Origin of the sequence: Natrinema versiforme (assembly GCF_005576615.1) — an archaeon.
In the GTDB taxonomy this organism is placed as follows: domain Archaea; phylum Halobacteriota; class Halobacteria; order Halobacteriales; family Natrialbaceae; genus Natrinema; species Natrinema versiforme_A.
The window spans coordinates 399,466-492,102 of sequence record NZ_CP040331.1; the positions used below are offsets into that span (position 1 = coordinate 399,466).

Annotated in this window: 72 protein-coding genes and 14 pseudogenes (1 of these 86 only partly in view); 52 read left to right on the forward strand and 34 right to left on the reverse strand. The window is 53.6% G+C overall.

Annotation, left to right across the window (positions count from 1 at the left end; all coding sequences use genetic code 11):
• Together FEJ81_RS20595 and FEJ81_RS20600 are read left to right on the forward strand one after the other, a co-directional pair.
• Positions 1 to 583: the final stretch of a primary-amine oxidase gene (locus FEJ81_RS20595; protein WP_138247094.1), read on the forward strand. Its footprint begins 1,403 nt before the window's first position; only the last 583 of its 1,986 coding nucleotides appear in the window; the start codon falls outside the window, past its left edge; the stop codon is at positions 581 to 583.
• Positions 584 to 810: 227 nt separating this feature from the next.
• Entirely contained in the window at positions 811 to 1,605 is a 795-nt protein-coding gene (locus FEJ81_RS20600) for a sulfite exporter TauE/SafE family protein (RefSeq protein ID WP_138247180.1), read from the forward strand.
• 203 nt (positions 1,606 to 1,808) lie between these two features.
• Here FEJ81_RS20600 and FEJ81_RS20605 read toward each other — a convergent pair.
• The 3 genes and pseudogenes from FEJ81_RS20605 to FEJ81_RS20615 form a co-directional block, all read right to left on the reverse strand.
• Positions 1,809 to 2,485: pseudogene (locus FEJ81_RS20605) on the reverse strand (IS6 family transposase).
• A 91-nt stretch (positions 2,486 to 2,576) separates the two neighbouring features.
• Positions 2,577 to 4,088: a tripartite tricarboxylate transporter permease gene (locus tag FEJ81_RS20610; RefSeq protein ID WP_205522425.1), complete on the reverse strand. Its 1,512-nt coding sequence runs from the start codon at positions 4,086 to 4,088 to the stop codon at positions 2,577 to 2,579.
• Positions 4,089 to 4,090: 2 nt separating this feature from the next.
• Complete coding sequence (locus tag FEJ81_RS20615) at positions 4,091 to 4,663, reverse strand: tripartite tricarboxylate transporter TctB family protein (protein WP_138247096.1); 573 nt, start codon at positions 4,661 to 4,663, stop codon at positions 4,091 to 4,093.
• 257 nt (positions 4,664 to 4,920) lie between these two features.
• Here FEJ81_RS20615 and FEJ81_RS20620 point away from each other — a divergent pair.
• Positions 4,921 to 6,083 (forward strand): annotated as a pseudogene (locus FEJ81_RS20620) (ISH3 family transposase).
• A 563-nt stretch (positions 6,084 to 6,646) separates the two neighbouring features.
• Here the strand turns inward: FEJ81_RS20620 and FEJ81_RS20625 are convergent.
• Together FEJ81_RS20625 and FEJ81_RS23930 are read right to left on the reverse strand one after the other, a co-directional pair.
• Positions 6,647 to 7,639: a tripartite tricarboxylate transporter substrate-binding protein gene (locus FEJ81_RS20625; RefSeq protein ID WP_175416516.1), complete on the reverse strand. Its 993-nt coding sequence runs from the start codon at positions 7,637 to 7,639 to the stop codon at positions 6,647 to 6,649.
• A 644-nt stretch (positions 7,640 to 8,283) separates the two neighbouring features.
• Entirely contained in the window at positions 8,284 to 8,565 is a 282-nt protein-coding gene (locus FEJ81_RS23930) for a hypothetical protein (RefSeq protein WP_229504815.1), read from the reverse strand.
• Between the two features lie 609 nt (positions 8,566 to 9,174).
• Here FEJ81_RS23930 and FEJ81_RS20640 point away from each other — a divergent pair.
• The 3 genes and pseudogenes from FEJ81_RS20640 to FEJ81_RS20650 all read left to right on the forward strand — a co-directional run.
• Positions 9,175 to 9,434 (forward strand): annotated as a pseudogene (locus FEJ81_RS20640) (IS5/IS1182 family transposase); the annotation flags it as partial.
• 253 nt (positions 9,435 to 9,687) lie between these two features.
• Entirely contained in the window at positions 9,688 to 10,686 is a 999-nt protein-coding gene (locus FEJ81_RS20645; RefSeq protein WP_138247098.1) for an IS110 family RNA-guided transposase, read from the forward strand.
• A 307-nt stretch (positions 10,687 to 10,993) separates the two neighbouring features.
• A pseudogene (locus tag FEJ81_RS20650) lies at positions 10,994 to 11,508 on the forward strand (IS5 family transposase); the annotation flags it as partial.
• A gap of 454 nt (positions 11,509 to 11,962) precedes the next feature.
• Here FEJ81_RS20650 and FEJ81_RS20655 read toward each other — a convergent pair.
• Positions 11,963 to 12,730 (reverse strand): IclR family transcriptional regulator, encoded by a 768-nt coding sequence (locus FEJ81_RS20655; protein ID WP_138247099.1) that lies wholly within the window; start codon positions 12,728 to 12,730, stop codon positions 11,963 to 11,965.
• Positions 12,731 to 13,514: 784 nt separating this feature from the next.
• Between FEJ81_RS20655 and FEJ81_RS20660 the strand changes: the two genes are divergently transcribed.
• Both FEJ81_RS20660 and FEJ81_RS20665 read left to right on the forward strand, forming a co-directional pair.
• On the forward strand, positions 13,515 to 14,399 hold the full coding sequence (locus FEJ81_RS20660; protein WP_138247100.1) for a dihydrodipicolinate synthase family protein: 885 nt from the start codon (positions 13,515 to 13,517) through the stop codon (positions 14,397 to 14,399).
• Between the two features lie 253 nt (positions 14,400 to 14,652).
• Positions 14,653 to 15,789, forward strand: coding sequence for a phosphotriesterase family protein (locus tag FEJ81_RS20665; protein ID WP_175416517.1), 1,137 nt, complete (start codon positions 14,653 to 14,655; stop codon positions 15,787 to 15,789).
• A 254-nt stretch (positions 15,790 to 16,043) separates the two neighbouring features.
• Here FEJ81_RS20665 and FEJ81_RS20670 read toward each other — a convergent pair whose 3' ends face one another.
• Both FEJ81_RS20670 and FEJ81_RS20675 read right to left on the reverse strand, forming a co-directional pair.
• On the reverse strand, positions 16,044 to 17,405 hold the full coding sequence (locus FEJ81_RS20670) for an NAD-dependent succinate-semialdehyde dehydrogenase (protein WP_138247102.1): 1,362 nt from the start codon (positions 17,403 to 17,405) through the stop codon (positions 16,044 to 16,046).
• 172 nt (positions 17,406 to 17,577) lie between these two features.
• Positions 17,578 to 17,850, reverse strand: a pseudogene (locus FEJ81_RS20675) (hypothetical protein).
• 203 nt (positions 17,851 to 18,053) lie between these two features.
• Here FEJ81_RS20675 and FEJ81_RS20680 point away from each other — a divergent pair.
• A complete protein-coding gene (locus FEJ81_RS20680; protein ID WP_138247103.1) occupies positions 18,054 to 18,689 on the forward strand; it encodes an IS6 family transposase in 636 nt (211 codons plus the stop codon).
• 452 nt (positions 18,690 to 19,141) lie between these two features.
• Here FEJ81_RS20680 and FEJ81_RS20685 read toward each other — a convergent pair.
• From FEJ81_RS20685 to FEJ81_RS20710, 6 genes and pseudogenes are all read right to left on the reverse strand, one after another.
• A pseudogene (locus FEJ81_RS20685) lies at positions 19,142 to 19,481 on the reverse strand (UvrD-helicase domain-containing protein); the annotation flags it as partial.
• Between the two features lie 52 nt (positions 19,482 to 19,533).
• Positions 19,534 to 20,676, reverse strand: a complete 1,143-nt coding sequence (locus tag FEJ81_RS20690) for an NAD(P)/FAD-dependent oxidoreductase (protein WP_138247104.1) — start codon at positions 20,674 to 20,676, stop codon at positions 19,534 to 19,536.
• A 2-nt stretch (positions 20,677 to 20,678) separates the two neighbouring features.
• Positions 20,679 to 22,412: a hydantoinase B/oxoprolinase family protein gene (locus FEJ81_RS20695; RefSeq protein ID WP_138247105.1), complete on the reverse strand. Its 1,734-nt coding sequence runs from the start codon at positions 22,410 to 22,412 to the stop codon at positions 20,679 to 20,681.
• A gap of 14 nt (positions 22,413 to 22,426) precedes the next feature.
• A complete protein-coding gene (locus FEJ81_RS20700; protein ID WP_138247106.1) occupies positions 22,427 to 24,457 on the reverse strand; it encodes a hydantoinase/oxoprolinase family protein in 2,031 nt (676 codons plus the stop codon).
• Positions 24,458 to 24,590: 133 nt separating this feature from the next.
• Positions 24,591 to 25,352 carry an IclR family transcriptional regulator gene (locus tag FEJ81_RS20705; protein ID WP_138247107.1) on the reverse strand — a complete coding sequence of 254 codons (762 nt, stop codon included), beginning with the start codon at positions 25,350 to 25,352 and terminating at the stop codon, positions 24,591 to 24,593.
• A gap of 610 nt (positions 25,353 to 25,962) precedes the next feature.
• Positions 25,963 to 26,847: a dihydrodipicolinate synthase family protein gene (locus FEJ81_RS20710; RefSeq protein ID WP_138247108.1), complete on the reverse strand. Its 885-nt coding sequence runs from the start codon at positions 26,845 to 26,847 to the stop codon at positions 25,963 to 25,965.
• 248 nt (positions 26,848 to 27,095) lie between these two features.
• On the opposite strand from FEJ81_RS20710, the gene FEJ81_RS20715 reads away from it, so the two are divergent.
• From FEJ81_RS20715 to FEJ81_RS20740, 6 genes and pseudogenes are all read left to right on the forward strand, one after another.
• The gene (locus FEJ81_RS20715; RefSeq protein ID WP_138247109.1) at positions 27,096 to 28,604 is read left to right on the forward strand and encodes an aldehyde dehydrogenase; all 1,509 of its coding nucleotides are present in this window, start codon (positions 27,096 to 27,098) and stop codon (positions 28,602 to 28,604) included.
• Positions 28,605 to 30,151: 1,547 nt separating this feature from the next.
• A complete protein-coding gene (locus tag FEJ81_RS20720; RefSeq protein ID WP_229504816.1) occupies positions 30,152 to 31,732 on the forward strand; it encodes a hypothetical protein in 1,581 nt (526 codons plus the stop codon).
• Positions 31,729 to 32,682, forward strand: coding sequence for a hypothetical protein (locus tag FEJ81_RS20725; protein ID WP_138247111.1), 954 nt, complete (start codon positions 31,729 to 31,731; stop codon positions 32,680 to 32,682). Before FEJ81_RS20720 ends, FEJ81_RS20725 begins: the two co-directional genes overlap by 4 nt.
• Before the next feature lie 831 nt (positions 32,683 to 33,513).
• Entirely contained in the window at positions 33,514 to 35,346 is a 1,833-nt protein-coding gene (locus FEJ81_RS20730) for a BCCT family transporter (RefSeq protein WP_138247112.1), read from the forward strand.
• Between the two features lie 151 nt (positions 35,347 to 35,497).
• Positions 35,498 to 35,851, forward strand: coding sequence for a nuclear transport factor 2 family protein (locus FEJ81_RS20735; RefSeq protein WP_175416518.1), 354 nt, complete (start codon positions 35,498 to 35,500; stop codon positions 35,849 to 35,851).
• A 106-nt stretch (positions 35,852 to 35,957) separates the two neighbouring features.
• Positions 35,958 to 37,120: pseudogene (locus FEJ81_RS20740) on the forward strand (nicotinate phosphoribosyltransferase).
• Between the two features lie 27 nt (positions 37,121 to 37,147).
• Here the strand turns inward: FEJ81_RS20740 and FEJ81_RS20745 are convergent.
• Complete coding sequence (locus tag FEJ81_RS20745) at positions 37,148 to 37,912, reverse strand: IclR family transcriptional regulator (RefSeq protein WP_138247114.1); 765 nt, start codon at positions 37,910 to 37,912, stop codon at positions 37,148 to 37,150.
• Positions 37,913 to 38,209: 297 nt separating this feature from the next.
• Here FEJ81_RS20745 and FEJ81_RS20750 point away from each other — a divergent pair.
• Both FEJ81_RS20750 and FEJ81_RS20755 read left to right on the forward strand, forming a co-directional pair.
• Positions 38,210 to 39,209: pseudogene (locus FEJ81_RS20750) on the forward strand (IS630 family transposase).
• Between the two features lie 59 nt (positions 39,210 to 39,268).
• Positions 39,269 to 39,946, forward strand: a complete 678-nt coding sequence (locus FEJ81_RS20755; protein WP_138247115.1) for an IS6 family transposase — start codon at positions 39,269 to 39,271, stop codon at positions 39,944 to 39,946.
• A 346-nt stretch (positions 39,947 to 40,292) separates the two neighbouring features.
• Here FEJ81_RS20755 and FEJ81_RS20760 read toward each other — a convergent pair whose 3' ends face one another.
• On the reverse strand, positions 40,293 to 40,613 hold the full coding sequence (locus FEJ81_RS20760; protein ID WP_175416519.1) for a winged-helix domain-containing protein: 321 nt from the start codon (positions 40,611 to 40,613) through the stop codon (positions 40,293 to 40,295).
• A 283-nt stretch (positions 40,614 to 40,896) separates the two neighbouring features.
• On the opposite strand from FEJ81_RS20760, the pseudogene FEJ81_RS20765 reads away from it, so the two are divergent.
• Positions 40,897 to 41,165 (forward strand): annotated as a pseudogene (locus FEJ81_RS20765) (hypothetical protein).
• Positions 41,166 to 41,714: 549 nt separating this feature from the next.
• Here the strand turns inward: FEJ81_RS20765 and FEJ81_RS20770 are convergent.
• Both FEJ81_RS20770 and FEJ81_RS23935 read right to left on the reverse strand, forming a co-directional pair.
• Positions 41,715 to 41,933 carry a hypothetical protein gene (locus FEJ81_RS20770; RefSeq protein ID WP_138247117.1) on the reverse strand — a complete coding sequence of 73 codons (219 nt, stop codon included), beginning with the start codon at positions 41,931 to 41,933 and terminating at the stop codon, positions 41,715 to 41,717.
• A pseudogene (locus tag FEJ81_RS23935) lies at positions 41,926 to 42,077 on the reverse strand (DUF955 domain-containing protein); the annotation flags it as partial. The gene FEJ81_RS20770 and the pseudogene FEJ81_RS23935, both read right to left, overlap by 8 nt.
• A gap of 3 nt (positions 42,078 to 42,080) precedes the next feature.
• On the opposite strand from FEJ81_RS23935, the pseudogene FEJ81_RS20780 reads away from it, so the two are divergent.
• Together FEJ81_RS20780 and FEJ81_RS24560 are read left to right on the forward strand one after the other, a co-directional pair.
• Positions 42,081 to 42,236, forward strand: a pseudogene (locus tag FEJ81_RS20780) (transposase); the annotation flags it as partial.
• Positions 42,237 to 43,277: 1,041 nt separating this feature from the next.
• Positions 43,278 to 43,433 carry a DUF7563 family protein gene (locus tag FEJ81_RS24560; protein ID WP_463605663.1) on the forward strand — a complete coding sequence of 52 codons (156 nt, stop codon included), beginning with the start codon at positions 43,278 to 43,280 and terminating at the stop codon, positions 43,431 to 43,433.
• A gap of 789 nt (positions 43,434 to 44,222) precedes the next feature.
• Here the strand turns inward: FEJ81_RS24560 and FEJ81_RS23940 are convergent.
• The gene (locus FEJ81_RS23940; protein ID WP_229504817.1) at positions 44,223 to 44,636 is read right to left on the reverse strand and encodes an HNH endonuclease; all 414 of its coding nucleotides are present in this window, start codon (positions 44,634 to 44,636) and stop codon (positions 44,223 to 44,225) included.
• A 406-nt stretch (positions 44,637 to 45,042) separates the two neighbouring features.
• On the opposite strand from FEJ81_RS23940, the gene FEJ81_RS23495 reads away from it, so the two are divergent.
• From FEJ81_RS23495 to FEJ81_RS20880, 18 genes and pseudogenes are all read left to right on the forward strand, one after another.
• Positions 45,043 to 45,198 (forward strand): hypothetical protein, encoded by a 156-nt coding sequence (locus tag FEJ81_RS23495; RefSeq protein WP_175416520.1) that lies wholly within the window; start codon positions 45,043 to 45,045, stop codon positions 45,196 to 45,198.
• Positions 45,195 to 45,455, forward strand: coding sequence for a hypothetical protein (locus FEJ81_RS20800; RefSeq protein WP_138247119.1), 261 nt, complete (start codon positions 45,195 to 45,197; stop codon positions 45,453 to 45,455). Before FEJ81_RS23495 ends, FEJ81_RS20800 begins: the two co-directional genes overlap by 4 nt.
• 735 nt (positions 45,456 to 46,190) lie before the next feature.
• Positions 46,191 to 47,192: pseudogene (locus FEJ81_RS20805) on the forward strand (IS630 family transposase).
• Between the two features lie 592 nt (positions 47,193 to 47,784).
• Positions 47,785 to 48,252, forward strand: coding sequence for a pilin (locus FEJ81_RS20810; RefSeq protein WP_394349671.1), 468 nt, complete (start codon positions 47,785 to 47,787; stop codon positions 48,250 to 48,252).
• Between the two features lie 29 nt (positions 48,253 to 48,281).
• Entirely contained in the window at positions 48,282 to 50,027 is a 1,746-nt protein-coding gene (locus FEJ81_RS20815; protein WP_175416521.1) for a hypothetical protein, read from the forward strand.
• Positions 50,017 to 50,892, forward strand: a complete 876-nt coding sequence (locus FEJ81_RS20820; protein ID WP_229504818.1) for a hypothetical protein — start codon at positions 50,017 to 50,019, stop codon at positions 50,890 to 50,892. The genes FEJ81_RS20815 and FEJ81_RS20820 overlap by 11 nt, the downstream gene beginning before the upstream one ends.
• Entirely contained in the window at positions 50,893 to 52,101 is a 1,209-nt protein-coding gene (locus tag FEJ81_RS20825) for a hypothetical protein (protein WP_138247120.1), read from the forward strand. It abuts the gene before it with no gap.
• A 5-nt stretch (positions 52,102 to 52,106) separates the two neighbouring features.
• Complete coding sequence (locus FEJ81_RS20830) at positions 52,107 to 55,415, forward strand: VirB4 family type IV secretion system protein (RefSeq protein WP_138247121.1); 3,309 nt, start codon at positions 52,107 to 52,109, stop codon at positions 55,413 to 55,415.
• 4 nt (positions 55,416 to 55,419) lie between these two features.
• Positions 55,420 to 56,607, forward strand: a complete 1,188-nt coding sequence (locus FEJ81_RS20835) for a hypothetical protein (protein ID WP_138247122.1) — start codon at positions 55,420 to 55,422, stop codon at positions 56,605 to 56,607.
• A complete protein-coding gene (locus tag FEJ81_RS20840; RefSeq protein ID WP_138247184.1) occupies positions 56,597 to 59,659 on the forward strand; it encodes a type IV secretory system conjugative DNA transfer family protein in 3,063 nt (1,020 codons plus the stop codon). Before FEJ81_RS20835 ends, FEJ81_RS20840 begins: the two co-directional genes overlap by 11 nt.
• A 367-nt stretch (positions 59,660 to 60,026) precedes the next feature.
• Positions 60,027 to 61,298 carry a phage NrS-1 polymerase family protein gene (locus tag FEJ81_RS20845; protein WP_138247123.1) on the forward strand — a complete coding sequence of 424 codons (1,272 nt, stop codon included), beginning with the start codon at positions 60,027 to 60,029 and terminating at the stop codon, positions 61,296 to 61,298.
• A 73-nt stretch (positions 61,299 to 61,371) separates the two neighbouring features.
• Positions 61,372 to 61,830, forward strand: coding sequence for a hypothetical protein (locus tag FEJ81_RS20850; RefSeq protein ID WP_138247124.1), 459 nt, complete (start codon positions 61,372 to 61,374; stop codon positions 61,828 to 61,830).
• Between the two features lie 354 nt (positions 61,831 to 62,184).
• Positions 62,185 to 62,787, forward strand: coding sequence for a winged helix-turn-helix domain-containing protein (locus tag FEJ81_RS20855; protein WP_138247125.1), 603 nt, complete (start codon positions 62,185 to 62,187; stop codon positions 62,785 to 62,787).
• The gene (locus FEJ81_RS20860; RefSeq protein WP_138247126.1) at positions 62,784 to 63,284 is read left to right on the forward strand and encodes a hypothetical protein; all 501 of its coding nucleotides are present in this window, start codon (positions 62,784 to 62,786) and stop codon (positions 63,282 to 63,284) included. Before FEJ81_RS20855 ends, FEJ81_RS20860 begins: the two co-directional genes overlap by 4 nt.
• 97 nt (positions 63,285 to 63,381) lie before the next feature.
• Positions 63,382 to 63,598 (forward strand): annotated as a pseudogene (locus FEJ81_RS23945) (DUF6610 family protein); the annotation flags it as partial.
• A 121-nt stretch (positions 63,599 to 63,719) separates the two neighbouring features.
• Positions 63,720 to 64,589: a thermonuclease family protein gene (locus tag FEJ81_RS20870; protein WP_138247127.1), complete on the forward strand. Its 870-nt coding sequence runs from the start codon at positions 63,720 to 63,722 to the stop codon at positions 64,587 to 64,589.
• A 723-nt stretch (positions 64,590 to 65,312) separates the two neighbouring features.
• The gene (locus FEJ81_RS20875; protein WP_138247128.1) at positions 65,313 to 65,543 is read left to right on the forward strand and encodes a UPF0175 family protein; all 231 of its coding nucleotides are present in this window, start codon (positions 65,313 to 65,315) and stop codon (positions 65,541 to 65,543) included.
• A 125-nt stretch (positions 65,544 to 65,668) separates the two neighbouring features.
• A complete protein-coding gene (locus FEJ81_RS20880; protein WP_138247129.1) occupies positions 65,669 to 65,962 on the forward strand; it encodes a PadR family transcriptional regulator in 294 nt (97 codons plus the stop codon).
• 504 nt (positions 65,963 to 66,466) lie between these two features.
• On the opposite strand, the gene FEJ81_RS24455 is transcribed toward FEJ81_RS20880, so the two are convergent.
• Positions 66,467 to 66,832: a hypothetical protein gene (locus tag FEJ81_RS24455; protein WP_175416522.1), complete on the reverse strand. Its 366-nt coding sequence runs from the start codon at positions 66,830 to 66,832 to the stop codon at positions 66,467 to 66,469.
• Between the two features lie 241 nt (positions 66,833 to 67,073).
• Positions 67,074 to 67,898: a hypothetical protein gene (locus FEJ81_RS20890; protein ID WP_138247131.1), complete on the reverse strand. Its 825-nt coding sequence runs from the start codon at positions 67,896 to 67,898 to the stop codon at positions 67,074 to 67,076.
• An 885-nt stretch (positions 67,899 to 68,783) separates the two neighbouring features.
• Here FEJ81_RS20890 and FEJ81_RS20895 point away from each other — a divergent pair.
• The 5 genes from FEJ81_RS20895 (at position 68,784) to FEJ81_RS20915 (ending at position 71,508) form a co-directional block, all read left to right on the forward strand.
• Positions 68,784 to 69,065, forward strand: coding sequence for a hypothetical protein (locus FEJ81_RS20895; RefSeq protein WP_138247132.1), 282 nt, complete (start codon positions 68,784 to 68,786; stop codon positions 69,063 to 69,065).
• Positions 69,049 to 69,153 (forward strand): DUF7558 family protein, encoded by a 105-nt coding sequence (locus FEJ81_RS24565; protein WP_463605664.1) that lies wholly within the window; start codon positions 69,049 to 69,051, stop codon positions 69,151 to 69,153. Before FEJ81_RS20895 ends, FEJ81_RS24565 begins: the two co-directional genes overlap by 17 nt.
• 184 nt (positions 69,154 to 69,337) lie before the next feature.
• A complete protein-coding gene (locus FEJ81_RS20900) occupies positions 69,338 to 69,607 on the forward strand; it encodes a type II toxin-antitoxin system HicB family antitoxin (RefSeq protein WP_175416523.1) in 270 nt (89 codons plus the stop codon).
• 48 nt (positions 69,608 to 69,655) lie between these two features.
• The gene (locus FEJ81_RS20905; protein ID WP_324618342.1) at positions 69,656 to 69,877 is read left to right on the forward strand and encodes a type II toxin-antitoxin system HicA family toxin; all 222 of its coding nucleotides are present in this window, start codon (positions 69,656 to 69,658) and stop codon (positions 69,875 to 69,877) included.
• A gap of 734 nt (positions 69,878 to 70,611) precedes the next feature.
• Positions 70,612 to 71,508, forward strand: a complete 897-nt coding sequence (locus tag FEJ81_RS20915; protein WP_138247134.1) for an SOSS complex subunit B family protein — start codon at positions 70,612 to 70,614, stop codon at positions 71,506 to 71,508.
• Between the two features lie 171 nt (positions 71,509 to 71,679).
• Here FEJ81_RS20915 and FEJ81_RS23955 read toward each other — a convergent pair whose 3' ends face one another.
• Positions 71,680 to 71,961, reverse strand: coding sequence for a hypothetical protein (locus FEJ81_RS23955; RefSeq protein WP_229504820.1), 282 nt, complete (start codon positions 71,959 to 71,961; stop codon positions 71,680 to 71,682).
• Here FEJ81_RS23955 and FEJ81_RS20920 point away from each other — a divergent pair.
• Together FEJ81_RS20920 and FEJ81_RS20925 are read left to right on the forward strand one after the other, a co-directional pair.
• Positions 71,902 to 73,062, forward strand: a complete 1,161-nt coding sequence (locus FEJ81_RS20920) for a hypothetical protein (protein ID WP_324618343.1) — start codon at positions 71,902 to 71,904, stop codon at positions 73,060 to 73,062. The two genes, FEJ81_RS23955 and FEJ81_RS20920, sit on opposite strands and share 60 nt — an antisense overlap.
• The gene (locus FEJ81_RS20925; RefSeq protein ID WP_138247136.1) at positions 73,050 to 73,517 is read left to right on the forward strand and encodes a hypothetical protein; all 468 of its coding nucleotides are present in this window, start codon (positions 73,050 to 73,052) and stop codon (positions 73,515 to 73,517) included. Before FEJ81_RS20920 ends, FEJ81_RS20925 begins: the two co-directional genes overlap by 13 nt.
• 223 nt (positions 73,518 to 73,740) lie before the next feature.
• On the opposite strand, the gene FEJ81_RS20930 is transcribed toward FEJ81_RS20925, so the two are convergent.
• The 3 genes from FEJ81_RS20930 to FEJ81_RS20940 form a co-directional block, all read right to left on the reverse strand.
• Complete coding sequence (locus FEJ81_RS20930) at positions 73,741 to 74,529, reverse strand: hypothetical protein (protein WP_138247137.1); 789 nt, start codon at positions 74,527 to 74,529, stop codon at positions 73,741 to 73,743.
• Positions 74,530 to 74,533: 4 nt separating this feature from the next.
• Positions 74,534 to 75,754, reverse strand: a complete 1,221-nt coding sequence (locus FEJ81_RS20935) for a hypothetical protein (RefSeq protein ID WP_138247138.1) — start codon at positions 75,752 to 75,754, stop codon at positions 74,534 to 74,536.
• Between the two features lie 160 nt (positions 75,755 to 75,914).
• Positions 75,915 to 76,910, reverse strand: coding sequence for a hypothetical protein (locus FEJ81_RS20940; protein ID WP_138247139.1), 996 nt, complete (start codon positions 76,908 to 76,910; stop codon positions 75,915 to 75,917).
• 348 nt (positions 76,911 to 77,258) lie between these two features.
• On the opposite strand from FEJ81_RS20940, the gene FEJ81_RS20945 reads away from it, so the two are divergent.
• Together FEJ81_RS20945 and FEJ81_RS20950 are read left to right on the forward strand one after the other, a co-directional pair.
• Complete coding sequence (locus tag FEJ81_RS20945; RefSeq protein WP_138247140.1) at positions 77,259 to 78,287, forward strand: hypothetical protein; 1,029 nt, start codon at positions 77,259 to 77,261, stop codon at positions 78,285 to 78,287.
• A gap of 48 nt (positions 78,288 to 78,335) precedes the next feature.
• Entirely contained in the window at positions 78,336 to 79,511 is a 1,176-nt protein-coding gene (locus tag FEJ81_RS20950) for a hypothetical protein (RefSeq protein WP_138247141.1), read from the forward strand.
• Positions 79,512 to 79,526: 15 nt separating this feature from the next.
• Here FEJ81_RS20950 and FEJ81_RS20955 read toward each other — a convergent pair whose 3' ends face one another.
• From FEJ81_RS20955 to FEJ81_RS20960, 3 genes are all read right to left on the reverse strand, one after another.
• The gene (locus FEJ81_RS20955) at positions 79,527 to 79,766 is read right to left on the reverse strand and encodes a hypothetical protein (RefSeq protein WP_138247142.1); all 240 of its coding nucleotides are present in this window, start codon (positions 79,764 to 79,766) and stop codon (positions 79,527 to 79,529) included.
• A gap of 528 nt (positions 79,767 to 80,294) precedes the next feature.
• Positions 80,295 to 80,477, reverse strand: coding sequence for a hypothetical protein (locus tag FEJ81_RS24570; RefSeq protein WP_463605665.1), 183 nt, complete (start codon positions 80,475 to 80,477; stop codon positions 80,295 to 80,297).
• 87 nt (positions 80,478 to 80,564) lie between these two features.
• Positions 80,565 to 80,768, reverse strand: coding sequence for a hypothetical protein (locus tag FEJ81_RS20960; RefSeq protein ID WP_138247143.1), 204 nt, complete (start codon positions 80,766 to 80,768; stop codon positions 80,565 to 80,567).
• Between the two features lie 139 nt (positions 80,769 to 80,907).
• On the opposite strand from FEJ81_RS20960, the gene FEJ81_RS20965 reads away from it, so the two are divergent.
• Positions 80,908 to 81,156 carry a HalOD1 output domain-containing protein gene (locus FEJ81_RS20965; RefSeq protein WP_138247144.1) on the forward strand — a complete coding sequence of 83 codons (249 nt, stop codon included), beginning with the start codon at positions 80,908 to 80,910 and terminating at the stop codon, positions 81,154 to 81,156.
• Positions 81,157 to 81,181: 25 nt separating this feature from the next.
• Here FEJ81_RS20965 and FEJ81_RS20970 read toward each other — a convergent pair whose 3' ends face one another.
• Positions 81,182 to 81,370, reverse strand: coding sequence for a hypothetical protein (locus tag FEJ81_RS20970; RefSeq protein WP_138247145.1), 189 nt, complete (start codon positions 81,368 to 81,370; stop codon positions 81,182 to 81,184).
• Between the two features lie 641 nt (positions 81,371 to 82,011).
• Complete coding sequence (locus FEJ81_RS20975; protein ID WP_138247146.1) at positions 82,012 to 82,422, reverse strand: BAR domain-containing protein; 411 nt, start codon at positions 82,420 to 82,422, stop codon at positions 82,012 to 82,014.
• Between the two features lie 275 nt (positions 82,423 to 82,697).
• On the opposite strand from FEJ81_RS20975, the gene FEJ81_RS20980 reads away from it, so the two are divergent.
• Positions 82,698 to 85,850, forward strand: a complete 3,153-nt coding sequence (locus FEJ81_RS20980; protein WP_138247147.1) for a hypothetical protein — start codon at positions 82,698 to 82,700, stop codon at positions 85,848 to 85,850.
• A gap of 179 nt (positions 85,851 to 86,029) precedes the next feature.
• Here the strand turns inward: FEJ81_RS20980 and FEJ81_RS23505 are convergent, their stop codons facing one another.
• Positions 86,030 to 86,290 carry a hypothetical protein gene (locus FEJ81_RS23505; protein ID WP_175416524.1) on the reverse strand — a complete coding sequence of 87 codons (261 nt, stop codon included), beginning with the start codon at positions 86,288 to 86,290 and terminating at the stop codon, positions 86,030 to 86,032.
• 134 nt (positions 86,291 to 86,424) lie between these two features.
• Here FEJ81_RS23505 and FEJ81_RS20985 point away from each other — a divergent pair, with 134 nt between their 5' ends.
• The gene (locus FEJ81_RS20985; RefSeq protein ID WP_229504821.1) at positions 86,425 to 87,432 is read left to right on the forward strand and encodes a hypothetical protein; all 1,008 of its coding nucleotides are present in this window, start codon (positions 86,425 to 86,427) and stop codon (positions 87,430 to 87,432) included.
• Here the strand turns inward: FEJ81_RS20985 and FEJ81_RS20990 are convergent.
• Positions 87,376 to 88,710, reverse strand: coding sequence for a hypothetical protein (locus FEJ81_RS20990; RefSeq protein WP_138247148.1), 1,335 nt, complete (start codon positions 88,708 to 88,710; stop codon positions 87,376 to 87,378). The genes FEJ81_RS20985 and FEJ81_RS20990 overlap by 57 nt on opposite strands.
• A 258-nt stretch (positions 88,711 to 88,968) precedes the next feature.
• Here FEJ81_RS20990 and FEJ81_RS23960 point away from each other — a divergent pair.
• Both FEJ81_RS23960 and FEJ81_RS21000 read left to right on the forward strand, forming a co-directional pair.
• Positions 88,969 to 89,219 (forward strand): annotated as a pseudogene (locus FEJ81_RS23960) (DUF7692 domain-containing protein).
• A gap of 153 nt (positions 89,220 to 89,372) precedes the next feature.
• Entirely contained in the window at positions 89,373 to 90,296 is a 924-nt protein-coding gene (locus tag FEJ81_RS21000) for a transcription initiation factor IIB (RefSeq protein WP_138247149.1), read from the forward strand.
• Positions 90,297 to 90,440: 144 nt separating this feature from the next.
• On the opposite strand, the gene FEJ81_RS21005 is transcribed toward FEJ81_RS21000, so the two are convergent.
• Positions 90,441 to 90,878, reverse strand: a complete 438-nt coding sequence (locus FEJ81_RS21005; protein ID WP_138247150.1) for a hypothetical protein — start codon at positions 90,876 to 90,878, stop codon at positions 90,441 to 90,443.
• A gap of 1,025 nt (positions 90,879 to 91,903) precedes the next feature.
• Complete coding sequence (locus FEJ81_RS21015; RefSeq protein ID WP_138247151.1) at positions 91,904 to 92,140, reverse strand: hypothetical protein; 237 nt, start codon at positions 92,138 to 92,140, stop codon at positions 91,904 to 91,906.
• Positions 92,141 to 92,637 lie beyond the last annotated feature (497 nt).

Here is a 92,637-nt window from a genome sequence, read left to right on the forward strand (position 1 = left end):
CAGCGAACGCAACCGGAAGAACGCCTTCCGGGCGAAGGAGACGTTACTGGAGAGAGAGAACGAGGCGCGCCAAGACATCGATCCACTCCGCGGGCGCTACTGGCGGATCGCCAGCAGCGAGACCGAAAACTCCTACGGGCGTAGCTGCGGCTACAAACTCGAGCCCCACACCAACGTCTCAGCGCCGATGAAACCGACCTCGAGTTACATGGAACGGTCGGGATTCATCCAGAACAACTTCTGGGTGACGCCGTACGACGAGGACGAGCGATTCGCGGCGGGTGACTACCCGAACCTCAACGACGATACGGTAGGACTTCCGGAATGGACGGAACAGGATCGATCTCTCGTCGACGAAGACCTCGTAGTCTGGTATACGCAGGGGGTTAATCACGTTCCGAGCGTGGAAGACTGGCCGATCCTGCCGGTCGAAATCGCGAGCTTCCACCTCAAGCCCGAGGGATTCCTCGACAGCAACCCGTCGATCTCGCTCCCGCCCGAACCGTGTCACACCGAGTACGACATCACCAGCCCTGACGGCGATTGTTCGTCCGGTGACGGCTGCTCGTCCGCCGACGACTGAGGGCACGGGATCGTCATCGCAATCGATCGCTCTTCGGATCCGAGGGCCATTTTTACTGTTCGTCGTTTCTTCTATCGATCGACCGCCATGTGGCGTTCTCGACGCACGCCCTCGGCGACAACTGTCGAGTGGTAACGAAGTTCCATGCCCTTCTCTCTCAGTTGCTCATACGACATGCTACTGCTTTCGTTCACATTTCGTCCGATCAGACGGGAGGTGTTGCGATGATCGAACCGGCGATGCTGGCGCGCGTCGACCTCGCGCTGTTCTTCGGGATCGGCGTTCTCGGCGGCGCCCACTGTATCGGGATGTGTGGTCCAGTTGTCTCGATGTACGACGACGCGCGGACGCGCGATCCCTCAAGCGGCCGGCTCTCGACACGGGCGATATATCAACATAGTCTGTTCAACCTCGGTCGAACGACGGGCTACGCGGCACTCGGTGGGCTATTCGGAGCGCTAGGTAGCGTCCTCTATCTGACGATGGAGACACTGCTAGCAGTTACGAATGCGATCCGCGGATCGGTCGGCGTCGTCCTCGGTGTGCTCATCATCTGCCATGGAATCGGTTCCGTGGTCGGCCGGCACGGAAGCGTCCTTCACAAGCTTCCGATTCCGGGACTTTCGATCGATCGGCTTGTGAACGATGCCTCGAATCGACTCGGTCGCATCGCCGACGGGCCGGGTATCGTCGGCCTGGGTCTGGTTCACGGCCTCGTTCCGTGCCCGATGCTGTACGCGGCGTTCGTCTACGTCTTCGCCGTCGGTTCTCCCACGGTCGGCATCGCTGCGCTCGCCGCGTTCGGTCTCGGGACCGTCCCGGCGGTCTTTCTCTACGGAACCGCGCTCGGCTCACTCGATCCGATCCGAAGGGCCCAGCTGCACCGCGTCCTCGGCGTCGCGTTCGTTGTCCTCGGCTACGTGCTGTTCGCACACGGGGTAATGGCGCTCGGCGTCCATCTCCCTCACCCGCAATTGCCACATTATTTACCTACTGAGCTGCAGGGCGGAGGCCACCAGTAACGGTTGAAGCGTAAGGCGAGATAATTCATAGGTTGACTCACTATTGTCTTGCCGATTACCGAGTCGCAGGCCGACCTAAATAGATCTCCCTGCTATCATCTCTTATCCCGATACAACTGTCGAACGATGAAACTATCATCAGGTGATAGTGGGACTCAAAAATCTATTTGTAGTTGATTACAATTATCCTCAACTGGCACCGTCTAGTTCTTCACCTCATTAATCGGTATCTTTCCACTGAGAGCTTGGTGCGGTCTCTGACGGTTGTAGTAATGCATAAACTGTTCAAGCCACTCGCGGATGCTCGACCGACTGCCCCACCCACGAGTTATGAAAGCGGTCGATCCGCATTTTGAGGGTGTGAAACCACTTTTCGATGAGGTTTCGGTCGGTATAGTTGACCCGACCGCTCAGTCCGACTCGAGAGAGGGCGGTCCGATAGCCGAATTGATCGACGAGAAACTCAGCTTCGGAAAGATCGTGTTTCTCGCGGAGTTTCTGCAGAAACGCAGCCGCCGGATCAGTGCCATGTCGACTAAACAATTCAACGTCAAGAATCAACTTTGACTCGATGTCTATTGCAGTATACAGCCAAGACCACTCCGTTGATCTTGACAGCGGTTTCGTCGACAGCGACCCACGACGGCGATGCCGTCGGCGGGTCGCGTCCGCTGTCAGCCAGCCGATGAACCCAGTTCCAGACCGCTCCGTGAGAGCGTTCAACGCCTAATTCAGCAAGAATCGTTGTTGTCTCCCGAAGCGAACAACCGGTTTGGTGGAGGCGGACGGCGAACGCCCTGACGGGCGTCGCCGTCCGCTCGTTCTCCCAAGATTCTTCTAAATCCGCCTCATAGCTCTCGCTGAGCAGGTCTGCGAGCATCAACCAACTCAACATCACGACCTGCTTACTTCTCAAACTGGCTCAACTAGACAGTACCGCGGAGTTTAAGCCGGATATCTCAACGCCAGTTCTATTTCTCACCCGTTATCAAACCTTTACCCACTAATATGATTTTAGATATGAAAGGTGCCAGGAGAATTACCACTGATAATATAATGAGGATAATACTGGTAGGGGTGGACCAGAGTACAGTGAAATCTCCCCCAGAGGATCTTAATGCTCTCAGAATTGCTCCTTCAGAGATGGGAGATAACACATAGCCGATCACAAATGTGACAACAGAGTAACCATTTTCCATCATCAAATATCCAATGAATCCGATGCTGATCGCCAACATGATATCCAAGAAATTATTTCGTACGGCAAAGGATCCTGCCAATGAGAACACTATAATACCAACAATCATAGCATCATTTGGTAGTTTAGCAACTTTTGCAAAGTAGGGGCCACCAAATAACCCCAGGACCAAGAATAAAACAGCACCTAAGAATATACTCATGTAAATGATGTATGGGAGTGACCCTTCAAATGCTTGGATTCCTGGGGTGATCCCATGAGCAATCATAGCTCCTATAAAAATAGCTGCTGTAGCACTTCCGGGTATGGCAAGTGAGATTGCTGGGACGAGTGTTCCCATTGCAGCTCCATTGTTAGCGGATTCGGATGCTATTAATCCCTCTGGAGCACCCTCTCCAAACTTATCTGAGTTTTTTGATGTCTTCATAGCGGTTAAATATGAAAGGAAATTAGCGGCGGTACCTCCTACGCCAGGAACGGCACCGACTAGAGTGCCAATTAGACCCCCTCGAAGTGTCTTTATAGGCTTCGAAAGAACTTCAGATATGCCTGTTCTGAGTTGTCCTGACATCTCACTTTCATCTGATATCGCTGACTGGTTTACCAGATCAATTGCTTGCGGGATGGAGAATATGCCTACAAATAGGACAATTAAATTTATGCCTCCTTGAAGATAATAAGTATCAAAAGTGAAACGTGGTACAGCGAGGATTGGGTCTGGTCCCACAGTTGCAAACACCACACCTAAACTAAGTCCTACAATTGATTTCATTATTGATCCCTGAACAATCGACGACACAGTGGCAAATCCTATCACGGTCAGCCAGAATATTTCGTGAGAGGCAAGGGTGGCAGCAAATCTCGCCAATGACGGAGACACTAGCATCAAGACAATCAGGCCTACTATCGCACCGATAAACGAAGCTACTGTAGATATCCCAATAGCCCTTGCACTTTCCCCGTTTTGTGTCATAGGATACCCATCTAAAATCGATGCCATAGATGTTGATGAACCAGGTACTCGGATTAAAATTGCAGATATCGCTCCTCCATACGTGGTTGCACCATACAATACTGCAAGCAGCATTAGCGCTCGTTCCGACCCCATAGTTAGGGTGAAAGGGAAAAAGAGTGCAAGTGCTAATGTTTGACCCACCCCAGGTATTGCTCCCAATATAATTCCGATTATTGTAATTAATAAAATTAGAGCTAGATTCTCAGGTCCAAATATGAATGTACCTGCCTCCTTTAATAGATCTACCGGAATTATGCTTAATAGGCCCATCATTAGAACCACCTCAACTGTGCTTCAAAGATTGGTACATTCATTAATTCCCCGAAAAGAATGTAGATAAACACCATCAGTATAATAGTCATTAAAATTGCTCTTGTTAGACTTTTTGATCCAATCAAATAAATTGCAGAAAATGTGAATAGAGGTATCGTGGGTAAAAATCCAATTAGGTAGGTTGAAATACCGTACCCAATGATTAGAAGAGATATGAGCGCAATTCGGTAGGTATTATTCAATGTAATGCCTGGCAAGTCAGCTAATTCGTTCCTATTATCATTATTATCATCATATGATTCAGTAAAGGAACTTTCTACATTACCTGATAATCCTTGTGTATATTGTTGGACAGAATCTCTATACGGTTTAGGCAGAAAAACATTCGTCACTAACTCAATTGTTAAAGCTAATACTCCTATGGCGATAAATATTAATGGGAAAACTCTAGCTGTCTGAGGGTATCCCACTACAATAGTCCCCAGATAAATGAAAAAAAGTAAAACTATCAAGACATCAATATTATCTTTCAACCTGTGGAATACTCCTGACGTATTATGTTCTATGGACATCTTTCCTATAGGAGAATTATAATTCGAGGCTACTTAAACTTGGCGATCTTCGTTACCAGTACTATAATTATTCAAATTAATACATCCAAATATTGTTATAATCGATCAAATACTATCTATTTCATTGGCGATAGCAATATCCCGATACCAAAAAGTAGACATTCTGCGTCTGTACGTGGATTCTCGAAACGTGACCTAGGAAGCTACGCTCAGTACTTCACAAAGCCGCTTAGTTAGAACGTCTGCTTGCTGAGGATATACACTCCAAACAGCAAGCAGACAGTGAAATCCATGAGAACCAACTTCTTAACTTCCTTGTCAACACCCTTGACGAGGAAGTTGGCCTCAATCTAGGCAACAACGCTGAAATCGATTCTGAGGATATCTACGAGGTCCTCGTCGGCGCGTGCGCCGACGGACCTCGGTCTCTAAGCTCTGTGAGGACAGCGAAGACTCCCTCACCAAAACACCGTTCTGTACCATCTCCACGAGAAATTTGACCTGAAACCGGTTGAACATATTGAGAACACGCTTCTCCAGAAGGATGTACTTGAGGTCCATCTTGAGCAGGTGGAGATAGTCGCAGACCTCCACCTGCGGCCCTACTACGGTGATGAAGACAACACGGACAGCCTTTATCACTCGGAAGCAAAACGTGGAACTACTGCGTTCCACGCCTACGCCACACTCTATGCGCGTGTGAAGAAGAAACGCTATACGCTGGCGATGCACCGTCTCGAAGACGGCGACACCGCCAGCAGTGTCCTTGCAGAGTTTCTCGGTATCCTCGACGGCCTTGACCTCCGCGTCAAGGCCGTCTACCTTGATCGAGAATTCTACGACAGCAAGTGTTTCACGTTGCTCCAGGCACACAACCACGCCTACGTGATGCCGATTGTCCGCTGGGGAAAGACGATCAAGCAGGAACTCTCGGAAGGCTGGAGTCGCGTCATCCAACACGATCTAACGGCGAAACTCGATGATCACAGCTGGATCGTCGAGTTTCCTGTCTACATCGACTGTACCTACCAAAACGGACGATACGACGAACATGGGGTGGCGCGTCACGGCTACGCCGCTGACGCGCCGTTCATCGACTCACCACGCGACGCTCGATACCACTACGCGAACGCTTCGGTATCGAGGCGACGTACCGGCTCTCCGAGCAAAGCATTGCAACGACAACAACGCAAAATCCGGTGGGTCGGCTGTTGTACGTCGTGGTGAGTCTGCTGTTACAGAACGTTTGGCGGTATCTTCATTAGGAATACGTGGCGACACCCCGCCGTGGCGGGCGTCGCCTCTGGTCTTGGTCGTTCAAGGAGTTCATCAAGATACTGTGCCGGGCAGCATGGACGGCCCTCGCGGTGCGTCGGGCCGTCCCTGAAATCGGCCACCGAACGATCGGTTCCACCGCTAACGCCCAACCGAGCCAGCCTTCCTGCGAGTGGCAACGCTGTCGCGTCGGCGGCTGACCGCCGCCGACAGCGACGACTCTGCTCGATCTTCGGTCAGAACTATCGTCAATCACTACCGGTCAGGATGAAACTGCGGCTTCAGCCCGAGTGAGCAGAGACGCTTTGTGAGGTACTGACGCTGAGGACAAGCCACGGGTTCCTACTTGTGGATCTTGACAGCGGTCAATAATACGTCATCCAGCGAAATCTGCTGACAATTGTCCGTGACACTCCTCGTGGTTATCGAGGAGAACCAGATCACCCTATATTGTTGGATTTCGCGTACGATCCATTAGAATTTTCATATAACTATCCCTGTGAAATAATTATTTATGTTTTAGATAGTGATGAAATATCTGTGAGAGATACTAAAGCGTCTCAAAGGACAACCTGATACCATACTTGAAAGCGAGGAAACTTCAACAACGAACCTACGCCAACTGGTTAAGAAATTCTCCGAGAAATCGTTCGAACCGTCCTTCCCGAGAACGCCACTATCGACTAACAGACATCGTATTAATCTTTCTTAAATTCCTTCATCAACTCTTCCCACATAATCATCCAAAGTGTTTAACATCTCGTCAGTTGACTCCGACAATTGTTCAGCATTGTTATTTATGATAGAGAAACCTTGATCAGAAGCCCAATTTTGGAACTCTGATTTTTCTACAGTAGTCTGCATAGTTTCTGTAAGCGTTGTCTGGTTTTCTTCTTCTAAACCAGGTGGAGCCCAGACACCATATTCAGCCGTGAATTCAGGCACATCATGATCTATTGTCTGTATAGTTGGTGCTTCGGGTACTAGACTGCTTTCCTCAGTATCCTGGGCGTGCAGTAATATTTCAGCAAGACCATCTTCTAGATATCCAAGTAATGATGGCTGCATAATGACCACAGCAGCATCAGCATCAGGTGATGCGGGAGCTTGGGCGGCCGCTGAACCAGAGTCTGTTGGCAAGACTCGATAGTTATCGGTCGGGATATCAAGGTTACTGAGAGTCATTTCAAGTGCAATATCATTGAAACTTCCTCTCCCAGTTGAAGCAATCACCGGCGTAGAGTCAGGGTTTCTCAACTCCTCAACGAATGAGCTGAAATCATCATATTTGTCGGGTTCAGCATACCAAGCTGGGAACAATCCAACGGTCGATCCAATTGAAGTGAATTCACGCATGTCATATCGCGTGTCATACATTTTCTGCCCCCCGACAGCGGCAGTAATAGCATTTCCAACAAGGGTAGATCCATCACTCTCTTGGGTGAAGGCATAATTCATACCTTGCCTACTACCTGCCCCTTCCCGGTTCTCATAATTAAAGTCGGATATTTCGAGTTCATCAGCCCAAAGAGGCCCAAATTCTCGGAAAAGAGTGTCAGTAGAGCCACCTGCCCCCCAAGGAATTACTATGGTATCTTCTTCCGATCCATTGTTTCCTAAGCAACCAGCTGTTGCACCTACAGCAGCACTACCAATTGTAAACAGGACTCGTCGTCGGGTAGCGGATCTCCTGTGTGTCATACACATACATATTACGATGATGCAGTAATAAACCTTCCCCATGATGTGATAAGTATGTCAAATATAACGTGAAGGAGGCAATTGCACACGAGTGATAGTGATGCAGATGAACTTTTACCGCTCATCAGGGACACAGGTTGTTCCAGATGTTTGGTTCGTTGATTTGTGAGAACCCTCTCGCTATATGTTGCCTCAGCATCGGGAGATCTGGGATCAGCCGGTGTTTAAACTACTCGTTCAGCTGATCCCAGTAGCCTTTGACAGGGTTCAGCTCCGGGAGTTTCGACGGAAAGTACCACACTCAAGATCATCTCTACGCACGCAGGCGACCGAAACTGTCAGGGATAGTTTCGGTCGCCCGCTCACCACTAACGTGTTCCCAGAGATTCCATGCATAGAAGTACCCTGCCCGATCAAGAAATACCACTAACTCCTCTCCAAATTCTTTTTCAACGCTTCTAACAGCCGAATCTCGTGAAACCTGTTCAGATTCTCTTCCGTCCAGAAATAGAAACTATCACCGTGTCTGTGACAGCGCCGAATGCTGTCACCTTTTTCCAGGAATTCGAGGTCTCTATCGCCGATTCGAGCCAATCGGATACCATCCACATCGTTGAACTGTTCCGACTTGCTTAGTGAACTGATCAACCACGACGACGGTCTTGTCGGTCAGTTCGGGTCGTTTTTTCGACTGTCTGCTTGAACTCGGCTTCTTCTTCAGGGTCGGCCTCGTGCAATAGAGACCGCGTGTAACACCCGGTGTACTCAACATCAAACTTTTCTTTCACGTAGTGAAGCAGCAGTTTTGGCGACCATGCTTGGCGATCGTAACCGAGGTCGGTTGGTGGATTCTGGAGATCCACCTCCAGTTGCTCGCGTTCCTCAGCAATGATTTTTGGGGGAACCTCCAGCTCTTGGAGCGTCATACGGAGCTTGCTCGATCGGTTCCTCTTCGAACCGATCGAGCCAGTTTCGGATGGTCTTCTCGGCGACTCCGTGGCACTCAGCTCGCGTCTCGATCTTGTCGCCTTGCTTGCGGCTGATCGCCGTAAGTACTCGTTTCCGTGGAATTTCTCCCTCTGTCTGCTCTCGTAGATCGTGAAGTTCGTCCAAGGAAATATCGTCCAGACGTCCCATTACTCTTCTTACATTCAGAGCGATAAACCACTTTGGACATCTCTATGAATTGGTGGTTAAAATGCTTGATCGTATGAAGTCAAAGACACCGAGATCTACGTATGGACAAGAGTCGATGTGGAAATAATCGAAGTCATCTATATCGAGGTCTCTTCCATCGACTTGACGACAATATATTACTTTTCGTCAAATAAATGCTGAAGCGCTGCCGCGACGGATGTGACAAGAACAGACTTCATTGCTCGCGAATTTTATGTACCCCTCCTGTGACAGGCATATGCTTGTGAAGAGATCCTGCGCTAATCTAAATTCTAGATAGATGGGCTCTGGTGAATCGCAAGATGGCAGCGACTTCAACCGCCAAATATTGGAGGATGAAGCAGGAAGCGGCATGCTCTCTGTCCAAAATCTCCCGCTTCACTGGAAAGTAGTGATGTCGGCTCAAAATGCTGTTGATGGCCGCGGCGGCGGATTCGCCGACTACGCGGTTGTTTCACTGCATTGTCTCCGGATTTACCTAGAGAAATCCTACCGCAACGCACTCGATCTCTTGAGCGAGATGCCACAAATACTCGCCAAGATCGGCCTTGACGCGGCTTATCTCCCCGATCATTCAACGCTAGTGAAGGTGTTTGACAGGATCGAGATGGCAGTCTGGTGAGTGCTGCTGCGCCTGTCGGCGCAGATGACTCGATGGAAACGCTGCTACTCCATGAGAGCGTGAAACAAAGGATGGGGCGCAAGAAACCGACGGTCATGTCGTGCCACAGAGCACGTACAGCTGACTGGTCCATGTGCGAAGGAAGTCGAGTCATGGGCGTTACAGCCCGGCTGCCGCCGGATGCGGCAGACGGGAAAGCCCGAATAGGTGGTTCTCTGCTTCACGCACTGGCGTCCCGGGTGAACAAACCATGTACCTCGGAATTGACATCCACAAACGGTACGCACAGGTGGCAGTAATGAACGATGCTGGTGAGATTGCCGAAGAGGTTCGCGTCGAAAACGCGAACTTCGACGATCTCGCTCAGCGGTATGCTGGTACTCAAGCCGCGCTCGAAGCGACCAGCAATTACTACCACATCAACGATACGCTATCGGAGCATTTGGACGTGACTGTTACTCATCTGCAGAAATTGAAACAGATTGCTAACTCCGACAAGAAAACCGATCGCGTTGATGCGAGAGAACTAGCGCGGATGGTCCGGTTGAACTCAGTGCCGGAATGCTATGTTCCAACCGACGCGATCAGGGAAGCCCGCGCACTTGTGCGCGGGCGACAGACGTTGATCGAAAATCGCACTAAGTACGCCAACAAGATCCATGGACTCCTCTCCGATCATGGCATCACGAAGGATGTGAAGCCACTCAACGTGGTGGGGCGAGAGTTCCTGCAGGGACTCTCGCTCCCAGCACTGTGGGACACGTTGTTGGAGTCATCTCTCAAAATAATCGAGACGCTTAGCGAAGAAATTCGAGAGTTTGATGCGGAGATTGAAGAATACGCTGGGTCTCTGAAAGAAACCCAACTCCTGATGACCATTCCTGGTGTAAGCTACTATACAGCGCTTACAATCTATGCGGAGTTAGGAGAGATGGGCCGATTCGATGGTGACAAAGAGGTTGTCAATTATGTCGGATTGAATCCCGTGATCCGCGAGTCAGGGGACTCGCGGATCGACGGAAGTATCTCGAAATGGGGATCAAGTCGGGTTCGGTGGCTGCTCGTCCAAGCAGCTCATACTGCAGTGCATACATCCAACGACAAGTATCTAATCCGCTTCTACAAGCGGCTAGCAAGCCGGAAGAACTCACAGAAAGCGATCGTGGCAACAACTCGGAAGATGTTGGTGTCGATCTACCACATGCTTGACCGAGGTGAAGTATATGATCCACCTGGCGTGAGTGCATAGCTGAGAGATCTGAGGGCCGCCTATAGTAGAATCTGGAAGTCTTTGTAGTGGCACCCGCCGAAGATTGGCGTGTCTCGTTGTCTCTCGAAGATCTGATGAGAGGAGTGAGTAGACACTTCTGGAGATTACTATAGCAGGCGGCCCTCAGTGGCCGGCCAAGGCCCTCCATGAGTGACTGCTCTTGTCAGCCAGCGACCGCACCGCTACAAGATACCGACCGCCTGTCGGCTATGGAAGCAGAAGACACTGGGACGGCACAATTATTTTCTCGACACGGTGGTTTGTGCGGGTAGCAGCGTTTCCATAGGTGCACGAGCCATCTGGTTATGCCGCGATGGACGCAACATTTTTTGACCGAGAAAGCGCCAGCAAACACTACTATCGTCGTACGAATTACCGCGTTCAGACGCTCAAAACGACCGCTCTCGTCGATACAGAGACGCAGGCTATTCTTGATGTTCACTGTACGACCGAGAAACGTCACGACACCCAGCTCGGCTGGCAACTCGCCTGCCGCAACGCGGGCGAGTTGTACAGCCTCGCTGCCGACAAAGGCTACGATTGGCAGCAATTACGCGATGAACTGAGGGAAGAAGGCGTATGGCCGCTGATCAAACATCGTGAATTCCGCCTCATCGATCACGCGCATAATACGCGGATCAATGGGACTCTCTACGGCCAGAGAGCGCTGTCTGAAACCGTCTTCTCGGTGATCAAGCGCACGCTCGGCGACGCCGTGCGTGCGCGATCCTGGATTGAGAGTTCCGTGATATCGTCCTAATGTGTGTCGTCTACAACATCAAGCGTGCCATTAAACAGTGAAATCAACCGCAGTATGGCGATTCACCACAGCCGATAGATGGATAAAATGTATTAACCTCTGATACCCGCAGTCCTTCACCTGGTACGAATATTATTAGAAGTGTGGAAATCCATCGGTTACCAGCGGGGAGAGGTCCTCATCTAGTGTCTTCTTAGATCCGTATCGACGACTCACTGTTGACCACTGGCACGGACAATTCAAAATTGATATCAAATGCGTCAGGGGAACCATTGGTGACCTTCGTGGCATCTGGCCTTCATCACGTGTCTAATCTCTCTATTAATTAATAGAATTAATACAATAATTATTATATGATGGTGCAAACAATTGGGATGACAGCGTCTGCAGTGTCGACGGATATCACCGCGTTGACGACATCAATTGTCGGTTAGATCGTATGGTACTAGTTGATAATCGTGGTAGTAGATGTTGAGAGTGAAGATAGGCGAACGGTCAATATTTCAGATTCAATTCGAGTTCGTTGGCAACGCCAAGTAGCAACTGTGGAATTTCCTGCTCCAGTTTCTCCCCTCGTAGCCGATTCATCGGTCCCGAGACGCTGAAAGCGCCCAGCACAAGGCCAGATGGTTCGATGACTGGCACTCCTGCCGCAGCCAAACCACTCTCCCTCTCACCACGGTTATAACTGTATCCTTGCTCACGTATTGATTCCAGTTCCGACGCCAGCTCATCCTGATCAGTAATCGTGTTCGGCGTCTTCTGCGGAAGCCCCTGCTGGTCAAGGATTTCCTCGCGCCGTGGTTCCGGAAGGTGAGCGAGGATTGACTTCCCAGCAGCACTCGCATGGAGGCTCTTACGCTTCCCGATTCTCGCGTCCATTTGGACGGCGTTTGAACCCGTCTCGGTCCAGATGTAAATTCCATGACCGCGCTCTTCAACGATGAGCTGTGCCCGTTCATTCGTTTTTTCTGCAAGCTCCTTGACTTTATCTCTTGCCAACACATAGCCCTCTTTTCGATGGCTCACGTAGCCACCTTTCTCAAGAAACTTCAGCCCGAGGTGGTATACGTCGCCCTCCTTGACAAGATAATCGTTCTGATTCAGGGTGCTCAGGTGACTCGAGACGGTGCTTTGAGCCATATCCAGTTGATTTGCTAACTCAGTAGTTCTTGCCCCGCCCATCTCTTCAATGAGGTCAAAGATTCGCAGTGAAGTCTCGACGGACTGCAAGCGACGGCCCGTTCGTTTTTCGTCGGACATACCTCGAGATACGGGCCTGAGTACTTAAAATACACTATGAGTAGATATTTAAATACGTCTGCTTTATTGAACCGCGTACATCATAGGAACACTGTTAGATGGCTTATTTAAGGATGGAGATTGTGGCGGTCAGCATAAGTTGGCAGAACTCGCGCTGCCATGTGCGAGAGTAGGCAGTAGAGTTAAATCGGCACTAAATAGCCGAGAAGAAGAGTTCGACCATTAAGCACCGACCGTAAGCCTGCTGTCCAACCGGGCGTTGTGTACGTGATCGGCGTAGTTGAACAGTCGGTGATGAATTAGTGGCCGGACGCCCTCTGAACGGAGGGTGTCTCAAAGCGACTAGTCGTCAATACTCTTTGTCCCCGGCGAAACTCTCCAATTCTCTGGACCCCGCAGTGGGATTCGACGGTCAGTGTACCGAACAGTTTAGATGGAGGGTGTTACACGAGTCTATATCGATCAACGCAACGCCATGGTTTTGAACGTGTGTATGTGGCGATCCGAGTAGAGTTGATAGTGCTTCGAGGTTACCTTAGAACATAACATTGATTGTGCCACGAGAGTCCGGATCGCAGATGCGTGCAGACACCCGCAACAGGCTGCGCCACATTGGCATAGGAACCAGCTCGAACTACCGATACAGTACCGAGGAGAGGGAAACGCCGTACAGTACAAACGAAGGAATCTCCTGCATTTCTCAAATATACCCGAATCTCAGTCATACCCACATACTGGGTTATCCGGTAGTATTTTATAATTCTGGGTACAATGTCAAATTGGAATGGAGCAAGCATTTAGTGGTATCTTCGCACCAGTATTAACGCCAATCAAAGACGGGTCCGTAGCGACCGAAATCATTTCTGAGTCAGTCAAATTCACACAAGCATGCGGTTGTCATGGACTTATCGCTGCGGGAACTGGCGTTCAAGAGACGGTATCATTAACGGTCGACGAACGGAAAAAGATTATCTCAGGGGCGATCAAAGCAGCCGACGAGCGTCCCGTTTTGGCCGGGGTTTCTCACCCGTCCACACACATTACCCTCGAACTTGCTGCGTACGCGGAGACCGCCGGAGCGGACGGCATCCTCGCAATGCCTCCCTGGGGACTTTCGCCAGGTAACGATGCTGTGATATCCTACTATGAATCCCTCGTCGAAGCGACAGATCTCCCAATCCTCCTCTATAACAACCCGACAGTGACCGTAGACCTTTCCACCGAAACGATGCGGCGCATTGCGCGCCTCGAGAACGTGGAGTACGTGAAAGAAACGTCTCGTAACTGGAAGAAACTCGCGTGGCTCATCGAACACGTTGACAACGCCGGACTGGCATCAGTGTTCGGTACGATGGATGTTCTCCTGCCCGTAATGGAAGCAGGCGGTCACGGTGCAGTGATTCCAGCACCCGCGAGTACGCCAGCGATGAGAGTCTATGAAGCATTCCAGAACGGAGACAGGGAAGCTGCTGGAGAAGCCCAGCGCGCGTTCGTTGATTTCCCTCCCGACGAGGTGAACACCAGCCTGATGCCCGCGGTCAAGGCCGCTGCGAACCTCTCTGGCGTCCCGCTCGGGCCACCTCGTCCGCCCTATCAGCCAGTTTCAGACGAGGGGCAGACAGCGATACAGCAATGGCTCGAACGTGAGGACGTCCCATCGCTAGAGTAAGGGTATCTTCGGCTGGCGGGGACGTCGCTCTTCTAATCACCTTCTCATAGCAGACGTTCTTTCATCACGTAACCTATCATCGATGGCAGCTAGATCATTCCCGTCCCAGCGTGGCATTTCGATACCTCACGCTGTTTCCTCTCTCCAACAGACTCTCCTGGATAACCTCCTCGTCCCCGAGAAAGCTAGGACTTTGCATATCAATAGGTCCAACACCAGTAGATTAACGTATATCGTTGAATATCGATCAGTCATGGGCTCAGACGCTGGCAGTATCGTCACTGTAGACGGTCGAATAGACCCCGATGCGCTCGGCGTGACAATAACGCACGAACACCTGTTCTCCGACCTCTCGGTCACGTCGGACAAGATCCGTTTTGAATCTCCGGTAAACAGAAAACGGTCGAAGGAACAACTCTCCCTCGAGAACCGATGGTTCGCTCAGCAGGGCGGTGGATTCCACATGGCTCCTGATCAATTGTTTCTCGACTCGCTTGATGACGCCGTCGAGGAGGTGTCGAAGTATTATCGACGTGGCGGCGACGCCATCGTCGACGTCACGCCGAAGCACTTTGGACGTGATCCGGACGCAGTACGGGCCGTGATGCGAGAGACCGGTGTGAACGTCGTCCACGGGACCGCATACTACACGGAGGCCAGTCATCCACCAGAGATGGCGGAAAAAAATATCGATGAGGTACAGGCAGAATTCGTCGACGACATTCGAAATGGGATCGGCTCGTCAGACGTCAGAGCAGGGATTATCGGCGAACTCGGCGTGTCGGGGGAGATCAACGAGGACGAAGAGAAGGTATTGCGAGCTGGCGCGAGAGCCGCTCTCGAGACGGGTGCATCGGTCACTGTGCATCCGAACGGGAAGAGCCACCGACGCGACGGAACGTACCCCTCGTCGAGGTGGGGGCTAGAAATTCTGGACATTCTTGAGGACGAGGGGCTACCGGCTGAACGCGTTGTGATCGATCACATGGATCGGGCCTTCTTCGAGGGGACCGGACTGAAGTACCAGAAGGAACTCGCTGAGCGCGGCGCGTTCATTGAGTACGACGAATGGGGCATGGAGGAGCACTTCACTGTCGACTGGATCGACCGCGACTATGCGCGCCCGTCGAATCTCCACCGGGCCGAGTGGATCACGGAACTCGTGAACGACGGATATGCGTCCAATCTCCTCTTTTCCCACGACAGACATCGAAAAGCCCAGTTAGCCAAGTACGGTGGAAGAGGGTATTTCCACATCCTCAACGACGTGGTTCCGCTGCTACTGATCAACGAACCCGGTCGCGAATTTGGAATCACAGAGGCGGATGTCGAACAGATACTGATAGAGAACCCAAAGCGAATGCTGACCTTCGCTGAACCAGAGTCCTAACGAGCGGCGAAGGTCCAGTCGGAATTATTGGTGGTAGCAGCTGTTCCAGACACTCCGACCACCTATCGATCAAACGCTCCAAAACGACATCGATAGCAGGAGCAGTCTGCGCTGATCTTACCAAAGACGGCAGGATATGACATGGACAATTTACCAGAATGAGGCGAGCATGTCCTTCCTTCAAGGAGCGAGCGAAGTGCGTGAGTAGGGTAGGTGATTCACCCAATCAATATAGATTCTCTTCTATATGGCCATTATTCTATCCAGACAGTCTTACTGTTTACAAACTCCTTGATGCCAGCTTCTGAGAGTTCGCGGCCGTACCCGGAGTCCTTTATGCCACCGAACGGAACGCGCGGGTCTGATTTCGTAAGCTGGTTGATGTACGTGCAACCGGCGTCGATGTTCGCGGCGACTCGCTCGCCGCGGTCTCGGTCTTCGGTCCAGATTGAGGCCCCAAGACCGAAACGACTCTCGTTAGCTTTCTCGATGGCAGCCTGCTCGCTTTCGATTCTGAACACCGACGCAACGGGACCGAACAGTTCCTCGCTGTCAGCCGGGCACCCAGCGGGAACGTCGGTTAGGATTGTCGGAGGATAGAACGCGCCATCACGATCTAGCGGTGCGCCACCTGTGAGTAGTGTCGCGCCCGCGTCGACGCTCGCCTCAACTTGCTCATGGAGTTCTTCCATCAAACTCTGACTGGCCTGAGGTCCCACGTCGGTGTCTTCATCCATCGGATCATCGACAGTGAGCGACTCCACTTCAGACACGAATTTGTCGAGGAACGCTTCGTAGACCGCGTCATGGACGATGAATCGCTTTGCTGCGATACATGACTGGCCGCCGTTCATGTTTCGAGCCCAAGCACCGGTTTCAGCTGCAGCGTCGAGATCAGCGTCATCAAGGACGACGAAGGGATCGCTTCCGCCGAGCTCTAGGACTGTTTTCTTAAGATTCTCTCCGGCGGTGGACGCGACCGCTCGGCCTGCCGGACCACTGCCAGTGAGCGTCGCGGCTCGAACGCGGTTATCCTCTAGTACGTCGTCTACGAGATCCGACGAAATGAGGAGAGATTGGAAGACGTCTTCTGGGTAGCCCGCCTCGCGAAAGACTTCCTCGATTGCCAACGCGCATCCAGGGACGTTTGAGGCGTGTTTGAGCAACCCTACGTTGCCGGCAGTGAGGCTCGGCGCGGCGAATCGGAACACCTGCCAGAAGGGATAGTTCCAGGGCATGACCGCAAGAACAGGACCGAGTGGATCGTACCGAGTCTTCACCGTCGTTCCAGGTGGGCTTGGGTGACCGTCCTCAGAGAGATACGCGCTCGAGAACTCGGCATAGTGGTCACAGGTCCACGCACATTTCTCGATCTCTTTGACCGCCTGCGCAATCGGTTTCCCCATCTCGCGCGTCATCAGTTCCCCCAGTTCGCGCTTTCGATCCCGAAGTACATTGCCCGCGTTGGCGAGAAGTTCTTGACGTTTGCGCAGCGGCGTCTTTCGCCACTCCTCGAATGCGACAGTGGCCTGTGAGATAGCGGTCTCAGCATCGCTAGCGGTATCCTCCTCGTACGAATCTATCCACTCATTCGTCGCTGGATTAGTCGCTTCCATAGGCTGAAGTCCTCGTCAGAGTTCTTGAGGGTTCATATACCGACCAATGTTGCTGTGAACTGGCGCTCACTTTTCACGCGCTACCTATCACGACGAGTCAGAAGGCGTTCGTCAGTACCACTCTCGTTCGGTTCGAAAAACTAAAGCCGCTCCGCGGTCGTCCGCTCGACGGTTACCGAAGCTCCATCTCTTCGGCGCACTCGACCGCGAGGTCGGTGATCTCGTCGACGGAACTGTGAGACCGGTCGGCGAGAACGCGGAGCATCATGCCGAGGTGGATGGCGGCCGTCTCCCGGAGTTCCGTCGCCTCTTCGGTGTCGTTTCCGAAGTAGTACTCGTGTCAGCCGTCGTCGTGGACGAGTCCGGTATACACCGAGACGAGGTCGTCCTCAGCGACCGCATCGGCGGCCTGTGCTCGAAGTTCCTCGAATTGAGAGTCGGTCATCGTTCCGGCAAAGCCGTCGACGCATACTCAACGCTTCGATACCGGTCGTCAGGATAGCGTCACGCGTACGGAACGTTCTCCCGCGAAGCGATTACGCGTTCGCCACTCGAACGTCGATCGATGGCGACGTAACCGTCCGATCGGACTCGGGGCGGTGTTCAGATAAAGATTGAAAGGTGAGGTGTAGCGTTTTCTGAGTGTCCATGTTGGAAAACACTAGCCTCAACGGTTGTATCGGCCAGATCGACTTAGACTTTGTTGAACGAGAAGCGACACCACGATTTCTGATGAAGCTCAGTATTCAGTTGCACCTTGCTGGACTATCGCTTTCAAATACTGTATCTGTTCTTTATATATTTGGCGTCAAACGCGCTCGATCAACTGTTCATAATTGGGTTTACAAAGCCGATCTACAGCCCGAAGATGGCTGCAGTCCGGATCACGTTGCGGTCGATGAGACGGTGATTCGACTCAATGATGAGCAATATTGGCTGTACGCCGCTGTCGATACCGGGGCAAACAAATTGCTCCATACAAAGCTTGAACCGACGACAAATAAGGTTATTTCTCACGCGTTCTTTGCCGAACTACGCGAGAAACACGACGTCGACGACGCTGTGTTTCTCATCGATGGCTCACACTCGCTAAAAGACGCCGGCTCGCGGCATAGCCTCGATTTCAGATACGAACGCCATGGAAATCGGAACAGTGTCGAACGTATCTTTCGTGAGGTAAAACATCGAACCTCTTCGTTTTCAAACTGCTTTCGCAACGCCAAAGCAGAGACAGCCGATGACTGGCTTCGATCATTCGCCTTCGCATGGAATCAGCTTATCTGAACATTGCCTTCTGTTAACATATATTCCTTCTACTAGTCTCTTTCTCCCGAAGCTCTAACAATAACCGCTTCTCGATGTCACGCTATTTTCACACCGTTGTCGGAAGAGGATAGGACAAAGCAGCAACCGACAAAAATCACATATATGTGTTGAGAACCAACTTAAATATGCAGATCAAGCTAACGGAATCGATAAAGTTAGACTGGAGGCTGTCTAAGTATTCCTTTTGCTCCATCTTTTCGCGCTCCGTACTCCGTTCGTAGTACTGCTTAATCACCTGCTGGCTGACGTTGGCGCGATCAATAACGACTTTGTCCGGCGTGTCGCTGTTCAGGCTATGTATGATGCTTCCGCGACCCGGTAAGTAGAGACGAAGGCGTGGCCTTAGTGCCTGACTATCCCTTTAATAACTGTCAATAGTGGCGTGCTGAATACAGAGCACATTCTTGCAAAACCGTCCCGATGAACGAGAGGAGTTTGGACGCGGCATCGCTTCGATACGAGTCGGAGCCGTAGACGTTGGGCTTCACCCACCGGTACTCATATCATCTAAGACATCCAGCACGATCGCGTACTTCTCGGCCTCACTGACGACGTCGAAATCCGAAGTAATCCTGGCTTCGTACGCGTAGTCGGTCAGCAACCGTTACAGATCGAGTGGTACGTGTATGCATCGATGTCGTACCCGGCGGTACCGAGTTTCGCGTTGAGTCTCTCTCGCATGGAGCCGGCGGCGTTGTTCGTAAACGTGAGTGCGGGAATCCGGTCCGGTGACACACCTTCCTCATCCGATACCGCCGCGACACGTGTTACCATAGAATTTCAGACACTTTTTAGGGGTAGTTCACCACTCGATAGCACTCCGTATCTCGAAGTCGGACTTCGGTGAGGAGAATCGGTCAGGGTCGAACGTTTTGACGTTGAATTCCGATTTCGTCTCGGTAACGAGGTCAGTAATCAGCTGTCCGGCAACAGCGCTATACATGATTCCTTCGCCATTAAAACCACAGCATGCGTAAATTCCATCAGAATGGATCTTTCCGATTAGAGGATGTCGATCGGGAGTTGCTGAACAGAGCCCGGCCCATTTTCCAGTCACGTCAGCCTCTCTGAGCTTTTCGGAAATCTGTGGGGCTTTTTCAGCTACCTCATGCAAGAACTCTTCACGAACCGACGAATCAAACGTTGACGGAGCAATCTCTGTCTTCCCTGTTCCACCGCCGATTAGCACTTCTCCATTCGCTTCCCTCCGATAATAGAGGAGTAGATCGGGATCGTTAATCAGTGGAAGGTCAACTTCGGATTTGGGATCCAGCGTGATGATCTGACTGATCCGTGGTTTCAATGGTAGTGAAATATCAATATCCCGTGTCAGAGATTTACTCCATGCGCCCGCGGCCACTATCACCACCGATGCAGTGTATGTTCGTTCAGGCGTCGTAATACGAGTCTCGTCTTGTGATAGCGGAGTGATCGATGTGACCGGTTCAGTTCGAACCTCCGTTCCGAGAGCGGTCGCCTTCTCCATTACAGTGACTGTTGCAGTGTACGGATCGATCGAAAATCCGTTTTCGAACGTGAATCCCAGCTCGATGTTATCAGTAATGAGATCTGGAATTTGCTCGCTGATTTCGTCGCTATTGAGGAGTCGTGAGTCTATCTCTGTTCGCTCGTGCAACTCCTCGAGATACGATACCGATTCATTATTGCGAGCGAACGTGTACGCATCACCGTAGTGAGGGTCGATTTTTGAATCCCGAGCCATGTCCTTCCAGAACTCGAGTATGTATCGATGCTCCTCGGGGTGCGTACCGGTACTCAGGAATTGATCAGGGGTAATAAACCCAGCCGCTCGTCCGCTCGCTTTGCTCGCTGGTTGATCCTTTTCGAGTACCATGACGTCCTCAACTCCAGCAGCAGCGAGGTGATAGGCGCAGCTCATGCCAGCAACACCACCGCCGATCACGATCACATCACGCTCTGGCATGATTACTCGCCGTCAATATCGACATCGTATATTTCAGCGGCGGTTTCGCGGCTGACCTTCCCGTCACGCACATCCTCTCGAACCGCTTCAGGATCGCGTTTGGCCGGATCACCCCACCCACCGCCGCCCTGTGTTTCGATAGTGAACGATTCACCAGGCTGGAACGGTTCGCTCCCGATCAGACACATCTCCCACTCATCAGAGTCCGTCTTCCAGCCGCCGATTACTTCTTCGTCATCGCTTCCGTAGTTTTTGATCAGCCGACCTAATCCACCTGATTGACCGCCGTTGACTCCGGGAGTTCCCTCTTTCGTCCTGCTCGTTTCGACACTGAGTTCCGCGTATCCGTGGAAGGTAAACGTCTCTCGGAGTCCCAGTCCGCCTCGATACTCACCATCACCTCCAGAATCGGAAATGAATTCCCGGCGGTCCACAGTGACCGGGAAGAGTAATTCGGACCGTTCGACAGGAAGATCCATACAGTTGCCGAGCGGATCCGCCGTCGTCTCCATTCCATCTCCAGACGGTGTTCCGCCCCATCCGCCAGGCGGGAGATCAGACCACACGTACGCGTCGTCAGTCTCCGGATCTTCCTGCTGGACGGTAAACCAGTTACACTCGGAATACGTCGGGGCAACGATTTCTTCCGGGATCGCATCCGCGAGAGCTTGCCAGATGACTGCACAGATTTTCGACGCCGCGAACGTCGTACAGCCGATCACGGGTCGCGGCCAGTCCGGATTCACCCAAGACCCTTCGGGAAGTTCGATTTCGATCGGTCTGTACATTCCAGCATTAGCCGGTGCATCGGGATCGGTGAAGAACTTTAATGCGTAGTAGACCGCCGAGTACGTATTTGCCTTTGGAGAATTAACTGACCCGGCAACGGCATCGTCAGTACCTTCGAAATCAACAGTAATCTCATCATCGTCAACGATGAGGGTTACGTCGAGATAGATCGAGTCTTCGGTTATCCCATCGCAATCCCCGTAATCGCGAGCATTGTACCGACCATCAGGTATTTCGCGGATCGCTTCTCGCGTTCGTTCCTCGGTGTAGTCCAGGACATCGCTCATTCCCTGTCTCACCGTATCGGCGCCGTACTTCCGCTCAAGCCGATGGAGTTCGTCTTTGGCGGCCGTCAGCGCCGCTCGATGTGCTTGGACGTCCCCCTCAATGTACTGAGGGGATCGAGTATTGCTTTTCAGAATTTCGAGGAGGGTCTTGTTCAGTTCGCCGTTTTCGACGATTTTCGATGGCGGAATTCGAAGTCCCTCTTCAGCGATATGGGTGCCCCATGACTGTCCGCCCGGTCCACCGCCTCCAAGATCCGTCCAGTGGCCGCGGCTGACGCCGAATCCGAGGAGTTCATCCGAACTATCGTATATCGGCTGTGTCCAAGTAACATCGTTGATATGGGTACCGCCATTGTACGGATCGTTGAGAAGGACGATGTCGTCTTCCCCTAGTTCATCGACTCCAAATTCTTCGAGTGACGCTTCCGCGCTGAAGTGCATGGCCGCGAGATGGATCGGACAGTTCGCTGTTTGCCCGACGAGATCAACGTTGGGGGTGAAAATCGCGTTGGAGAAATCTACCATGTCGTAGATGATCGGCGAGAACGCCGTCCGCTGGAGCACCGTACTCATCCGGTCTGCAGTATGCTCGTATCCGCTTCGGAGTACTTCGAAGGTCACTGCGTCGATCTCGTTTTCGCTTTGGGTTTGTTGGGACATTATTAAGTACCTCTTTAATTTTGAGTGTCAATAATCACGTTCTCGTGTTCGTCGATCGAGGCGCTCATCGTCGGATTAATGGTTATCGTCGAATGGTCGCCTTCCACTATAGCCGGACCCTCAAACTCCGTTCCTGGATCAAGGCCCTCCCGGAGATAAATCGATGTCTCTTGCCACTCACCATCGAAATACACCTCGCGCGTTCCGCCATCTGCCGAATCGGTTTCCGTACTACTCGGACCCTGAAACTCCTGGGTAGCCGTTGACTGGCTCCCGACGACGCGTAAATTTGCGAACGTAACTGGGAACTGATCCGACGCGATTCCGTACTCCTGTTCGTGTCTCCTGTGGAACTCTGATGACAATCGGTCGATAGTTCCCTCGTCAAGACTCTCGTCAGATACGGGAACATCAACCTCGTACGTTTGACCGACATATCGCATTTCAGCAATCCGTTCCAGCTCTACGTCCGCAGAGGCGATCCCCTCCTCTTCGAATATCGCGTGGATATCCCGTTCCAGTTCCTGGAACTCGGTCTCTAATTCGGATGGAGTGGTTGCTTTGACGGGTTTGTAGAAAGTCTTGTCATTGTTGTGCTGGATATTCATCATTGTTCCCCCTACTGCTGAGAGGACCCCTGACGCGCTCGGAACGACAACGGAAGACACGTCTAGGCTCTCCGCGACCTCGGCAGCGTGCATCGGACCGGCGCCACCGAATCCGATGAGGTAGTACTCGCGCGGATCCTGTCCCCGCTCTATCGTCGTTTCACGAACTGCAGCGGCTGTGTTCTCGTTTGCGATCTTCAGAATCCCCTCGGCAGCCTCGAGAGCGTTCATATCGAGGCGATCGGCGAGACGCTTGATTGCGTTATGGGCCGCGTCTCTGTCCAGAGACCGTTTCCCTCCGAGAACCGTCTCAGGATCGAGTCGTCCGAGCACAAGATGGGCATCGGTAATCGTTGGTTCGGTACCGCCCATGCCGTAACAGACCGGTCCAGGCTCGGCCCCGGCACTCTGTGGGCCAACTCGAAGCGAGCCGCCCTCGTCGATCCATGCGATACTACCGCCGCCGGACCCGATGGTGGTCACATCGAGCATCGGCTTCACTAACGGAATATCGAATTTGACCTCGTACTCTGTCGTGACGAGTGGCTCACCGTCCTCGATTAATGAGACGTCCGTCGAAGTACCGCCCATATCCATTCCGATGACGTTTGATTCCCCAACTGCTTCGCCGATGGCCTGACTCCCCTTAACGCCTGCAGCGGGTCCTGAAAGAATGGTCGTCTCTGCTTGCCGTTTCGCTTTCTCGGTACCGGCCACGCCGCCGTCCGAACGAATGACGTAAAACGATCCACTAAACCCTTCATCCTTAATTTTTCGGTTAAGTTTGTCTAGGTACCCCGACATCACCGGCTCAAGGGCTGCATTCATGATCGTGCTGTTAAACCGCGGAACCGAGCCGAGTTTTCCGCTTATTTCCGAGGAAATAGCAACATAGGTGTCATCGACGGTCTCCTCTATGATCTCCTGTACTCGCTGTTCGTGTTCTGGGTTCGAATACGAGTTGATGAACCCGACGGCAACGCTCTGAACTTCATTTTGCCGGAATCGTTCGGCGAGCTCATACACAGCTTGCTCATCAAGCGATTCCGTGACTTCGCCTTCTTCGTTAACGCGTTCAGTTACCGTGAACCGGTGTCGACGAGGCGTAAGTGGTTCCGGCTTTGATTGATATGGGTTGTATAGTTCTTCGCGATGATACCGGCCGATCTCGATAAGGTCTCGGAATCCTTCCGTTGTAATGAACGGTGTCGCTGAATATTCGCCTTCGATTACTGCGTTTGTTGCGATTGTACTCCCGTGCATGAACGTGTCTACTGACGTGAGATCTACACCAGCAACTTGAAGCGCATTCATCACCCCAGCTGTGGGATCATCGGTTGTCGTTGGTACCTTTTCTTGCACGACTCTCTTTTCGTCACTGAGCCATCCGTATAGGTCGGTATGTGTGCCACCGACATCCACTGCAATTGTGGACATACCACATTTGACTTTGGGGTTGGACTTATACTGGGAGGATGACCGAACACTCGTAATGAGTTGCCAGCTACAAATTTCCGCTTTCAATATGGGCGAAGTAATGGGCGGGAGAGAGGAATAAATCAGATAACTATCAATACTGTAAATCGAGTTCGATAGTGTTCGTTACTTCTTCAACTGCTTTTCGCATCTTTCGGTCATATTCGTCGTCCTGAAATCTTGCTATTGGACCGGCAATACTCACCCCACCGTATACCGTTCCGTTCTGAATGATCGGTGCCCCGATCGCACGGACGCCGTTGACTTCTTCTGCGTTATTGTACGCGTATCCTCGTTCGCGAGCCCTCTCAAGTTCCCTGAACAATGTCTCTCGATTAGTTATCGTATTTTCAGTTTGTGCAGGGAGTCCATGTCGATCGATAACCTCTCTCATCTCCTTGTCATCCATATGTGCCAAAATAGCCTTTCCTGCTGCGAGAACGTGGAGGTACGTCCGCAGTCCCCGTCGACCGTTCGTTTGGACCGCTTTATCCCCCTTCGCTCGGTCTAAATATACGGCTCGACCATGTTCTTCGACGATAAGCCAGACGAGTTCTCCTGTCTCTTCCGCCGTTTGTTTGAGCGATGGGCGAGATGCCGACGCTACTTTATGATTCGTCAGTGTATGCATTCCGTGGTCGAGAAACTTGAGACTCAGGTTATACGTGTTCCCGTCTTTCGTAATGTACTCCTTTTGTTCTAGGGTCGACAAGTACGTGTGAGCTGTACTTTTCGCAATATCGAGGTTATTCGCCAGCTCAGTAACGGTACATCCGTCTAATTTCTGCACTTTTTCAATGATGTCAAAGAGCGTATCGGCCGTTTTCACGGTCCTTCGTGTGTTATTACCTGACACGCCTTCATAATCAACATTGGCCTACTAAAGCCTAACTCATTTCCACATATCACTACATAATATTATGTGAAGTTGTTCGGTATCTACGAACGATAATATCTCCCATCGAAATAGAGCCGTGGCCATTGTCTCCCAAAGAAACTACGGCTAATGACTCTTTTGTAGCAATTTTTTAACTAAATTTACAATGCACAGTTAGGTATTTCCGAACAGGTTCAAGAAGACCTTGATCCCCACTGATTCTCAGAGTCTACGAAGGTGACGAAGGATAACCACAATTGATATTTAGTACCTAAATTATATAATAAAAATCAAACAGGCCCTCAGTGGATGAAGGTTAATTTAGTCACTCATGAAGTAATTTAATAAGATAGTCTCAACCGTCAAAACTGATTCAGAGATTCAAAACTATAGTAATCTCCAGAAGTGTCTACTCACTCCTCTCATCAGATCTTCGAGAGACAACGAGACACGCCAATCTTCGGCGGGTGCCACTACAAAGACTTCCAGATTCTACTATAGCCGCCATCGACGATAGGTTACGTGATAAAAGAACGTCCGTTAGGAAAAGATAATTAGGAGAGCGATGTCCCGCCGGCCGGAGATACCCTTACTCTAGCAATGGGACGTCCTCACGTTCGAGCCATTGCTGTATCGCTGTCCGTCCCTCGTCTGAAACTGGCTGGTAGGGCGACCGAGGTGGCCCGAGCGGGACGCCAGAGAGGTTCGCAGCGGCCTTGACCGCGGGCATCAGGCTGGTGTTCACTTCGTCGGGAGGGAAATCAACGAACGCGCGCTGGGCTTCTCCAGCAGCTTCCCTGTCTCCGTTCTGGAATGCTTCATAGACTCTCATCGCTGGCGTACTCGCGGGTGCTGGAATCACTGCACCGTGACCGCCTGCTTCCATTACGGGCAGGAGAACATCCATCGTACCGAACACTGATGCCAGTCCGGCGTTGTCAACGTGTTCGATGAGCCACGCGAGTTTCTTCCAGTTACGAGACGTTTCTTTCACGTACTCCACGTTCTCGAGGCGCGCAATGCGCCGCATCGTTTCGGTGGAAAGGTCTACGGTCACTGTCGGGTTGTTATAGAGGAGGATTGGGAGGTCCGTCGACTCGGTGATAGACTCATAGTACGACACCACAGCATCGTCGTCTGGGGTGAGCCCCCACGGGGGCATCGCGAGGATACCATCCGCATTAGCAGCCTCCGCATGCGTTGCGAGTTCGGTGGCAACATGCTGTGACGGATGGGAAATGCCGACCAGAACAGGCCTGTCGTCGGTCGCTTCGATCGTTGCCGAGACGAGTTCTTTCCGTTCGTCGACCGTTAGCGATACCGTCTCTTGAACGCCGGTTCCCGCAGCGATAAGTCCATGACAACCACACGCTTGCGTGAATTCGACTGAATCGGAGACACGTTCGATCGCCACGGAACCATCTTCAATCGGTGTTAACACTGGCGAAAGAATACCACTGAGTGCTTGATTCATTCCAATTTGAAATTGTGTACAGATACATAAAATACTATCGGATGTGTAGATGCATTGGCATACGTGGCGGCCAGAACATGATTCACTCGCGCCCCGTATCCCATACGCGAGTGAACTACGGGCCCTGCTCGCAGTCTTGGCTGTATGGCCCCGAAAATCACCGACACATTCGGATTGAGCGAGACAGTGAGTATGCTGAAACGTGGTTCACCGGTATCGTTAAACGTGTGGAGGTGAGACTCAACCACATGGTCGACGCGCAAACAGTGCTGGATAGCGAGACGCATTACGACGTGATAATCGATGGCGACTACCGAGAACCCGCCACTGACGATCGAATAGCAGTGTCCTTTCCATACACCGGCGAACAGTGGGCTACCGTTCCCCAGGCCGGAGAAGACGACATAGACGATGCTGTCGGGGCGGCGCGCCGAGCGTACGAAAACGGATGGAAGGATACCCTCCCGAGCAAGCGGCGGGAAATCCTTTACCAAATAGCCGATGTTCTCGACGAACACTACGAGGAATTAGGGCAACTGGAAACTCTCCAGAACGGGAAGCTGATCCGCGAGATGGAGGGACAGATCGAGAATCTGAGCGAGTGGTACCGGTACCACGGGAGCCTCTGTGACACGCTCGAGGGGACCGTTATTCCGGTCGAGAACAAAGGCGGTGAGATGTTCAACTACACTCAGAAGGAACCCTACGGTGTCGTGGGGGCGATCACGCCCTGGAACTCCCCCCTCCTGTTGCTGACGCTGAAGCTCGCACCCGCGCTCGCCGCGGGGAACACGTTCGTTCACAAACCCAGCGAGCACACGCCCGTCAGCGCCCTTCGGTTTGCCGAACTCATCTACGAGGAGACGGATCTTCCGGAGGGCGTATACAACGTCGTTCCGGGCGCCGCGGCCGCGGGACAGGCGTTGACCGACCACGACGACGTCGACAAGCTCTCGTTCACGGGAAGCACAGCGGTCGGTCGACAGATCGGGAAAGCCACCGGCGAAAAGCTCATTCCCGTCTCACTCGAGCTCGGAGGGAAGAGCCCGAACGTCGTCTTTCCGGACGCCAATCTGGATAACGCCGTCAACGGCGTCATTAAGGGAATCTTCGCTGCAACTGGGCAGACGTGCGTGGCGGGCTCGCGCGTCCTGGTGGCCGACGAGATCTACGACGAATTCGTCGATCGATTCGTCACCCGTGCGAACGATATCGAGCTGGGCGATCCGCTCGACCGCGAAACCGAGATGGGGCCGGTCGCGTTCCCGGAGCAGTGGGACAAGATCCGAAAATACATCGATATCGGAACGTCGGAGGGGGCCGAGATCGCGTTCGGCGGTGAACAGCCGGACGATCTCCCCGGTGACCTCTTCATTCAGCCGACGATCCTCACCGAGGTCGATAACGGAATGCAGGTTGCCCAGGAGGAGATTTTTGGCCCCGTCGCGTCCGTCATCAGGTTCTCCGACGAGGAGGAGGCAATCCAGCTGGCGAACGACACCGACTACGGTCTCGCCGCCGGCGTCTGGACGGAGAACATGCGTCGTGCACACAGGTTGGCCGACGGGATCGAAGCGGGGACGGTCGTTATAAACGAATATCGCGTGATGTCCTATCGCGCTCCCCTCGGCGGGTACAAGGCCAGCGGTCTCGGGAGGGAACAGGGCAAAGAGGGCCTCGACGAATACCTCCAGACGAAGAGCGTCTGGATGGATCTCGACGGGGAAGTGTCCGACCCCTTCAACATGGATACGTAAGCTGGTTCTGGCAATCCGAAGCGAACTCTGGAACTGACCGAAAGGGTACTACGCTCGGCGTATTTTCCGACATCACGACACAGAGATCGTTCGTGGTACGATTTCGTGACAGATGTTCTGGGGCGCGGTGACGCCTGAGTCGCTCACGGTGTTCGAAACGACCTTCTCGATCAGTTTCCGTGCTACCAGCACGTCTATTCCCGTCGGCAGGATTCTCCGTCGCAAATCGTCTTCCGCCGTCGCACGGCGAACCACTGCGTGGCTGTCGATCCGATCGGTGACTGCATCACCGAGACGAGAGACGAGTCTCGCTCGAGAATCGTGAGCGGATATCCTGTTGCGATCGAATTCACCGGTTATCCGGCAGATGCGTAAGTATCATCGTTGCCCGAATTGGCCGATGTGTGTCCACAACGTCACCGATCGACGGACCCCTGTGATTCGTCAGCTACGTCGTCGGTCCGTCCCCGCGGTGATTTCGCCGACTACTATCAACTCGCGGAACGCTTGAGACGTTTCGCACATCTGTACTGACTAGTCGAAGAACGTGAAGCCGAGACGGTACTCGCCGTTTCGCTTCACGGAATCCGTGGAGGTATCGTCGTCAGGTGACTGCGGACTGCACATTTTGCCGGACTCTCTCTGTCAACCAGATCGTTCCGTGGATTCTATCCACTCCGTTATCGCTTCGGTGTCGGCGAACGCTTTCCCGTCTACTTTTACTGCACATCCTCCTGTCGAATTCGACACCGTGCGAGTAGCGCTGCTAGTTCAGCGTGTTAGTGGTCGTACTATCGCCGGTCGACAGCTCAGTACTTTCTCCCTACGGAGGTACTAAATTGATAGGAAAAATATTTTAATTTTGCTACTATCGAGTGCGGACGATCACTCAGTTCGCTGAGAGCGAACACAAATCGTGCCGGAACTGGATTGCAGCGGTGTGCCCGTCTCAATCACTGTTCAGAAGGTGAAAATAGGGATTCTGAGGGAAAACGCGCACAATTAACACTGCCACGGGAGAATAATTCGGTCTCAGCGAACTTCGCACTCTGCGGAGAATTACAACCATACTGTCGTAAATTGGTATTACAAACATACTATTGTAATTCTATGCGAGAGGCCGTACTGAACCGTCCGTTCGGATCCGGATCGGAGTTCGAACCCCTCGAGGAACAATGTGACCAATTCACATGGATGCGTTCGCCTTCGATGAACAGATCGGGACATAGCGTGGCGCAACTCTTCACGGAAACGTACGTTCGGTATCAGCGAATTCCATTCTGATGGCGGTCGACGTAGGGTACTTAAACGCGCGTCGTCGTGGGCAGCGCTTCGGCAGTTCGCGGTCCACGATGGTCGACTGAGCGGTCCAGTTATCCTAAGCAAAAACTATTAGGTACCCTGTCTCATACCCATATTCGATGGCTCGAGACAATCAATCGTACCAGATGGACTCGTTGCGGGATCCATCGGATCTGATGCAGCCCGAACGGCTGAGTGCTCTCCAACAGACGCCCCTCAGTTTTACGCGTATTTTGACGAGACGGATGGTGGACGAACAGTGGGAGATCGACCTCCGCGAGATATCTGTCGACGAAGAAGGAAACGGGAGGGCTCGATATAGCATTACGACGCCATCGCATGAGTTTTCGTTCCCGATCTTTTCCCAGAAGATCAGTGAAGAGGAAAAAACGGATCGGATCACCGCGGACACCTGGGACATGTGGGGGTTCCTCTGCGAGGGAAACCCGACCGAAGAGTTCATCGACTGGCAGTTCGAGGAGCTACCGAGCGTACGGAAGGGGCGCGCCACCCCTGAGGACGTGCTGATCTGGACGCGAGGGAATCGTAGCTCCCGGTTCTTCGATCACATCGTCGAGTCGTTGGTGGACGGCCGCCAACCCGATATCGATTTCCTGGCGAAGGGCGGATATCTGATCCGGTCTTCCGGCTACTACGGGAACGGGCTGAACGGGACGAAGGTGTTCGAGGCCTTCGAGCAAGATCATCCGCTCAACGAGCCGTATCTCGCACAGATGTTCGCTGCGTACATGTGGCGTATTTTCGGCTACGATTTGGCGGACGCCATCGCGAAGGAGCACGACGACGACGCGGCTACACTGGATTACAGCATTCGGAAGTACCTCGGGACGGGGAACTCGTCGGGGATGGGTGTCGCACTTTTCGCGATGAACCACCCCAAGCTCATTCATACGTGGCTCCGTGCCAGAGAGGTCGCCGTTGCGCGAGTCAAGACGGTCGAACCGACGGACGACGACATCCGGAAACTCGTAGAGATTCTGCACAGAGCGGAAGTGTGGTTCACGGAAGGCGAGAGCGACTCCAAGGAGTTCTTTCTCTCGAAGGCCCGAATCGCCGACGGTCTGAACAGCGTCAGAAAGCGAATCGAACGGGCGAACGAAATCTCGACGTGGACGGATATCACCAGTTGGACTGAAGACAACTTCGAGCCGGAGATCGAGGAGGTCCTGTACTCCCTGTTGATGGATATCCATCCGGACGTGTACGAGGGACTGAAGTCCGCACTTATAACCTCGCAGAAGACCGATATTCGGCCCGGAATGACCGTCTCTCGTCTGCGATCGATCGTCACCTCGGATTACCGGTGGACGCTCGACATCGACATGTCAGCTCCGGGTGCGAACGAGAACTTCTGGTATCGGTCCGTCAACGGTGAGGAGCCGCGGTTGGGGAAGAAAGGTGAGAGCGAGGCCGAAGAATACGCGCTCCCCGTTGATATCGCATTCCAAGTGCAACAACTCGAAAATGAGCTTCGGTCGTTCGACGGAGCGGACACGGTTGCCGACGTATTGTTCGAATACCCCGAGTATCGGTATATCGTCGAACGAATTCAGTCCGTGCATGGGCTCCCGTACGCAGAGATCCGAGGAAATCCCCTGGACACCGACTTCGTCCCACTCCACCTGGTCGCACTGGTCAAGTCCTTCTGGGGGATCCAGAAGACTCATCCGGCGAACAAGGGATGGGTGAAAGGGACCTTCTTCCAAGGTGCACCATTACCCGAGGACCTTCGAGACGGCAAGAGTTCGTACTGGCTGTATCCCCCGAGGCCGGAACTGATGAAAAAATCGGAGGTGACGCAATGAAGTTGAGCTCTCGAGAGGTATTCCAGTTGGCGGATCGATGTCTCGCGTCCGCGGGACTGTCGAACGGGGCTTCGAAGGCGAACGCCAAATCGATCTGGTGGACGGAGGTCTACAAGGACTGCGGTCTCACCACGCTTCACCGGATTATCGAGGAATCCCCGACGCTGGATCCGTCGAAGTTATCCCTCGAGGATCAAACGTCAGTCTTCTCGATTGTCGACAGCGGTGATCAGCCGAGTATCGTCTCGAGCACGGCGGCGCTGGACTTCAGTTGCTCGCAGGCCGAGCAGGAAGGAATCGGGATCACGTACGCTTCCATTCCGGAGGCAGATCACAGCTTCCCAACGATCGGACACACAGCGTACCACGCAGCGAACCGCGGAATGGTAGCCATCGTTCTGGCTGCGTGTCCTGACGGGTCGAGGAGTTTCATCGGGGTGCCCAGGTGCTCACAGCCACTCCTCGCGGAGATGAATCTGAACGGGCGATCGTCGAGCTATGCGAAGCTTGTGGACGTCATCGATAGCGGTCTATATCGACAGCGACACTGCCCGCTGGTACAGGCCTTCTTCGAGCCGGGCGAGGGTAGCGGTCGGTCTGCCACGGACGCGGCTACGCTGAAGCAACTGCTGGAGGACGCGATGGAACCGAACCCGGAGAGTGTCGATAGCAGTGAACGTGGGTTTTTCACGATTTGCATCGATCCGAATCATCCCCAAAGCTCGACGGAAATCCAACGAGTCGCGGATCGGTTTGTAGACCAACAGGCGGATGCGCTTACGTCTGTGTACCGCTCATCGGAAATAGGTGAAAAGGGACGGACGTTGATCAAGGAAGGCATCGAGATCGAGAAACAAGCATGGGAGGAACTGTTCGAGTTCAGCAATGGAATCTTCGCGCCGGATTCGTTGGGCGCCGAGACGGGAGCAGGTCCCAGTTTGGAGCAGTAGGCATCAACGGAGACGAATTCAGAATCGATAGAACTCGTCTGATAGATCTGTATCGTCTCGGCCGATACTACCGACGAGGACCGGAAATCACAGTGGGCGCGGACTATTCGACGTAAAATTAGCGTAGCGACGGTACTACTGTGCCATTGACTCGTCGGCACAAGGCGCAGACGATGGTTCACCAGATCCGGGATGCGACTCGTCACACGACATGTCGTCTATCCTGACTGGCTACTGACCTCTGCGAAAACAACACTGAAACGATCCCTGGTCCGAACGCGAGTACACGTGGAGCGAGATTACCCACAAACTCGAGACCAACAGTTAGCTCTGACTTCCGCTGTTCTCGCAGTATCGATACGGGAGAAAGGCAGCGCAGTAGCCTATATCGGTGGGTTCGACGCTATCTCGAATGCGGTAGAGGATGAGACTTACTAAAATTGTCCAATAGATCGGTTCGAGTATATAACGCTGGAATCTTCGCTCTGTGATTACTGAGAGTCTTGTCTGTGCATCTCCCTGGGTATGGGGGGAACTTTTATGTCCAACCGTGTCTATGGGTAGCATGCGTTAGATGGTCTATGACACAGATACTGCTCCGCCGGACGAATCGATAGTGACCAACCGCTACCTAGACGAACTTACCAAACCGCACCACTACGGAAAACCCCGTCTTCCTAAGTCGCGTTCTGAGACGGTGCACTAGAAGAACAAGAATGAACGAACAAATCAACTGGCCACGCAGTGTAGAAGTTGTGCCGATAACGATCCCACGAGACACACTGACTACGCCGATTACGAACGCGCAGATGCGCAGAATGGAGGACCATCATGACTGAAACCAATGATAACAAAACGGAAGAGAAACGGTCGGAGACGCTCCAAGAGGAACTATTTTATCCCGACTCCAAACGCGAACCTGGAGACGCGAACCGTGAATTGTTTGGCGGACGATTAGATATTCACCCGGTGGTGCTTCCCGTCTCGCTCACTGTCATTGGTCTGTTCATCGTAGTCACGTTGCTATTTCAACAACTCGCTGCGCTGGTTGGACTGCGGTCCGACAGCGGAGAGACAATGACAGCTGTTGAAGCGTTCGGCACACTTCAGGCCTTAGGGACGGACACGTTCGATTGGCTTCTCATTCTGGCCATGAATGCGGCTATTATCGCTGTGGTATACTTCGCACTCAGCAAGTACGGTAGGATACGGATCGGCGGTGTCAACGCTGAGAAGGAGTTCAGCAACTTCGCATGGATAGCAATGCTCTTCAGCGCCGGCATGGGGATCGGCCTCATCGTCTTCAGTGTCTCCGAGACGATGTACGGTCTCCAGACCGTTCCGCCCTATTTCGCCGGTGTTGAACCCGAAACGTCCGCCGCAGGTCACGCTGCAGTAGTGCAGAACTTCTTCCATTGGGGACTTGCCCCATGGGGAATTTACGCGCTTGTTGGCCTCGGTCTGGGTTTCTTCGCGTATAACCGTGGACTCCCGCTTACCTTTCGATCGATCTTCTGGCCGGTGCTCGGGAAACGGATATACGGCTGGCCGGGCCACGTAATCGACATACTTGCAGTATTCGCTACACTGTTCGGTCTGGCGACATCGCTCGGTCTCGGGGCCCAACAGGCCACCACTGGGGTCGTGTACGTTTCGGACCAACTCTTCGGGATCACAATTCCGGAGACGACATCGACGCAAGTAGTCTTGATCGCGGTTATTACCCTTATTGCGGCTGGATCAGTTGCTGCAGGACTAGAAAAGGGGGTTAAACGTCTGAGTAATATCAACGCAGTCTTTATGGTCGTTATGCTCGCTTTCTTGCTGATTGCGGGACCGACACTCTACTTACTAGGGGGCTTCAGTTCGGCTCTAGGTACATACACAAACTCATTGATAGAACTCAGTTTCTTCACCGGCACGTTCGGTGGAGAGGGCGCTACCGAGTGGCTCGGCAACTGGACGTTCTTTTACTGGGCATGGTGGATCGCGTGGTCCCCGTTCGTTGGCATGTTCATCGCCCGCATCTCGAAGGGGCGGACTATCCGAGAATTCGTCGGTGGCGTGCTACTGGTACCGACATTCTTCGGAATTTTCTGGTTTTCGACGCTCGGCGGATCGGCGGTGTACGCCCAGTTGAACGGTGGAGGTCTTCTCACCGTACTCAATGAACAGGGACAAGAGGCCGTGATGTACGCGATGCTCTCGGAGTATCCTCTCGGCCTCGTAATGTCGATCCTTGCGACGATATTGGTTATGACCATCTTCGTGACCTCCTCGGACTCGGGTTCACTCGTCATTGATCAACTGACCGCTGGCGGGAAACACGACGCACCGAAGGTCCAACGGATCCTCTGGGCACTCATCGAGGGTGGAATCGCAGCAGTGCTGTTGATTGGCGGTGGGCTAACGGCGCTGCAGGCAGCGTCAATCGCGACAGGTATCCCCTTCGCCCTTGTCCTCTTATTCATGTGTTATGCCATCTATCGGGGACTCAATCACGAACACGAAATCTTAGAATCCAGTGAATATCAGAGACGGCGGAAGGAGATGATTGAGCAGGGTGAAATCGAGGTTGATACCTCTGATGATGGCATCGTGACTTCCGGTGGGGACTCAATCAGTGACATCAAGAAAGATGAATCAACCATGAGCGACGATTGATGTCCTGACTAGAGTTAGATGAGGTCAAGCAGAGGATAGGGCGCTCACAGACGATCTGTAGATCTAATCCAATGCGCTCTCCAGAATTATAATTCTGAGTCATGAATGTAGAACCAGGTATTTTATATATGTGCCGAGAATGTATTACACTATGTCCAAGGTTGATCGAAATACGCTTATTGATGCATACTTTGATGCGATGGATTCAGACGATCTCGAGATCGTACGGCCTGTAGTCACTGACGAATTCATATATGAATCGCTCTCGGGTGATCTCAGTGGTTTCAGTGGTTTACAGACATATATGACGGAGTTACGAGGACTCTCGAACACGAACCACGAAATGACGACCGTAATCCATGGAGAGACGGCGTCTGTTGTGGAGGGTACCGTAACGGGAGATAACGGAGAAACTCGAGTGGAATTGGACTTCTGCAACGTCTTCGAATTCGATGCTGACAACGAGGGAATTACTCGGATCAGTGTCTACCTCAACGATTCGTAACGAGTCCGAAGCGAACAAGCGATTGTCGAATGATGTGACCACTGATGCTTGTTAGAAAAGGATAGTAACCACAATAGTAACGGCAGAGGCGACCATGTTGTCCGGTATGAAGGAAACGTTCGACATCATCCCAATTGACGCGATCAAAACGGCGACGCGACAGATGCTAACTTCGACCAGACAGAACAGACATTACGACACGCGCAGAAGAGCCCCGATGTCGTCGCTGAGGTAACAGCTGATCAGTTTCCGACGGATAATTTCGAAGTACTGGCCGGCGTCAAAGATGCGGCGCATCTCCTTGAGGGTCAAAACCTCAACGTCGACGCACTGCGAGAAGGCCACCTCTTCGACGGCGGTCCCGTGCTCCGGATTGAGGGACCGTATCTCGAGTTCGCTAAGTTCGAAACGTCGCTTTTAGGTTTCCTCGGTCACCAGAGCGGAATCGCAACGAGGGCGCTCGAAACGCGACGTGCTGCGCCTGAGTCACAAATTCTGAGCTTCGGGGCCAGACACGTCCACCCCTCAATCGCGGCAATCGTCGAGCGAGGAGCGCTCATTGGTGGGCTCGACGGCTTCTCGAACACGACGGCTGGCGAGATCATTGGTCGCGAGGCCAGCGGAACGATGCCACACGCGCTCGTACTTTGCTATGGACGCGGCGAGCAGCAGGCAGCATGGGAAGCATTCGACGACGCCGTCGATCCCGATGTGCCCCGAATCGCGCTCTGCGATACCTTCAGCGACGAGGTTGAGGAGGTGCTGGAGGCGGCCAAGGCTTTCGGGGAAGATCTAGACGGCATTCGCCTCGATACGACTCACTCCCGGCGCGGCGATTTCGAACACATCGTTCGCGAAGTCCGCTGGGCCCTCGAGGCGGCTGGCTACGATGACATCGATATTTTCGTCAGCGGTGGACTCTCGCCGACAGATCTCGAGCAGTTGCGAGATGTTGCGGACGGATTTGGCGTCGGCAGTTACATTAGTAACGTCGATCCAATTGACTTCTCGCTGGATATCGTCGAGATCAATGGTGAACCGATCTCAAAGCGGGGCAAACTTCCGGGAGTCAAAGACATCTATCGGACATCCGACGGCGGCCACTCCGTAGCACTCGCCGATCGCGAGTCGCCGTCTAACGGTGAGTCGCTCCTAGAGCCGCTGCTCGCTAACGGAGAAGTCGTCCGGGAATTCGACCTCAACGAAACTGCAGCGCGTGCGGCAACCGATGCGGAGACAGTTGGATTCGGTCGAATTGCATCAACCTAAGTGCAAATGGTTTCTCAATTAGATTTATCAATAAATGAGACTGAGTCCAATATCGTCCGCGGCAGCCCGTAATCGCTCAAATAACTCTCCTTCGCATCGCTCTCGACTTACTCGATAAGTTGGTCCTGCCACTGCGAGTGCCCCTTCAACAGTATCTTGGGAGATGAGAGGGACTGCCACTGCGTGCATCTCACGGAGGCCTTCACCAAGATTCAAAGCGTACCCCTGCTCGCGAATTTGTTTGAGTTCTTTTTTGAGGGTTTTACGGTCAGTAATTGTCTTGTCAGTCATTTTCGGAAGGCCATGGTGTTCAATGATCTCGTCTACTTCTCCTTTTGGAAGATGTGCAAGTATCACTTTGCCCCCCGAATTGGCGTGCATATGTTCCCATGACCCGATAAGTATGTTAATATTAATCTCATTGTTGGGATCCCGCCCATCTAAGTACATTAGTCGACCGTTCTCGTGAGTCATTAGCCACGTTGTTTCGCCTGTCTCTGCTGCTATATCATCGAGCACTGGAAAGGCTGCCGAATAGATCTCTTGTGCATTCCGGGTGTACTGACCATATTTGAAAAACTCCAATCCAAGATGATATTCACCGTTTCGTTTCACGACGAACCCATGGGATCGCATCGTCGATAAATGATTATGCACTGAACTCTTTGCCAAACTCATATTGTTGGCTAGTTCGGTCAGTCTAATGCCGTCAGATTCGCGTATTTCCTCTAGTAGAGCGCATAGAGTCTCGTCTGATTTGACCCCGCCCCCTTTTGACGAATCGGAAACCATACACGGTTTAACAGAGCGAAGATACTAATAGTTGCGACCATATTCAGAGTTGACCGCTTAATCAACCTAATCCATTTTAATTAGATGGAAATAAGGATTTTCGCTAATCAACTCCCCCTAATTTGGTTTCAATTCCATTGTATTATTTTTAAGCTACCTTTCGCGACAGACTCGTTTTGGCAGTCCAACGTATTTTCGAACCTGATCGGTGCTTGTTAGTGAACTCGAACAGATGCGCTCTTGTTCGAGCTATAGTAACCGTTAGAATTTTCCGCCCGTATATCGTTATTGTATCCAATGGACCATCTCGACGAGATATCCGTCGAAGAACTCCAAGACGCCCTTGACAAGGTTGAGGGAAACAGGCCGACACAACGGTTGTTAGCGGCGATTGCGTACAAGAATGGCGTGACACAGACCGAACTTGCAGAGTGGCACGACACTGGTCGAAGAACGATCTACAGCTAGCTCATGCGCCTCGATACGGACGAACCGCTTGAGCAAGCCGTCCCTGATGCTCATCGATCCGGGAGAAAACGAAAGATATCAGAAACATATCAAGAAGAGTTTGACCAAACTGTTCATGAATCTCCCGAAGAAGTTGGGTTCGACGCGCCGGCGTGGACGCCGGCGCTCGTCCAGCAGTATCTCGACGAGACCTACGATGTCGAGTACTCAATCCCGAGCTGCCGGCGGTTGCTCAAAGAAGCGGGATTGAGCTATCAAAAACCACGCCGGACAGCCGCCGAATCCGATGCCGACGAGCAAGAAACGTTCCGCGAAGAGTTCAAAAAAGCGGCGGGAGCTGGACGCCACAGTAGTCTGTATCGATCAAACCAAGAAATCTGTTCAAGTCGAACCGCGTGCCGCGTGGTTTCCCCGCGGCACGCGGCCGTCTGTCGAATTATCCGGCCAACGCGACTGGACGTGTCTGTTGGGCGCGATCACCGAGGGCGGTGATCATTTTTTCTCTCGATTCGAAGAGTACGTTACCGCCGAGCACGCAAAACATTTCATTCTCACATTATGCCAAGAGTTTGAAGATGGCTTGATCGTTGTGTTAGATGGAGCACCGTACTTTCAGGCGTCGGCCGTCACGGACCTGGCGGCCCGTGACGACCTCGCCTTCGTCACGCTACCGGCGTATTCGCCGGAACTAAATCCGGTCGAAGAGTGCTGGAGACAGTTACAAAGGGCTCTCAGCAATCGGTTCTTCGACTCTGTTAGCGAGTTAACAACGGCGATCGATACCGCACTTGACCAACTCTCCGTTCCAAAAGTGAGCAATTATTTCTAACGTCTACTATAGTTGTGCCAGTTTGAGAAGTGAGCAGGTTGTTGAGTTTCTTGGGCAAGATGCGCGCAGACCTGCTCAGCGAGAGATATGAGGCGGATTTAGAAGAATCTTGGGAGAACGAGCGGACGGCGACGCCCGTCAGGGCGTTCGCCGTCCGCCTCCATCAGACCGGTTGTTCTCTTCGGGAGACAACAACGATTCTCGCTGAATTAGGCGTTGAACGCTCGCATGGAGCGGTCTGGAATTGGGTACATCGGTTGGCTGATAGCGGTTGCGACCCGCCGACGGCGAAGCCGTCAAGGGTCGCGGTTGACGAGACCGCTGTCAAAATCAACGGTGAATGGTCTTGGTTGTATTCTGCAATAGACATCGAGACAAAGTTAATTCTCGATGTCGCGCTGTTTGGTCGGCACGGCACTGATCCAGCGGTTGCGTTTCTGCATAGACTCACCGAGAAACACGATCTCTCAGAGGCTGAGTTTCTCGTCGATCAGTTCGGCTATCGGACTGCGCTCTCCCGATTAGGACTGAGCGGTCAGATCAACTATACCGACCGAAACCTGATCGAAAAGTGGTTTCATACCCTCAAAATGCGGATCGACCGCTTCCATAACTCGTGGGTGGGCAGTCGGTCGAGCGTCCGCGAGTGGCTTGAACAGTTTATGCACTACTACAACTGTCAGAGACCGCACCAAGCTCTCGATGGAAAGACGCCGGTCGAGGAGGTGCAGAACTAGACAGTGCCACTTTCTCCACAATCAAGCCCCGATGGATGCATCCATTCAGTACGCATATGTAGTGATCGCATCGAGGTTCCAATTGGCTGTACTACTGATATACTGTGTCTCGAGTATCGAGTTCCAGTACGCGAAGTTCGTTCTGTTCGCTGACCCAATCGATAATTGCTCGCCGTTTCCCAATGCGGAGCGAGTATTCATCTCGTCCTTTGAGCGGTTTGAGATGACGGTCTGGATTCTCCCCGGCCTCAGTCAATTTCGATCGAATTCGATCCTCAATATCATTTGGGAGAGATTGCAGTTCCTTCTCTACATCAGGATGCAACAACACTGTTGCCATATATCGCTACAATTCCTCCCACTCGTCAGACTCCTTTCTCGAGTCAATAGTGTTGGCAGTGGTAGAATCTAATTCGGGGGCAACCTCTGCCCACCATCCCACAGCTCTCGCACCGAGCTTTTTGCGGCTTACGAGCCCTTTCTCGTCCATTTCTCCGAGCCGGTTTCGGACCCCTTCTGGGGTAATTTGCTTCCCAAACCGCCGAAGGCCGTCAGCAACTTCTGGCGCTGTGAGGACTGGATCATCCTCGTAGTCGAATACTTTGAGGATATCTTGTTCAGTAACAGACTCCTCAAATCGGCCCGCGTCATCGCGTCCTTGGCTCATAATCCGACTAACGTGATGTTCGCACATAACCGTTTGGTTCGTACAAACCGGGCCAACTGAACTTGATAGATCTCTAACGGTCAGTACGCACGTATAGTGAACGGATAGTTCAGCTCAAATAGATCGAAAGGAACGTCATTCGAATTGTTCTATGACACTCCCATGTACGGTCTTCTCGACTCTGTCTCACATTTGCTAGGTGTCTCACAGCGGTAGCTCTCCCAGTTGGTGCGGGGATATTTTTAAGCCATTCAATGCCGACGACTATGATACTGAAAGCGCGATGAATGATCTTACAGATCCGCGGCCGCCGCTGCCGGAGTGGATCGTGGACGTGTACGATGTCCTCTATATGTCTTGTTTCAATCCAGTTGGTGATGAAGATGTCCAGTCGATCCCTCGAGAGCAAGCGCTCACAGTCCTTCTCACTGCTGAGACTCTATCCCTTGAGTCCGAGGATGTAAACCACGCACTCACCCGGTGCTTGAGCGAGGGTACTTCTATGCGGTTGATGGGGAACTCCATGTGACGACACCAGAGACTGACGTATGAGTACACAATTCGAGATGTGATTGCTCACTTCGGAAGCTGGTTGATGTCTGACGTTCCATATTGCCCATTCAAATCCGATAGTGCCTAAACAGATAACGGTTTCGGCAGTAAAAAACAATTCTCCCTAGTCAAGCGTACAACTGAGAACTGAAGCCGATGGCCCATAATTGGGTATGGAAATCCGAGAATATAGAATCTGGCCTTAATGAGAAATACGGGTAGCAGACCACTCAGCCCACACTTTGCAATTCAACAAATGAATTGCTTCCGCACCGGCAAGATGGCCTGTTGCTGGCCCGCGTCAATGTCCCATCAGGAAGCCGAAACGCAGGATAGACGGCTCCGCATTCGGTACAGCGGATGGAAACTTCCTCTGTACTGCCCTGATCAGTCATCGTCGATAGAGTGAACGAGACGAAGTGAACATATAGAAGTGGTGGCTATTCCGCTATCCGACGCTGATCGATACGCATCTATAGTGACTGCGAATCTCCTGCCACTGATCGCTAACGGCCCGTTCCAATGAGGAAGAGGCACTCAATTGTCTTCTTACTCTGAACGAAGAACCTGCACATTGGACTGCGTCACGCGGAGCCGAAACTCACCAACTGAGAACCTGATCTCAAGCCCTGTATGTGGATCGGCCGAGTTCACGAGTTGCTCGAGTGCCTCGATATCGAGTACCTGGTGGAGTTGGTACTCGCCACGATCAAGGCCCACCATTTCGAGCGTATCGACGATTTCGAAGAGGTGTCCCTGATCACTCATCTGGGATCACTTCGTCGACGATGTCGATAATCTCCGCAACTGTCGAACTGATCCGCTCGAGTCGATCGAAAATTCCTCTGGTTCGTCGCCCCGCCACGCAGCGAGGTAGAATGCCGAGCCGCTCGTATCGAGTCCAAAGTACCGTCGGCGTACTCTCCCGAACTAAATCCGGTTGAAGAGTGTTGGAGACAACTACAAACGGCTCTCAGCAACCGATTTTTTGACTCACTTGCTGAACTTACAACAGCGATCGACAACGCCCTTGACCAACTCTCAGTTCCAAGTGCGAGTAATTACTTCTAATGTCTACTATAGTGCCTCGAGTCCGGGTTTAACTATACGTCGCCACCAAGTGCCCCAGTATCTGTCCCCAGCTTCAATCTGCCCGAGTGCTCCGTCGACGTCGTAGCCAAGGGGATATAGTGGCATAATCTCAGATACAATCTGACTCTTGGTAGACGGGCCGTTCTCTTTCAGGTAGTCTCGAGCAGCGCGGATTGTCGCTTTGCACTCGGATTGATCCGTATCGGTAGGGAACTTGAGTTCATCAAGAGCGTCCGTCTCTCGTCCCGCTGGTTCGTTCTCTCAAGGTTCTTCGATTGGTTCGGGGAGAACCATGGTTCATAGATTCAGATTGATCCCGGGTGTACTGTGGCCGCTCTGTGGACTCTCGTTATCCGTGCGCCAATACACGACTGTTCGCCCCGTCTTTCGCTTTTCCACTCTCCCTTGATCGTACAACCGCGTTAGTTTCTGCCGGGCGGCTTCGGTCGTACACTCGAGAGAATCCGATACGTCACTCGAGGTAATCACGGGACCGCGTACATTGTCGAATACGTCTAACATGTCCTCGAGCGTCACTGTTTCCACGAATTGGCCGGAGTCCGTTCGTTCTCTGTCGCTCATATCCGTGCCAATGCTACCTATTGGTAAATCCCTGTTGGTGATACGCATTTGGTGAACCAATTGAGGAAGATTCATCACCTCTTGGGAGTGACCAACTGGTAGAGACGAACCGGCTCCTCGGGGCGTTCGGTCCCCGGTAGAATGCCCGAGTGATGGAACACTCGAGCGGGTTATCTCATGCCAGATAATAACCCATGTCAACGAACGAACTCCGAACTAATGAGAGTAACGCTGCACAGATTACCGTCAAAGAAGCCGCTGGCGACTGTGAAACTATTGAGACGGGCGAGAAATGGGAAGGTCCGTTCCCTGGGCACGACAAGTACGGGAACCTCACGGGCTGCACCTACGTTCGTTGCAACGACTGTGGCCGGAGATCCTTACCGGGCGTAAGGAGTTCACCACTCATCGTGACGGCTGCCGATTCGACTGATACCAATGGCACACTGCGATAACTGCGAGAGTCACGTTACGAAAGCCTATCACCGCGTGTTTAGCGACAACAGCGGCGTTCTACACGCTTGTAGCCGCTGTCACGACCAAGCGAAAATGCTAGATGGGGCAGGGGTAGGAGAGGTCAATTCCGATAGATAAAGCCGATAGTGAGATAGGTACTGACTAATCAGCTATTCAGATAATCTAGAAATAGATACATGAGCGAAACAGGGGGCGAAGTCGATCCAGAAGCGATCCAGGGATGAATCCCTCGAGAGTTACCGCCGAACGACAAGGAGATAAAACAACACATGGCCGAACTCGACTGGCGCGGTATCACGGTCGAATGGGAGTGTAGAGAATGTGGGGAACCGACCGAAGATACTGTCTTGCCAGAAGAACGGGATCAACCTGAACCACTCAAGCGTACCATCTGCCGGGACTGTGCTAAGTCCAACCTTCGCGAAGCCGGACTGATGTAGACGCACCCCTCACCCGATTCTTCCGTATTCCTTCTCATAGCGTGTTCTACAACCCTGTTTTCGTCTCTCTAAGTAGGGTAAAGACGGGTAGAACCGGGTTCCTTGAGCATGGTATGTCTTGAGGAAGGGTAAACGGCCGGGGGGACGGCCGTACCGAGTTCTTGCCACTAGCAGGGGTACTGAACGGGAAATGTCTGGCAATCCCCTGCTCCTATACAGTGTCACTCGCTCTCAATAAATACTAGCCAACCGGAAATGTGTTTCTAGCGTAAGAGGCGGGTTCCTCGAGCGCATATCTGCCGGTCGGTAGATTAAGTACAAAGTACGTAAACCCAGCCGATCCTATCTTTCGGCCCGTATTCCACTCACACCCACCCGAGCGTCTCGTTATGCTAAGCAACGTACTTGGGATCAATGGCCCCGTCGGACAGCAACACTTGCTCGCTATAGTAATCTCCAGAAGTATCTACTCACACCTCTCATCCGATCTTCGAGAGACAACGAGACACGCCAATCTTCGGCGGGTGCCACTACAAAGACTTCCAGATTCTACTATAGCACAATCAAGGATTGTCCGTCGCAGTAATTCGCTTTCTGTCTCGAAGGCAGGGTTCACCCTCACTCGGTAGTCCTGATCGATAGTGAACAGCCCTTGGTCAAACGCTGCGTGATATGTCTTGCTGAGCGACAGCACGTTGGACAGGTCAGCTCGGTACTCCGGATAGTCGCTCCACGGGAGGACGTGCGCAATGTCCAGTAGCCCTGGATGGTCCACACCCGAGATCGGACACGTCCGGTCGAACCTCGCTAGGGCGGTCGCTCGAAACTCCGGGTCGATCGCTCGTGCTTCAACGGTTGTCTCGTAGGTGCCTACAGTCATCGGATCCACTGAGCCAGAATTCGTCGATACAGTTGGATCAGCCCAAGACTCACGGCATTGTCGGTGAACTGTCTCCCCTCCTCGGTGAGTCGATACTGGTCGCCGTCTTTCTGAACAAGCCTGAGGCTTCACAGCCAGTTCACACGTTGGAGTGCAATGTCTGGGTTCTCGAGATTCCAGCCCAGTTCAGGATGTGTCTCGAGTTGCTGGCGGCCGATTTCCTCGATTGTCATTGGGCCGACCGAGAGCGCATAGAGCAGACTTCGCAGGCCAACGTTCCGCCGGCACATGATATCGAGGAGCGTCTCCGTGGAGCGGTCAGTGATGTATTGCTCGCCCTCAACCCGCTGTACACAGATCGAGAGATCCAGCGGGTGTACAATCGGCGCAGGACGCGACGAGCGCGATGGACGAGAAAGACGACAGCTGGCGCACCGAGTGCCACCAGGAGTTCGTCCGCGCGCTGCAGGCACGCATTACGAGACGTGACGATGATCTGGAACTTGCTGACCCGAGCACGCTTGCAACACGACTCGACGACCGAACGAAGGGATCGCGATGACGGCGGAACCGCCAGCAGACGAGCCTACCGATGCAGACGTGCCCGGTGACGAGAGCAGCGACACCGCTGCCGACGCGGCTTCGGATCCCCAGACGCAGAGTGCGGATGTGTCGGCGGCCAACATAGCCCCGATACCAGAGACGAAGTCGACAGCGACAGATCCCGAGCCAGAGCCTGACGCAGAGTCAGACAACCTCGAGGCGGAACTCGACGAACTGGTGCCACCAGCAGAGACGCTTCGACCCACGGCAGCGTAGGAGAGTGAGAGTGAAAATGAGATGCCGGCACCGAGTCCAACGAGAAAGCGAGCACACACCACGACATATCACCGTCGGGCGCGCACGCTGCTTCTCAGCTAGACGAGCGTGAGCGGAGCGCCGAGGGAACTGCGCTAGACGAGTTACACTCGGTGGCGACTGAACTCCGAACTGCAACGGAACGGACAGCCACCGATTCACAGCAACATGCGCCAGCGACCGAAGGTACTAGCGCTGACCGACAGGAGTCGGCCGAAGATGAAGACGAAGACGACGAAGAAGACACGGAGGTGGTGTGAGCAGATGCATGACGCAGTCACCGCCGAGCGACAGCTACAATCGCGACGGCGGTGTGCGCGATCTCGACTGATCCGAACGGTAAGTGATATATGCCTGGCTGTGCGACACTCCAAGCCAGTGTCGAGGTGGGGCAAGCGATGACGCCACCCTCATCGTCAACCGAGAGTGACGCTGAGCCGGCATCCGAAGCCGACAGCGAAAGTTAGACCGAAACAGAGACGGCGGCCACGCTGATGGTCGCCGTCTACAGACACGCTGTCCACAAACTGCGCGGGCACGCAACGCAGCCAGCGACGAGGTCGCCAGTGTCCCGGTGAACGAACCGGTCCTACGGGTGCGGACCGCAACGCAGCCCTGCTAAGCCGGACAGATGGGGATTCCGAGCACAGTGGCATCGCTCAGATTGGAACCACCGAGAAGTTGTTACTCAACGCAGTGGATCATCTCGACGAAATCTCTGTCGAGGAATTGCAAGATGCCCTCGACAACGTGGAGGGGAAGAAGCCGTCACAGCGACTCCTTAGCGGCAATAGCGTACAAAAACGGCGTCACGAAGACTGAGCTAGCTGAATAGTACGACGCTCAGCGACGGACGGTCTACAGCTGGCTCAAGCGACTCGATACTGACGAGTCGTTTGAGCAGGCCGTAACTGATGCTCATCGATCTAGGAGAAAACGAAAGGTTTCAGAAAAAGATTAGAAAGAATTCAAAGAAACTGTCTAGGACTCACCTGCGGACGTTGGGTTCGACGCCCCGGCGTGGACGCCGGCACTCGTCCAGCAATATCTTGATGAGACCTACGATGTCGAGTATTCAATCCCGAGCTGTCGGCGGTTGCTCGAAGAAGCGGGATTGAGCTATCAAAAAACCCCGCCGTACAGCCGCCGAAGCTGAGGCTGATGAGCAAGAAACGTTACGCGAGGAGCTTGAAAAAGCGGCGGGAAATGGACGCCACAGTAGTCTGCATCGATCAAGCCAAGAAATATGTCCAAGTCGAGCCGCGTGCTGCGTGGTTTTCTCGCGATACGCGGCCGTCTGTCGAATTATCCGGCCAACGCGACTGGACGTGTCTCTTAGGCGCGATTACTGAGGACGGTGATCGCTTTTTCTCTTGATTCGAAGAGTACCTTACCGCCGACCACGCGAGACATTTCATTCTCACATTATGCTAAGAGTTTGAAGATGACTTGATCATTGTGTTAGATGGAGCGCCGTACTTTCAGGTGTCGGCCGTCACGAACCTGACGGCCCGTGACGACTCCGCCTTCGTCACGTTACCGGCGTATTCACCGGGACTCAATCCGGTCGAAGAGTGCTGGCGACAGTTGCAAACAGCTCTCAGCAACCGGTTCTTCGACTCACTTGGCGAGCTAACAACAGCGATCAATACCTCTCTTGAGCAACTCTCTGTACCAAAAGCGAGCGATCATTTCTAACGCCTGCTATAGGGACGGGACATTCTCAGATTAACGATACCGTGAGTGTGGCCCGACTATTCTCGAGCGCTGCCCACCGACGAAATTCGTGACCAGCCTCATTGAATGCACCGCAGCGGGGGCACTCCTGTCCGGACCCTATAAACAGGGCTTAACCCAATCGTGTTCGGTCCTCCAGCAGAGGGACTGTTTCAGCGGATTTATACTGTATCGATAGATAACTCTCGTAGATGGTAAATAACCAGTAACAATCTCCAATAGAAACTATTATGTGACACCAATAATGAGTGTTCAGTGCTTACATTAGGTCACGAAATAATGTTGCGCAAGACTGCTCACACACGAATTCCGGTCATATCTGCCAACGCGGTGTTTCTCAGGTGGAGTAGCAGTACCATTGTCCCCAGATTCGATCGAGACGCACTGATTACAGGATTGACCGGTTGCAATAGCGGTCCCCGAGACTGCGACGTACTGGTTGCCGATGTGAGTCGTGGCAGAAAATACGACCTTGAGGGCCTGATTGCATCGCTGTCCAACGAGGAGACCTATCAGCCACAGCCTGATGCACTCCACACAGATATTGCCACATATGAGTAATGGTCCCGATCCCGATTCCGTCGAACAGTCTGCCAAACGTCCTGATGAGCAATCCACGTTCTCGGATCAGTTCCGAGCCCTGTCCGCCCGAGTGTTTCCGAAGGTGCTTCCGGTCGCCATGTGGATCGCATTCTTCGTCATTATGACTGGCTCAGTGACTGCCCAGTCGGATGTCGGTGATGTCTACTGTGGAACTGGCGTCGAAACAGGGATCACCATCGTCTTTGGAGCAATTGCTGGGCTTGGACTCCCTGCGACGGGCTTCTATGTCTGTCGAGCGGGGCTCTCGTACATGCGTGCGGGTGGTAATCCCGAGAAAAAGAACACTGCCAAAGAGCGACTGGTGATGTCGGGTATTGGCTTCGGGATTATCGTCCTTGCGCTCATCTCGCCCGAACTCATCGGCAATGTTGGAAGTCAGATGGGATTCGAGTTCTCGAGTTGCGTGCAGCCATTCTGACCTCTTCACAGATGGCCACACCTCGTTCGATGCTCGTCGTGCTTGCCCTCCTCGGCACAAGTACCCTCTTGGGTGGCCTTGCGAGCACCACAACTCTCGCAGTAGATTCGAACTCGAGTACAGCGGTCCCCACTGACGGGTCTGATCACGGCGTCAACGAGTCGCGGTTTCAGTTGCTGTGGTCAGAAGATATAGAGCAGGAAAACCTCTCGAGCGACGATTTCGATGCAAACGCGTCGTCGTCTGAAGAATTCACACAGCGGCTCTCGAGGTCGACGGACTATTTGTTCGACAACCCGATCGAGGATGTCGAACAGTGGAATAGCGGCGATTTCGGTGAGTATGATGCTGGTGATACAGCGATGTCAGTTCATCCGGAGTTGGCAGACCTTGACGATGAACGGTACATCAAAGATGCACACGCCAGCATCTTCGCTGTTCAGCCGTCGACGGTCCTCCAGTCGGGTACCGAGTCGACCACATATATCGCACCGAAAGGCGAGGTACTTGCGACAGCTGATTATCGAGTCGCGGTTCCAGACGATCGTGAGAGCGGTCCAGTACGTGAGAAGTGGTCCCTCGAGGAAGCTGAACTCGATGGGGTTGAGCTACGGGTCGATGGTCAGCAACTCGATTCCAACACTAGTCACCAGTCTACCCTCGAGTATAGCGGCCTGTCAGGCGACCCAACGCTGACAGTTGCGGTGGATATCGCTGCTCAACTCCGCCACGAACGGCGGACGTGTGACGAGTATAATCAGAGTACGGACTCCTGTGATGGCTCGTGGGAGACAGAACTCACCCATCCGTCCGACCAACTCACAGTAACCGACTCGCGCAACACCACTGTCAATCGACTCGACACTGCCACTGGAACCCAGACGACGTTCGAAACCGATGATGAGCAGACAGGCGCTGTCGTTCATCCGGGTGCCGTCTGGTCGACGATTGAGATCGACGATGTCACACGAGTTCGCGGGAACTGGCGCTTCTATGCCGCCGGTGACACCGGCTGGCACACGATGGTCTCACGGACAGAGACCGGGACGACTCGAGCAAATTCTACAGTGCGTCCGGCACAGCTCTATGCGGTCCCCATGCAGGCAGAACCGGATGTCTCGAGCAACGTGCCGGATGCGGTCGAACCACCGCTCGAGATCGAAGACGCCTGGGGGAGTGAACATGCTGGGCCGCCCCTAGCTGAGGCAATCGACGTTACTCCTGTCGATCAGTACGTGAACTCATCGTCCGTGGCACTGCAGTCGGAATCGATTACAGCCGATTCGTTCGACACGGTCACCGTTCACGGCATTGTTCGCGGCCAGTCACAAACAGTCTCGCTCGCGGACGACGGCATCGTTCGCGAAACCAATCTCAATCTGACCGTGCTCAAGGCCGATTCCTCGGGAGCGGTCGTCGAAGCAACAGTGACGGAAAACGCAACTGGAGAGCCAGTGACGACTGGGCGCGTGGAAGTCGGCAACCAATCGGCTCCCGTCAACGCCAGTGGCATGGCTCAACTCCACCTCGAGGAGCGGCCATCGCTTGTAGTCGATGGAACGTATGTTGCTGAGGATTGGTGGCGTGCAGAGACGATGTACGCTACTGCAGAGGATCGATCGAAGATCCCGCCGAAGTATCCGAAGTTCGCTCAACTCGTCCAGTTAGCACTCGTAACGCTGCTCTGGTTCCTCCCAGTTGCCTTGGCCGTCTACGGGTTTGACTACCTGACTGGCGGCACGTTCCTTGGACTCACAGATACCCATGACCGATAACAATCCAACTCACGAGAGTTGTATCGCCCGCCGATCAGTGCTTGCCAGCATCGGACTGAGTACCGCTGCACTTGCTGGCTGTATGTCGGACTCCTCCACAAATCCGTCGAACAACAGTACAGCGGATGGAACCGGACTCAGCACTGAAGATAGCGATGTCTTCGCGACCGTCGAGATGAACGAGCAGAATCTCGAGGTCGAAGTCACTGGGGAGAGTTCGACTGCGTTCATCAACCTCGTCGATCCGAATGGCGAGTTATTCGACCAAGCCCGTCTCGAGGGAGATGACACCGAAGCCTCGTTCGAGATTCTCGGCAGGTATGAAGACGATCTCCCGACTGGCAAGTACGAACTCGTTGCCCTCGAGAGTCTTGAGAGCGATGATCCAATCGACTCGACGACGATTTCGCTCGATGCGGAGTGCAAAATCACCGACGTGCTGTGGGCGGCAGAGAATCCAGATATGGACTGGGAGAAGAGATCTTCTGCTTGGGAAGCCCATGCTGCTGTCGTCATCGAAAACAAGGGAACGATTCCGTCCGTACTGACCGAACTCGAGTGGGCAGGAGCTCCAGTTGCTCGCCTTCAATCGAAGGACGCCCAATCATACTATCACGAAGTCCGTTTGTCACCTGGAGAAACAACTGTCTATTCAGAGGGTCCAGTTTATCGGACTGAAAATTCGATTCAGTCACTTGATTGTGGAGAATACGGGACGGAATCGATGACCGTGACGGCCATCACCCAAGTTGGACCAGATCCGTCGTTTACTCAGCAAATCGAGTATGGTAGTGAGCAGTCGTGTGAGCTTGCTATTGTTGAAGGTAATCCCGATGGGTCACCCTCTGATGGAGGTGAGAACTGAATGCCATGGCTGCAGGATCAAGTTGAGGATGGGATTGAGAGCATTCTTCAGGACTTCACTGATGCCCTTCTCGGTCTTGTGAACGATATCTACGGGACGCTCTTAGAACCAATTGTCGGCGTTCCATCACCAAGATCTGATTCTGGGTATATGGTCGTTGGGGCGCCGGATAATTCACCATGGACTGATCTCTACCAAGATGTTTACTTAGCATACATTATGCCGTTAGCGATCATGCTGGTCGTGATCGCGTTCGCGTTCGTTGGGCTTCGCGCAGGCTCGATGAGTTCATATCGCCGAAAGCGCCTCTTGAGGCGCCTAGTAATCGTGTTCATGGGAACATTCGTTTGGTTCCCCTTGGTCTCAATCCCACTCCAGTTCATCGATGCTATTGGGACTACAATAGCGCCTGTAGACGATATGTCTGCAGGGCTTGGTGGGCTCATCCAGTCCTCACTTGGAGGGATGTTCACCATCCTCGCGATGGTCGTTATATCGAACTTTTTCTTAGTAGTTGCAGGATTTGTCGTAGCCCTCCGTTGGATTGCAGTCTTAGTGTTGACACCCTTGATGCCGTTATTGGGTGTCCTCTGGGCAATGGAAATTTGGCCGTTCAATTCGGCTGCAAATATGGCTCGTCGTGCTGCTGGGATGTATCCTGGAATTGTGCTTGCCGGAATTCCACCTGCAATCATTTTCAGGTTTGGCTGGGAAGTCGGTGGCATTGAATCGACAGCAGACGGTCTCTTTTCCCTCTTTGTTGGACTGACGCTGATTCCTGCCGCGATCATCACGATGATTATGACCGTTTACTGGAGTAGTCCCGCCGTCCGGACGATCGCTCAGAAGAGTGTCACTGCCACGAATCCGGCATCGGCTGCTGGTGGAGCTAGCAAAGCAAAAGCTGCATCTGGGAGTGCCGTGCGTGGCGCCCGAAACGTCCACCGGGGCTACGCAAACGGAAAGTACGGTCCGGTGACCAAAACCGGGCAGACGAAACTCGAGAACAGCAACTCGAAAGCGTACAAGCTGGGTCAATCAGCGAACTCGACGAAAGCCCATGCACGCCAGTATAACACCCTCCGGAAATCGGATTCGGGCCGGATGCGCGATAAAGCCAAAGACGACGCCAAACAGGTCACACGAAAAACGTCAACCAAAGCCAAGCAAGGCCTCAGAAACACCAAAGAAAAGGTTTCGAGGTGGTGATTCAGATGAGCTCGAATACAGCAGATAGCGAGTACAACGCACGGAAAATTCATCAATCACTGGGTGGCACGACAGCGTTCTTCCAGGGCTACACGATCGGCGAGCTCATGTTGTTTCTGACGGTGGCGTTCGTCACCGTCATCGCAGCAACATTCGTTCCCTCTGCACTGACGATCCCGATTCTCGGATTCGGGATCATGCTCACAATCCTTCTCTTCCTCCTCCATAAGGTCAAACCCGACTACCTCTGGCTCACCGAGTGGCTCGTCGCTCGATTCGGCTGGGCGATCAAAAACAAGGAGTACACGCACGGTGGCGAGGACAATAGCGAAGTTCGCTATCTGACCCGTCTCAATCGGGTGTATCCACACGCCATCGAACGCACCGATGACGCACTCGTCGGGGCGATGAAAGTCGAACCGGCGAATATGGCCCTCGAGGACGACGAGGCTTGGGCGAAGGCCGTGCAGTCACTTTCAGAGTTCGTCAATTCGACTGTCGACTTCCCCGTGAAGATCTACATCACCAGCCGCGAAATCGACGAAGACGACGTCGTTCGCGAACACCAAAATCGACTTGGCGATACTGACGTTCGTTCGCGGCCAGTCCTGAAACGCCTCCTCGAGGAGTACGTTGCTGCCAACACGAATGAAAATGGGGATATCGACTCTGAAACAACGACAATCCGAGAGTACTATCTCATCACTGCGGTGACCGACAGCGACATCGAACAGTTCGATGAAACCGGTGATAGTGTACTGGCCTATCTCGCAGATGTACCAGTTCTCGGGCGACTCTTCGGTCGCTTTCAGTCTGACGAATTGAGTGAGTCCAAGCGCGACCAACTCAAAGAAGAGAAACTCGAATCGCGCCTCGCGCAACTCCGCCGAGGTGGGTCGTCGTTATACCGGTGTTCGATTAGCCCCGTCGACGCGTATGACCTCGCTCGAGTCACGAAGGAGTACTGGACGTGCCAATCGCAAGACTATGCTGATATGACGAGCGCGATTGGGACGTTCCCAGTCGTCTCTCACGGCATCAGCGATGGTGTGCCAGCGACGCCAGATCCAGAGGATGTCCTTGATTCGATGGACGACAGTAGTGACGAAGCTGCGGACTGGGAGTACTCCCTTGAGGATCTCGATGAAGAAGACACTGCTAACGAACCGTCGATTTCCAACGCGGATCGTCTGCCGGACACGTCGACGATGTACCAGTCAGTGGTTGCCCCGTCGTCGATCGATTGGGAGACGACCTACGCCGTGATCAACGACGAGACGTTCGTTCGCACCTTCTGGATCGAACAGTTCCCCGAAGAGCCATCCGATGGACTTCTCGAGCGACTCTTACTCGAGACAGAGCTGCAGACGGATCTCAGCATCCATCTCGATCCGTTCGATAGCCAATCGGCCCAGGACATGATGGCCGACTGGATTTCGGACTTGAAGATCAACCAGCACGACTCGAACAGTCTCAAAGCCGAAGATCTGCAAGACGATATCGATCAGGCGAAGTACATGCGGTCGCTCGTCCGAGCGAACAAAGCGTCGTTCTATCGGGGTGGTGTGTTCATTCGCCTCGCTGCCGAGAGTCAGCAAGAACTCGAGAATCAGACGACTCGATTGCGCTCGATCATCAAGGACGCACCAGCAAACTGTACGCTGAAAGTCGCGAGTCGATGGCAGGAGCGAGGACTCGCAACGACCTCACCGCTTGGTCGGAACGAACTCGGTCGCGATCGGATGTCGACGCTGACCAATCAGGCGATCGGGGCGATGTTTCCGTTCTCATCGAACTACCAGATGATGGACGACGGGATCGAATACGGCTATCACGGCCACAACGGCTCTCCAATCCGAATCAACCCGTGGAACCTCGAGACGGGCCACAGCGAACTTGTCGTCGGAATGCCAGGTGCCGGGAAAACGTTCGGTGGGATCATGCGCCACCTTCGGATGATGAAGCGGCGCACCGACACGATGCTCGTCCTTGTCGATCCAGTCGGCGGCTTCCGTGGCATTGCAGATGCCCTGAACGCGAAGACGATCTCCGTCGGGGGCGATACGAAATTGAACCCGCTCGAGATCCGTCAGACGCCCCAGCACGTCCTCGAGTCCAGCGATGGGGTCTCTCCCCTTTCGGCGAAGAAAGACGAGGTCTACGCCGTTCTCGAGAACTTCCTCAACGCTCGTGATATCGAACTCGGGGCTGAGACAGGTGTCCTCTCGTATGTGATCGACGAAGCCTATCGACAGGCTGGTATCGTTGAGGACGACGTCTCGACGCACACGTCGGAGAACTCGCCGACGATGCAGGATGTCCACCGGATCCTCTGTGATATCGCCGAGAATCCGGACGAGCACAACATCGCTGCATCCGAATCCGCTCGCGAACGTGCTGCACAGTATGCCGACGAACTCGCGATTGCCTTCCAACCCTTCCGCGAGGGAGGCTCCTACGAAAACCTCTCTCATCGCTCGGAGATCGATATTCTCGAGGGTGACAACAAAGTCGTCTATATTGATCTCGGCCAGATCGAGGGGAGTGCCTCGGGGATCGATCGGCAGACGTTCCTGATGCAACTGCTGCTGTCGACGATCTACCAGCAAGCAAAGAACACCCAACGGAACGTCGAACTCGCGATCGACGAGGCACACTACCTCTTCGAGGATCAGGCCAATCTCGACTTCCTCGAGACGGCGTTCCGTCACCAGCGCCATGCCGGCCTCCGGATGGTCTTACTCTCTCAGACGGCCCAGGAGTTCTACGAGACCAAGCAGGCCGAGAAGATCATTGGGATGTGTCCGATCAAAGTCTTCCACAAACTCCCCGAATTGGACGACCGGACGGCCGACAAAATCGGGCTGACGAAAGAACAGCGCCAGTACGTCAGAGGTGCCGACGCCGGGAAAGCGGACCTCGGCTACAGTCAGGCACTCGTTCGCGTTGAGGAACACGGCACCTATCCCTTGCACGTGGTCGCAGATGAGTTTGAGAAGCGGGTTATCGACTACGAGCCAGCGGATCAGGCCTTCATCCAGCAGGCGATGAACGACGAGTCAGCGGAACTGCTCGCGTTCGAGGAATTCGTTGAGACCGAGGCACAGCAAAACGCGCTTGCGACCCGCCTCGACATCACTGCTGAGACGGCGAGCAAGCTTCTCGAGGAGGATCTCACTAAGACAGAAGTCCTTGATGCAGTCGTCGAACAGGCTCTTGAGACAGAGACGGACAGCGAAGAGGCACCGATCCAGACCGATGGCGGAGCGTCAGCTCCCGAACAGCGCACAACCGAACCCGAATATGACCACTAAGAACATGACTACGCTCAACCGTTTCACGAAACTGCTCGGTTCGTCGCCCCAGTACGAGGCGACGCAACTCGAGTTTGGAGAGGAGGGATCGTTCGTCCAGCAGCAAGCAGATACGCCAGGACTGCTCCTTCGGATCCGCCCCTACAAGGAGAACAATGGTGTCGTGGATGGGGCCGGCGTTCTGCAATCAGTCCACGACGTGACGACGAACTTCCGCGGGAAGAATACGAGTGATCATCACTCGTTCGAAGTCTGGTTCGATGAGGGGAAAATTTCGTTCTATATGCATGCTGCTACCGAGGCAGCCGCAGACAAGTTCCGCCGGCGGGTCGGGAACAACTACGCGAACAGTGAGATTTTCCCTGTCGAAGAGGGCTATGCGTTCCCGGTCATTGATTCTGACCAGTACGTCGCCGGCGCGTGGCTCGAGATGGAGAAAATTCCGTACTATCCGATTCGCCATCACAACAGCGAAGGCTTCGAGACGGATCCCTACGGCGAGATAACGAGCGAAATGCTGTCGCTCGACGAGAGTACAGTCGTCACACAGGTTATTTTCCGGCCTGCAAAGCAGTCGTGGACCGACGGTGATAGATTCAAGCACAACAGCGTCGACGAACTCGCTCATGCACTCCGGCAGGGGACATCCGTAGGGTGGCTGAGTCCCCGAACACGACCGGCAAGCGCGAAGGACAAGCAGGCCGCAAAGACGATCGAACAGCAGCGTGGGCAACAGGCGTTCCACGTGAATATTCGCGTATTGGCGGCCTCGAGTGAACAGGTCGAGGCTGAGGCTCGAGCCCGCGGCGTTGCGGGGATGTTCAGGAAGTACTACAACGCGATCACTGAGCAGGGACTCGACGATAATCCAGTTTGGCATCGCAAAGAGCGGAAACGAGCCAAACGACTTAGACAATTCCTCTCTCGAATGCGCGACCGCGAGTGGATCGATCGCCGTATGATCATGACCGTCGACGAACTCGCCGGCGTCGCACATATCCCCAATGCGGAAATTGAGACGCCGAAGATCGACTGGCGGTACACGCAGCGTGGTGACCGGCTTCCATCGGATGGGTCTCGATACGATGCTGAGGAGTCACCGGTTGGTGGTCAGACATCCGGTGTGCCCGACGAGGCAGCAGTTCCCGTTGATGGCCCTACTCGCAATCGGGAGGGATACGATGGTATTTGATCGGTTCTTCGGACACGGTGGAGATAATTCGAGTGGCAACCAACGTAGTGAGCACACATCAGGAGACGAGGCATCCGGTGACGACCAGACAGATGCCACGACTAGCACGCCATTGTCGTCTGACCAGCAATCAGCCGCTGGTGAACAATACCAGATCGTCGACCAAGACACGACCCGTGTCGGTGGCAAGCCGATCCTCACGGAAACGGCCGACGAAGGGACGGTTGCAGGCCCATTCGTCCGAGAAATGTTTGAAGCTGGGATGTACGACGCACCGTCCCCACTCTGGGTCGGCTATACGGAGGATCCCCAGACTGGCTTTCGCGAGGCTCCGCTCCGATTTGACTCGCTCTTCCGGCACAACTGGATTGCAGGGACGACCGGCTACGGAAAGACGACTCAACTCTTGAATATGATGGTGCAGTGGGCCTATTCGGGGTACGGCTTCACGTACTTCGATCCGAAGGGCCGTGATTCTCGAGAACTTCTCCGGATGCTCCCCAAGCATCGCCTCGAGGACGTGGTCTGGATCGAGCCCGGGTCGACCACCCACGAGAATACGGTCGGAATGAATTTCCTCGAGGTGCCTAACTGCGAGACGACTGAGGAACTCGAAAATGAGATTGAAAACCGGGTCGAGAACCTGAAAGCGGTCTTCGACACCTCCGATTACTGGGGCATCAACATGGAAGCAATCACTGAGTCAATGGCTCGAGCCATGATGAAATCCGAGCAGCCGTTTTCGGTCATCGATATGTATTTCATCTTGCTGAATGCCGATCGACGGGAGGATTTCGCACTCGACGTCGAGGATCCCTATATCCGAGAATTCTGTCTCGAGATTGCGAATATGGAAGAGGAGACGGTTCGACCACTTCTGAAACGGATCAAGTCCTGGGTTGAGAACTCAGTGATTCGTCGGATTATCGCTCACCGGGAGAGTACGATCAACTTCCGCGATATCATTGAGAACGATCGAATCGTCATCGTTCGAACGCCGGTCGAGAACACGGACATCAAGAAGATGGTGACGCTGGGTGTGATGCGGAATTTGTGGAGTGCGATTCAGCGGCGGTCGTACGAACTCGATACCGATCCAGACCCCTACTTCGTTCTCTGTGACGAGTTCGACGATATCGCGAGCGACAATCTCGATATCGAGTCGATGCTCGCCCGTGCTCGATCGATGCGGTTGTCGGTGACCCTGGCTTCGCAGTATCCCTCTCAGTTTGACGAGGACACGCTGAAAGCGATGCAGAACAACTGTGATAACCTCCTCACGTTCTCGGTCAACGACAGCGACGATGCCGAGTTATTGATGAAACGCTTCCGCGACTACACGGCAGAGGACCTCATCACGACCGACCAGTTCAAAGTCTGGACGCGGATCCCGCTCTCGGGCGGGCGTTACTCTGAACCGGTCTTGATCCGGACGTTTCCGCCATATCCGCCCCTTCGGGAACCAGATGCTGTCGATCGAATCATCGAACAGAGTCTCGAGCGATATGGGACTGATCCGTTGACGGATGCTGAGATCCTGCAGGATCTCATCTATAGTGATTCGAACGAAGCAGCGAACCCCAAGCAGATTGTCGAGGAAACGATGGCGGAAGCCGTTCGTGCAGTTCAGATTCGAGAGAGTGTGCGGGCGGAAAACGGCTGGGTCGATGTCACTATCGTCGACGAGGAACTCGCGGCCCGTCTCGAGAATACTGAGCCTGAGATCGACGTTACACCCGAAGACTTGCCTGACGTTCGTGAGGAATCCCAATTACTCGAGGTTACGCTGCAGAACGACGATATCGTAGTTCGGCTCACTGACGACGGAGAAACAGTGGTTGAACCAGAGACAGGCACTGTCAGATCTGCCGGTAGCTCTATACACGATGCAGTTCTCCTCGAGACGGAAACAGCGCTTACAGAGCGTGGGTTCAGTGTCGAAATTCTCGAGCAGGACGGAAGCGAGCAACCGGACGCCATCGCGACGCATCCAGATCACGACGTCGTGTTTAACATCGAGGCTGAGACAACGACGCCAAAGCGACCCGTCAAGGTCTTGCAGAATCTCAAGCGAGCCCACGAAGCAGATCGGATTCCGATCTTCGTCGTTCGACCAGGTGACTCCGAGACAGAGTGGGCGACTCGAGTCGAGAATATCCTCTCGCCACCGCTGCAAGAGCGAGCCGATGGGACTGAACAGTTCTATAACTGCGACGAGGTCGTGACCTTCGGTGGTGGTGCGACCGCTCACGGTGGCGTCACTGCCGTTCGGCCCAAGACGTCTGAGACGAATCGGACGGTTTGGACACGAGGGAACGGTGAGATCGTCCTTTCAGACGGTGAAACAGCGTTTGCCCGCGTTCCAGATGCGGGCTCCCTCTCGAAAGACAGTGTGCCAGCCTACTATAGCCATGATCGAGAAACCGGCCAGTATACTGTCTACGAGAGTGGAGAAAACCATGTCTACGACTCGAGAGATGACTTTGAGGAGGAGTGGACGCCGATCAAACGGCCGTTCATTCCTACTCTTGACCTCCCAAATGAGGACTATTCACGCGACAGCTACGTCGTGTTGATTTTGTCACCTAGTGATGGGCCCATAGTCTTCCAGCGTGGTGAAACGTATCCACTGTCCGAAAACCCAGACCGTGAGGAATTGTGGCCGACAGAATCAACGGTTACATCGACTCACTCCGATGGCCCAGCTGCTGAGCAGGGTGAGAATGCATTGTCGAGACTGGAGGAATCTGCTTCGTCGACAACGGATGCATCGATTGATGTCGATCCAAGTGGAGACGGTGTCGAAGCGTTTGCAGCGATGTACGTCAGACATGTTGAGGGCGCCAGAATCCCACAGAATCACGTGTTTCAGGCGTACGATACCTGGACTGCACAGCATGATATTGACGGAACAACGAAAGGCTGGTTCACCCGGAAGTTACGAAAGGTCGTAGATCTCGATACTGATCGCTCGAGAGTCGACGGAGAGCGAATCCAGTACTACACCGGACTGGCCCTAACACAAGAAGGACAGGCACTCCGTGACCAATGAAATATCTAAGAACTCTCACACACTCTCGATGGGCCTTGAACAGTATCTTCCTCGACTGGATTAGTGGATGGAAGATCTCTCGAGAGAGGCGTTCAAACCGAGATAATGGAGAGATTTCGCAGTTTGTCCACGCAGAACGACTATCTGCGAAAACTGTGTGGACGGGGGTGTCCATGCAGAATCGCATGACTAGAGGGGTGTCCACGCAAAAAATCCTCCCAAAACCAACTAGTATACACTGGGTTCCACCCGCAGAACGATACAGGGACAGGCAACTTGGGCGGCATAGCGAGTATCGGAATAATTCTCGAGATACTGACATAGTTTGTCGGAGTCCACCGATGGGTGCCCCTCGAGGGGATTACCAATGAGATCTGAGATCCGAATTGATAGAACAGCGCTGCCAGCGGAGTTGCAAGAACGCGATCAGTGGGTGTGTTGGCGAGAAGAGTCTCGAGATGGGAAGCCAACCAAGATTCCGGTGACACCTGGGAGTGGTGAGTTCGCGTCTTCGACGGATCCAGACACATGGACGTCAGTCGAAACGGCGCTCGAGTACGCCAATTCGAGAGATGCGGATGGCGTCGGATTCGTGTTTACTGACGATGATCCTATCGTTGGTGTGGATCTCGATGACTGCCGAGATCCGGAGACTGAGACCGTCGACGACGTAGCACAGGATATTATCGAGCGGCTTGATTCCTATACGGAGATTTCTCCGTCGGGAACTGGCTTCCATGTGCTCATCGAGGGTGAGCTCCCGGACGGCCGAAATCGACGTGGAAGCATTGAACTGTACGACACAGCCCGGTTTTTCACTATGACCGGAGACACCCTCGAGGAGATGCCCAGTCGTGTTGCTCGTCGGCAGGATGCACTCGAGGCGATTCATCGTGAATACGTCCAAGACAGTGAGAGCGAGCAGAAATCCGAATCAGGCCAACATGAGGTGACTGACGAGCAGGCTTCGACGGGCACAGCAGTCGATACCGACGTTGACCTCGAGGACGAGGAGCTGCTCGAGAAGGCCCGACATGCGTCAAACGGATCAAAGTTCGAGCGGCTCTGGAACGGGAATATCGCCGGGTACGAAAGCCAATCGGAAGCCGATATGGCGCTGTGCTGTCTGCTGGCGTTCTGGACCGGCGGCGACCAGACACGAATGGATCGACTCTTCCGGCAGTCTGGACTGCTCCGGGAGAAGTGGGACGACGTGCACTACGCCGATGGGTCGACATATGGCGAGAAAACCATTGAACGAGCAATTGAGAACACCTCCGACTTCTATGATCCGGACGCTCGAGAGGACTCGAATGATGCGAGTTCCAGTCAGAGCAAGACGTCGACTACTAGTAGTGGTGACGAATCAGTACAGAATCATGCATATCTGGTCGAGAAAAACCGACTGTTGACCAACCGTGTGGACGAACTCGAGGCTGCGCTCGAGCGGAAAAACGAGCGTATCGACACACTCGAAGCAGAAATCGAGCGGCTCACGGCAGAACTTGTAGACCATGATCAAGAGACAGACCGGTCCCGCGAAACGAATGCCGTGGATGGTGGTGCGGACGAGGATGAGTCCGAGACAACGTCTGTGTGGGGCCGGACAAAACGATTGTTCAGGAAAGGATCAAAGTAACGCCGAGACCGCGGCGTAGCGTTTTTCGTCCCTGATAGGGGTGATGGGGTTTCGAGATGCCCCGGAACAACGTATGCATTCTGAGCGACAGTACCAGCGAGACCGTGGTATCGGCCGAGCACCAACCCATCATGATGTGTCGACATTGTCTTGGTCGGATCTTCGCCTGTCCGTCCCGAATACCCGAAATGGCGAATCAATCATCTCGTTCGTCGAGTGCGTCCTCGTCGAACTCACCCACGCGGATGTCGGTGCCGAGTACGTCTCTTCGAATGTCTGGGGCATGAAGTGGACACAGTTCATAGCAGTTGATGACGTCGGCGAGACGTTCCAAAAGCGCCACCATGACGAACGACTCGGGTGGCATGAACAGATGATCAGTCGTCAGGACGTCCGCGAGGAGTTGGTGAATCGCCTCTCGCGGTTATTCTCGCTCGCAACGAACCAGAGCCACAATGCGCCCGTCGACGAACCCGATACATTCGCGGTGAAGGCCTGCCATCAGTTGCAGTGCGAGATGCGACAAAAGTGACTGCTTAACCAACATCCGCCCCTTATGGCGCCGAGTGTTGGTTAACAACTGAGTAGCGTTATTTCCTTTTCCTCGGCACCGATCCCACCGAGGACCGCTCTACAAGAGGTTTTATCAACGCTATACGGACCGAGACACACAGGTAAGTGTACCCAGAGCCAAACTCCCATGACTGGTCTGACAGAGAGTACGATGCATTGTGCGATCACGAACGCTTCAAGAACGAACTGGTATCCCAAGACCGGGACGGCACACGAGATCTCGATACGTATCTCGTCGCCAATTCCAAGTCCAGATAGACTGACCCAAAGACACTTTACTGATTCTCTGTAAACTGTAAATACCTAATAGCCCATGTCACGCACATCAAACCGAACTAACGGAGATGTCATCCGTGACTTCCTCTCGGTTGCGGATCTCCTCGAGGAGCCACAGCTCGCTCAACTGTACGCGTATATCACCCGAGAGGAGGAAGCAACCGTCCAGGAACTGATGGACGGCCTCGACCTCGCGCAGGGCACGGCCTACGCCTACGTCAACCGGTTGGTCGACGCCGGCGTCCTCGAGGTGACAACCGACGAACAACCTCGGACGTACGTTGCTCGCGACATCGATCTGACCGTCACGGCCGCCGATGGTGCTCGCGAATACACGATCACACCGGCGCTCATCGACGCCGTTGGACGGCGGGCCACTGACGGCGACATCGACACGTACATCGACCGGCATGGAATTGCTGGCCTCGCGACGGCGCTCACCTACACCGTCGACCGGGAGCGCGGAGAGGTCACCCACCGGCTGATGGCCCGAGATCTCGATATCTCCGCACTTGCGGCCGAGATCATCCTCCAGGCGCTTCGACCCGTCGTCAACGAGCACTTCGACATTGAGGAGGCAGGCGTGTCGGTCGCGGATATCGAGGGTGTCGACCGGGACATCGCCGGCGACGACGCGTGAGCGCCATCCATATCGCGGATACCGGTCTGTTCGCAGCGATGGGGCAACCTTCGAATCGCCGGTATCGAGTGGTCAAAACGTTCGCTCGCCGAAACGATATTATATTCGTCCTTCCCGAACGCGTCTACGATGAACTGACCGTCAGCGATCCTGATGTAGAGAATCCGCCGATCAACACGGCAATCGACGAGGGATGGGCGCGAGTTGCAGAACCATTGAAGTATACGAACGCGCTGGTATCACGAGCGATGGACGGTGTCCAGCGATACATCGCGAATGCTGATGAGCGCCCTGCTGACGAGATTGAACGCGCGGATCCAGCGCTTGCTGGGGTTGCTGCCCAGGCGTTCGTTGAGGGGGCAGCAGATCATGCCTATATCTATACGACCGATATCCTTGCCGGTGAAGGAACTGAGAGCGTGTTCACCAGTGAGGGTTACGGTGATTCAGTCACGTACGTGAACGGCTTCCGCTTCATTGAGGATCTCTTGGAATAGCGGCGTTCGAGAGAGTCTGTATCGGGACGACTGCAACTCTGGTTCTCAGAGTGCAAAATACGGTACAGCAGGAGTATTCTCTGAAAGACTCTGACGTGCTCGAGTCCGTGAGTTCTGGAAATCCTACGGAATCTGGCCTGAGATGACATCTCAGGACGAGGGGTTACATATCGAGTCGAGAGCCACCCTCAACTGATCTCGAGCAGGCCGCTTGCACTGAGTGTCGGGCGACCGTCTGGCGAATGCATCGCGGCCCCTACGTCGCCGAATACCATACCGGCGCTGTCTGTGGGTACTGCAGTTACGACTACTATTCTTATATATTAGTAAATATAAATATTACATAACTTAATTACGATTGTAATCGGGTCAGTGAGTGTGGTTCGACAGAAACTCCTGACAGCGGTCATGATCGTAGCGCTCGTTGCAACTGGAATGACAGCCTCGGCGGGGGCGATCACGGCGCCGTCGGTCGAGACGACGACCTCGATCAGCGAGTCGACGACGGTGACGGTAACAAACGTCGTCGATGGGGACACAATCGACATCGAATACCAGAATGGTTCGACCGATACCGTTCGACTACTGGGTGTCGACACACCGGAAACGTACGGATCGGTCTCGCCCGGCGAATTCGAGGGCGTGCCGGACACGCAGGCGGGCCGTGAGTGCCTGCAAGCTGCGGGTGAGAACGCAAGTGCGTACGCGACTGACCAACTCGCTGGCCAAACGGTCACGCTGCAATTCGACAGCCAGGCGGACCGACGCGGTGACTACGGTCGTCTGCTCGCGTACGTACAGGTCGATGGTTCGAACTTCAACTACGATCTTGTGGAGCAGGGCCACGCCCGGGTCTACGACAGTACGTTCTCCCAGAGCGATTCGTTCTACAGCGCCGAATCGGCGGCTCAGTCCGCCGAGCGAAACGCCTGGTCGTGTCGGTCGCCGAACGACGCCGGCTCTGGCGAGGACGAGTCGTCGGGTGGGGACGCAAGTGCACTCACTATCGATTGGGTCAACGCGGAAGCGAGTTCCCTCAACGACGAGCGTGTGAAGATTACCAATACCGGCAGTAGTTCGGTCGACCTCGACGGGTTCACGCTCGCCGACGAGGCGGGTTATAGCCACATGTTTGCGGAGCTCACGCTCAGCGCCGGTGATTCGGTATACGTTCATACTGGTAGTGGGACCAACGACGGCGACGACCGCTACATGGGCTACGGGACCGAGATATGGAACGACAATGGTGACACGGCGACGATGCAGACGGCAGCCGGGACGACCGTCGACCAACTCGCGTACTAAAGCGAGCGTAGCAGCTCATTTTTCAGCGGTCTCGCCGGCGGGTCAGGTGGTGACGCCACACTCGATAACGAACGATGAAAGCCCTCGACATGCTTGTGGTTGCTGTCTCCGGAACTGTTCGATGTTTGGATGCCGAAAGAGATGTGCTCTCTCGAACTACCCAGGATATCCGCGCTCGGACACCCACCCAAACCGCACTCGCGTGCATAGTAGTACACAGGCGACCACGCGAACGCGGGCCGTCTCGTCCATTGACCGACCGTCCACGAACTCGAAACGACCAACGAATCACTCTGAGACTGTCAGGAGGCACTCGAGCGTCGTGAGCAGGCTTCGTCCCCCGAGGTGGATAGGCGGGTGCTGGTGAAGGAGACTCGATCTGGGGCCGTGTACGGCGGTTCGTCGGGGATGATAACTGAAGTACGTTCCAAAGCACTCTGACGGGTTTATCGACTCCCGGAGGGGTGAGGAGTTCAACGATGGCTGCAACCAACCAGACAGATGACCATGGCATTGTATAGTTAGATGAACCGCTCGAGGAGTGTCGACATGATCCGATTCCAGCGACGCTCGGTTCGACTGGATCACCGATCGACTGCGCGAGATGTGGCGCATCAGGTGTCCTGATCAATCGCTATGCAGAAATTTAAGCAGAACTGCATTCGACGATGCCAGACGAGGATACACTAATGACGCTGCTACTCGAGTATTCACCTCGCACCCATGGCAACTGATCGCCACAATCCCCCTGCCGATCACACTGAGGAGTTCGCGACCACGATTGGACTCTATGTGCTCGGTGAAATCTCCCTAGGGAAGGCTGCAGAGCGGGCTGATGTCACCCGCTGGGAGATGAAAGAGATTCTCACTGAGGCCGGTGTTGAGATTCGACTTGGCCCACAGACCATGGGCGATCTCGAAGACGAGCTCGAGACAGCGCTCGACATCGAATGAGCGAGTCGTCCGCTATGGTTTTGTCAGGATCTAAGGCTTGTTTATTATACACATGCTGTCCTTGAATCGCGTTTTCTTTCACCAGTTCTCGGAACGCTTATAGCTCTATACTCAATAATTTCGATATGTACGATTTGACTGCCTTTCAGCGTGATGTCCTGTATGCGATCGCCGGCCAAGACGAACCCCACGGACTTGCGATCAAAGACGAACTCGAGAACTACTACGAGACAGAGATTCATCACGGCCGACTGTATCCCAACCTTGACGAGGTCGTCGATAAAGGCCTCGTCGAGAAAGGCACACTCGACAAACGAACGAACTACTACACGATTACTTCCCGCGGCCAGCGCGAACTCGAGGCCCGGCGCGAGTGGGAAGACCAGTACGTCGATGGATTCGACGCGAACGACGAGTAGCTAGTTCGGCCGACTATCAGAGGATGATCCCTTCCTCGTGCGAATACGCCGTTTTCTCGGATAATACGCGTGGTCGAATTGAACAAATCCTCTCGTCTCGAGTCTTGTTGTAACGCACCTCAAGTCGCTCACAACGGTGGAGGCGGACTGCGGGCGTCTCACGGATGAGTTTCGGCATGCCCTGCCGAGTGCTACGGCAAACGTAATTCCCCCCTCCCGTCGTTTTTCGCTCGAGATGGTTTGTCGCCCCCAGGACGGGTGCGGGGCCCGACTGAAGCCCACCGCAGCAATCCATGCGAACAACTGATGGAGCAACAGCGTTGCCAGACGCGGAGACGACTCAGTTCCTGAACCGAGGTATCGCCAGATGACCAACTGCAACGCGTGTCGAATGCTGATCTGTTCGGTACTCAGTCATGACCAGGCAGGATACGCTGGCCGGTTCTGCTCGGGCTACTGTGAGGTCCGGTACGACTACCAGCAGGCGGACGCTCGAGACGCGGGTCAGGAGGATAGGTACTGATGCTCGAGCAGATCGACCACCATGGCAAGCGTTTCACGATCGATGGCAATGATGTCGTCAACGAAAAAATCGTCCGCTGTCGTCGGACAGAGGCTCTCGAACAGCAGGTCCAGCGAGAGTGTCGCGAACTCGAGCGTTCGAAAGCGGTCGCTGATCCAACTGGTACGGATCCCGATGTTGAGGTGCTCGACCGATAACACCAGACAAGTCCGATCCCAAGATGTCCCTGAGTTCGACCACGCTCTCGATGTCGATGATCCGGTTCCCGACTCGGTGTACGTGATTAGGGGCATCACCCAGAACGTGGCGCCGTGGATGGCGGTCAAATTCTTGTCGACGAACTGCATGAGGCACTCCTCGAGACGGCTCTGTCGAAATCCTATTTTCAGATATATTCTAGCGTGAAACACACGCTCACTACAGATGCGCAAGTACCTTTTTCCGCCTCGGGTTCGTTCGCTGCGCTCACTCACCTCTCGGGGCAAAAATCTACGCTAAAAAGGCCGCTCACTCCCTTCGGTCGCTCGCGGGTGCAGCACTTGCGTTTCGACCGCAGCGGTAACGCCTTCGCCTGTATCTGCCACACCGTCACACAATTCCCAGTCCGTTTGCTAGCGCGAGGCTGGCGATGGCCGCAGTTCCGCCCGCTACCAGTCCATACTTCAGAATCTGGTAGGGAAGACTACGGCTGAATTCATCAAACCCTTGATCGGAAAGCACCAGCGGTTCTTTGTCACTTCCCTGGAGCACGGGAGTACCTTGCTCCATGGAAACTTCTCCGCAGACCGCCAGCATCTCGCCGTCAAGAATGACTCTCGCCTCAAAAAACTCGTCGTCGGGAATCTCTTCGGGTGCGTCCGCATCGAAGATGTACTCCATAATGGGAATGGGGTTGACAGTCCAATGTTCATCCAGCTGGATGTACGTCGATCTCCAACTACGCTTCGACAGCCCGGTCGATACCGTCCAATCAGGAGACACTGTTGTGATGTCGGCGCTGTCGTGGGTCTCAGTCAACCAGTCTGTGTCGATCCGAATCTCGCGCCGACCGTCGTCAACGGTAAACGTCCCGGACTCAATCCCGGATGCATACGTAATCATCTGCATATCCGCTCCAGACTCTTCGGCATCAAGATTGTAGTTATACGACTGGTACTCCTTGAGCCGCCACACGTACGCACCGACGGACTCTTCCTCATCGATCGACAGAGAGTCGCTTAGTGGCGGTAGATCTCTGACATTCACCGTCCCCTTTATCGCGACTTTCTCACCATCGACGAGCGTTGACGGGCTTCTGTTTCCGGACGTTGACACCGACCGGTAGAGCCTTCCGGCAATAATCGCTCGGTGAACGCACCACAGAGAGCTAGCAAGTAAACCTACCCCGATGAGAGTACGTACCGCGTCAACCATATTCGTCTGAACAGTTTGAATGGCTCTGTTGAAATCCTATTGATTCGTCACTATCACTGCTGAAACAACCGTTAGGTAGGTGTGCGCAAGTACCTTTTTCCGCCTCGGGTTCGTTCGCTGTGCTCACTCACCTCTCGGCGCAAAAATCTACGCTAAAAAGGCCGCTCACCCCCTTCGGTCGCTCGCGGGTGCAGCACTTGCGTTTCGACCGCAGCGGTAACGCCTCCACCTGTACTGAACGGCAACTACGTATGCGAGTTGTTCAGTTTGGGGTTTCAGCTGGTATGTTGAATAAGGCGACGAGAGTGAGACCGAGATAGAAACCAGTTCCGTGAATAAGCGTTTGGGTGAGGAGTTCTTCTGGTGTGCTAATTCCGATAATATGGGTGAGCCACAGATCACTGAGAGATATAAGAAGCGCGAGGGAGTAAGTGAACACCGTCCGGCGAATACTGAAGAGAGGGCTTGCCTGTAGTTGTTCAAGCACATTGTCGAATCTCCATCGGAGCGGTATAGTCTTTCTCTGTACTGAATGTGGGGGTTATGAATCTATCACTATCTGAATATTTCAACAGAGCCACTAAGACCGACCAGGCGCCGAGAAAGATCGATGAACAACTTACCGACCAATTCTGAGCAACGCAATGGTGGGGACTAAGTCACTGTGCATAGGTAGTCGCTCGTCAGAGGTAGATCCCGGTATCCCGAATTTGTGTTCTCTTCTGCAGTAGGGAACTTGTCTTAACCAACGTTCCCGGGGGTGACCTCAAATTGTTGGTTAAGACTCCCAAAGCTTGGGACCCACTATCCCACCAGCTACTAACGATGAGTCTGTCGGCGCCATAAGGCGCGAGGCGCGCTCTCACGTGCCTAGCGCGATTCACTATGCCTGATCCAAATCCTCGCAACGACACAAGTGCCGACTACGAACAGTTCGAGAAAGCGCTTCTCACCCAAGATCGTGATGCCGCCAGCGTTGTGACGGCGGACATCGACGACGCGACGGCCCGCAATCTGGTCAGTGATCTCGTCGACACGGATGTCGTCACACCTGTTCCTGAGAGCCGAGTCCTCGTCCACGAGCTGAGCGGTACCACCTTTGATTCGATCACTCAACTGGCGGTCTTCCATCGCGGCTGGACGGCTGCCCGTGACGCCGACGCGTAGGCCGAGTGACGCACGAACCCTCGTTGGCTGTACCTTCTGTGACGCTCCGCCCGGCGCCGAGACTAGCAAGGCGTACACTTGGGGTTAGGATGAGCAGTCACCCACCCGTGACCTTGACCCGGTGGGATGGTCCAACCGAGTCCGACGCGGGATCGGCGCTATTGGGTGATCGACGAGAAGGTCAAATCGAAAGAGATCGAGCTGCCAGCAACAGTCTACGAAGAGCTTAGAGGACCGAATGCTTATCCATCCACCACCCATACACACGACCAATGAGTACCGAGACCGATCGGAACGGTAACCATGAGGTCCGGACTACGATCACGCTCACCAACGAAGGTGAGTGGTGGGTCGCAAAAGACGAGGAAACAGGCGTATCCAGTCAGGGGACGACCCGGATCGAAGCGCTCGAGAACCTCGATGAGGCTGTCGCTGGCTATAAGGGAGAGGGAAGAGAGCCCAGCGAAGAAGAACTCCGAGAGATCGGCATTGATCCCGAGAACAACGTCTCCGGCGAGTCGCTCCCCGACGAGTTTCAGTAGAGTTCGTTTCTTGAAATGGCTCGACGGACATATTCTGGCGACGACGTAATGAAAGTGTTAGTGAATCACGGCCCATTCTACGTCGATCGTATCAACGGCGACCACTTTATTCTTCGCTGGGAACCTCCTGCAGATCACGATTCTGATGCTCGAACAGTTCCCGTTCCACGTCATGACGAAGTCGCAACAGGGACACTAAGAGAGATTGGTGAACAGGCAGGGATGAAGGACTTCCAGCGATTCTTGGACTGGCTTGATCGGAACCTGTGAGTCGAGACGCGCAACATCAACAGAATTCGTATCGGGACGACGGCGGACAAGTTCCTTGGGAGCTGAACGCACAGCAAGACGAGTGAAGCACGTCTCCTGAAAGCCCCGACCGCTCGGCATCCCACGACCACCGCTGTGCTCATCGTGCCTGCAGTGCTTACGAGGGAGGGGGTGTTCACCGAGTTTTGCGCCGAGAGGTCGGGAGAGCAGATCTATCCCTTTCTGAGTCCGCTAATCATCGGTTGTCTCTCCGAGCATCGATCCGGATAGACGGTGTTTCTCTACGGCCCGTCCCGCTCGCCGCTGCCGCCTTCTGGTGAGCAAAGCTCACCGACGTCTCGTTCGCTTCGCTCACGAGACCTCCGCGTCGCTCGCGACCGACCATTCCGGGCTGCCTGCCTGCAGTCGCGGGCGGGCTGCCGGGCTAAAATGCATGTGCCCTCGGCGCCAGCACCAAGCGCGCTTTCGGTTGCGTCTCTCTCGCTCCTGACGTCGCTCGCTCGACGGACTCGAAACCGGCTTGTGTGCTGGCCGCTCGCTCCGGGCGGACGGCGCGCGGTACTGGTTGGAACACCTCAGTCAGGCGCGCTCTCGCTCGCGCCCAGGAGGGCGCTCGCGAAGGCGCGAGCGAGAGCGCGCAGATGGTTCTAGTCGGTCGGTGTCGTCGGAAAACCGCGATGTAGCAGCATCGCGGTGGCAGGCGCGTGAGCGCCTTCGGAATCAGGCCGATTCCAATGTCTAGTAACAACTCGAGTAGCAAGGTCGTTACGGTCGATGAACAGGCACTCAAACAGGCGGACGAGCAGGAAGTCGATGACGACAGCTTCCCGGTCGTCGACGAGACGCCAGAATTCGGGGCAACGGTCAAGCAAGAGGTCCAAGCAAAGGTGGATGCAAACCATCCGGACGGTATCGTCGATACAAACGACGACCGGATTCACGGTGTCACCCTCGAGCAGGAAGAGCGGATTCAAGCTCGAGAAGCAGAACTCGAGCGGATCAGTGCACAAGCCGAGTTCGGACAACAGCAGGGACGAGCGAAGCGGGCACGAGACATTGCTGCACAACGAAGTGCGGAGCGGCGTAAACGGTTCCAGAAGCGGGCAGCGAGCGTGGAGCCGATGGCGGATCCAGAACGGCCGGATCCCCGGACGAGCCTCACACAATCGCAACTGGCGGCTGTGAACGAGCAGTCGATGCGGTTGGCCGAACGGCTCGATGGCTGGTCTCGAGCGGCGATCAGTCGGCAGCTAGCCGAGGCGGTCGTCGACGGACAGGATCTCACGAGTGCGGTCGTCAGCGTGTTCGAGGAGTTGCAGACAGCGCCAGGACAGATCGTACCGATCGGGAAACTCGAGGATGTGAGCCGACAGAAGGTGAGCATCGAGGGGCGTGTCGAGACACTCTGGGATCCATCGCATCCAAGCATCGCTCAAGTCGGGCTCATCGCAGACGACAGTGGCCAAACTCGAGTGACGATCTGGGAGAAGTCAGGCGCGCCGTGGATCGAGGAAGGCGAACGAGTGCGCATTCATGGGGCGGCACGGAACTGGTACGTGGGACGTGTCTCACTGGCCGTCACCGGCTGGAGCACGATTCAGTTCCCTGAACGCGGTCGATGGTGGGAGTAACCGGCTAACGCGGCCTTCTTTTTGTACGTGCCAGACCGACCCAGACCCCACCTCCCCACCCTCCGCTCCGTGCTCGCTCGGGAAGACTCACTACGTTCGTCTTCCTAGTTCTCGTTCGCTCCGCTCACGAGACCGTCGCTGCGCGCGCAGCCACAACCTCAAGACAGTCAATTAAGTATCATCCCTGACCATTACTATTGAGATTCTATACAGTTCTACCTCATTGGCTCTAAACGAGGCCATTTTTGGATTGAATCCTGCAGCTCCCATCCGTTTTCCGAACGATCCACATCCGACAGCCAGCGGCGAGTTCCTTATAAACAGCCGCCGCACAGCGCACGTGACTACGAGATCATCGACGGCCAGCAACGCCTCTCCACGGTTTCCATCCTTCTGAAGAACATCAAGGACCACCTCGAAGAGAAGCAGACGAAAGTTGACGGCCAGCTCCAAGCGTACGCCGAACATATCTGCGAGGAATACCTTGACGAATTGCTGTACCGGCGGAAAGGTCCGACCGAAACACCGTTCCTGGAGCTCAACGACCACGACGACAGTATCTACGAGCTGCTGTTTCAGGACCCGGAGAAAAAGGTCCAGACCCTGAAGGAGATGGACCAGTACGACGGCCGCAAACAGAACGCTATCCGCCTCCGCGATCTCTTCGACGAGGTCGGTATCCCCGAAGAGGACGAGGAACTGGCAGACACCGATCTGCTGGAATCGTTCCGGTACTTCGGTGATTCCCACCGGCGGCTCGTGCGGACCGATGAATACTACGATGAGAAGGTTGCCGCGTTCGCCGACCGGGAGGAGTTCGACACTCCCGAGAAGGAAGTCAGGGCCCTGCTCAATCTCGCACATTTCACGCTGCGGTCCCTCCGCGTCTCCGAGTGCATCTTCCAGACTGATAACCAGGAACTCCGGATCGAGGTCTTCCAGTCGCTGAACGACCGTGGTGTTGAGCTCTCCAGTATGGACAAGGTGCGGGCACGGATCGTCGGCCGGTTCCAGGGCGAGTCCGACAGCGACAAGCAGATCGCTCGCTGGGAGAACGTGGTCCAGATGTTTGGCGGTGACGCAGACGCCGTTGAAGACTTCCTTGCCCATTACCTGGCTGCCACCGAGAAATCGTTCGAGACCGTGACGGATGCCCGCAGTAACATGCTGGAAGCGTTCCGGTTGAAGCAGATCGGTCGCCGTGATATCAAGTCACGGCTGGCAAGCCCTGGACAGGCCCGCGACTTCCTCGAGGAACTAGAAAACTACGCAGGCCGATACCGGGAAATCGTGACCGCGGACCTGACCGACGATGATACTGAGCTGAAAAAGGAGTACCGGGAAGAGTGCGAAGCCATCCTCCAACGGCTCAACAAGCTGGGCTTCTATACCGCTCACACCGGAACTGGACAGGCATCTGGATCGGCACCAGCCGCATATCAAGCTGCGTGGAAAGCTACCGAGCCAGTAACTACAAACTCATCGCTGAAATCCGTCCAGAAGCGAGACTTTCTCTTACTAGACCCGCTTCGGGCAACGGAATGGCCTCTGTAGACAAGGCTGTACAGGTTGTGGACTACGAACGACAGGAACCCATCGGAAATGATCCTGTCCACCTCAACACGATTAGAATCGGGACAGGAGGGAGAAGAAGAGGCACCGATAAACTTGCAGAGTTTATTATCTCGACCGCTATTTCGATGGCACTCAAGAGAGGACTCGGTCTGGGGTTGATTGCTCGGAGACTGGTAACTCGCGTTGTGAATGCCGCGATCGACTTAGACCATAACGATACTGCTGAACCAGGGGAGGCCATTTACGATGAATTCTATGGAGATCTTCTGAATCCGGGATGGATTGAAGCCGGGTTTTCGGCTGAAGAAGGAGCAGTGGTCCTGTTTGAGGTGGCGCCGACCGTTACATGGGGCTATGAACTAGAAGAGTCAGAGACAGATGGATCGTTCTCTTGTAGAACGGATGTGGTCAACTTCTCTGTCGAGGAATTATGAGTTAGAGGGGTGGGATCTGTTCCGGGTCTGGACTAATGCTGGGTCAGCCGTTTGTCGTGCTTTCCGTTTCGCGTACAGCGGTTTGACGTTTTTAGTCTCTTGGCGGTTTGCTGTGTATCGGCTGTAGTGTAGACTCGCGACACCACTGAGAACGTTCTCACACCTGAACTTTTTATACCATCCCCGTGTTGACCACGGAGTTCACACTTCCTACAAGCTACACCTATTCCCCTTCTTTTCCGTGACTAGAGAAAATGGGGTCGGATAACGAAAGCTCCAGAAAATTCTGCGGCTCATGCACTTCCTCAAGAGCATCAAACAACGGCCTCAACAGATCACGCACAACGGTGAACGCAGGCGTATCAGCATACAACTTCGCGTACTCTATGCACAGTCCAGTCAGTAAATCCAACCCCCACTCCAGAACCTGCCGCTCCTCGTCTTCTACATGCTCACCGTCTAGACGCGCACCAACGATCCGGTGCGGATGCGCGCTACGATTACTGAGAAAGTTAAACGTCTGTAAACCGTCATCAAATTCCTTGTAATTCTGCTTTTCCTCCCGGATCATCTCATAGAACCGGTCAACCGACACCACGCGATGCCGACTCAACAACGACATATCCTCGACTTCATCCCGGACTTCCACCATCTGCCGTGAATGGATCTGTGATGCCTCAATCTTGTGTTCGTTCAGGTGTTTCACCAAGAGATACGTCTCCATCAAATACCGGACATCCCGATACGCCGAATCATAGCGCCGATGCTTAACGGAGATATACAGTGATTCCAACGCATTTACGCCCTTAATCACGAAAATATCCTGGAACTCATGGCGAGAATCAATATACGACGAGTACCGCCGATTCACCGTGGAAACAGCAGTATCTAGACGCGAGATTCCAGCCAGCAAGTGGTTGACAAGTTCATTATTCGAATGTTCGGACGTGTACTCTTCTTGTTCTTGTAGCAAGTCACGCTCATAGGCCTGTGCCTCACCATCTATGTCCATACGTTTACTCGCCTCCGTTACGACAGTCCTCAACCGCCTGCGCTGACTTGTTCAGCGCCTCCTCCCCCTTCTCAACGACATCCCCGGTATCGATCCCGTCACCGCCAAAGAACCCATCACCACCGCTGCCCTCGTCATCTGACTCGAGCACAGCGTCACGACACTTCACAGCATCATCGGTCACCGAATCAAGCACGTCGGATGCCGTCGACGAATCCACGTTTTCCAGCATCTTGTCCACGTCCGTATCGTGTTCATCCGCTATCGCTTCCAGGTCCTCCTGGTTCAGGTCTGCACCCATCTCCCCGGCCTGCCGAAGCAGCGCTGATGTCCCGGTCAGCATCGACCCCCGGACCCATACGTGGACCTCACTCATCGCCAACGCCCAGCACCGATTCCCACATACATACCGCAACCGGTACAACCCGAGTTGACTCGCCTTGTTCGCCGCAAACCGCGTACTGACAAACGCCGGCTGGTAGAACGCACCCGTCGAGATCAGCATCGCATCCACACCGAACATCACTGTAGCGATCTGGTACTCCTGGATCGCTTCCTCCATTTGCTCCTCGGACGCAGCATCCTCCGTTTGCAGCTCGGAGGCGGCACACGCCTTATCACTCATCTGGTTGTAGCTCCCGATCAACGGCGCATATTTCGTCACTTCACTAGTGCCATCCCGGATATCGCCAAGCGGATCCACCGGGACATCACTATTGAACTCGTTCGCGATCTGCGCCGCGTAATCCGCTCGCCGCACCGCATCACCCGTCGCATCCCCGCCCTCCTTGAGCATCGACCTATTGAGTTCGTTCTCAAACGTCCGATCCTTCTCACAGAGTTTCTCCGCGCTCTCGAGAACCACAGCACGCCGCTTTGAATCGTTCTCCACCGTCTCATCCAGATTATCGTAGAACCCGGTCACCAACTCCTGAACGCGCTGCTGCTCAGTCTCGTTCAAACCGGCCGTTCCAACACCACGTTCGTTCCCATACTCCGTGAGATTCTGTCCGGTCTCTGGCCCATAATCGGGATCGAAGGTTTCGTCGGATCCACCCCCGTCTGTCTCTGTTTCGGTCGAGACCGTTGTCGTGGTTGGTTCCTGTGGTTCTGCGTCGGATTCGATCCCGGTCCCCGTAGTGCCGGTACTGCACCCGGCAAGGACCAGCATCGCGGTCACTGCAATAACGGCTATCTGTGTTCTGGTGGGTTTCTGGTTGAACACGAATGGTTGCAAACCTCGACTATATGCTTCAGAAGTAATTCCTGTAACAAGATAGGTCTACCGCTCGAACCGCTATATCAGTACCAACTGAGTACCCACAGCAGGGTGGCCGGAAGAACAGGAATCGATCGTGGGCAGTGTTTCGTCCAGAAAACCAGTCTCAGTTGAGATCGAGCTCCTGCTTCATCTCACGCTCGATCCGTTCACGGACACCATCACTATCCTTAATCAACAGCGGCGTCTCCTTATCCGAGATATACCGTGATGTCAACCCTTGATCATAGAACGACTCAACCATCTCCTCAAAATCACGCTCCGACGCAGTATCAAGCTGCTTCACGATGTCATCCCGCGTCTCCAACTCCTCCCGGGTATAGTTCAGCAACACCTGGAACACCTCGATCTTCCGCAGAACCGAACTAAGCTCGGTATCCGCATGCTGCGACAGGAACTCGCTGAACTCTGGTGGAAGCACCGTTCTCCCAGTATCCACGTGATACCGGGCAGCAACACCTACCTCCCCCAATGTCTGCTTCAGCTCCGTATACTGGCCACCCAATTCATCGATATCCCACAGTTCAGGACCGTAACTCCGGTTCAACGCGGCACCCCTATCACTCAGATGCCCAGAATCCGTCTTCTCAAACCCGAAATTGATCAAAACACTCAGCAACGTATCATCAAACCTGTCGAAAACATCCTGGATCTCGTTAGCACGGTCATCCAGCAACGTCCGCATAAGCTCAGATCCGATCTTCTCCCCCAGCTTCGTAGTCCGGTACCCGTAGTCGTACTTACCCGTATAGTGTTTCTCCTTCACAAGATTCAACCGCTTCAATGCGTCAATCTCGTCACCGTACCGCTCGTCCGCGGCTGCGTGCGGAACACCGATCGACTGCTCCTGTTCCTGCCCGGTGTACACGTACCGGAGCGCATCCATCACCTGCTGGACCTCACTGGCCGCATACCCATACTGCATCCGCAGTTTCTTCTCCAGATCATCTGCATCGTTGATCTGCCGTGGTAGCAGACCTGCCTCGGTCGCCAGGGCTTCGATGACATCCTGAAACGTCTGGTTTTTCTCCCGGTACTCGTCGAGTGCCCCGTACAGGTCGTCGGATACACGGACGGTTTTCGACATCACTGAATCACACATTCTGTGATTCAATCACAGAATCACTAAATCGTTGTGCCTATCAAACAGTCACGACAACCGCGGCAGAGAATGCAGGTTCTGCGGAGCAGTGTGTGGCGGCAGGGAGGGATCAGGTAAAGTGTCTGCCCACCGTCCTTCGATCAGAACCCAGTTTTCACCAGACCACTTGACCGGCAAATACATGAAAACATAGAATCACGTAAAACCAACATGCCGTTCCGGGCTCTAAGCAACGGGAAAACCGTCGTACCCGCCACAGTCCCAAACAAAGAACCAGTTACCTGCCCCGAATGCGGCAACACGATGTACGCCCGCGGCGGAGAAAAACGAGCCCGTCATTTCTATCACGTGGACGATACTGCCGGAAACACCTGTCCCTCCACCTCACCAGGTGAATCATCCACTCACGCCCGATGCGTTGCACTCGCCGTCGCAACCCTCCAAGAAAAATTCGACTCGCAGGCCAGACGATGTGCTGCAGAAGTCGATCTTGATGTCTCCGAAAGCGGAAGCGGCAACAAGACACGGCGAGCTGACGCACTCGTTGAGTTCACCGATGAAAACCCGTTCTTCGGGAACGGCCTCGTCGTCGAAGTACAGCACCATCACCACGATAAGGATACGCGGACAACAACCCACGACTACCTCTCGATCGGATACTCCGTTGTCTGGCTCTCCTCCGCGGACTTCGGAGAGGAACAGTTAGACTACGCGGTCATCAACGACGCATTCGCTGAGAAAGACGCCAGCGGATACAGCGTCCGCAACTGCTCCCCCCGACATTTCTTGAATTGTGAAAGCTACAATTACACCGGTGAACACAGCTGGGGAACCGTCCCCGGATACGTCCTCACCTGCGAGGAAGACTACGAAATCTGTACCAGCCGACCGTGTACCCTACGACGACGATATGACGAAGAAGCAGGTGAATACGTCTATGACTCAGAGGAGATCACGACTCCTGACCTGCCGTTAAAAGTATTGAAGAACACGCTGGTCAAAGAAGTCTCAATGGGCGGTATCGAAGAACCGCTGAAACAACGGTATGTGGACGCAGTGCTGGAAAAAGCACTGGCGGACAGACCTGAAGTTGACCAGTGCCCTGGCCCAAAAGGATTCCACGAATGGGGAGCGTCCGAATCGGTCTATGATGGATACACCAAGGTTGAACTCCACGCCTGCCAACACTGCCCGGTCCACCTACTCACTGATTTCCGCGGCTATGGACGAACCGACCTCTTCTTCAGCGAACACCCTGATCCCGACTGGGATCTCCTCTCGCTCAAGGCGGATCCACGGCAGTGCCAACACCGAAGCCACGAAGCAGGACAGTGGTTTGAGTTCTGCCCTGACTGTGGCGTTACCAACCCTCAGTGACGCGGTGAACAGGGGGATTATATCGACTGGAATACATACTCCCATGTAATGGTGAATACTCGGCTCGAAGCCGTACTCCTCGGGATTGGGGACGGCGCCAAACTCGAACAACTCGTCTCCGATCTCCTCCAACGAGAAGAGTATGACGTTGACCCCACCGGCACCCGCGGCCCCGACAACAAACGAGACGCCCTTCTTTACCGTGACAGCGAACAGGGCATCCTTCACTGCAGCATCGGCCAGGACCTGGAAGACAAACTCCACGACGACGCTCAGAAGGCGGCTGACCGCGACGAGGACTATGACTTCTTCATCTTCGCGACTACCCAGAATCCGGCCACCGTCAAACGGGACCGGCTCGAAAAGGACATCCACGACGAATACGGCTGGCAGACCACGATTTTGGACCTGCAACGGCTCAGAAACAAGCTGCGAGGAGACCCCGACAACCACGACCTGATCCGAAATCATCTCAACATTGATCCCAACTACGCCTTCCACGATCCGGCCGTTGACGCAGAAGAGTTCCACGAAGAACGAATCGAAGAACTGCAGAATCGCAGTGCGTATTACGGGTCAATCACCGACACCGATGCACGGAAACAGATACCTGATCCGCCTATTCTCGCCGTCCACATCATCCCCGCCGAAACGTTTGGCAACGACCATGACCGTATCGGAACGAACCTGCCAGAACCACCAGGGCTCACCCGGGGCGGCTACCCGAACTGGTACGGAGACTGCGTGCTCACCGGTAACAACGACGCTCTGAAAGGCGAACAACCGTTCACCCACTATAGCTGCTTCCACGAGGACGGGTGGGCCGAGGCCATAACCACCTACCTCATCCGTGATCCCGACGAACAGGAACTCAGAATTACTATCGACAAGAAAGTGAACACGTTCCTTGAGGACGCACTGGATTGGTACAGAGAGGTCGGTATCAGCCCACCGTTCACCATCTACGTGACCCTACTGGATGCGGCGGAGTACACGATGGGCGTCCCTAAACGGATGTGGACGCCGGATATGCATCGGAAGTTCAGAAGTGACGTGTTCACCTTCGGTGAGGTCCGTATCGACAGTTACGACGCTGACGTCCCACAGGTAATGCGAAAGCCCTTGTTCCGGCTGTGGAACCGGGCTGGTTTCCCGAAGTCCATCCACTACGATGAAATCGAGGAAGATGGCGACACCCGGTACGAGTGGAACCCCTATCGCTAACCGTTTCCTAGGTCCTTATGCAGCCATCTGCTGCCGAAGCTCCGACCGATACTCCTCCAGTTCATCTAGGTCGTCAATAATCCGGGACTGAATCGTCTCCTTGGACTCGATCGGCCACTGTCCTATGTTCACGGCCGCCAGAACTGAGACCACGCCATCTTCTCGTAGATCCTGTTCAGCATGTTTCAGCTGTTGGTACGCTGGTTCCGTGAACGAGTATTTCACCGCAGCTGCTGCTCGTCGAATGAAGCTCATAGCTCCTCATAGGGAGCTATCATTTTTACCAGTTTCGTGAATTAACCTTACTCGGTCGAACCTACTCCCAATGCCCAAAGCCCTAACCCCAGAAGCCCTCGTAACACTGAGCCACCACCAACGGCTGCCATCGACAATTCAATCAACGGCAATAGAACTCCGTACACGTCAAGAAGCAGGGAGAGTCCGCCACCGGCAGTAGTCAGCACAAGAAGCGTCGACACAAGTAACCGCTCAGTCTCAGTTGGATTCAATTCGTCTATCTCAGTACACACCGGCGTGATATAAAACCGATTCACAAACTGAATCATCCCCACAAGGGTGATCAGCGTCCCAAGAAGTACAAGCGCGTCAACGAGCAATCCAATCGGACTAGGAGTCGGACTCACCGTCCTTCTATTACACCAGTACAACACGGCGTGTCAAAATAATCATCACTGTTCAAATGTGTGATACGGAGGCTCATCCTCATCAGACCACAGTTCTATCAAATAACCTACCAATATCTGTCTAGAACCAGTAGATCCCTTATCGATAAAATACCCAGAACGATTCCCCGCACTCACAGCCCTTCTCTATGTAACGATCACCACTACGGTCTTTACGTGGTCCCTCCCCATATTCTGCCGTACTCGACTGATAGGAGTACCCATCCGGGATCGCGACGTCAACCACCTCTGGGCAATGAGGGCAGTTAACTTCTACCGTCATACTGCAACTAATGGGACCGAGCAAGTTAATTGTTACAGGACTCACATGTATACTGGAAGGACATAATCACGATATCGTGACAAACGACTACGGCGCACATGCCTCGATCCACTCGAACTCGCCGCCTGACACCAGTTCGGACAGCAACACCGTCACACACGCAATAACCATGATGAGGAAAACGGGTGTCGCGAACCGTTCCAAGAACACCGCGGAATCGGCCGCCGTCACACCCACGAAGTGCAGTGCCCAGAGGCCACCGAACAGCAACCCGGTAGAGACAGCGGACATCAGCAGCTGACAACGTAGTCCCCTTCTGCTATCGCTACCAACGATCTAGGTGAGAACCGTTTAAATAACTATCAGCAGACCGACCGTCTGATAGCATTAACCGGGCTCAGACCATAGAAGACCTGTAGAGACTGGGCCAATGCCCTACGAAACCAGTTTCGATCCGGACGGACCGGACGACCTCACCCTGGAAATCACATCCACTGTCTCTGCCTTGTCGAACCGACCGGTAGACCAGTTGCCGCAGCTGTACCCGGTGGTCGATCTGGAAGGTATTGAACAAACACTCTGCCGTAGAACAGCCGATACACAGGTCTTCACCTTCACCTACCACGACTACCTGATTACGGTCGGCGGTGACAGCACAATCACGTACCGGGAACAGTAAAAAGAGAAAGAAAGGGAAGGGGCGGTTACGCCTCGAGGACGCGGTGGTTCTTGACCGCACCATCCGGCCGATCCATCGGCTCCTCACCCTCCGGTTTCACGACGTAGCCCTCGAACCGGTTGTGCTGGAACCAGTCCACGTGCGTTGCCGGGTCCTGCTTGTTGTCCCACTCCGGCCGGAACCGTGATCGATCGACTGCCTCGAGGTAAACCAAGCGGGCAACACTCGACGGCCGACCCCTCAAGCAAGCAACATCAATTGCGCCGCGCCACCGATCCGCCCTCACCGGATCCGCACACACCACCCTCTCTCCTTCTCTTCTCATTTCTCGTTCATTCTCATTCCCTTCTCCCCTTCCATTTCCTCTCTTCCTTCTCTCCCCTTCTTATTGGACTCAGATAGAATTATGAGAGGCGATTAGCACATCTAAAGACGATTCTGAAGCCGTGAAACCGGAGAACGATAAGAATCGAGCAGAACAACGATAGCAGAGGATTGGAGAACGATTCTCGCTGAACCTTAGCGCGTTTCATGGCCACCGGAACCACCAGCACACTGCTTTTCGTTTTCGCCGATGAGAACAATTGATCGCAGCGGCTCCGTTGTAACCCTCAACCGTTGTTAGAACGACGTGCTGAATACAGAGGGTACATACAGCAAGGAGTCGCTGTTGGTTTCACGTAAGCAAAGATGAAAAACCAATAGTTAGGCGTTCCCATAGACCTTTTTGCTGGAATCGATTGCTGGCAAAAGTTAGATCAAAAGTCAGCATCCCACTTTGGGAGATCTTCGCTTTCCCGTTCTCTCGCCCGCGGACTCGTGTAACTCCGGGATTTCCTTGGCCTGCTCGCTCACTCACCCGTCCTGGCGGTAAAATGTGTACTCCTCGTGATCGATGACCACCGATGGGTCGAAGCCGGTTCCATCGACGGCGTCGACGAATTGCTTGGGGTAAATCCTCACTACCTCCGCCGGATCCCCGCCGGCGTCCTCAAGCATCTCCAGGGCGGCCGCATTGTCCGTCACGGTTGGCCGCTCGGCCTCCCACCTCTGTATGCCGGCCACGCTGTCTCCGACGTCCATCTCGTCATCTAACGCAGGTTCAATCACCTGCTTACGTGCTTCTTCAGCCACTTTCTCCAGATTGATAAGGGCATTCCGCATCTTAGCAAGCGCCTTGGCATTGCTCGTGTCTATGCCGTGATCAGCCACGGCCTCGGCATGGCGGGCCGCGTCTTGGAGCGTCCCTGGGTCGGGGCGTACCATTGTATCTCGACCATTGGGGAAGGTTCCGTGTATAGCTTTCTGCAATCTTGGCCAGTAAGTAGCTCGTCAACCGAGGTATCAGCTAAAACTTTGATGGCTACGCGCTGTGTATTCATCAAGATGTCAGAAAATACAATTAATGTGGTGTTTCTACTGGGCAGACTACCATACTATCCTATTAATCAATCTCCGGAACTGGGGGTTGTGAATCGGTAATCTGGAAGCAGTATTATACTAAGATATATCTTCAATAGGTGTCTTTACTCTGTCATAGCATGGAGCAAGAAGCGGACCATACAGTAACACAAGAAGAGCTTCTTCCGCTTATTCGTGACCGCGTGAATCAGACAAATGTGTTAGTCATCGGGGGTCCGAGGGTCGGTAAATCGACGCCATTTAAAGAATCTGATGAATTCGATTATTTCACTACTGACGTCGGGTCCGATATAAGTCAATCAAATAAGCCTGTGGTCATAGACAATCTGTATCAGAACTTCACAGAGGCTTCCAAGGAGGAATGGTCAACTCTTCTCGGACATCAAGAAGGATTATGCCTGATAGAGCGTCCAAGGCGTCTCAATTGGTTGTTGACTAATAGCGAATTTTCGGACGTGTTTGATCCGGATTTATTTGAAGTGGTATACGTTCGATATCGCCGGTCGAAGTTCTGCAACACGGGTGAGACATCTGTCGAAGATAAGGTCACGGAACTACTGGACGAACCAATATCAAATCGGGAGATTCAGAAGAAATTGGACAAACTTCGTTATACCTATTCCGGATTTCAGACCGAATCCTTCCCACTGGCGAGTTATGATTCCTATTTGCCATTCATAGTCGCTGAATCTCGTTTTTCATTCGAATCCGATCCTTCGCTGTTCGCAAATATAATCAAGCGAACAGGAATCAATCTAGGCGAGAATACTATCATATCCAATCTTCTCGGGTCTGCTGAGAAAGTCGCCGGGAAGGTCTTCAATTCGGATACAATCAATATCTCGCTTGGTGGACTCAGTACTAAAGCTGGGCTCGCACTCATACTCATCGGATGGTATTATCATAAGGAAAAAAGCAAGATGGAGGATGACACTCCGACTGCAGTACGCAACTTTCTTGAGCCGCTGACGAGTCAGTATATGCTCCCCCATACCCAGGAAGTGATTGAAGAAGAGTTAGAACTCCCACCTGGAACGCTGGAACGGGTTCACGCTCTGGTCTCCAGCGATGTTTTCGACCAACTGGCTAAACTCGATGCAGAAGATCTCGCCGACGTTTCTTCGTTAAGGTCAGACATACAACAGAACATGGATGAACTCGAAGAGTTCGAGTCACGACTAGATTCCCTTGAGGAGAACGTCGAGTTCTTCACGAGTACAGGGGTAGTCGACCTGGGGGGCTTAGTCAGGGGTGAAAAGCGTGCACAGCGTAAGAGGCTTTCAGACGCCAACATCCCTGCTGCAGAAAGAAACCGTGTTCTGGATGCAATCGGGTCATCCTCGTTACGGCCCTCTGAAGTTGAGAAGGTAACTGAATCACTGACTGCTTCAACTGAGGGATCGTCATGCCTAGTAGTGCACGGCCCTCGTGGGATTGGCAAGTCTTCGTTTTTGTACAGTGTTGGTGAATCACTGGCCGAAAACGGATTTGAAACAGGAGTAATCAACCCCAACGCTGACCCTGCGTTTATTGAGCAAAATCTTCGTGAACGTACTTCCGATGAGTCGAAACTCGCCATATTCTACAAATACGATCCTCAAGAAAAAAGTGCCACAGAGATACGACAGCTCTTCGGGAGTACCCTGGCACCATATTTTGACGCACTCATTATAGAGACAACCGACGAATATCTTCCACAGTTGGAGGCAACTTGGACCCAGAGTGGTGAAGGGGGCCAGGAACACAGTCGCGCCCAGTTCAAGGATATGGTGGAGAACACGGCTGTTGAGAACCCATACCGACTCACTCCCCTCCCAGATGATCAGGTCCAAACTATCATCAACTTGTTTGAATTAACTGATGAAGAACAACAGGACATAGTTCAGCAGGCCGAAGGTAATCCGCTTGTCGCCGTAGAGGCGGCGATACTATGTCGGCAAGGACAGGATCTGTCCGGACTGTCTCAACGAGATATTCTGACCGGGAGGCTGAGGAGGGCGATCGACCAGTTGAGTGGAGATGCCCCTGTTGACAGGATTACCATCGAAATGCTGCTTCTCTCATTAGCGAGCGTACGCCACGCGCCAGATCTGCCAACTCTTTTTGATATTGCGGATATTCCCGACCGCGCCCGCGGGTCATTAGAGAAGTTCGTCCGGATTGAGATGAGCGGTTACGTGGTGCAGCACAGCGAATACGATTATTGGAAACTCACGCCCGATGTATATATCGACATCATATTCCAAGAGTTTTGGTTCGACTCGGTCGTCACGGAGTCCACTCCCCGGCGAGAGACCCTTCTCAAAAATATCAATGAGTATCACCCTACGGCACTACAGACAGTAGCTAGGAACATGGGAACCGCCTGGCGAGCTGCTGAATCCGAATTCCGACAACAGAGAGCGTTGGAAATAATCGATCTGTCTGAACCGCTCTTCGCCCTTGCCGATGACAGAGGTATCAGAATGGATGTTCTAAACGAGCTTGTTTATGCCGGCGTTCCGGTCCCGACTGACAGTGCCGATGGAGACTTCATCTATATGCATGAAAGCTTCCGCGCTAAATTCACAACTACAGATCTCACGGAGGGAACTGTTCAGGATCGAGTTGATGTCCAGAGCAGAGTTGTGAATCTTCTCAGTCAGTGGATGGCCAACTATATCATATCAGAGCTAACTTTTGATCTCCCGGTGGACGCTGAGAGTTCTATTCAATACCTCCTGGAAATGATGGGCGAAATTGCGGATCAAATGGAAGCAGACACGCCTGAGTTCGACCGTGTGGTATTGTATACGAACGTTCTCAGCCACACGCTGGGTAATATCAGCGAAGATGTGAGTGCGGAACAGTATGGTCCATGGTTCGTACTCTTTGAGTCTATATTTGATGATCAGTTCGAATCAGACGCCAACGAAAGTGTCGACGATATAGTGATGGAAGGATTCTATAAAACAGTATATCACTTCGCTACTGATTCACAAGTTGCCGATGAGTACGGTATTCTACGTGCAATCGAAGACCGGATTGGAGAACGGTTTGGACATAAGGAAGTCTCGATTCAGAAAACACTCGAGTTCTATGTAAATATGCTCTTCCACATACACAATAATTCTGAACTAGATACCGATGACCCTTGGGTCAAGAATGCGGTTCGCCAGATGGATGACGTCGCGAGTGAATCCGAGTTTGAAACGAATGCGAGAGAAGCTCTACAGAATCAGCTCACAGAAATCTATGGAGAAGTGCCCTCAGAGATTCAGGTCTTGTTCTAATACATGAAGTAGAGCATTTACTGCAGTTCGTGACAGAGCAGCAAAGATCGCGGTATCAATGCGTTGTTTTATCGCCTCAAAATCCGCAGCAGTCGCGACCACATGCGTTTCTCGACTCTCTATGGACGCTTGCGGGTTTCAACAACGCCATCGTGGCCATACCGCCTCAATATCTCGTTCTACGTGAACTCCGATACCGGGACGAACTCCACCCGATCCGGCACACCATCGAACGCCTCCATGACCTGCTCACGCACCTGATACTTGACACTGTCTTCCAGGTACGCGACCCGCACTTGGTCCACACCGTAATCCAGACATTTCCTCACGTTTTCCACCTCGTGCCAAGCACTCCGTGCGACCTCGATCGCGACCGCTTCATCCCCGCGCTCCGCGTACACGTCGATCGACTCTTGCCCCACCGAATGCTCGGTCTCCACGTCAAAATCATCAGATTCGTAATACTGCTTAATCTGGTGTTGCCAGTACTGGTGCTCGATGCCACGGCGGCCGGTCTCCGCGATAGCGTATCCCTGCTCCTCGAGGACCTAATCGCCCAGCTGGACGAGACCGTATGTTCGGTGATGGCCGACGCTGGCCTTCCGGTTCACCCGCGGACGACGATCGTGGCGATGGGCATGGGCCGTTCGTTCCCGATGCCTACTTTAATCCGACCGAAGAGCAGGAAGTGAACATCGTCTCGCTGGACCTTACCCGGATACGCGAGACTCAGGAAAGCGTCGTCGTGAAACACCTCTCGGATGGGCTTTCGCCCGTCGAATGGGAAGCCCTCGAGACGTTAGTCACCGATGGAGGACAGGTGTCTCCCCAGAATATCGCTGAGGAACACGGCCGCCACGTCGATAGCGTGAGACGGGAGCTGAAACGGATTCCCGAGTTGGTCGAGTCCGAATACGGCTCGGTCTCGCTTCGATCGAACCACGTCGCCGAGATGGTCCACGACGCCGTTCAGCAGGCACGTGATGCGACTCACCGCGCCGTCGAGGCCGGAGCGAAGGCAATCGAGGCTGCCGAGCGCGGGATCGAGGAGACGACGAGCGCGCTGGTAGCGTGGTGTGCAAAACATGGCATCGACGTTGACGACCGACAGGAGGCTCGTGTCACACTCCGACTGCAGGGCGTCGAGAACGTGGAGGCTCGGTTGAAAGAGGCCTATCGGCTGTGGACGGACGCCGGAAAGGACCCGGCACGGTTCCGCTCGGCTCAGATCGACCTCGGTGAACGCGGCAAGAGCGCGGCTTGGCACTGGCTGTACCGGTCGATCGGCCAGTGGCAACGCTATTCTAATCCCCTTATTTCGTCGCTTTCAGCATGTGATAGCCCCGAATCTGTCCCCGATCGGCGCGCGCTGCGGGGTGGCCGGGGACGAGCCCTGGCCACATCATCAAAATACACTGCACTGCTCCGCATTAGCGAGACGGAGACGATATTTCTCTTACAAGAAGGGCAAAATTTTGGCAGCTATAAGATAGAGGTTATATATTGGGGATATATGCCATATTCATCATATTTTCGCATATCTATTTATGGCCATTCCGTCACGCTGCCACTCACGTATTGAATCCTGTATATCTGGAGGTAGTTCTTTGTATATTGGCTTCTCCCATACCTCATGCCAGTTATCATTGGTTAGACCATCAAGTATCGGTCCAGTCGGTATAGAGATAGTTTCTATTTCACACCAAGGAGATCGATAATTGTCCGCCAGTACTCGTGCCTCTACTTCATATTCTCGGTCATTCTTTTTGTCATTCCATATTATTTCTCGCCCATTCCATTGCTCTGTTTCTACAATAACGTCGTTTTTCTCTGCTTCTTCTTTCGGAACGAAAAACCGAGGATCAATGTCTCCACTATCGAAAATTGGCAAATATTCTAATGCGCCACTTGGTCCCTTCTCAGGTGATATAGAGGGATGATAGGCGAAATGGTCTCTTTCTATATTATCATAGGGATACTGGTATGTATTCACTATTCCCATGCCAGCGAAAAAACGTGTAGTTATGTACGTTTTGGAGAATGATACTTCATGGGATTGTCCTGGTAGAAGGTCATAATGTTGTGGAGAATCTGGAGTGACCCATCTACCGTAGAACGTATTATTATCGATTGGTATATCTAGAACTCGAAATTCGATCATCGCATCCTCTGCGGTTGCTGATCCGACATTTTCTAATTCTACAGTCTGAAACACTACGGGCCGGAGAATTGGTCCTCTCTTGATTAGCTGTAGTTCTACGCCTTCTTCAATTTCAAAAGTGAAGTTATCCGGGTTAAATTTTCCAGCCGCATCAGGGCCTGCTCGAATAGAACCTCTATTGAAAAAATCTTTTAATTCTTCCTTATGAAGTGGAACAGTGACAGGTATAACTGTGGAATTTACCTCTGACGTTATAAGAACAGAGGGTTGATCCAGAAATTCTGTGTATATGTAGTATACTGTTGCCGGTACGATTACAATTAGTCCACTGGAAAAACTGCTTGGCATTTCCTTGTATGTGTATATAATTAACACTAATGACAAGAACAGCATGACAAAAACTACTACAGATACATTTGATTTGCAAAAATTAATAGAACGAATTCGATAATCGGACAAAATATCAATAATCCTGTGGAAGATATCTATAGAGTGCACAAGGATCCCCCGTACTATGGTTGCCACAAGAATCCCAACCGGTACAATACCAGTCAGAATCAAGAGAGCAGACATATACAGTAAACGCGGTATCTCTGGCTCTAATATATACGCGCTAAGAAGAGAAACCCCCAATAAAAATGAACACAGTCCTCCCAAGATAACAGCTAGACGGTTCCATCTAATATTCTCCAGTGACATTATTAGGTGACTTGAAATACGGTCGTATAAGCTTACTCACTACTGCTGATCCTCTCCCCCTCCTGTGGGCTGTACGTCGACAGAATCCGTTTCCCGAATATGCACACGAGCCGCAACTCGTCGTGTGCATATCTCGAGTCAATCCATTGCTTTCGCCGCCATTCTTCTCTGGATAGCTAACACGTTCCGCCTATTTTGGGCCGAAATGGGCCGTTCAGTGAGCCGAAAACTAGGATTTCGGGGGTCGTGTGTACGAGTATGCGAATTAGGACCGACGGCGACTACGCATACCGACGAGATGCGATCGAACGAGCAGCTGACTTCTACGACTGCAACAAGACAAAAGCAGTGGTGAGTGCCTGCGACGACGTTCCGAAATTCGTTCAGGCTTCCCGCCAAGTCCTCGAGCGCAACGACCTCACGCTCGAGCAGCGCTGGGAGATTGCTATGAGTTGTCGACACGAGCGGTGACCGTCGAGGCAGTACCGATCGACACTGAGACTGAATGAGAGCTTCCTCTCAGCGCTGGCTGCGGGATCTGAGTAAGTGTCGCGCAAAGAGTCCGGTGTCTCGAGAAACACCGATCCTGACCGGTGTTAGAGTTGTGTTTATTGCCCCAGAAACGGCGAAGGGGCTGACAGTTGTCCTCTTCGGAGTTATCGATGGTAACAAGAGACATCTACACGACTGCGTTCGACCAAGACGTCCAAACGACTGCAACTGACTGCCCGGACTGTGGCGGCAGCGTTCGAACTACTGATCGTGAGACGATCTGCGAGGACTGTGACCTTATCCTCGAGGACACCCACCTAGACCGAGGACCAGACTGGGGTCGATATGACGAGCAGGGATCCAAGAGACGGACTGGCGCCCCGTTGACACCGACACGTCACGATCGCGGCCTCTCCACTGAGATTGGATACAAGCGAGACGGAAATGGAAACACCCTCTCGAGTACGAAGCGTCGACACCTGAACCGACTCCGTCGCGAACAGTCCCGTGCTCGGTGGCAGTCGAAAGCCGAACGGAACCTCGCCTACGGTCTCAGTGAAATCCGGCGGATCGTCGCGAGTCTCGGCCTCCCACAGAGTATCCGGGATCAGGCGTGTTCGCTGTTCCGAACAGCACAGTCCGAACAGCTCTGTCGCGGACGATCGCTCGAGGCGGTAGCCGCAGCCAGTGTCTACGCAACAGTTCGGTGTAACGGACTCGGACGATCACGGGCCGAAGTCACAGCCTGTGCACGCTGTGATCAGCAGAGACTCACCACTGCCTACAACGCGATGAACGTCGAACTCGAGTTACCGGCACAGCCGATTGCAGCAACGGATCGGATTCCGAGGCTTGCGACAGAACTCGAGGTTCCGGACCACGTGCGTCGACGAGCACTCGAGCTCGCACAGCAGGCACGCGAACGCGGACTGACGATCGGCTACCGGCCGAGTGGCGTCGCAGCGGGCTGTCTCTATCTCGCTGCCCAGGGCGTCGGCTTGTGTCTCTCGCAACAGCAGATCGCCGATATCGCAGGCACATCACCGAACACGCTCCGCAATCGGCGAGACGACTTACTCGAAATTGATACCTGAGCCAGATACAGCAAACCAGAGGGACGCTTGCAACCAGTAGTTGGTAGCGTGATTTCTTTATTCAGAAGTCCGGTTGAAGATGAGTTGGGTGATTCGGTAACTCTGTAGACGAATGTAGCAGACGGAGTTCATCGTTTTAGTCCATCATTGGTCCATCTGCTGAGAAAAACTCATCTCCCAGCGCAGTTCAATACCCCAGAGAAGACACCAAACCAGTACTGCTATGGAGAGTGTTAACAGCTGTACAATAGCATCGTATCTCAATGTCTCGATGAACTCTACTATCTCGATCAATTTGAGGAACCCAACGGTAAGGAGGCCAGAGTATACTGCCATCGGGTGTTTGAATTTATTTTCCTTCACGCACCAAATACCGAACAGAATGGCGGCCAATCCAGCGAATACACTACACAAAACAATTATTATAGCCATGCCCTCCCCGCCAGTCTGGGTTGTATTAGATCTCAGCCTATGCATTCTTGCGATAGTATCTATTCCTAACCATCCCCCAATTAGCAAGAGTGGGACACCAAGTAGTGCGATTATAACGCTAGGTATGTCATAGAAAATTAATGAACACATGAAGCGATGTCCTGCCCGTATAGGTAAATATTTTGTCGTACTGAACGATATCCGTTTCTCCTGTACGTAACGCGATTTTCGAGCGATCTTCTGAATAAAGAAAGCGTGCTACTAGCTACTGTAACGGAGTCGCTCGAGCGCTCCCTCGAGTGTGTCGGCAGCCTCGAGCGGCTCAGCGTCGTAATCAACGAGGTAGTTCGCTGCGAGCTGCCACGCTCGTCGTGAGATTCGGAATCGGCTCGCTCGTAGTAGACGCTGAACTCGGCCAGTGCGACGGCGACTAGGAGGTTCTCCTGTCGATCGGTAAGCATCGCCGGCGTTGGCCGTGGCTTCCTTGATAAAACTCAGGACCCAGTGAGTAGAAACTGGAGGGCAAGGGTGATGTCAGACAGGTGTTTGGCAACAACCGATTTCCTCGCCAGATCAACGCAGTTACTATCTCTTTATCAATCTCGTGGCCACTGTTCCGTATCCGATAGGCACTTTGAGAAGCGCCGGCCAGAGGCCGACGTTGGAACCTTCCTCCCTTGGTAGTGTGTCTGGTAGGTGGTGATTGGTCTGATATCGGGACCACTTGATGTTCGGTGAGCCGACCTCAGTATAGCGAGAGCGATGTCTCGGAGCGGATCTGGTGAATCGACGACCAGGTCCCTATCTCTCGCTATCAGAACCTCAATACTCTAACCAATTAATTCTATTGGCCACGTAGTGGGGGAACAGCGCTGTTACCGGGCAAAATAGTTGATCGCTTCGCTGTCTATTCGTCGGTCGCTGGCGGAATTTCTACATGGCCAGTGGGACGATTCTTGCTCACTCGGAATCGGGGCGGCGTTGATATAGGCCAAGGCGAACATATTCACTGTCGCGTTCCCCACCACGCGACACGGCATCAGCACCCGAACCCCAACCATGTCCCGTATCCGCCCGGCGGCCATCCCCCTTGGCCCATCCGGGCGGCCTTTTGAGGTCTTCTCGAGACAATCAGGCGCCGAGCGGGTGTGATCCCCAAAGCGAACGGATTGCGGTTAGGTATCAATTTTCGCTGAGCAGTCTGTGCAGTACCAGACCTCACCCCCACCCTCTGGGTCTGGATTATTCGTTGCCTCAAATTCGGAGACATCGTCTCCACACTCTTCGCAGACGTAATACTCAGTGAACCTCTGTGCTGTATAAGACATCACAGAGAGAATTAGAGCCGCAAATACCCCGAGTCCAAGCATCGCTAACAGCGCTCCTGTACTCATGGTAAATGAGGGTACCATCACACTCAGCACGCGAACACCCCAGGTGACCGTCCTGTTTGTTCAATCTTTGACTCGCCCATTTCTCAGCTAATCGTTATTCAGTATATATGTCTATTACGACTGTTCATTTACCGCACTCTTAGGATCCAATCTCGAGTGCGCCGACGGCCTCGGCGGGCCGACATCGTGATCAACAAGGCGATCGGCAGCCTGCTGCCACGCCCATTCGGCGAGTTCGGGATTGGCGTCTTCGTAGTGGACTGAGAACTCGGTCAGTGCGACTGCGACGAGGAGGTCCTCCTGTCGATCGGTAAGCATCGCCAGCGTTGGCCGCGGCTTCGTATTTAAAGAACAGTATGTAAAAAGCACCGTGTGGACCTCTGGTGGGTACGTGACGATGACCGTGCCTCTGACGTTGGATCGACTCGGGTTGTGGTGGGTCCGATGCCCCAGATCGGATGGATGTCATCGACAGCCCGCTTCCACCCCCAAGTAGATGATTCGGCCTGTCGGGA

Excerpts from the sequence above, each read along its gene's own strand:
- FEJ81_RS20890 (WP_138247131.1), bottom strand. The coding sequence starts at position 67,898 with ATGGTTGACGCGGTACGTACTCTCATCGGGGTAGGTTTACTTGCTAGC.
- FEJ81_RS20990 (WP_138247148.1), bottom strand. The coding sequence starts at position 88,710 with ATGTCACTGGAGAATATTAGATGGAACCGTCTAGCTGTTATCTTGGGA.
- FEJ81_RS20665 (WP_175416517.1), top strand. The coding sequence starts at position 14,653 with ATGGGCTCAGACGCTGGCAGTATCGTCACTGTAGACGGTCGAATAGAC.
- FEJ81_RS20770 (WP_138247117.1), bottom strand. The coding sequence starts at position 41,933 with ATGAGTGATCAGGGACACCTCTTCGAAATCGTCGATACGCTCGAAATG.
- FEJ81_RS20940 (WP_138247139.1), bottom strand. The coding sequence starts at position 76,910 with ATGTGTGATTCAGTGATGTCGAAAACCGTCCGTGTATCCGACGACCTG.
- FEJ81_RS20875 (WP_138247128.1), top strand. The coding sequence starts at position 65,313 with ATGGCAACTGATCGCCACAATCCCCCTGCCGATCACACTGAGGAGTTC.
- FEJ81_RS20880 (WP_138247129.1), top strand. The coding sequence starts at position 65,669 with ATGTACGATTTGACTGCCTTTCAGCGTGATGTCCTGTATGCGATCGCC.
- FEJ81_RS20710 (WP_138247108.1), bottom strand. The coding sequence starts at position 26,847 with ATGAATCAAGCACTCAGTGGTATTCTTTCGCCAGTGTTAACACCGATT.
- FEJ81_RS23940 (WP_229504817.1), bottom strand. The coding sequence starts at position 44,636 with ATGACTGTAGGCACCTACGAGACAACCGTTGAAGCACGAGCGATCGAC.
- FEJ81_RS20950 (WP_138247141.1), top strand. The coding sequence starts at position 78,336 with ATGGTGAATACTCGGCTCGAAGCCGTACTCCTCGGGATTGGGGACGGC.
- FEJ81_RS20645 (WP_138247098.1), top strand. The coding sequence starts at position 9,688 with ATGTACCTCGGAATTGACATCCACAAACGGTACGCACAGGTGGCAGTA.
- FEJ81_RS21000 (WP_138247149.1), top strand. The coding sequence starts at position 89,373 with ATGGTAACAAGAGACATCTACACGACTGCGTTCGACCAAGACGTCCAA.
- FEJ81_RS23495 (WP_175416520.1), top strand. The coding sequence starts at position 45,043 with ATGGACGAGAAAGACGACAGCTGGCGCACCGAGTGCCACCAGGAGTTC.
- FEJ81_RS20735 (WP_175416518.1), top strand. The coding sequence starts at position 35,498 with ATGTCCAAGGTTGATCGAAATACGCTTATTGATGCATACTTTGATGCG.
- FEJ81_RS24560 (WP_463605663.1), top strand. The coding sequence starts at position 43,278 with ATGGCACACTGCGATAACTGCGAGAGTCACGTTACGAAAGCCTATCAC.
- FEJ81_RS20730 (WP_138247112.1), top strand. The coding sequence starts at position 33,514 with ATGACTGAAACCAATGATAACAAAACGGAAGAGAAACGGTCGGAGACG.
- FEJ81_RS20975 (WP_138247146.1), bottom strand. The coding sequence starts at position 82,422 with ATGGTACGCCCCGACCCAGGGACGCTCCAAGACGCGGCCCGCCATGCC.
- FEJ81_RS20855 (WP_138247125.1), top strand. The coding sequence starts at position 62,185 with ATGTCACGCACATCAAACCGAACTAACGGAGATGTCATCCGTGACTTC.
- FEJ81_RS20870 (WP_138247127.1), top strand. The coding sequence starts at position 63,720 with ATGACAGCCTCGGCGGGGGCGATCACGGCGCCGTCGGTCGAGACGACG.
- FEJ81_RS20930 (WP_138247137.1), bottom strand. The coding sequence starts at position 74,529 with ATGGACATAGATGGTGAGGCACAGGCCTATGAGCGTGACTTGCTACAA.
- FEJ81_RS20810 (WP_394349671.1), top strand. The coding sequence starts at position 47,785 with ATGAGTAATGGTCCCGATCCCGATTCCGTCGAACAGTCTGCCAAACGT.
- FEJ81_RS20695 (WP_138247105.1), bottom strand. The coding sequence starts at position 22,412 with ATGTCCCAACAAACCCAAAGCGAAAACGAGATCGACGCAGTGACCTTC.
- FEJ81_RS20820 (WP_229504818.1), top strand. The coding sequence starts at position 50,017 with ATGACCGATAACAATCCAACTCACGAGAGTTGTATCGCCCGCCGATCA.
- FEJ81_RS20900 (WP_175416523.1), top strand. The coding sequence starts at position 69,338 with ATGAGTACCGAGACCGATCGGAACGGTAACCATGAGGTCCGGACTACG.
- FEJ81_RS20680 (WP_138247103.1), top strand. The coding sequence starts at position 18,054 with ATGTTGGAAAACACTAGCCTCAACGGTTGTATCGGCCAGATCGACTTA.
- FEJ81_RS20960 (WP_138247143.1), bottom strand. The coding sequence starts at position 80,768 with ATGTCCGCTGTCTCTACCGGGTTGCTGTTCGGTGGCCTCTGGGCACTG.
- FEJ81_RS20655 (WP_138247099.1), bottom strand. The coding sequence starts at position 12,730 with ATGTCCGACGAAAAACGAACGGGCCGTCGCTTGCAGTCCGTCGAGACT.
- FEJ81_RS20725 (WP_138247111.1), top strand. The coding sequence starts at position 31,729 with ATGAAGTTGAGCTCTCGAGAGGTATTCCAGTTGGCGGATCGATGTCTC.
- FEJ81_RS20965 (WP_138247144.1), top strand. The coding sequence starts at position 80,908 with ATGCCCTACGAAACCAGTTTCGATCCGGACGGACCGGACGACCTCACC.
- FEJ81_RS20615 (WP_138247096.1), bottom strand. The coding sequence starts at position 4,663 with ATGTCCATAGAACATAATACGTCAGGAGTATTCCACAGGTTGAAAGAT.
- FEJ81_RS20835 (WP_138247122.1), top strand. The coding sequence starts at position 55,420 with ATGACTACGCTCAACCGTTTCACGAAACTGCTCGGTTCGTCGCCCCAG.
- FEJ81_RS20670 (WP_138247102.1), bottom strand. The coding sequence starts at position 17,405 with ATGGAAGCGACTAATCCAGCGACGAATGAGTGGATAGATTCGTACGAG.
- FEJ81_RS21005 (WP_138247150.1), bottom strand. The coding sequence starts at position 90,878 with ATGTGTTCATTAATTTTCTATGACATACCTAGCGTTATAATCGCACTA.
- FEJ81_RS20800 (WP_138247119.1), top strand. The coding sequence starts at position 45,195 with ATGACGGCGGAACCGCCAGCAGACGAGCCTACCGATGCAGACGTGCCC.
- FEJ81_RS20845 (WP_138247123.1), top strand. The coding sequence starts at position 60,027 with ATGAGATCTGAGATCCGAATTGATAGAACAGCGCTGCCAGCGGAGTTG.
- FEJ81_RS20985 (WP_229504821.1), top strand. The coding sequence starts at position 86,425 with ATGTTCGGTGATGGCCGACGCTGGCCTTCCGGTTCACCCGCGGACGAC.
- FEJ81_RS21015 (WP_138247151.1), bottom strand. The coding sequence starts at position 92,140 with ATGGTACCCTCATTTACCATGAGTACAGGAGCGCTGTTAGCGATGCTT.
- FEJ81_RS20755 (WP_138247115.1), top strand. The coding sequence starts at position 39,269 with ATGCGCGCAGACCTGCTCAGCGAGAGATATGAGGCGGATTTAGAAGAA.
- FEJ81_RS20815 (WP_175416521.1), top strand. The coding sequence starts at position 48,282 with ATGCTCGTCGTGCTTGCCCTCCTCGGCACAAGTACCCTCTTGGGTGGC.
- FEJ81_RS20825 (WP_138247120.1), top strand. The coding sequence starts at position 50,893 with ATGCCATGGCTGCAGGATCAAGTTGAGGATGGGATTGAGAGCATTCTT.
- FEJ81_RS20840 (WP_138247184.1), top strand. The coding sequence starts at position 56,597 with ATGGTATTTGATCGGTTCTTCGGACACGGTGGAGATAATTCGAGTGGC.
- FEJ81_RS24570 (WP_463605665.1), bottom strand. The coding sequence starts at position 80,477 with ATGACGGTAGAAGTTAACTGCCCTCATTGCCCAGAGGTGGTTGACGTC.
- FEJ81_RS20700 (WP_138247106.1), bottom strand. The coding sequence starts at position 24,457 with ATGTCCACAATTGCAGTGGATGTCGGTGGCACACATACCGACCTATAC.
- FEJ81_RS20830 (WP_138247121.1), top strand. The coding sequence starts at position 52,107 with ATGAGCTCGAATACAGCAGATAGCGAGTACAACGCACGGAAAATTCAT.
- FEJ81_RS20980 (WP_138247147.1), top strand. The coding sequence starts at position 82,698 with ATGGAGCAAGAAGCGGACCATACAGTAACACAAGAAGAGCTTCTTCCG.
- FEJ81_RS20660 (WP_138247100.1), top strand. The coding sequence starts at position 13,515 with ATGGAGCAAGCATTTAGTGGTATCTTCGCACCAGTATTAACGCCAATC.
- FEJ81_RS20895 (WP_138247132.1), top strand. The coding sequence starts at position 68,784 with ATGCCTGATCCAAATCCTCGCAACGACACAAGTGCCGACTACGAACAG.
- FEJ81_RS20915 (WP_138247134.1), top strand. The coding sequence starts at position 70,612 with ATGTCTAGTAACAACTCGAGTAGCAAGGTCGTTACGGTCGATGAACAG.
- FEJ81_RS20715 (WP_138247109.1), top strand. The coding sequence starts at position 27,096 with ATGGTCGACGCGCAAACAGTGCTGGATAGCGAGACGCATTACGACGTG.
- FEJ81_RS24455 (WP_175416522.1), bottom strand. The coding sequence starts at position 66,832 with ATGCAGTTCGTCGACAAGAATTTGACCGCCATCCACGGCGCCACGTTC.
- FEJ81_RS20850 (WP_138247124.1), top strand. The coding sequence starts at position 61,372 with ATGCATTCTGAGCGACAGTACCAGCGAGACCGTGGTATCGGCCGAGCA.
- FEJ81_RS20760 (WP_175416519.1), bottom strand. The coding sequence starts at position 40,613 with ATGAGCCAAGGACGCGATGACGCGGGCCGATTTGAGGAGTCTGTTACT.
- FEJ81_RS20720 (WP_229504816.1), top strand. The coding sequence starts at position 30,152 with ATGGTGGACGAACAGTGGGAGATCGACCTCCGCGAGATATCTGTCGAC.
- FEJ81_RS20690 (WP_138247104.1), bottom strand. The coding sequence starts at position 20,676 with ATGCCAGAGCGTGATGTGATCGTGATCGGCGGTGGTGTTGCTGGCATG.
- FEJ81_RS20905 (WP_324618342.1), top strand. The coding sequence starts at position 69,656 with ATGAAAGTGTTAGTGAATCACGGCCCATTCTACGTCGATCGTATCAAC.
- FEJ81_RS20925 (WP_138247136.1), top strand. The coding sequence starts at position 73,050 with ATGGCCTCTGTAGACAAGGCTGTACAGGTTGTGGACTACGAACGACAG.
- FEJ81_RS20955 (WP_138247142.1), bottom strand. The coding sequence starts at position 79,766 with ATGAGCTTCATTCGACGAGCAGCAGCTGCGGTGAAATACTCGTTCACG.
- FEJ81_RS20745 (WP_138247114.1), bottom strand. The coding sequence starts at position 37,912 with ATGGTTTCCGATTCGTCAAAAGGGGGCGGGGTCAAATCAGACGAGACT.
- FEJ81_RS23930 (WP_229504815.1), bottom strand. The coding sequence starts at position 8,565 with ATGACGCTCCAAGAGCTGGAGGTTCCCCCAAAAATCATTGCTGAGGAA.
- FEJ81_RS20625 (WP_175416516.1), bottom strand. The coding sequence starts at position 7,639 with ATGACACACAGGAGATCCGCTACCCGACGACGAGTCCTGTTTACAATT.
- FEJ81_RS20610 (WP_205522425.1), bottom strand. The coding sequence starts at position 4,088 with ATGGGCCTATTAAGCATAATTCCGGTAGATCTATTAAAGGAGGCAGGT.